Origin of the sequence: Bacillus kalamii (assembly GCF_047238185.1) — a bacterium.
In the GTDB taxonomy this organism is placed as follows: Bacteria; Bacillota; Bacilli; order Bacillales; family DSM-1321; genus Bacillus_AD.
On sequence record NZ_JBDFMI010000006.1, the window covers coordinates 1,092,580 to 1,207,922 of the forward strand.

Consider the following 115,343-nt stretch of genomic DNA (forward strand, 5'->3'; position numbering starts at 1 on the left):
TGGATATCCATAAAATGAAGAGGACAATTATGTATGGACAATATAGATTAAATTTGAACGTTATTCGATCTCTGTATCGGATATATAGATGCCGTTCCTTTAAATGAAATGGAAAGAGAGGCGGTCTGATGAAAAAGAAAATCTTATTTATCTGCGGATGGATCAGTTTTATTCTTGGGTTGATTGGCATACCGATGCCTATTTTGCCTACCACTCCTTTTTTTCTGTTGGCAGCTTGGCTGTTTGCCCAGAGTTCTGAAAAATGGGATGCCTGGTTAAAGTCCACCAAGGTATATAAAAGGTATGTTGTGGCCTTTAAGGAGCAAGGCGGCGTTTCAATCTCTGTAAAAATTGAAATGCTTGCTTTTACGTATGGGTTAATGCTAATCAGCTGGCTGTTTGTGTCACATCCATATATACGTTTGATGCTTATAGGGATTGCACTGATGGAATTAATTGTGGTCATTAGGCTGCCAGGTGTTCCGAGGGAGAAAAGAGCGAAGGAAGAGAATATACAGGAATAATAAGAAGCGGGTCCTCAACGAACAGGGACCCGCTTCTTATTATTAGATAATTCCTTGAGCCATCATCGCATCGGCTACTTTAAGAAAACCGGCAATATTGGCGCCTACAACCAAGTTGCCGGAGCAGCCGTATTCATCTGCAGCCTTAATGCTGTTCTTATAGATATTTTTCATGATTTGATGCAGCTTTTCATCTACTTCCTCAAATGACCATGGCATTCTCATGCTGTTTTGGGCCATTTCAAGAGCAGAGACGGCAACACCGCCTGCATTAGCCGCTTTGGCAGGACCAAATAGCACGCTGTTATTGAGGAATATGTTGACTGCTTCCAAAGTGGAAGGCATATTGGCTCCTTCTCCAATCGCTTTTACGCCATTTGCCACTAGTAGTTTAGCCGATTTTTCATCGATTTCATTTTGTGTGGCGCATGGAAGGGCGATGTCGCATGGAATGGACCAGATGTGGGAGCAATCTTCATTGTAAATAGCATCCGGATGGATATTGACGTATTCCTGGATTCTCTCTCTGTTCACTTCTTTGATTTGTTTGATTGTGTCGAGATGGATTCCCTTAGGATCGTAAATATAGCCGTCGGAATCGCTGCAGGCAACGACTTTAGCGCCTAATTGAGTCGCTTTTTCGATGGCATAAATAGAGACATTCCCGGAGCCGGATATGACGACATTACTGCCATTGAAGCTTAAACCTTTGTCTTTAAGCATTTCTTCGACAAAATAGACAGTGCCGTAGCCTGTCGCTTCGGTTCTCGTTAAGCTGCCGCCGTAGCCGAGGCCTTTTCCGGTCAGTACACCTGCTTCGTAACCGCCTCTTATTCGCTTGTATTGCCCAAACATATAGCCGATTTCACGGGCGCCTACGCCAATATCTCCGGCAGGCACATCTGTGTCCGGACCGATATATTTGCATAGTTCTGTCATGAAGCTTTGGCAGAACCGCATTACCTCTGCATCTGATTTACCTTTAGGATCAAAGTCGGAGCCGCCTTTTCCTCCTCCTATAGGCTGGCCTGTTAGAGAATTTTTGAAGATTTGTTCAAATCCAAGGAATTTAATAATGCTTGCGTTAACGGAAGGGTGGAAGCGGATGCCGCCTTTATAAGGGCCTATATTGCTGTTGAATTGGACTCGAAAACCTCGGTTGACTTGTACTTTTCCTTCGTCATCTACCCATGGAACACGGAAGGAAATGAGGCGTTCGGGTTCTGATATGCGTTCAAGGATGTTGTTTTCCATGTATTGAGGGTGTTTGGCGAATACCGGCACTAGAGAATCGAAGATTTCTTTGACTGCTTGATGAAATTCTTCTTCATTAGGGTTACGCTTTTTAACTGCTTCAAAGACTTCGTTTACATAACTTTGGGCATGCTGCGTTGAATCCTGTTGAACTTCCTGTTGAGTGATTGTCATAATTCTTTTATTCTCCCTTTTAACTAGTTTAGCAACCAGTAGATTTGAGGTGTATAATATAATTTTACAAGACTCTATTGAATCTTGAAAATAATAAGATGATACTTATTTTATATTTTTTGAATAGTCAAAACAATAAAAATATGAAAAATGATCACCGCGTTACCGTACTGATATTAGGAAGTAAGTGCTTACATTGCTTTGTTTTCAAGTTTCGTTCGTAAAAATTTTTTTTTACAAATCAGCAAAATATTTTACGGTTTGGAGGCGAATGAATGCAAAAAAGGATTTGGTCATCAGGTAAATTATTGAATGCTAAAGGGGAATTAGAGACGAAAGGGTATGCTACGTCTCTTTTGCTTGAATATAACCGCAGGGATATTAAGGCACATCCGCTTTGTGTAAAGGAATGGGATTATTATTTGATCCATAATGACAAATATGCGGTTGCCCTTACTATTGCAGATAATTCATACATGGGGCTTCTTTCTGTCTCCTTCATTGATTTTCAAGTCCCTTGGTATAAGACCGCCAGTGTCATGAAGGCTTTTCCTCTAGGCGGAATGGGGCTGCCTGGCACTTCCGGAACTGGTGATATCAGCTACTCTAATGATAGGATCTCTCTATCATTCAAACACATCACTGATGGGAAAAGAGAACTGTCCTGCCGAATGAATCGTTTCTTGAAGAGGGACTCTTTTTCATGCAAGCTTATCCTGTCGGAAGAGCCTGATGAATCAATGGTAATAGCCACTCCATTTCCCGGTAAACCAAAAGCCTTTTATTATAATCAAAAAATCAATTGTATGAAGGCAGAAGGATATGCGGTAATAGGGCACAAAAAATATTCGTTCGATAAGGAGAATAGTTTTGCCACACTGGACTGGGGAAGAGGAGTTTGGCCATACCGGAATACTTGGTACTGGGGATCTGCTTCTGGGGAAATTGAAGGAAGCGCATTTGGATTCAATATAGGCTATGGATTCGGGGATACATCTGCGGCAACTGAAAATATGTTGTTTTACAAAGGAAAAGCACATAAACTGGATAAGGTCCAATTCCATATACCGAAGAGCGGTGATGCCTACAGTTATATGGATCCATGGACCTTTTCATCGAATGAAGAGCGGTTGATGCTGGACTTCCAGCCTATTCTTGATCGCCGGGACCATTCTTCCATCGGGATTATTTCAAGCAAGCAGCATCAGGTTTTTGGCCGGTTCACTGGCAAGGCTGTCCTTGATGGCGGCGAACAATTAGAGATAAAGGACTTTCTTGGATTTGCGGAACGGGTAGAGAATAAATGGTGAGGTCAGAGAGGGGACAACTGTAAGCAATGGGAAAGGGTGAAACTTTCATATATACTTCAACGTATAAACAGCATAGAAAGTGAAAGGTGATAATGAATGGGTTGTATCGGCAATATTTTATGGTTTATCTTCGGAGGCTTTTTCAATGCGGTCGGCTGGTTTTTCATCGGTTTAATTTGGTGCATTACAGTGATTGGCATTCCTGTAGGATTGCAATGCTTCAAGATGGCTAAGCTGCAATTGGCCCCTTTTGGAAAAGAAGTAGTGACAGTCGATAACGGCGTCGGCAGCTTGCTCCTCAATATTTTATGGCTTATCTTCGGAGGTATTCCTTTGGCGATCAGCAATTTGGTAAGTGCCTTTTTCTTGGCGATTACAATTATAGGCATTCCGTTTGCCCTTCAGGCATTAAAAATGGCTCAACTTTCACTTATGCCATTCGGCAAGGAAGTACGCTAAGTGTGGAAAAGACATCTGTTTAGGGTGTCTTTTCTATTTAATCCAATTATTACTTGAAGGGATTCGCGAATACAGGCCGAATTTAAGTACGTAAATAGGTTGAAAAGGAGATAGAAAGATGGAGAAAAGCAAAGTGTTTCATGAAATCAGCCACTGGATGTACCGGAATGCCCGACCTATCGATCTGGCCCGTTGGCAGTATCATTATGAAAATGGAGAAAGAAACAATGTGTTGCGTTCTTTGCTTGCCTATCAGAATGAAGACGGCGGGTTCGGGCATGCATTGGAAGCCGATTGCTGGAATCGTGAATCTTCTCCCATACAAACATGGAAAGCTTGTGAAATCCTTCAGGAAATCGATTGTCCAAGAGAGCACCCAATTGTGGGCAAAGTGATCGCTTATTTACAGAACACATCTCATTTTAATGGCGGTTTTTGGTTGGCACAAATACATAGCAATAACGACTATCCACGGGCGCCTTGGTGGACCTTCACTGATGGGGATAATGCAGTGTGGGGCTATAACCCTACTGCTGCGTTGGCAGGGTTTGTGCTTGTATATGGGAATAGGGAGCAACTATTCTACCAAACAGCAACCCGAATAGCAGAGGAGGCATTTGATCATTATTTGAAATCGACATCCATTAGTGATGATATGCATGAATTAAGTTCATATATCAGATTGCTCGATTGTTTGAAAAGGTCAGGCCTTCCTTTTAAGCATGAAGGAGAAATTCAGGAGAAATTACAAAGAAATGTATCCCATTTAATTGAAAAGGACCGTTCCCAATGGGGGCTCCGTTATTGCACGATGCCTTCGCAATTTATTGATGGACCGGCTAATATATTTTTTCTTCAAAATGAACAGGTGGTCGAGGAAGAGTTGAATTATCTGCTCGACAACAGAGAGAGCGGCGGCGTATGGAGTGTTCCGTGGGAATGGGGAATGTATGAAAGAGAATTCAGTGTTTCCGAAAATTGGTGGCGGGCAGATTTGGCTTTAAGCTATACAAAGCTTCTCCATTCGTTTGGAAGAATTTGAACAGAATGCTGTAGATAGGGGAGAAGATGGGCATGGAATTAATCAAACCGAACATGTTGAATAAAGGGGATAAGGTAGCGGCGGTCAGCCTTTCTTGGGGAGGAGCCGGGGAACCGGATTTGCTGCATCGTTACAATAGAGGGAAAAAGGTGTTGGAAGAGCAGTTTGGCCTTCAGGTCATTGAAATGCCCCATACGTTAAAGGGTGCTGAATATGTTTATAAACATCCACAGGAAAGAGCAAAGGATTTGATGGCTGCATTTGCCGATCCTTCCATTAAAGGCATCTTTTCCTGTATAGGAGGCGATGAAAGTGTACGATTATTGCCTTATATAGACTATTCAATCATTCGAAACAACCCTAAGGTTTTCATTGGCTATTCAGATACGACCGTTACTCACATGGTCTGCAGAAGAGCTGGCATTTCAAGCTTCTATGGTCCGTCCATCCTGGCAGAATTTGCGGAGAATGTGAAGCTGTTCGACTATACAGCTCATTGGGTGCAAAAGTCATTGTTCACGGGCGACATCATCGGCAGTATTGAGGCTTCACCCGTTTGGACAAGTGAACATCTTCCTTGGGAGGATCAAAGCCTGAAGAGGGAGCGCAAAATGGAGAAACATGAGGGTTATGAAGTGCTTCAAGGTGAGGGAACCCGAACAGGACGATTGATCGGGGGCTGCATCGAAGTGCTGGAAATGCTGAAAGGGACGGATGTCTGGCCATCGCTTGCCGAGTGGGAGGGCAGCATTATTTTCTTTGAGACATCAGAGGATAAAACGGAGCCGAAATATATCGAATATTGGCTGCGCAATTATGGTTCGCAGGGTATTCTACAGAAAGCTTCTGCCCTATTGTTCGGCAAGCCGTATGATAATAGCTTTTATGAGGAATATAAGGAAGTAATCGTTAGAGTAGTCAGAGATGAATTAGGGCTCTCGGATTTGCCGATTTTTTTCAATATGAACTTTGGCCATACATCCCCGATGTGTGTCCTCCCTTATGGTGCGAGAGCAACAGTGGACTGTGAAAACCGGATGTTTTCTATTGAGGAACCCGGCACTATCTAATTGAATAAAGAATATGAAGGGAGTTTGCCCCGGGCAGGCTCTTTTTGTATGCTTTTCTTTAATCAACTTACGGCAAAGGTTGATTTTTCAGAGAGACAAGGCATACTAAAGATATCTTTTATCAAAAAGGTTGTGGTAACGTGCAAAAAATGAAGATATTGATTGTGGAGGATGCTCCTACCCTTCGGAATGAACTGAAGGATTTTTTGGAAAATTACGGTTATGAAGTGGAAGCGCCTGCTGATTTTAAGCACATTCTGGAATATACATCCAAGGAGGATGTCCATCTGATTTTGCTCGATATTAATCTGCCTGTTTACGATGGGTATTACATTTGCAGGGAGGTCCGGAAGCAATCGAATGTGCCCATTATTATTGTGACAAGCAGAGATAATGAAATCGATGAATTGATGAGCATGAACCTTGGAGCGGATGATTTTATCACGAAGCCTTATAATACCCAGATTTTATTGGCGCGCATTGAAGCGCTCCTGAAGCGTGCTTATGCGAATCAGGAATCTGCTGTTCTGTCATATGGAGATCTCAAGTTGAATTTGACGAATGGGACGATTGTTTTTAACGGAAAACAGGAGGAATTGACCAAGAATGAATTAAAAATCCTTCATTGCTTAATGAGCAGGAAAGGAAGTATTATCTCCCGTGAAGAACTGATGGAATATTTATGGTCATCCGAATTATTTGTGGATGATAATACGTTATCAGTCAATGTGACGAGATTGCGTAAGAAAATGGAGAAAATAGGAATGGATAACCCGATTGAAACACGCAGGGGGTTGGGGTATATCATGTCATGAAGTTAAGTGCATTCCTGAGAGAAAAATCCGGTTTTCTATTCATAAATATCCTCATACTGCTATTTATTGAGTTATTTCTTTATTTTATTCACGTCCAAGGAATCGTCATGTGGATTGTATTGTTGGGCTGGCTATGCCCCCTTCTTATTTCCTATTTACTCGACTGGTTCAAACATTACCGCTATTTCAAAGAAGTGATGGACCAATTCGAAACACTTGATAAAAAATATTTGCTTTCAGAGGTAATTGAAGAGCCTGATTTTATAGAAGGTCAGATCTTCTATGGCATTCTGTCCCAAACTGATAAAGAGATGCATGAACACGTCAATGAATATAAAAACATGCAACTGGAGTATAGAGACTACATTGAAGCATGGGTCCATGAAATCAAGACACCAATCGCGTCGAGCAAGCTAATGCTGGAGAACCAAAAAAATTCATCATCGCGTGCAGTCCTTGATGAACTTGAATCAGTTGAGAGATATATAGAACAAGCCCTATATTATGCAAGAAGCAGCAGTGCCAGCAAGGATTACCTCGTCAAAGAATTCGCGCTTGGCCGATGCATTGCCAATGTGGTCAAGAAGAACGCCAGAGGATTTATCCAAAATAAAATCAGGCTCGATATGGATGAAATACATGAGATTGTGTTCAGCGATGAAAAATGGGTAGATTTCATCCTTACACAAATTATTGTCAATGCCATTAATTATTGCAAAGGTGAAGAGAATACCATCTCCATTAAGGCCAGCAAACATGAGAATAATGTTATCCTTCATATCTCCGATAATGGAGTGGGAATAAACGAAAAAGATATAAAAAGAGTATTCGATAAAGGTTTTACCGGAGAGAACGGCCGTGCGTACCGTAAGTCGACAGGAATGGGCCTGTATTTATGCAAAAAGCTCGCCGATAAATTGCATCTGGGCATCTCTATCAAGTCCCAAAAAGGAGTTGGAACAGAAGTCAGCGTTATTTTTCCAAAAAGCAAAGTTGTATTATTAGAGTCATAAAAATGACTCTTTTTTTGCAGTCATTTTGGGGTGCCTCACCTTAAGCTTGTCGGGGCTGTGCAGGCGATCTCCGCTTTTCTTTTTGTCCAGCTGCGGCCTCCAGCCATTAGAAAACTTCCTTCTCCTCATTTCGATAAGTCAACATCAGCTCGCTGCGTTCACTGTGTTTCCTTTATCTTAATCGGATCAGTCCAGTTTTTACATGGCTTAACGTCGGCCTCCGCTTTTCTCATGTCCAGCTGCGATCGCCAGCCCCTCGAGGTCTTAAGTCAAGCCATTGTCAAAGGCGAAGAGCGGCCTTTGTCAATGCCTCACCTTAAGCTTGTCGGGGCTGTGCAGGCGATCTTCGCTTTTCTTGGTGTCCAGCTACAGCGGCTAGGCCCTCGAGGTCTTAAGCCAAGAATAGTCAAAGGCAAACCCAGCCTTTGAGCAATTCTCGTCTTAAGCTTGTCGGGCCTGTGCAAGCCGCCTCCGCTTTTCTTTTTGTCCAGCTGCGGCCTCCAGCCATTAGAAAACTTCCTTCTCCTCATTTCGATAAGTCAACATCAGCTCGCTGCGCTCACTGTGTTTCCTTTATCTTAATCGGATCAGTCCAGTTTTTACATGGCTTAACGTCGGCCTCCGCTTTTCTTCACTCTTACATTTTTGTAAGGGTAGCGACAGGTTATTCGATATGTGGAATTTGGGGCATGGGGTACACTAGAATCAATTAGGAATGATAAAGGAGATCGATCAGGATGCGAACGATTCTTAAGGTAGACCAAATTGAAAAATACTATGGCAATAAGGGGAATGTTTCCAAAGCTATTGATTCTATAAGTTTTGAAGTAGAAGAAGGGGAGTTCGTCGGAATTATGGGGCCGTCTGGAAGCGGTAAAACCACATTGTTGAATTGTATCTCTACCATTGATACGATTACGACCGGCCGTATTGAAATTGACGGATTGGATGTGACTAAGCTGAAAGGGAAGAAGCTGGATAAATTCCGCAGGGATGAATTGGGCTTTATTTTCCAGGATTTTAATCTGTTGGATACGCTGACTGCATTTGAGAATATCGCTATCGCATTGACGATACAAGGCTGTAAACCAAGCGAAATCCAGAGAAGGGTGGAAGAAGTGGCTGCCAAACTGGAAATCTCGGCTGTGCTTAACAAGTTTCCGTACGAAATGTCAGGGGGGCAAAAACAAAGAGTTGCTTCTGCCCGAGCCATTGTTACAAATCCGGCCCTTATTTTAGCGGATGAACCCACGGGTGCATTGGATTCCAAATCGTCCCGTCTGCTTCTGGATTCATTTGAAAAATTGAATGAAGAATTGAGTGCAACCATTCTAATGGTTACCCATGATGCATTTACAGCAAGCTATGCAAAGAGAATTCTATTCATTAAAGATGGGAAGATATTCAACGAGCTGATTAGAGGGAACGATACACGCAAGGCATTCTTTAATCGAATTTTGGAAGTTGTTACTCTTCTGGGAGGCGACACAAACAATGTTCTTTAAATTATCTGCGCGTAATGTGAAGAGAAGCTTCAAGGATTATTTTATTTACTTTTTGACGCTGACTTTTGCTGTATGCATTTTTTATAGTTTTAATTCTCTCTCCGATCAAAAGGCTATGATGGATTTAAGCGCTAATCAGACTGAAATCATCGGCACGTTGACACAATTGATTTCCGGCATTTCCGTTTTTGTTTCTATTGTCCTTGGTTTTCTGATTATATTCGCCAATAACTTTCTGATTAAACGGCGAAAAAAAGAGCTTGGTTTATATATGTCGCTTGGGATGGGGAAATATAAAATATCCAGAGTCCTCGTTGTAGAGACCTTATTTGTCGGCATGATATCTTTAGTGACTGGACTGCTGTTCGGAATTGCCCTTTCACAGGGATTGTCTGTATTGACAGCTTCATTATTTGAAGTGAATATCACTAAATTTCAATTTATCTTTTCAAGCGATGCGATGGTGAAAACGATCCTATATTTCGGATTGATCTTTATCTGTGTTATGGTTTTCAATTCGTTCATTATCTCCAAGTATAAATTGATAGACCTGTTGACGGCCAGCCGTAAAAACCAAACGTTGAAAATCAGAAAGACATCAACGTCAGTTGTGTTGTTTCTTCTGTCGGTCCTTTTATTGGGCGTTGCTTATTCGCTTATGTTGAAATATGGAATAATAGAGAGTATGTCGTTGACTTGGGCGTGTGTAGGTATGGGAGCAGCCGGTACATTCCTGTTTTTTATGTCTTTATCTGGTTTTTTATTAACCATGGTGAAGAATAACAAAAACATCTATTTCAAGGATGTGAACATGTTCATATTGCGCCAGATCAACAGTAAGGTGAATACAACTTTTGTCTCCATGACGATTATTTGCTTAATGCTTTTCTTTACAATCGGTGTATTATCGACTGGATTCAGCATGAAGAACAGCATGGAAGGCGATTTGGAAAAATCGACACCATTCGATGCGACCATTTATAAGTATTACAACAGCCAAGAACCTTTATCAATCGACGAAGCTTTGGTGAAAATGAACGTTGATCCAAATACACTCGGAGATCATCACAGTATAACGGTATATCATACAGAAGAAACGTTAAATAAATGGCTCACTCCATATAAGGATAAGAAATCCGAAAAATTTATCAACGATTCTTATAAGCAACCAATCAATGCCGTTTCTTATTCCGATTATAAAAGGGTTGCCGAACTTCAAGGAGTTAAACCGGAAGCTTTAAAACCAGGCGGAATGATCCTGATTTCCAATGTAACAGGCTTGGAACCAACTATTAACCGGTTCGCAAATGATATTGAAAAAGTTTCCGTTAACGGAAAGGAATATGAAGTGCCTGAAGCAGTGACTATGTTTTCAATGATGACCGATTTTCAACCGTTTGATACATTGACAGTTGTTCTTCCTGACAATGCGCTTACATCTATGAAAACATATCTTTCTGCGATAGATATACAATATAAAGGCAACAAAGAAAAACATGACCAAATGCTATATGATCTCGCAGATAAGTTCACGGGCAGACAAGCGGATCCCGGCAAATATGATCTATTTTTGCAAAGCTGGAGCAAAACGATGGTTTATGAAACGAAAGTCGGAGCTGCAACCACATTTGTTTTCTTAGGCATCTATTTAGGGATTGTCTTCTTGATTTCAAGTGCGGCTATCCTTGCCCTCCAACAATTGTCCGAAGCAAGTGATAATCTGGAAAGATATCGAATGCTGAAAAAAATAGGCGTCACCAAAAAAAGCATCAATCGATCGATTTTTTGGCAGATCTTCATTTATTTCATGATGCCTCTGGCTCTTGCTATCGTGCACTCTGTTTTTGGCATTCAGGTAGTGAACCAGCTTATTGTTCTTTTCGGGGAATCAAGCGTGTTAATTCCCTCTTTAATAACAGGATTGATTCTTATTATTGTATACGGCGGTTATTTCCTTGCCACATATACAGGATATAAAAACATAGTCAAATAAAGGGAGGAAGGGCCGCCGCTGAAACAGTGGCGGCCTTTTTTGGATAAAAGCAATTCACCTATTGTTCACTATGTTAGAATTATTAAAATTGGTAGTATGTTAAAATATATTTGGTTTTTGAAAGGATATCTGCTCTTAAACCAATATATAATAGAGTCAGGGAAGACAATAGAGGCAATAGTTGACACACCAGCCACGGCGAGCTCCGTACAATCAGGGATATAGTTCATCGATTAATCGAGGAGGGATACAGTTGGAGCTAAGACACTTGCAGACTTTCCAAATAGTAGCTGAGGAATTGAATTTAACCCGTTCCGCTATGCGCTTAAATTATTCACAGCCGACCATTACGAAGCATCTGAAGATATTGGAGAATGAAATTGGGTCCCCTTTATTTGTAACTGAGGGAAATAAGAAGAAGCTGACAAAAATAGGCGAGCTCTTTTTCCAGCACACAAAAAATATTTTAAATGAAATGTATACGCTTAATGAAGAAATAAAAGATTTTAATACAAATAGCCAAACAATCAGATTATGCGGTTTGGATTTTTATGGATATTATTATTACCTTCCCAACATAAGAGAGTTCCAACGGAAGCATCCTGAAGTCACTTTCGAGATTATAGGCGCCAGCTGCGATAATTCATTGACGCTGGTGAACCATCATGAATGCGATTTTGGAATCAGCGTCGGTAAGCCAATGGCATCGGAATTCACTCACTATTCGCTTGAAAATGAGGATCTTGTTTTATTCGCTTCAAGTAAAATAGCTAAAGATCCATCCTATAAAGAAAACTGTATTGAGAAGTATCCTGTTTTATTGGATAAAAAAGCAAACCACTTCTATTATGGCTTTTTAAAGCAAGGTCTCACATTTCCGAAAATGATCCACTGCAGCAGTGATGAAACCGTTAAAGAAGGGGTTTTAACCGGATCATATATCGGGATTGTTGGGACAGGAAGAATACAGGATGAAGTTGACCGTGGTGAACTAACGATCCTGGATACGTACTCTAAAAATGTTCCTGTTAAATTCTTCACGTTGACCAGCAATCTATCAAATCCGCTATTAGAAAGCTTTTATCATTCATTCATTGATTCCTGGCACATGAACAAACAGAGGGCAGAGAAGCAAAAAATGAAAAAAATAGTTAATTGATAAGGAGAATGGCGGCATAAGCAAAAAAAACATCCGTTATGGGTGGCGGTCTACAGTTTTGGCTCTGATCCATGTTAAATGTTGATTTCTATACAACAAAGGGGAACCTCATTTGCCTGGGTTCCCCTTTCAAATTCATATATCTGATTGCTAAAATGTATCCAATCATAAGGTTCAAACAAGTCTTTTATTGCGAAGGCTGCCCTAGCCCGTTTAGTATAAACGATACGACTTCTTCTATTTCCTTTTCGCTTATGGACTGTTTATTTAACAATACAAAGTTAGAAATAAAGAATCCACATATTACAGTGCTTACCATTTTTAAAATGGATTCGTTTGGTATGTCTTTAATGTCACCACGTTGTTTAAATGCCTCAATCACTTTTATTAGACGATAAGATCCCACTTTTAATACATAGGGAAGGAATTCGTTTTTAAGTTCCTCTTTATAAAACATTTCCTTTATGAATACCTGAAATATTTCTCTGTTTTCTGAGAGAAAGGTAACACGGTTTGTTAAAAGAGCTCTCAAAAACTCTTCAAATGAACACTCATCATTCATCAGTTCTCCTATGAGTTCATCTGCCATCGCAGGAAAAAAGTCTTTTAGGAAAGGCACCATTATAGATAACAATAAATTTTCCTTCGTTCCATAATGCTTAAAAATGGTTCCTTCTGCTACGCCTGCTTTTTTGGCTATTTCAGATGTTGAAGTATTGGAATATCCTTTTTCCGCAAAAGTAGCAATCGCCACCTCAATAATTTTCTTTTGTTTAACCGTTTGTTTATTGGATTTTTTAAGTATTTCAGCCATTTCATCCAATAGATTATTATTTGCCATTTGATTCACCATCTTTGCTTAAAGCTATATCGCTTCCGTATTATAGCTTACGATATTTTTTCAGAGCAAACAAATTCAAGACGATAAATACTGCTGCAAAAGCCAACAAGATATATAAGTCACTACTAATGTCAGATAAATGTAAACCCTCGTACATGACACCTTTTAACGCATTTGCTGCATAATACAGCGGCATAAAATTTGCAAATACTTGTAGCCAATCCGCCATTCCATCTATAGAGAAAATACCTGAAAAGAATATTTGCGGCACAATTATGAGCGGAATGAACTGGACCATCTGGAATTCTGAACTGGCGAAAGAAGATAACAATATGCCAAGTGACAAAGCTACAAGAGCAACGATGATATTAATTAAAATAACATTCCAAATAGAACCGACTAAAACCATATCCAGCACATTGACCGCAAACAAAACAATAATAATGGTCTGTATCAATGCCAATAAACCGTAGCCAACAAGATAGCCTGTGACAATTTCTCCTCTTTTAATCGGTGTTGCTAATAAACGCTCTAGTGTTCCAGTTGTTCTTTCATTTAATAGCCCAATGCCAGAGATTAAGAAAACGAAAAAGAAGACAAAGAACCCTACTAAAATAGGACTAAAGGTATCAAATAGCTCTGTATCACTGCTGCCGTAAACATAGTTGGTTTTCACTGATTCTTGTGATGGAAGTTCACTCGGTACTCCGTTTGTTCCCATCAGTTTTAATTGCATTTCTTTATTATAAATCTGCTTTACTTTCATCTCCAAGCTTTTCGCTATTGAAGGATCGTCATTAAGTAACGTTATTATAGATGATTCGCCTTCAATTTGTAAAAAGCCATCTAAATGTTTATCTAATATAGTTTCATTCACATTTGAAACCTTGCTATATTCTTTTACTACAATATCTGCCTCTTTTAGTTTTGCAATGAGTTGCTGATTGCCATTAGCAACTCCCAAAATAGGGTCAACGGCATTTCCATTAAAGACCAGGTTCATTAGCGTTAATACTAATAACGGAGCCACAAAGAGAAGAGCCAATGTTCGTTTATCTCTAAAAATCTGCAATAAAATTCGTTTAATAAGCGCTATTGTTCTCAATGTGCTTTCCTCCCCGCATCTAAGAATACTTCATCCAAGCTATTCACTTCATACTGTTCTTTTAATTGGAGCGGAGTGCCAGTTGCTATAAATGAACCATCTCTAACCATTGCAATGTAATCGCACTTTTCTGCTTCATCCATTACGTGAGTCGTTACAATAATGGTTTTTCCTTCCTCATTTTTCAACCGTAACAGTTCATTCCATATACTTAATCTTAATTCAGGATCTATTCCTACTGTAGGTTCATCCAATATTAGAACTTGAGGGTTTTGAATTAAAGCAATTGCTAGGGATAATCGGCGTTTCATGCCTCCTGAGTAAGCTGACACTCTTTTATTGAGGTCCTCAGTTAGGTTGACTAAGTCAGCAGCGTATTCAATGCGTTTCCGTTTTTCAGTTTTATTTAATTGAAATAGCGATGCGAAAAACATAAGATTTTCCTTGCCGGTAAGAGCTGTATATAGGGCATCCGATTGGGCCATATATCCAATCTGCTGTAAGATTCGTAAATTAGGCATTTTTTCGCCTAATAAATAGATAGCACCTTTATCAGGGGTATCCATTCCAACGATCATCTTAACAAGCGTAGTTTTTCCAGCTCCTGAAGGTCCAATAAAACCATAGATACGACCTTCTTTAATATCAAAGTTGATATCTTTTAAGACTACTTTTTTGCCGAAACGTTTAGTTACTTCCCGAACCTGAATAGTGTTTATTTCGCTCATTGTTTAGTCTCCCTTCTAAAAGTGAGTGTTTAATCACTTACTTTTAGTATAATTCTACGTTAAACATTTTTCAATATTAAAGTAAGTAACTACTCACTTTAAGGTTGGAAAGCTTACGCACTCATCATTCATAATTCCGCACACCTGATTCGTTTGAGGCGCCTATTCCTTTTTCGAATATAGGTTATTACAGATAGGAAATGTTAAGGAGCCCCAAAGAGGTAGCATTATTGGTGAAGAAATGAACATATAGGAATTTTTCAACCGATTGTGTTTGTCCAAGAAGTAATTCCAATATGTAGAAAGGGTTATGGATAGGCTGAAATAAAAAAGGTCAGCGTGAAGAAGTGAAGAAGTAAAAACGTGAATAACTAATGATTATGAATAATTATTTATGTTTTTGCATATTTTTTAACCTTTTTTCCTCCAGTATGCTTATTTTTATGTGTAACTGTTTTCTGTTTCTCCATAAGAGTTGTACTAATTAGTAGCAACACTTATGGAGTTTTTTATTGATCAATTAGTTAACAAAGGTTTTCTCTATGTGTTTATTCGTGTTTAGAAAATCCTTCCTATTCTTTTTATGAATATTGAGTATTACAGTTAGGAAAATCAACTAGCATGTGGAAACTTATAATAAATGTATAAAGGAAAGGAGGAAAAAGGAAATCCTTTAATGAAAGAATAGATTATCTAAAGGTACATCCTCTTGTCTGGAAGATCGTTGTATACAACAGTACAAACATAAATGGTAAATGCGAGGCCTGCAAAAAATTTGGTTGGCATCTCTAGCCATGCATTTATGTGAATAACATCACACATATAGTGTTAATTTGCAATTCCGGCCTAAAAAGGCCATCAAGATTATTGATATTATTCTATTATTTTGTGAAATGGATTGCTCTATTCCATAAGCAGAGGATAAAACGCACGACTTGCAATACCTGTTCGATATCAAACCTTTACATGTCTGTACTATTACTAGAATTGAAATTATCAGAAAGCGGTGATTGACATGGCTGAAAAAGCTGAGAAAAAAATGGGGCTTGGTCTTTTAGTAGCTGTTGGGGTTGGATCCATGATTGGTGGAGGAGTATTCAACAGTCCGACGGATTTAATTTCGGTGGCCAATCCGATACCTACATTGATGGCTTGGGTAATCGGTGGGGCAGGGGTTATCTTCCTTGCATTGATATTCAAGCTTCTTGCAGAGACACGGCCAGATCTTAAAGGCGGTATTTACTCATATGCCAGAGCAGGTTTCGGGGATTTCATGGGATTCTTATCCACTTGGGGATATTGGGTTAGTGGATGGTTCGGAAATGTAGCCTTCTTTACATTAATCATTAAAACAACAAATAGTTTATTGGGACCTGAACATCAACTTAAACCGATTGTAGCCTTCTTATTGGCATCTGCCATTCTATGGTTTGTCGTTTGGCTACAAACAAGAGGAGCGAAAAGCGTAGGTATCATCAACTTTATTGTAACAATTGCAAAGCTATTGCCTCTTGCATTGGTTATTATTCTTGGAATCTTTGTCTTTGATCCTTCCATCTTTGCTGTGGACAATTGGCAAAATACTTTGGCAAGTGCCGCAGATTCATCATTATCTGCTACATCTATTGGCTCACAAATTGGCGCTGCGATGGGTGTCATTCTATGGTGCTTCATTGGTGTTGAAGCTTCTGTTGTCCTTGCTGAAAAAGCAGAATCAGCCAAAATTGTCGGAAAAGCAACAGTATTCAGTATTGTTATTACTTTATTGATCTACATTGGAATTTCTGTTATCGCCATGGGGGTTATTCCAGCAGACCAGCTTGCTCAAGCAGGTACGCCACTTGCAGAAGTATTGGGTGCAACTGTTATTGGCGGTGCCGGTGCTGTCATCGTTAAGGTTGGTATTCTTGTATCCTTATTGGGTGCCTTGTTGACATGGGTAATGATTGCAGCACAACTTCCATATGTGGCTGCTAAAGAAGGTATCTTGCCTAAAATGTTTGCTAAAGAAAATTCAAAAGGCGTACCTACCGGTGCTTTATATATCACAAACGGAATTGTACAAGTATTCTTCTTAGTGCTATTGTCCGATAAGCTTCAAAACATGTATAACACATTATTGTTATTAGCAACAACTTGTATCTTGATTCCATATCTGCTGTCTTCTCTATATGCCTTTAAAGTCTGCAGAGAAGACAAATTAAGCACAGGAAAATTAATCATTTCTGCAATCGCGGTCATTTACTCAATTTATGTCATTTTCGCTGTCGGCCTTGTGTTCCTTGGTGCATCATTTATCCTCTATGCAATCGGAATGTTTGCCTTCATTAAAGCGAAGAAAGAAAATAATAAACCGATTACCGGAGGAGAAAAATTGGGGATTGCCATTGTTTCCATCATCGGTATTGTGATGATTATCCTTTTGGCTACCGGCGTGATTTCATTGTAAGCGGATAAAGGGTTCAACGGAGATGGCTATATAGATTTTTCAAATGGAACAGACAAATGATTTATATAGAGCAATAGATTCACTTTTATAAAACCTTCCTTATCTTCTGTCAAATAGGGAAGGTTTTTTACTATATCCCAAAAATGGAAAAGCATCTTTGATATCCTCCTTTTATGATGAAAGAGGGGGGATATATTATGAGAAAAACCGATTTATCAGTGAATGGCCATGCAGACAGAGTTTATCTTCAGCTTCAGTTTTGGTCACAGTTCTTCTTCACCAGTGTATTTACCGTGAACTTACTTTATCAAGTTACGATTGTCCAATTGAATCCATTTCAGTTGGTTCTGGTAGGAAGCGTTTTGGAACTCACGGTTTTGCTGTTCGAACTGCCTACGGGAATAATGGCTGACAGAATAAGCCGGAAAAAATCGATCATAATTGGTTATTCTTTGATTGGATGTGGATTTATTATGGAGGGGGCGGTTCCTGAGTTTACTGCAGTGCTCGTTTCACAATTTCTTTGGGGGATCGGTTATACATTTACGAGTGGTGCAACCCAAGCATGGTTAGCAGATGAGATAGGGAGTGATAAAGCTTCAGCCGTATTTGTAAAAGGGGCGCGAAAAGAGAACGCAGCCAAATTTTTGGCCATTCCAGCCAGTATTCTATTTGGATTTGCGAGTCTAAACCTTCCTATTCTATATGGGGGGATCGGAATGATCTTCCTATCAATATTATTGATTTTCTTTATGCGGGAAAACCATTTTGAAGGGCAAAGTTGTACTATCCATTCAATAAGGGAATATGCAAAAGAGACAGTAAAGCATATTATCTCTTTTTGCCGATCAAGCGCCCTTATGAAATTATTACTGGCCATAACCATTTGCTTTGGCTTTTTTAGTGAAGCATTTGATCGTTTATGGATTTCGCGTCTCCTGCAAAATCCTCTATTACAGCAGTTGAACCATGATTATTCGATATTACTGATTGGAGGCATCCAGTTTTGTGTGGCTCTTGCCTCGTTTTGGCTTTTGCGTTTTTTTGATGGATATGCTCTCTTTCGGCACAGGTCTCAATTATATAAAATGTTGATGCTTTGTTCGGCCATCATTATTCTTTCTTTAGTAGGTTTTGCATGGAGTGATAAGGCAGTTTTGCTCCTGTTTTTCTATTGCTCTATTTTTGTGGCAAGAAGCATTATGTCTCCTCTTGAAGACATTTGGTTGAACAGTATTATTGGTCAATCAACTACTCGTGCCACCTTTTTTTCAGTCCGTGGGCAGGTTGATGCAATCGGCCAAATTGCTGGAGGGCCTGTTATTGGGGGAATAGCTGTACGGTCTTCCATAGCTATTGCCTATACAGCCAGCGCGGCCATTCTATTGCCTGCTTTACTTCTATACTATAAAGCAATGAAAAAAACCGGCTGACAGAGGTATAACATGAGATAAAGGAGGATTCTTCACATTGTTATACCTCTTTTGCTAAAAGAGGTAAATAGATGTACATGCATACTTTATCATATACCCATGAATGGCATAGCTCATCATAGAGCTCGAAGTCATAATGTCGCTCATCCACTTCATATCCAGAAGAAGGAAGCCATTCTTCAAGTATGTAATTCCATGTACCTGTGATGCTTGCTGTAAATTCGGAAGGGGGAACCAACGGCGTCTTGAATACTGCATAGTCAGCCGGAGGCAATGTCAGTGCTTTCATGCCATCCGGAATAGCCTCTTCAGCTTCGCAGGACAGGGCAAATAAATAAACGAATTGGTTTTTATTTTTGCGAATATTAATGCAGTATTCACCGTGCTTGATGGGAGATAGAATTTCATAGAGTTTTGCCTCCACATGACCATCGTCCAATCCTTCTTTTGACCAAAAAGCGGGCGCATCCCTAGTAAATAAAATCTCTTTTTCTTGAAAGATAAATTCATATCCTATTGCAAAAACTGTTTCGCTTTTAATCATTTTAGGCTGTAAAAGAGTTCCTCCGACTTTTTTAGACAGTAATTTGGATAGATTCGGTTTTGGGGGCAGCGAACGCGGACAATGCAGGCTATATAAGCTTGGAGGGCTGCCAAAACAGCGCTTGAAAGCTTTCGTAAAGCCGGCATGTGTCTCAAAGCCGTATTCAAAAGCAGCATCTATTATTTTTTTCCCTTGCCGAATTTCCCATAAAGCATGCTGCAATCTCCTTTTGTTGATATAGTCCATGACCGGACTGCCCGTATAATGATTGAATAATGTATAGAAATGATAGGTGGAGTAGCCGGCCATTGCAGCTAATTCATGGGCAGTAAGGCGCTCCTTTAAATGCTGTTCGATGTAATCTATGGATGATTGTATAGTCGATATAGGCTGCATATTTCCTCCGCAAAAATGAATAGATAACTAGATGTTACCATATATAACCAAAATATTTAAGAGGATGCATAGTTGCCAAGTAAAAGATCAGCATCCACAAAAATTGTCGAAACTTATTTTCTTCTCAAACACCCATTGCTATGACACTTCAAAAGGGCGCCACAAACGCTCTCGGAATAAGTTATCCCCAGGCATATTAAGCACTTAGAGTATCTCCTAAAGGCAGGCATTCTCCCTGTAAGGCATCTCTATCCAGACATTTTTCTTATAGAAGTGCAGCTGTTTTAGTACCTAATATAGCCAAAAAGGAGATCCGTCACTTTCAGCGAACAAACATAAGTATACAATTTTTAGATAAAGGCGGGATTTGTTTGCGGGAAATCATTAGGAATGAAGAAGATGTTTTGAATATGCTGGATGCATTGCTTAAGGAAAAAGCAACGTTCCAGTGGGATGCTTTTTATGGCAATCGGGAAAGAAATGTCCCTTTTTTTAAAGATGCACCGGATGAAAATCTAAAGAGTTATTTTGAAAGAGGCATAATCTTGCCATGTTCCTCGCTAGAGTTGGGATGCGGCCCAGGCAGAAATGCTTTTTTTCTGGAAGAACAGGGCTGCAAGGTGGATGCCATCGATTCTTCGGAGGAAGCAATTGCTTGGGCAAAAGCTAGGGCAGGAAAAAAAGAATCTTTAGTTGCGTTCTATTGTGAAAACATCTTTGGTACGGAGATTATTGAGAAACAATATGGCCTGGTATACGATTCTGGTTGCTTTCATCACATTCCACCGCATAGACGGGGGAATTATATGGAATTAATCAATAAGGCTTTGGCTCCGGGCGGACATTTTGGCCTTGTATGCTTTATGGTCGACGGGACTTATGGGGGTTCCTCTCAAAGTGATTGGGATGTGTATCGACAATACAGTATGCAGGGAGGAATGGGGTATACGGAAGCTTCATTAAAGGATATATTTTCGTTTCTGGAGGTTGTAGAAATGAAGCCAATGAAAGATGTCGGTAATAATCCGTCCATGTTTGGCGTTGACGGCCTATGGACTGCGTTGTTCGCAAAAAAATAGATGCATGATAACGCGCGGTCATCCATTGTGGGGCCTCTTTAAAGGTTGAAGACCATTCGGCTTTACTTGCAGGGCCAATCCAGACCAATGGCTGCCTGGATATAGAAAAGCACAATCGTATATACGTATTTTCTGATAGATCTTTCAACCATCCAAAAATACGCTGTGGAAACACATGAAGGTCACACAGTATTCACAGAGGCCCTGTATATTTGCGATAGTAAATGTATGGGGGGAAACTGATGAAACAAAAATGGTATTGGGGTGTTTTGTTTGGATTATTTCTATTGCTAGTGGCGGCATCCATCTTTCCGACCGTGAGCAGCAAGGCGGCCATCACTAAAGAAGGTGTAGTCGATGTGCCATCCGCACTGGTCAAAAGTGTACCAAGCACTAACGCTAAGACGATCGGAAAGCTAAAGAATGGACAAAAGATTCAAGTGATAAAACAGACTAAATCCGGTTGGGCAGAATTTATGTACCAGAAGAAAAAAGCATATGTATCAAGCAAACATATTCGCTTTTACCAAAAGGTATCATTGGCCACAGTTAAAAAAATCACTGATCGCGTAACGAATCTTCAAGCAGGCATTATGGATAAAAAATGGACGGAAAATCAGATTCGCAAAGCAATGGATCCAGGGTTTACAAAAGAATATATCGATAAATATATGGCTCTTACCCGTATGGCTGTAGGGAAGGATAAAAAAGGGAATATCATCTATGGGAAAAACGAAAAAGATTCTACGGACTTCTACATTGAACCATTCGATTGGTACTTGAAAGTGTCCAAAAAAGAACCGGTCGCCACCTATTATACGAAAGAAGGCACAGATTATTTGAAGGTCTCTCAATATAATCCAGAGAACGCCCTCTATCTTCCGCATTGGAAGAACCTGTATATGATCAAAAAACCAAATTCAGATTGGAAAGTGTATAATGTCAGTTTTAATCTATAAGCGGGCCTAATAGGTCCGTATTTTTTTTATAAAATTCTCACCTTTAAGCAGAGCTTGTATTAAGCTTGTCGGGGATAAGCAGGCGCTTTCCGCTTTTGTTTCATCCAGCTGCAGGGACCAGCCACTAGTGAACTTCCCCACCATCTTCTACGATAAGTCAACATTGAATCGCTGCGCTTTTCGTGTTTCCTATATCTCAAGAATGAGGGGTCCAGTTCATACGTGGCAAAACGGCCCCTTCCGCTTTTGTTCTCATCCAGCTGCAAGCGCCACCCCCTCGAGGTCTTAAGCCATGGCACTATCAAAGGCAAAGAGCAGCCTTTGTCAGCACCCCGACTTAAGCTTGTCGGGGGTAAACAGGCCCCTTCCGCTTTTGTTTCATCCAGCTGCAGGGACCAGCCACTAGTGAACTTCCCCCTCATCTTCTACGATAAGTCAACATTGAATCGCTGCGCTTTTCGTGTTTCCTATATCTCAAGAATGAGGGGTCCAGTTCATACGTGGCAAAACGGCCCCTTCCGCTTTTGTTCTCATCCAGCTGCAAGCGCCACCCCCTCGAGGTCTTAAGCCATGGCACTATCAAAGGCGAAGAGCAGCCTTTGTCAGCACCCCGACTTAAGCTTGTCGGGGGTAAACAGGCGCTTTCCGCTTTTGTTTCATCCAGCTGCAAGCGCCATCCCCTCGAGGTCTTAAGCCGTGCCGCTGTCAAAGGCGAAGGGCGGCCTTTGTCAGCACCCCGTCTTAAGCTTGTCGGGGATAACCAGGCGCTTTCCGCTTTTGGAGTATGAACACATGAAATTCACATCTTTATTCTACAATGGCGGTAAATGATAAATAATGGTTTTATTTCCTTTCGTTGCTATAATAGGATGGAAGTTTTTATGTTCTTCTTGGAGGTTGCCAGTGAATTATAATGTGTTGATTGTAGAGGATGAGGCGTTAGTAAGAGAGATTATCGGCGACTATTTTGAGGAAGCGGGATGGAATATTTACGAGGCAGAAACTGGGAGGGAGGCCCTCAGGTTATTTCCCTTACAGCCGGTTGATCTGGTGCTGCTTGATGTCATGCTTCCGGAATTGGATGGATGGACAGTTTGCAGGAGAATTAGGCAAATGTCGGATGTCCCAGTCATTATGCTTACAGCGCGCGGTGAAGAAGATGATAAATTGCTGGGATTTGAAATGGGTGTGGATGACTATATGACGAAGCCGTTCAGTCCCCGCGTTCTTTTGGCAAAGGCGCATGCATTAATGAAAAGGCGGGATGGGATTGTGAGCGCCGAAAAACCTGCCATGAAATTTGGTGGCTTGGCAGTCAATCATAAATCTCATATTGTGACTGTAGGAGGCGAGAGAATCGATTTATCGCCTAAAGAATATGATGTTCTTTTATATTTAATTAAACATAAAGACATGGTTATGACGCGGGATATGCTTTTGGATGCCGTTTGGGGAATGGATTTTTTCGGTGATGCAAGGACGGTTGATACACATATTAAAAAGCTTCGGGCTAAGCTTGGGCAGGAAAGTAAACGGATTGTGACTGTAATACGATTGGGATATAAGTTTGAGGCGGGAGAATGAAAAGCATCAGCATTGTTTGGAAGCTCTCGATTCTTACATTTATTGTACTTGTCTCTTTTTTTGGCATCCTATTATTCTCCCAGACGCTCTTTTTTGAAAAATTTTATATTTACCATAAAGGGAGTGAGCTGGAGAAACAATTGCGGGAGGCCAAAAAAGGGATTGCGCGGGCCCCAGGCAATGAAGAGGTCATGGCTGCATATGCCGGGCAATTCATGGAAAAGAATAATGCCACTTTCAATGTGGTAAGGGATATCCCAAGCGTCTATCCGATAAACCCCTATCGTATAAAGATAAGAACGGAAGGTGAAATAAAGCTGCTGATCCTGACTGAGGAGGGCATGAGCCTTGACCGGATCCCAAACAGGCTGAAAGCTGGGGATAAGATTATAGCGGACGGCTTTTATATGGATGAGCAAGATAAAGTGATGGACCCTGTACAGGTGCAATTGGATGATGGGAATACGGCCGAGTTGCCGGAGGGCTTATCCCGGACAGAGGGAACGGTTGTGGAATTGAACTTGCCTAAAAACCAGTCCTTCAATTCCTATTATCAGGATAGTTTATCAAGCAATATCCTGCTCTCGATCTCGGCTAAGAAAGAAAGGATAAAGGAGTTGGATAAAGGGGAGAAAGTGCAGGTCGAATGGCAGGATAATGTCAGCGGCATCCATTATGTAGTCGTTCTTTTGCCGCTTTCGTTGCCTGATGGGTCACCGCAATATGTAATGGCTTATACTTCCATACAACCTGTTGACGAAGCGATTGAAACAATGAAGCAGTATTATATTTATCTTGCAGGGGCAGGGGTCATCGTCTTGTTCCTGCTCAGTTACTTCTATTCAAAAATGGTGGCAAGGCCGCTTGTATCGTTAAATAAAGTGGCAGGGCATTTGGCCAATCTGGATTTCGATGTGCATATGCCGAAGAGAAAAAAGGATGAGATAGGCGAATTATCAGAAAGCATGCAAAGCATGGCCAATCAGTTGAAAACGACGCTTGGCGAATTGAAGGCAGCAAATGAACAGCTTCAGCTGGATATTTTAAGAAAGCAGCAAACCGAACAATTGCGCAAAGAATTCACAGCTAATGTTTCCCACGAATTGAAAACACCTTTAGGTATTATCCGAGGTTTTACGGAAGGGCTGCAGGATGGCATTGCAGAGAAAAAAAAGGAACGCTATTTGAACCATATTCTCCATGAAGTCGAGCGGATGGACGAAATGGTATTGGACCTGCTCCAATTATCGAAGTATGAAGCAAATGTTATGAAGCTGGATTGCCAATCGTTTTTGCTGGCTGGTCTTCTTGATGATGTAATTGATCTCTTTGGGGTTGAACTGGAAGAGAGAAAATTGTACATTGACTGCCAATCGGCAGGTACTCTTGCCGTTTATGCCGATGAGAAAAAAATAAGCCAAGTGTTCATTAATATTCTCAGTAATGCAATCAGGCATGCATCGCCGAATACGGCAATCAAAATGATGGTCATCGACCACGGTGGGCAAATAGAAATCCAAATCGAAAATAGAGGAAATGCAATTCCCGAAAATAGGCTGGATCGGATATGGGATCAATTTTACCGGATTGATCCTTCGAGGGACCGTAAAATTGGGGGAACCGGCCTGGGCTTGGCTATTGTCAGCCAAATACTGCAGCTCCATGGCTGTGATTACGGGGTGATCAACATAGAAAATGGGGTTAGGTTTTACTTTTATTTAGAGAAAGGGGATGTTATGAGCGATGAACCGAATTAAAACTTTACTGGCAGCGGTATCCATTCTTGCAGTATGTGCGCTTGGAGCCTGCGAAACGCCTGGCCAACATAATAAATCCGAGAAGGTAAACAGAGTGCAACCGGAGGAAAAAATAGATACGGAAGAAAAAAGCGAGAGCGGTCAATCATCACCGGACAAGGAAAACTCTTCGACCAGTAATCAATTGTTCATGATCATTGATCAAACACAGATCGAACCTCCCAATCATTTTTATTTTAGTGTTAAAAAAGCGCCTGAAGGCTATAGATTGTATAATATGGCCTGGAAAGGCAAGCATCCTGTAAGCAATACATTCGATGAGGCTGTTGAAAATGGAAGAACAGGAGACAACGGTTTTTATTTTTCCGGCGACAGACAATTTTCCGGTTTTTTCTATGATGAAAAAGAGAAAGGAGACAAGGGAGAGGTGCAATTCACTTTCAAAAATGATCAAGGTAAAATCCTGATATGGAAGCATGCCATCACATTGAAGTGAAGGGTATCTACAGATTATCCCTTGACAATTTGCACCAATAAGCGTTACGGTAAATAATAGAAATGAATATGTTGCTAGGGGTGCCTGTAACGGGCTGAGACTTTACCCTTATTACCTGATCTGGATCATGCCAGCGTAGGAAAGCGAAAACTACCTTTTATTTGCGTATATTAAAAGATAGAAGCCATTTTCCTTTTTATCGGAAGATGGCTTTTTTTATAGGCTGTGAATCGTCCGTTTTCAGTATAATCAAAAATACATGGCTATCTATTCCATTCTATTGTTCTTCCAGCCTGGTAAGGTGCTTCAGCTTCGTTATTCTTTTCCATCTTATTCATTGGAACAGGAGGTTCTTGAATTGCGGAATTACCGAAAAGCCGTTCTATCGATTGCAGGTTCTGATTCATCAGGAGGCGCAGGCATACAGGCTGATGTAAAGACATGCTCGGCGCTTGGGGTTTACGGAATGAGTGTCATTACGGCAATCACAGCCCAAAATACTAAAGGCGTTTCGTTGGTGGAGGATGTGTCCCCTCAATTAGTGGCAGAACAGGTGAAAATGGTGATGGATGATATATTTCCTGAATCAATTAAAATAGGGATGGTTTCCAGCGCTGCGATCATTGAATCGGTCGCTGCCGTTTTGGAAAAGTACCCTATTAGGAATCTGGTGGTCGATCCGGTCATGGTTTCGAAAAGCGGCTATCACTTACTGTCCTTGGATGCGGAATGTGCATTAACGGAAGTGCTCCTTCCCCTTGCCGACCTAGTTACGCCTAATATTCCGGAAGCGGAAGTGCTATCAGGAATGAAGATTCATAGCTTGGGAGACATGGAGAAGGCAGCCAGAAAAATCCTAATGTCAGGTCCGTCGATGGTTTTGGTAAAGGGAGGGCATTTATCAGGCGCAGCGAAAGATATTCTTGTAAGTAAAGATTCTGTGCGTGTATTCCAATCTGAACGGATCGGCAAACCCAATACACATGGGACTGGCTGCACGCTTTCTTCCGCCATTGCGGCCCACCTTGCCTTAGGCTTTCAGATGGAGGAAGCTGTCGAGTTAAGCAAGCGTTATGTGACTGAAGCAATCGGACACAGCTTCCAAATTGGCGGCGGAATTGGCCCTGTCCATCATTTTTACCAATGGGAGGAGCATTTTAAATGATTGTACATGAACTCAGTTCACTGTTTCAGCGAGTAAAAAAACAAAGGCCGTTAATCGTCCATTATACGAACGAAGTCACTATCAATGATTGTGCCAATATCACATTAGCCTGCGGTGCAAGTCCCCTGATGAGCTATAACGATGCGGAATTGGAGGATATTATGGATATTGCGGATGCAGTTGTCATCAATATCGGCACTATGAATACAGCCAGGCTTCCGCTGTTTTTTGAAGCGGGAAAGGCTGCAAATGCATTTGGAAAACCTATCATTCTTGATCCTGTTGGCGTTTTTGCTTCAAAAGAAAGGATGAATTTTACTGAAAAGCTGCTTCAAGAAATCCAATTTGCCGTCATAAAAGGCAATATGGCTGAGATTCAGGCATTATCAGGCATGCAGGCTGAGGGAAAAGGGGTGGATGCAGATGAGAGCGGCAAAATGGATGCCAAAGAATTAATGAAGCTTGCTTCATCTCTCCGTACAGTCATTGCAGCGACTGGTAAAGAGGATATCATTGGCGATTATTCAAGAGTAGCTTTAGTAAAAAACGGAACTCCGGCATTAAAGGCGGTGACGGGAACCGGCTGTATGACAGCAAGCTTAATAGCAAGCTGTTCAGCCGTTGCCGATGATTATTTGATGGGTGCTTCAGCGGGAGTTCTGGCCATGTCCTTATGCGGTGAACTAGCTGACCGGGATGGATCGGGAACTGGTACATTTAGAGTCAAATTGATGGATGAAATGTATCGTCTGGTTCCAGAAGTGATAGGCCAAAAAGGGAAGGTGGAGTGGAAAGAATGGTAACCGATGAATTATACGATGTTAGCAAAGAGATTTGGCAAGCCTATTTGGTCCATCCTTTTGTTGAAGAGATGAGAACAGGAAAGCTGGATAGAGGGAAGTTCGAACACTATTTGATTCAGGACTACCTATACTTGAAGGAGTATGCCAAAGTTTTTGCGCAATGTATGGTAAAATCATCCACTTTGGAAGAGATGCGTTTTTTTCATAACGGAATCAGTAATCTCCTCAATGTGGAAAGTGGCGTGCACATCGAGTATCTTCGGAGCATGGGGCATATCATTGAAGATCTGGAAAAAGAACGGGCCGATGAAGTGACTGAAGCGTATACCAATCATATGAAAGGGATTGCACTGACTGGAGACCTGAAGCAATTGGCCGTTGCCATGCTTCCCTGTGTGTGGAGTTATTATGAAATCGGGATGCATATGGTTAAAAATCAAGAGGATGCTGAGGGTACTATATATAAAGAATGGATTGCAGCTTATTCGGATAACGGCTATGCCGGCATTTGCCGGGATTGGCTGGAGTATACAAACCGGCTTATCGCCAACTGTACGGAAGAAGAAGCAGAAAAATTATCAGCCATATTTAGGACATCCAGTTTATACGAGCTTCGTTTTTGGGATAATGCTTATATGAATGAGGCTGTTAAGTTTGAGTAGAAGAAAATTATTAGAGAGTAAACTAGGCGTTTATGTTGTTTCCGATACAGAATTATTGAAGGAGAAGGGGTTCATGCCTTCTATGAGGCATGTGCTCGAAGGTGGAGTGAAAGCTATTCAATTGCGTGAAAAGGATTGCACTGCATCGGAATTCCTCGAGAAAGCGAAGGAGCTCAGAGAACTGACGCAAACATACGGAGCCTTGTTTTTTGTCAATGACCGTATTGATATTGCTCTACTCTCGGGTGCGGATGGCGTCCATATCGGCCAAAAGGATGTCCCGCTTGCCGATGCCCGTTGTTTGATGGGGGAAGGAGCCTATATAGGTGTTTCCGTCCAAACGGTACAGCAAGCGGTTGATGCGGAAAGGGAAGGGGCTGACTATGTGGGCGTGGGAGCGATGTTCAGCACTGAACGTAAGAAAGATGCAATACGTGTAACAATAGGAACGTTACAGAAAATAAGGGAGGCAGTGTCTGTTCCAATCGTTTTGATTGGTGGATTGACGCTTGATAATAGAGCTTTTTTTTCTGGAATAAAAGTAGAGGGTTATGCTGTTATTTCAGCTATTTTAGGGGCTGAGGATATACAAGCAGAGGCAGAAAAATGGGTTATTCCGTAATTTGCTAATATTTTCTTTCTCTAATTATGCTGAGTACTGGCTATAATGGATAGTATTCTGAACGTGATAGGATGAAGACTTTGATTAAAGCAGGAATTGCCTTATTGATCAGCGGAATAGCTCTCTCATTGGTTTCTACCTTTTTATTGAATGAGCAAACGCCTTATTTGAATTACATCCAGACTGCGGGTTTTCTGATAGGCGTAATAGGTTTATTCATGATGGAAAGAAACCGGGTAAAGGCAAAGGCAGAGAGCAGAAGAAAACAAAGAACTGAAAAATGACAGCCGCAGGTTGTCATTTTTCGTGTTTTGATAGGCAGGAACGTTTATAATCTGTATAGATGTCCAAATGGCCGAATACATAGGAAAAGGAGTGGAGAAATGTACTTGACGGTGAAGGAAGCAGCGGAATACTTATCCGTTTCGCCGACTTATGTGGAGCAGCTCATTCTGAATAATAAAATCAGGACGCTTTACGATGGCGAACAGCATTTAATTTACAAAAACCAATTTAAGACGCATTTTGAACAACTGGAGAAATACCAATATTTAATCGATGAGATTCAAAGTGAACCTATACCGGAAGATATGGATATTAAGGATGAAGACTAATGTTTTCATCCTTTTTTTGCGCATTTTATTCGTCATTAGGATTTTTGTGAAAATCAACCTGAGTCAGCATTTTCAGCAATTCTCTTAAAGCGAAGGACTGATAGGCGCCCTTTTTTGTGATAATCCCAAGCGTCCATGGGAGTGCAGGCTCCCCTATCGAAATGATTTTGACATTTTCATTATTTTGTTTCTGGTAGATGGAACGGGGCAACAGAGTGATGCCGAGGTTTGAAGCAACCAGCTCAATGATTAAATCCCACTGGGAGCTCCGGTACGAGATTTCAGGGATAAATCCGCTTTTTTCACATGCATGTATGACATAGTCATGCAAGGTGAAATCTTCTGAGAATAAAATGAATCTTTCATCCTTTAATTGTTTCAAAGGCACTATTTCTTGCTGTGCCAAGTGATGGTTTTCATGGATGTACAAAACAAATTCGTCTTGAATAAAAGGATAGGTATTGAATACGTCCTCATTTGCCGGCAATACAACTATTCCCAAGTCTATCTCTCCATGTTCGACATATTGGCCGATCACTTTAGCTCCCCTTTCAACCAGTTCAAGTGTAACCTTCGGGTATTTAGCATGGAACCGATGGGCGATTTCCGGAAAAAATAGCGTGCCGATCAAAGGTGGAATGCCAATCTTAATTTCACCGGCAGCGATATCCCGAAGATCATCCAACAGAACATTCAGTTCAGCAAGGGCCTGTGCCGCCTTTTGACCCTGGCGAAAAACAATCCTACCCGCGTCCGTTAGCTGAAGGTGCCTGGTTGAACGGTCAAATAGTGTTACTTGAAGTTCCTCCTCTAATTTTTTAACTGCCTTGCTCAAGGATGGCTGGGTTACATAGGAATGTGCCGCAGCTTTTGTGAAGCTTTTATGGCTGGCTACTTCCATAAATGATGTAATATCTCTTAATTCCATGGATACCTCCTATTTATTCGTTTTTCGCATGAATAGTATTCTTAATATTCATTTTACTTATAGGCCATCTGGTTGTAAACTTCATTATGTTACTAACATTTGTTATATCCATATATTAAAAAATCCTAGCTGAAACAGGGCGCAATTCTTTTGGGATAATGGTTAATAATGTAATATGTGTGATTAATCGTAATGTTGTCTATTGTGCAGATATGGATTTTTAAGGGTGAAAATGCTATTTGAATAATTTTATGGAGCTGAATGGAAACGATATACGATTATCCTAAACAACGGATTATAGCAGATGAGAAGTAAGAGAACATGGAGGGAGCCAAAAATGAAAAGGCTTTTTTGGCAGGAGAAAGGAAATCACAGGGAAGGGGTGAGATTGCTTGATTAGCATTCTTGTAGGTTTAATTTTACTTATGGCTCTTGCTTATTTAGGTTGGTCCATTATTTGGGTAGCGCCTGTTGTGGCCGGAGTGGTTGCATTGATGAGCGGCCTCAATGTATTTGATACGTATACAGGGACTTATATGGAAGGGTTGGTCGGATTTGTCCAAAAATGGTTCCCTATATTCTTGCTGGGGGCTGTTTTCGGAAAACTTATGGAAGAAACAGGGGCGGCTAAATCGGTTGCCCGCCAGGTTACTAGATTAATCGGCAAGAAGAGGGCAATTTTAGGGGTGCTCATTGCTTCCGCTTTATTAACCTATGGTGGTGTGAGTTTGTTTGTCGTTGTATTTGCCATTTATCCGATAGCCCTGGAATTATTTAGGGAAGCGAACGTCTCAAGAAAACTGCTTGTCCCGACCTTTGCGCTCGGTGCATTTACATTTACGATGACATCGATGCCGGGGACAGCGCAGATACAGAATTTGATACCGATGGATTATTTTCATACGACACCTGCTTCAGGTTTGATCATAGGTATTGTAACGACTCTTATTATGGCTGTAGGGGGCTATTTTTGGCTTGCTTTCAGGCAGCGGATGCTGACTTCCAAGGGTGAAGTGTTTACAGAGCCGAAACATACGGAAGCAGACCATTCAACGGCGGATGAAAAGGTGCCTAATTGGATTATCTCGTTAATTCCGCTCATTGTCGTTGTCGTGTTACTGAACGTCTTAAAGCTAGAGCCGATTTTTGCTTTATTGCTTGGTGTGTTAAGCATCATGATTATTAATCTGAAAGACTATAAAAAATTTGTTTTTTCTATCAATGAAGGAGCGAAAGGCTCTGTGATGGCCATTCTTAATACGAGTGCAGCTGTTGGCTTTGGGGCGGTCATTGCCGTAGTGCCGGCGTTTGAGCATATTACATCCTGGCTGCTTCATATCTCAAGCAATCCGTTGGTCGCAGAATCTTTTGCCGTCCAAGTCATGTCGATTATCACAGGTTCCGCTTCAGGAGGGATGGGAATTACGCTTACTGCTTTGGGGGACACGTTTTATCACATGTCCCAGTCGACGGGCATCAGCCCGGACGCTTTCCACCGAATGGCTGCGGTTGCCTCGGGAGCATCCATCTTTCCGAATAATGGTGCTCTCTTAACATTATTGGCTGTTACAGGCATGACCCATAAAGAAACTTATAAAGATGTGTTTGTCGTGGCTTTCTTGATCCCGACGATCGCTATGGTTGTCGGTATCATAATGGGTGCTGTCGGATTGGTTTAAGGACAAAAGGGTATAGAAAAACAAACAGAAAAAGTGGAGGAATGCTATCATGGTTGAAAACAAAGTGGTTATTATTACAGGGTCTGCACGGGGAATCGGTTTTGAAATTGGAAAACATTTTGCTGTAAACGGGGCGAAGGTGGTCCTTTCCGATATTAATGAAGAAATGGTCAAAGAATCTGCACTTTCGCTTGAAAACCAAGGATATCAATCAATAGGGGTTAAAGCGGATGTAACAAAAGAGGAAGATCTTCAACAGTTGGTCAAAATAGCGAAAGAAACATATGGATCAGTGGATATTGTCATCAATAATGCCGGCTTGCAGTATGTATCGCCGTTGGAAGAATTCCCAACAGCCAAATTTGAGCTAATGCATCGCATCATGCTGATTGCACCTTTTATTTTGACAAAAACGGTATTCCCAATCATGAAAGAACAAGGATTCGGCAGAATAATAAATATTGCTTCTATTAATGGTTTAGTAGGATTTGCCGGAAAAGCCGCTTATAATAGTGCAAAGCATGGCGTTATCGGTTTAACAAAAGTAGCTGCCTTAGAGGGGGCCGAGCACGGAATCACTGTCAATGCCCTATGCCCTGGATATGTCGATACACCTCTTGTGCGCGGCCAAATGGCTGATTTGGCCAAGACACGCAATGTCCCGGTTGAGGATGTATTGGCAGAGGTCCTTCTGCCATTAGTGCCGCAGAAAAAATTATTGAGCGTTAGCGAAATCGCGGATTATGCTTTGTTCCTAGCAAGCGATAAAGCTAGAAGTGTCACAGGACAAGCCGTTGTTATAGATGGAGGATATACAGCTCAATAATGCTGGTATAGATTAAGAAAGGTTCAGGCTGCCGGTTTTTCGGCAGCTTTTTATGTATAGGATTTGTTCGTCAGCCTAGTTGCTAACCGCTCTCTTTGTTTCACGGATGCACCCTATTGTTTAAGTAGAGAGTATATAAAAAAGCTTCTTACTCAAGAAAAAGGACTCAATCGAGCAGGAAGATGTACAATTGTTACTTTGAATTTAACGCTTTCATTAATTCATTCGGATTTTCGGATCCGACAACAACAGTTTTATTTCCTCTTAATTTTAATTCTATTCCCTTGCTTCCTCCCATATTATAGGCAGTTTCTCCATTAAGATTAATACGAATGCCCCATCCTCCGAATCGTGCCAGCGAGTTATACGTAATGCTTGAATACTCGACTATATCCTTGAATAAAAATGACTTATACTGGAAATGAAACGGCGCAAATCGCACATAAAGTCCATCCTTACGAACCTCAGTTATTAGCTTAAATCCCAGTAATAGCCCTGATGGGAATGCAATCCCAAAAATAACCCAAAGAATGGTTAACACTGTGTTAGGTGCAGGCTTATCACCGAATGGAATGCCGAAAATGACCTGTTTGATGAAACCGTACCACATTAATGTGGCGATGGCTAAAATTAAAATCCAAAACCAAATTTGGCGGGGGCGTTGAACCTCCCGAAAGATAAAACCCTCTTGTTTTTCCATTTTACAAGACTCTCTTTCCTCTAAAAAAGTGTAAAATTCTTGCAAATCCATAGTGATTGATATCAATTTATAACTAAAACGCCCTGTTTGTTCAGAAAAAAGAATGCTAATAAGCAACTTTGTATTTAAGCTCTCAGCGCCGTTCGTTTAAATAGTTTTCGATCCCTTTTTTATGTTTAACAACTACTAACTTGTTACTATATTTGCCGAACTTAATAATCAATTTTGATTTACCGACTTCTTCAAAATATCGATTCCATTTAAACAATTTTAAGAAAATTTTTAGTGTAGGCTTATAATTTGCCTTTTCTAATTTGACTTTTTGCAATACAAATCGTCTGATGATTCGATAGGTCCTTATCGAATATTTGGTATCTAAGAAAATAATTAATTCCGCATTCAGAAAGCTATTTGCCACCCAATCTTCGGTATGAACTCCCTCAATAATCCAAGTTTCAGAATGAATAATAGAATCTAAATACTGATTTCTTTCTTCATCTGTTCTTCTTATATCTCCAGATTTTTGTCTTTTCCACACTACATTATCTAATTCATAAAATGGTATATTTAGTTTTGAAGATAATTCTTTCGCTAATGTGGTTTTTCCACTTCCCACGGAACCGATAATATGAACTTTTTTAGGCGTTTTATTGTCCACTCTAAATCACCCTTATTAAAAAGAAGCTTGTTTGTAAAATAATTCTATATTGGGGTAAATGTGTCCTCTTTCTACTTGTGCTAACCTGCACCGTTTGTTCCAGACGAAAAAGAGCTGAGTACATACTTGTTATATAACCCAATAAACAATAATATTGATTTAATTTGTATCTATTCAACCACCCTGCCACGATAGCCCCATCATAAAAAAGAACTGAAAAATCCTTGATATGGGAGTAAAGCTCCAGGTAGTGCAAAATAATAGTTTTTATATTGGCAAACTCATAGTAATTGTTCTGAGGTTAAATCCTAATTTTTCATACAGTTTAATTGCTTGATTTCCTGCAAATGCACTTAGACGGACTTCTGAATATCCATCTTGTTTCAGATAATCAATACCTGTTCTCATTAACATTTTGGAAATTCCTTTTCCTCTAAATTCTTCTAAAACAAATAGTTCATAAATAAATCCATTGATCTTATCAGTAAATTGATCTTTGCTTGAACCTATTAGAATCCAGCCCATTAATCTATCATTTTCTATTGCGATTAAATAATAGTTCCCCTTCCTTAAGAGTGGTTCAATAAGCTGTTCAATTTTTTGATTAGTGGGTCTTACTTCACCTAACGTACCATCAAATACAGCTTGTGGAGAAAGTGATAAAATTCTTTGGAGTTCCAAGTCGCTTGGTTTTCTAATATCCATTAATTAAGTCCATTCCTTTCGATTTCCTTTTGAGGAAACGATTTCAGTTAGAGCCTATTTTATATTGTTTTCGATATTAATAAAGGAAATCCTTCTTCCCCCTAATTTTCCACGTTATTTTAATAAAAGAATTTGACAACAGCCCCTTTTATTCAAATAACGCTCTGTAAACTAAAAATAGGTTCAATTGGTTTACCCGAAATGGTGGAGATGAAGATTTTGGAAGAGAATGTATCCAAATTTGGATACATAAAAATATGAACCATATTATGCTGTCGTGTATTCCCGGGGGATATAGGAACGAGAGGCGGAGTGGTTATAAATGAAACCAATCCGGGACCGGGATTGACTTACGGATATATTGCTGCGATGGATTGTAAAAATAACTAAAGGATCTTATAAAGGAAAACATGCCTCAAAATAAATGTGAAGGCATGTTTTCCTTTATATAGCGATAGCTGCTTTTATCGATTTATTGTTACATAAACATGTGCAATTCCTTAGGATTGCAAATAATCAAGGGCAGTGGCCAGCATGACCTTGGCAGCGATCAGCATGCTTTTCTCATCGATATCGAACATGGCATGGTGATGGGGATAATCGGCTCCTATCTCCGGATTGCCCGCGCCTGTGAAAAAGAAGGTTCCGGGTACTTTTTGCAAATAATAGGCGAAGTCTTCTCCTCCCATATTGGGATTCACCTCAATCGTATGGTCACGTCCTACCAGTTCAATGCTGTTTTTGGCAAGAAGGGCAGTTTCCTCCGGATGGTTAATGACCGCAGGGTAGCCCTTTTTGTAAGTGAAGGTGTAATCGGCTCCTGCTCCGGAACAAGCTGAAGCGATAATCTGCTCCATATGCTGTGCAATGGCTTCCTGGACGGATGGATCGAATGTACGGACTGTCCCGGTTATAGTGGCGGATGATGGAATGATGTTGAAGGCTTGTCCGGCATTAAATGTAGCCACTGTCAGGACAGCAGGCTGTAATGGATCAATCCGTCTGCTGACGATTTGTTGAAGCTGTTGGACGATGGACGTGCCAAGGGCAATCGGATCAATGGTTTCATGCGGATTTGCCCCATGTCCGCCTTTTCCCTTGATTTCAATTTCAAAGCCATCGGCGGCAGCCATGAAAGCGCCAGCGCGGTATCCGATGGTTCCTACAGGAAGCGGTGTCCACACATGGGTTCCAAAAATGGCATCGACTGATTCAAGACAGCCATCTTCGATCATAGGAAGTGCCCCTCCAGGCGTTATTTCTTCTGCGAATTGATGAATAAGCACTACATTTCCTTGGAGTTCTTCCTTCATGTGAGTAAGGACTTTGGCGATGGCCAGTAAAATGGACGTATGCGCATCATGTCCACATGCATGCATAACACCGGGTACATTGGAACGATAAGGTACATTTTTTTCATCCTGGATCGGCAATGCGTCAAAATCGGCTCGCAAGGCAACCGTTTTACCAGGCTTATTTCCGCGTATGTATCCCACTACTCCACGTCCTCCGACCGATTGCCGGACTTCAATGCCAAGCTTCTTTAATTGGTCTGCTATTTTTCTTGGTGTTTCGACTTCATGGAAGGAAAGCTCTGGATGCTGATGGAAATCTCTTCGCATCGCTACCATTTCGTCATACAAAAGATCCAGCTGTTTTTCGAATGATTTCATATTTACCCTCCTCGTTCTTATTAGTCCTAACTCTAAAACAACAAGTGATGCTATTCAAGGTGTATTTAGAAAAATTTGTTATTTGCCACTGGATTCACCTTCTTATGAATAGCCCTTTTCATAATGGTTAAGCTAATGGACAGATTTAATCTGAAGAAAGGAGAATAACAATGCTAACAATCAAGCCGTACATCATCACAGATCATTGCGAAGAAGCAATGAACTATTATAAAAATATTTTGGGCGGAGAAATCAAGAACGTCCATAGAGCTAAAGAAATGCCGATGTTTAAAGGGAACGAAGGGAAAATTCTGCAGGCACAATTGCATATAGGAAATCAAATCATCCATTTTTCGGATACGTTCCACGGTATTGTACATGGGGATGCAGTCAAAATCATTCTTGAATTTCATGAGGTTGCGGAAATTGAACGGGTATATGGTGCTTTGAAGCTGGAAGGAAAAATCCATTTAGAACTTCAAGAGACATTTTGGGGTGCCACCCATGCCAACCTGACCGATAAATATGGAGTCGGCTGGGTTTTAAATTATGAACACTCCAAATAATGATGCTTGTCCCGCCATTTGGGACAAGCATTTATTTAGTGGATGTAATTGGGCACTAGTTCAATAAAAGAAAGAGTCATTCCCTGCAAAATGAACAGGCAGACGGCTGCAGCCATAAGAAAAGCGAGGCTTATAAATAATAGTTTCACTGAACAACCAATAATAAATAAATAAACAAAAGGAAGAGTCTATTTTTTTCTAGTGTTCAAATTAATCTACTATTTATACTTTCTACGATGACTATAGCACCCTGCTTTTTTCTAAAAAAGCAGGGTGGGTAATAAGCATAGATTAAAAGGTTGAAGTTCTATTGGATGATGAATTATAATATATTGAAGAGTATGAAATTGATTATCATTATCGTTTAGGGGATGTCGGAGGGGAACTATGGAACTATCACAATTAATAAAAGATCGTCGTTCAATCAAGCGTTTTCAGAATCGCGAAGTGTCGGCTGAATTGATTACTGAGTTGCTGGACAGCGCAGTTTGGGCGCCAAATCATCATTTGACACAGCCATGGCGCTTCATTTTATTTAATGGGGAAGGCAGAGAAGTATTCGCCAATGCGGTTCGGGAATGGAAGATGGCAAAAGAAACCAATCCAACGAAAAAAGAAGAAGAAGGAGAGAAGCTCTATCAGAAGCTAATGTCCAATCCTGCCTTCTTATTGGTTGTTATGGAAGAGAATCCTATTTTAGCAAAAAGGGAAGAGGATTTTGCTGCAACAAGCTGTCTCATACAGAACTTTAGTCTGTTAGGCTGGGAGAAGGGGCTTGGCATGACGTGGCATACGCAGGGATGGCTTCATGAGCCGATTGTGCGCGAGGCAATCGGAATTAAACCGGGTGAACGGATTGTGGCCAATATCCATATGGGATATGCGGAAATAGTGCCTAAAGCGCAGCAACGAACACCTGCCAAAGAGCTTTTGACGGTGTTTGATGCATAATCAATAAATGGTGTATGATCTAAGTCCTTTCGATTAAAGAAGGGACTTTTTTAAATTGGAATAAGAGTTGGCAGGTTGATTCTGAGCCGGTAATGTGAAAAACGTAGGATATCTTCATGATAGACCATGTTTTCTGTCTACAGGGCGTTCATCCAGATTAGTTGACTGCCTCTATCTTCAGATGTAGCATGGATGGTATATATTTACTGTTGGAGGGGATAAACATGAAAGCCATTCAGTTTACAGAATACGGAACGACAGAAGTGTTAAAGTATATAGATATGCCTAAACCAGAGGTTAAACCTGGCTATGTACGGGTGCAGGTCAAAGCCGCAGGCGTCAATTTCGCGGAAATCATGAAACGCTACGGAACTTACCTGTCTCCGACACCGCTGCCGTGTGTGCCTGGCGCGGAGGTTGCCGGAATCATTGAGGAAACGTCGCCTGAAGTCACCGCTTTTTCAAAAGGAGACCGCGTAGTGGCATTGACGGAGGATGGAGGGTATGCCGAATATATATCTCTCCATGAAAGCCAGCTGATCAGGATACCAGAGAATGTAGATTATGTTCATGCAGCCTCTATTCTCCTCCAAGGACTGACTGCTTACCATACATTAAAAACGTCCGGGCAGTTAGCTGAAGGAGAAACAGTGCTTGTGCATGCTGCTGCAGGCGGCGTGGGATCATTCGCTGTTCAGCTAGCACGGTTATTCGGGGCTGGCAAGATTATTGCGACAGCCAGCACTGATGAAAAATTGGAGATGGCAAAATCACTTGGCGCAGACGTTTTGATTAACTATACAGAAAACAACTGGCAAGAGCAGGTGATGGAGCATACTGGCGGCAAAGGAGCGGATGTTATCCTTGAAATGGTCGGCGGGGATGTATTTAAGAAAAGCCTAAAATCACTAGGGAACTTTGGACGGCTTGTTATATACGGGAAAGCAGGCATGGCTGAGACTTCCATGGATCCAACAATCTTAATGCAGCGGAATACGAGCGTCATTGGGTTTTGGCTCGTTAGAATTATGCAAAGACCGGAACTGTATCGCCGAAGTGTTGAGGAGTTATTGAACTATATCTCAAGCGGCAAACTAAAAGTGAATGTGGGCGAAACCTTTAAATTGGAGGATGCTGCCGAGGCTCATGCCACATTGGAAGGACGCCAATCTACCGGGAAAATTGTATTAATTCCTTAATAAAGGAGAGGAGCAGAGCCAAGAGGCTCTGCTTTTTACATAGATATTCATATTCGTTTATATCCATAGGAAGAAAAAATAGTGATTGCCGGTCCGAGAAATATGGTAACATTATTCGTTGTGCAAAGATTTTGATACCTCTACCTATTGTAGAGAGTATGTTTGTTTGGCCATGGACCTTTTTATCAAAAGGAGCAGGTCGTTTAACAAACGGAAAGGAATAGGTTATATGAAACTCCGGACTTTTTTCGCTCTGTGCATTGCGTTGATTGTTTTCATATTATCCGCTATTTTAAGCGGTTCTATCAGCTATATTTACAGTGATCGGATCAAAAAGCAAGCGGGTACATCGCTCTCCGAAGTCGCCTTCCAAATGGCAAATAATCTCGATTATTTCATGTGGTCAAGATATAGCGAATTAACAGTATTCAGTAAAATGAATGCATTAAAAATGAATGAAGTGGATGAAATCCAGAATTTGATCGACCAGCTAAGTGTGAATATCCCGACTTTTTCATGGGTTGGAATGACTGATGAAAAAGGAAAGGTAATTGCTTCGACTAGAGGGATAATAAAAGGGGACGACATATCCAAACGCCCAGTTTTCAAGGAAGCTAGGCAGAAAACGTATGTGGGCGATGTGCATGAGGCGGTTCTTCTGGCTCCTTTCATCCCAAATAAAAATGGTGAACCTCTTCAGTTAGTGGATATCTCAACTCCTGTTCTGGATAATGACGGACAGTTCAAAGGAGTTCTTGCTGCTCATTTAAGCTGGGAGTGGTCGAAGGAAATCTATAAAAAAGTGTTCCAGCCTCTGCAAGGAAATCGCAAAAATGTAGAAGTGTTTGTGGTGAGCGAACATGAAAATACGGTATTGCTGGGTCCGGAAAAATGGCTAGGAAAATCATTGCAGCTCAGCAGTATGGAAGAGGCTAAAACAAAGCCATATGGTTGGGACCTGGAGGATTGGAAAAATGATAAGACCTATTTGACCGGCTTTGCCTTGGGAAAGGGGTATGAGAATTATCCGGGACTTGGTTGGACAGTCCTAGTACGGCAGCCGGAAGCCTCTGCGTATGCAAGTTTAAAGAATCTGCAGAAATCCATTTTATTGATAGGACTGGTCATCGCTATCCTCTTTGCTTTTATCGGATGGCTGCTTGCCTATATCATCACGAAACCATTGAACAAAATATCCTCTGCGGCGAAATTATTGCGTAAAGGTAAGGCAGCGGAAATACCGGAGAACAAGGGCATTAAAGAGATTGAAGATCTGTCGGCTTCTCTTCGGGTTTTACTCTCCGATCTAACAAATACGGAAGATAAGCTGGGGAAAATGCATACCCTTGCGCGGGTGGACTATTTGACCGGTTTGCCGAACCGTTTAGCCATCGAAGATTATTTGAACGAGCATGTAAGGCATTCCTGCGATTCGTTTACATTTTTCTTCCTTGATCTAGATGGATTCAAACATGTGAATGATACAATGGGACATGCAGCTGGAGACCGATTGCTGCAGGAAGTGGCAAATCGGATTCAATCAGCTATTCATCCAGATTACTTTCTCGCCCGCATGGGTGGAGATGAATTTGTCATAATAGCCCAATTCGATGAAGGAACGCAATCCATTGGGGACCTTGGCGATGCGATCATCGCAAGCATCAATGAACCTTATCATTTGAATGAAGGAATTGCCTATATCGGCTGCAGCATTGGTGCTGCATGTTGGCCAAAGGCTGACCATAAGCCGGAAGAGGTGCTTATTCAGGCAGATAAAGCATTGTATGAATCTAAAAGAACAGGAAAAAATAAAATGATTATTTATTGATAATATCAAGCGGCCATGGTCTTTACCATGGCTGTTTCATTTATGGGCTAGACGTAGGATGATGGAACTATTCGATTCATATCTTATTTTTTCGCACATAGGTTGTACTAGTAAACTCAGATTTTTCATGAAGGGAATCGTTAGAACAAATGAAAAGAGAGAAGGAAGGAGGAAGAAGGGAAAAGCAGATAACTTGAAGGAATCCATGGGAACAAGCACTCAAAATCTCTAAGAATTAAAATAAGAATTTTCTAAAAATATTATTTATACAAAATATTGAATAATTATAACTAAATCGCTATAATATATAAAATATTAGATTATTCAAAAAATAAAAGGGGATACTTTTATGAAAAAATTTGCAGTCATTTGTATGTTATTTTGTTCATTGTTATTGGTTTTGTCCGGTTGTGGAAGCTCCGGGACAAGCGGAAGCGCCGATAAAAAAACGCTCCGTGTTGTGACAGACGCTGCATATTCGCCTATGGAATATATGGACAAGGATAAAGTAAGCGGATTTGATGTTGATTTTATTAGAGCGGCGGCAAAGGAAGCAGGTTATAAAGTCAAAGTTGAGCATGTCGGCTGGGATCCGATCTTTGAAGAAATTCGCCAAGGGCGAGCCGATATCGGAATATCTGCTATCTCCATCAATAAAAAACGAGAAAAGAAATATGATTTCTCTGTTCCCTATTTTATTTCCACCAACAAAATCCTTGTTCCTGACGGCAGCTCCATTAAAAGCGGCCAAGATTTGAAAGGCAAAAAAGTCGCCGTACAAGCGGGCACTACAGGACAATTCGTGACAGAAGATATTCTGGGCACCAATCACAAAGATATAAAGAAATTCGAAAATACGACGTTGGCTATTATGGAATTGACGAAGGAAGGTGCGGATGCGGTTGTTGCCGATAATGCGGTTATTGAAGAATACGCAAAGAAGCATCCGGATGAAAAGCTGAACGTTGTAGCTGATCCGTCATTCGATGGCGAGTTCTATGGCCTGCTATTCAAAAAAGGCAATAAAGACCTTAAGAAAAAGTTCGACAAGGCTATCAATACTCTTTATGAAAATGGGACATATGAAAAAATTTATAAGAAATGGCTTGGGACTGAGCCTGATATCGATACATTGAAACAGCAGCAAGAGAAGTGATAGGAACGTGCCCCTATTGAAGCAATCTGCATTCTATAGGCAAACCGGGAGGAAACAATATGAATTTTGATTTCACTATTATCGGCGAATATGCTCCTTTGCTTCTTAAAGGAACGCTTTATACATTAATGCTTTCAGCAATTGGAATCCTTATTGGGACTATTTTGGGGCTCTTGATCGGACTGGGCAAAATGATGAGGAATAAAATCCTGGCTTTCCCTTTTAAAGTATATGTGACCTTTTTCAGGGGAACGCCGCTGTTCGTACAAATCCTGATCATCCATTTTGGCGTAGTGCCTATGTTTTGGGGCAATACAAATAGTATAGCCGCAGCATTGATCGCCCTTTCCCTGAATTCGGCTGCCTATATTGCGGAAATTTTTCGGGGGGGCATTCAGTCCATTGATAAAGGGCAGATGGAAGGGGCTCGTTCTCTTGGCATGAATCATGTACAGGCCATGCGATATGTTATTCTTCCGCAAGCGATTAAACGGATTATTCCACCGATGGGGAATGAATTCATTGTACTGGTGAAGGAGTCCTCCATTGCCGCTGTCATTACAGCCCCTGAGCTGATGTATTGGTCGCGCAATATGCAAAGCCAGTATTTGGTGGTTTGGGAACCTTATCTGACAGCTGCGCTAATATACCTCATTATCACAATGACACTTAGCTACTTGCTGAGCCGCATAGAAAGAAGGCTTGATACACAATGATTAAGGTCGAAAAATTAAAAAAATCATTTGGCCATCATGAAGTGCTAAAGGATATTTCACTTACCATTGAGCCAAAAGAAGTTGTGGTCGTCATAGGGCCTTCCGGTTCGGGAAAGTCCACCTTCCTCCGGTGCATTAACCTTCTGGAAGAAATCACGGACGGGCATATTTACGTGGAAGGAAAGGACATCACCAATCCCAAAAGCAATGTCAATCAATTGCGGATGGATGTGGGTATGGTATTCCAACAATTCAATCTATTTCCGCATAAATCGGTTATTGAGAATATTATGCTGGCTCCGATGAAGGTTAAGAAAGTGGCAAAGGAGCAGGCAAGGGCAAAAGGGATGGAATTACTGCGCAAAGTAGGGCTTGAGTCAAAAGCGGATGCTTTTCCGGACTCTCTGTCAGGCGGGCAAAAGCAGCGTGTGGCCATTGCGCGTGCGCTAGCCATGGAGCCGAAGGTTATGCTTTTTGATGAACCGACATCCGCATTGGATCCAGAGATGGTAGGGGAAGTGCTTGAGGTAATGAAGCAATTGGCGTTGGATGGAATGACAATGGTCGTTGTCACGCATGAAATGGGCTTTGCAAGAGAAGTAGGAGATCGGGTCATTTTTATGGATGAAGGGTTTGTTGTGGAGGAGAACAAGCCGGTTGAATTATTTTCAAATCCGCAGCATGTTCGTACACAAGCATTTTTAAGCAAAATTTTATGAAAGAAAGCCGGCAAAAGTTTAGTTTGCCGGCTTTCTTGCGTAACGATGGGCTGTATATAGAGAAAGGGCATCCATTGGCTATCATTTTTTTAAAGAGCCAAGCATATGTATGTTGCAAAGGAGCTGGTTCTCAATGAAGCGTCGCTGGAGGTACCGCAGGCGGACTGGATTTGCACCGAGGGGACCGCTTGGATTTAAAAAAGTCCTGCTTATTTCCTTTATTCTCTTTCTGATTTTAAATTTCCTGACATTGTGGCTTGTCGATAAGTCCATAACCCCTATCATAAAGGATGTGGCTAAGACTGAAGTGAAGCGGATAGCCACACAGGCTATCATGGATTCCATTGCTGAAAATATCGAAAATCAGGCGAATCTCGATAAATTGATTGTTGAGGAAAAGAGGGATGGCATGGCCCCTACATACCGATTCGATTCAGAAATCTATACCACCTTCCTGACAAAGACCACTAAAGGAATTGAACAAAGGCTGGGGATTAAGAATGAAGATATATCCAAGCCGCAGGATTTTAAAGAGGTCGAAGCGAACCAACTTGATAATATTGTCTATTATATCCCGCTTGGCGTGGCGACACGCAATACAATCCTCAGTAATTTAGGGCCCAAAATTCCTGTCGAGCTGGCATTTACCCGTGATGTAAGACCGAAATTCAGGACAAAAATGACAAGCGGAGGCATTAATAACACGTTTTTGGAGGTATTTGTAGATTTCGAGGTCGATTTGAAAATTGTCATCCCTTTTGCTACTGAGGAGACTCCTATAAAGTTTGAGACAAGTCTTGGAGGGCGGTTCATCCCTGGAGAGGTGCCAAGTTATTATAGCAATGGGCAAAGCATTCCGGTTCCGATTCTTCAGGACGATGAAGCAAAGAAGAAAGGAAAGAAAGAAGATTGATTCTTTAGAAAAATATAGCGGATATGTGCCTTCCTATGTATAATAGGTAAAAAATAGCGGGAGGCGAATGTTTTATGATAGAAAAATTGACGCAGGAATCATATGGAATGGTTATGGAATATCTGAAGAAAAAGCCCGCTATCAATCTATTTATGATTGGAGACCTTGAAAATTTCGGTTTTGATCAAGACTTCCAGGAGTTTTGGGGAGATTTTACGGAAGATGGTATATTGAGGGGAGTGCTTCTTAGATATAAGGAGTCATTTATTCCTTACAGTGAAGGCGACCATGATGTAAAGGGATTTGCTGATATTATCAAACGATCCAAGAATACTTTTCTCTTTTCAGGAAGCGAAGAAGTGACAAGCCGTTATGAACCATTCCTGGAGAATCGATTGGGCAAGAAACAACAGACTTATTTTTGCGAATGCACGGAAGAGAGCTTCTTTTCACATGATGATGGAAAGATCTCCATTCGATCAGCAGACTGGGAGAAAATCGACAATGTTACTGAATTATTGGGGCGCATAGAAGAATTCCCGAGAAAGGACAATGCGTTTGAAGATAATCGGCATCGCATCGAAACAGGTACAGGGCGCACATATTATATTGAAGAGGATGGGCAGCCGGTATCGTCAGCATCAACTACAGCGGAGAATACCTGCTCTGCGATGGTAATGGCTGTCTGTACGGATAAACATGCAAGAGGCAAAGGATATGCGAGCAGGATTGTCAGTAGGCTAGTCCAGGATTTGCTGGCGGAGGGAAAAACATCTTGTTTATTTTACGATAATCCTGTTGCCGGAAAAATCTATAAAGAAATTGGTTTCAGGGATATCGGCTGTTGGGCGATGTACCGCTGAAACACGAAAACCACTGACGGAAGGTCGGTGGTTTTTGGGGTGTGCTCATAACTTAGATGAAGTTTTGTTCCTTCGTCAATTTTTGAAAAATAGATTTCAAGGAGCTATATGTTTCAATTCCTGAAAAATTCAGTCCTAATTGAATAGTTGTTTGTGCAACTTCAGGGCGTATACCGGTCAAAACAGTGTCAACGCCAATCATTTTAAGTGCATCTATCAATTGGAAAATTTGCTGGGCTACCATTGTATCCACCAAAACAACTCCAGATAAATCAATAATGAGTATATTGATTTGTGCATCGACACTCTGCTGCAAAGTGGTATCAATCAATGTTTTGGCCCGTTCGGTATCGATATCGCCAATAATCGGAAGTAAGCCGACTTGGTCTGTCAAGGCAATGACGGGAGCGCTCAATTCTTTGATCAGTGAGGCTTGGCTCGCTAAACGATCCGTCAATAGATTCATGTAGTGGAAAGAAAAGCTTTCTAAAGAATAATCCAATGCTTTATTCAATATCTCATTCCAGGCGAATAATTCTTCCAGTTCAATAAAGTCTCTGTTTTCTTTTGTGTAGGTTAACACATAGTCCATCATAACTTTACGGAAAATCTGATTGCTTTTGATGACTTCTGTCAAAGTCGTAGTGGACTCAATCCGATCTGCGGCTGTTTTCGATGTCCATTCTGAAATGGTCTGTTTCAGGGCCTCTTCAGATTGGGTGAGACCGGCAGCAATCAGAATCAAATAGTTTTCTGTCTGTTGTTTTATTTTTAGTTGGACTTGTTGAGGGGCATCCGGCGAATAATGTGAACCCGCTTTGGATGTCTGGGCCTCGTGCCATTTTTGGGCAAATGCCTTGGCATTTTGATTCAAGTATTGCTGCAGCGCAAGTGTCTGTTGCTTCATAAAATTCCTCATCTCCCTCTATATTTCATATTGTTCATTATATTTAAATCAATGTCAATTTTCATATAAAACAAAAATACTTTCTAGAAATACATTTGTTCATACAGGGAGGAAAAAAGGTTGCAAGTTTTGTTCCGAAAGTTCATAATAGTATAAAATTAATTCATGCAATTATACAAATGGGAGTTGTCGGAATGAAAGTCGTAAAATTTGGTGGATCATCTCTTTCATCGGGTGAACAGTTAAAAAAAGTATATCAGATTGTAACGAGTGACTCTGAAAGAAAAGTTGTAGTAGTATCGGCACCCGGAAAACGGTCGCCGGAAGATATAAAGGTAACGGATCTGTTGATCAAGTGCGGCGATAGCATTTTGCAAGGAAGAAACTGCGACAACGAAAAAGAAGCCCTATTGGAGCGGTATGCAAGCATTGCAAGGGAGCTTGAGCTTCCTGAATCTGTCATGGAGGAAATAAGTGAAACGATCCACACCGTATTGTCCGGTGATCAGACAGATTCTGAAAAATACATGGATACTGTTAAGGCGAGCGGTGAGGATAATCACGCCAAGCTGATTGCCGCCTATTTCCAAAGCATGGGGACGGATGCGCATTATGTAAATCCAAAGGATGCCGGACTGTATGTGAGCGATGAGCCCGGAAATGCCCAGGTGCTTCCTGAGTCTTACGCAAGATTAATGGAACTTCGCGAGAAAGAGGGCATCATCATTTTTCCTGGATTTTTCGGATACACATTGGAAGGGAAAATAGCTACTTTTTCAAGGAGCGGTTCTGATATCACTGGAAGCATCTTGGCCAATGGGACAAAAGCGAGCGTATATGAAAATTTTACCGATGTCGATGCAGTTTATTCCGTTAATCCGACGATTGTGCCCCGCCCTAAGGAAATTAAAGAATTGACCTACCGCGAGATGAGGGAATTGTCCTATGCAGGATTTTCCGTTTTCCATGATGAAGCATTGATTCCGGCTTTCCGTGCGGGCATCCCTGTGAATGTCAAAAATACGAATAATCCAACTGCACCCGGAACACTGATTGTCAACGATCGGGAAAATGCTAATGGTCCTGTTATCGGCATCGCTTCAGATAAGGGGTTCTGCAGTATTTATATCAGTAAGTACTTAATGAATAGGGAGCTCGGATTTGGGCGCAGACTGCTTCAAATTTTGGAGGAACAAGGCATTTCCTATGAACATGTACCGTCAGGAATCGATGACATTACAGTTATTATCCGTGAAAATCAAATGAACGAGAAGGATGAGTCATTGATTGTCCGACGGATTTATGAAGAATTGAATGCAGACAAGGTTGAGGTACAGCATGGACTTTCCATGTTAATGATTGTTGGCGAAGGTATGCGCCATAATGTAGGGACTACAGCAAAGGCTTCGAAGGCATTGGCTGAAGCGGGCGTAAATATCGAAATGATTAACCAAGGCTCTTCGGAAGTCAGCATGATGTTTGGCATAAAAGCAGAAAATGAGCATCGGGCTGTTCAGGCGCTATATAATGAATTCTTTGTAGGGGTGCCTGTATTATAATGCAAAAAGGAGAATCCATGTTGATTCTCCTTTTTGCATAGTTACTATTCCTTGCCTTTTATAAGATGGGGGTCAGCAAGCGGGAAATTGATTCTTTAAATCGGATAATGAATGGGCGCTGATTATAATCATCCAGCGTCAATTGCTTTGATAACGTTAAGTCATAGGTAAAGGATTCAGCCAATTGCTTGGATAAATGGGAGCTGTAGATAAAAGCGTTCACTTCAAAATTCAAGCGGAAGCTCCTGACGTCGATATTAGCTGTACCGACTGAGCATACCTCTTCGTCGACTACGATTGTTTTTGCGTGGATAAATCCATTTTCATAAATATAGACTTTTGCCCCCGTTTTCAATAACTCTCCGATATGCGACATTGTAGCCCAATAGACAAACATATGGTCAGGCTTATTAGGAATCATAATTTTGACATCTTTGCCCGCCAAGGAGGCAATCCGAAGCGCTTCGAATAAGCTTTGGTCAGGAATGAAATAGGGCGTCTGGATCAAGATGGACGATTTTGCTGATAGGATCAGTTTTATATAGCCTTGTTTTATCGACTCCCACTCAGAATCTGGTCCGCTGGAGACAATCTGGATGCCGGTATGCCCTTTTTTTGTATTAGGAGGGAATAAATTCGGGCTGTATTCAATATCATGCCGGTGTGAAGCTAAATTCCAATCCAGGATGAAGCGCGTCTGCATTTCATAAACGGCACTCCCTGTAATGCGCAAATGGGTGTCCCTCCAGTAACCGAATTTCGTGTTCAACCCTAAGTATTCGTCGCCGATATTAAAGCCGCCTACATAACCTACAGAACCGTCGATGATGACAAGCTTGCGATGGTTCCTGTAATTGAGCCGCAGGTTGATTAGATGAAGCTTGGAAGGAAAGAATACTTCCACCTCTCCGCCTGCAGCAATTAGTTCCTTGAATGCTTTCTTGGATAGCCCCCTGGAGCCCAATTCGTCATATAAGACCCTTACCTTAACGCCTTCCAGCGCCTTTTTGGTCAACTCAGCAATCACTTCGCGCCCCAGATGGTCATTCTTAATAATGTAGTATTGCATATGTATATATTGTTTAGCTTTTTGAATATCCTTGATTAAGTTTGAGAACTTTTCCTGCCCATCGGTAAAGATGGTCACATCATTATCCAAAGAAAGCAAGGAATTGCTATTGATTAAATTCATATAAATCAAGTCTTTATGCTCTTTGGATGAACAGTTATGGAGAGGGAATGTAGATGCTTGGATTTCTTTGACCTGTTCCAGCACCATCGCTTTTTTTTCTTTCTTTTGGGGCCCATCCCAATGGAACATATGCTTTCGGCTTAAATTTTGGCCGAAAAGAAGATAAAGAAAGAATCCCAGAAAGGGAATAAAAAATAAAACAAGCAGCCAAGCCCACGTGGATGTGGCATCTCTCCGCTCCCTGAAGATAACAAAAATCGCCAATAAAATATTCAAAACCAAAATTCCATTAATCGTAATACTCAATATGCTCATGTTGTTTGTCCTCTTTCAAATAGTAGTCCCCTGAATGTGCTCTTATAATACGTTTTAACGAACCCGTTTGTTTCACTTGTTTGCCGTGCAGAAAAACGAGAGTAATTATTCGGAAAAATTAACAAAAAATAGTAAGATAAGAATAAGTTTTTTGTTCGTGAATCGAAATACATATGCAACCAAGGAGAGGGTGTTTGTGAAAGGTGTATGGAGCTTCAGTGCCCCCTACAAAATCTCCGTTAGCATTGCTTTCTTTTTTATGATAGCAGAATTAGCGGTCGAATTGGTACAACCACTATTAATGGGAAAAATAATCAATGAAGGAATTATGGCAAAGGATCTGGGCATCGTTGCTGTATGGGGCGGTGTGATTTTGATTCTATCTTTGTTAGGTTTTTTATCAGGAATTCTGAATACATTCTATGCATCCCATGTAAGCCAGAGTTTCGGGGCAGATATGCGGAAGGAGCTGTTCGGAAGGATGCAATCCTTCTCCTATTCCCAGTTTTCATTATTTGCAAGCGGTACATTAATGACCAGGTTGACGAATGATGTCCAACAAATGCAAAATACCATGTTTATGATGCTGCGGATTATGGCGAGAGCTCCGCTATTGATTATAGGCGGGATGATTATGTCTTTCATCGTCCATCCCTCGCTGGCCGTTTATTTAGCCATTTCTGTTCCATGTTTATTTCTTCTTTTGCTTTTTTTTATGAAAAAGGGAGGAAGGATGTTCAAAACTGTCCAGAAAAAACTTGACCATGTCAACAATGTCATGGGCGAAAACCTGGCAGGAATGAAATTGATCCGTGCTTTTTTGCGGAGAAGAGTAGAGGTTAGGCGTTTTGAAGAGGTAAGTGAAGAGTTACGGAAAAAGACAGCCGCGGTCCTTCAATTCATGGAAATATCAGCCCCTCTTTTATTATTTCTAATGAATGGTGTCATCCTCTGCATTTTATGGTTCGGCAACAAAGAAGTAAAAGCGGGAGGTGCTGATGTGGGAGAAGTAGTGGCAGTGGTCAATTATGCTACAAGAATTACATCATCGCTATCTATGCTTTCCTTTATTATCATGGCCTTTTCCCGATCCAGGGCGTCGGCAGAACGGTTGAATGAGATATTGTGGACTTCGCCTGAAATGGGCGATCAAGGAGCATTGGATACACCCGTGCGAATACGGGGCGATATAGCCTTCCGGAACGTCTATTTTGCATATGAAGGCCAGCGTGTGCCGGCACTAGAAGATATTTCATTCACCTTGGAAGCTGGTAAGACAATGGCTATTCTTGGGTCGACCGGAGCAGGGAAATCCTCTTTGGCTAATTTGATACCGAGGCTGTACGATCCTGTGGCCGGTACGGTCTTAATAGATGGAATTGATCTTAGGGAGTACGATCAGTATCAATTGCGGCGGCACATAGGCCTTGTTCCCCAGGAGTCCCTTTTGTTTACAGGTTCTGTAGAGGATAATATCCGTTGGGGGAGAAGGGATGCAACTAATAAGGAAATCCGGCAAGTGTGCAAGGATGCCCAAATTGAACAAACAATCCAAAAGCTTCCCTCCCAATTCGACACATTAATTGGACAAAAAGGCGTCAATTTATCGGGAGGGCAAAGGCAGCGCTTATCCATAGCACGTGCTCTGATCAGGAAACCTAGTATATTGCTGTTGGATGATAGTACAAGTGCGCTGGATGCCAAAACAGAATTGAACTTACTGACCGCCTTGAAGGGATATGAGGCGACGAAGCTAATGGTTACCCAAAAGATATCGACCGCTATCCATGCCGATATTATTATGATTCTGCAAGATGGAAGGATCGCTGCATTGGGATCTCATCAAAAATTGCTGGATACATCACAGCTTTATCGGGACATTATTGATTCACAGGGAGGGGGAAGGAGGGCAATGCATGTGGAAAAAACAAATAAGTGACCCTTTTCATTACGAAAAAGTAATTGATCACCATGAACTTAAGAAAAAGTATGTTAAGAAAAAATCACGAGCGAATGACACAAAGGATACCATTATGAGGATATGGAAGATGCTGACTGAGCAAAAGGCAATGTTTTATTTTGTTCTGTTCCTTGTACTGGTAAGTTCGATTCTTTCCCTAGCCGGGCCTGTCCTGATCGGTAAAATGATAGATGATCATATCGTAGCACGCAGTACATCCGGCCTTTCTGCGGCATTGCTGGCATTGTTGGCTATTTATGCTCTGTACTCTCTGTCCCAGTGGCTCCAGAATATTTTAATGATTAGCATCGCCCAAAAGACAGTGGTGCGGCTCCGTGCGCTGCTATTTTCCCATTTTCATAAGCTTCCCATTTCCTTTTTCGACAAGAGGCAGCATGGGGAGCTTATGAGCCGAGTGACAAATGATATTGAAAATGTCAGTTCTACTCTCAATAGTTCTGTTATTCAATTGCTTTCAAGTACATTAACGATCATCGGTACGGTGACTGTTATGGTTTATTTAAGCCCGTTGCTCGCACTATGTATGTTTCTGATTGTCCCGGTTATGTTCGGCGGCATGAAATGGATCACAAATCGGACAGGAAAACTGTTTCAGCTCCAGCAAAAAAATCTTGGTGAATTGAATGGGGTTATTGAAGAAAGTATTTCTGGCCAAAGAATCATTAAAGCCTTTTCGCAAGAACAGGAGATAGAGAATCTATTCACAGATAAAGTAGAAAACCTGCGCAAGTCAGGTTTTTGGGCTCAAACGTATTCCGGGCTCATTCCAAAAGTGATGAATACGCTAAACAATATTTCATTTGCGATAATCGCTGGAATAGGCGGGATTTTTGCTTTAAAAGGATGGATTTCAATTGGGGGAATTGTCGTCTTTATTGAATTCTCGCGCCAATTCACTAGGCCGTTGAATGACCTGGCGAATCAATTCAATACGCTTCTTTCAGCAGTTGCCGGTGCGGAGAGAGTATTTGAAATTCTGGATACGGGAGAGGAATCCCATGACGAAGAAGATAAAAAGAGGTTGCCTGCTATTAAGGGAGATGTTGTTTTTGACCATGTATCCTTTTCTTATGAAGGGGGCGGAAAAACGATAAATGATATCAGTTTCCACGCCAAATCAGGGGAAATGGTTGCGTTTGTCGGTCCGACGGGAGCCGGTAAAACAACGATTGTCAATATCCTTTCGCGCTTTTATGATTTTGATGAGGGTTCCATAACTATAGATGGATTTGAGATAACGGATTATACACGGGAGAGTGTGAGGGAACATATGGGGTTTGTGCTTCAGGAATCTTTTCTATTCCAGGGGACAATCCGTGAAAATCTCCGTTACGGCCGTTTGGATGCAGGTGATGAAGAAATTATCAGAGCGGCAAAAGCGGCCAATGCCCATTCGTTCATTGAACGGTTGCCAGATGGATATGATACGGTTCTCCAAGACGGAGGGAATGATCTTAGCCATGGACAAAAGCAATTATTGGCAATCGCGAGGGCAGTATTGGCAGACCCAGTCATATTGATATTGGATGAAGCGACCAGCTCAATCGATACTATCACAGAATTGCATATCCAGCAGGCTCTTAAGGAACTGATGAAGGACCGGACTAGTTTTGTAATTGCCCACCGATTGAATACGGTTAGGGAAGCCGACCGCATTGTAGTATTGCAGGATGGGGAAATCATTGAAACAGGAACGCACAACCAACTGATGGGGGAAAAGGGCTTTTATGCACAGCTGGTCCAAGCGGGCTTGGAAAATGAATGAATATCAATGGAATGTAAAAAATCCAGACTTGCCAAGCAGGGAGTCTGGATTTTTTTATGGTTTTTGATTTTAAACAGGCGCCCTCCGCTTTTCGATTGTCCAGCTGCGGACGCCAGCCCCTCGAGGTCTTAAGTCAAGAATAGTCAAAGGCAAAAACGAGCCTATGAGCAATTCTCGCCTTAAGCTTGTCGGGGCTAAACAGGCGCCCTCCGCTTTTCTAGTTGTCCAGGCTGCGGAACCCAGCGGTTAGCAAACTTCGCTTTTTACTCTACGATAAGTCAACATCCATTCACTATGTTCATGGTGTTTCCTTTATCTTGAGGAAAAAAGCTCCAGTTTGTACACCGCTAATCGGTTTCCTCCGCTTTTCTTTGTTACTCAATGGAGTCGTATAGTTTTTTCATGGCTTGTTCGTCCATTGGGCCGACTATTTTTTGGACGATTTTTCCTTTGCGGTCAATCAGATAGCTTGTTGGAATCGTATAGGCTTGATAGATTTGCCCTAATGATCCATTATCATCCATGAGGATCGGAAATGTAATTTTATTGGTTTCGATAAAGGATTGAACGTCTGCTTCCTGTTTTTCTAAGCTTGTTAGATTGACAGACACCAATGCCTCATCCTTAGTCATTTTTTCTTTATAGTAATTTTCCATGTGAGGCATTTCTGCTTTGCATGGAGGGCACCAGGAAGCCCAAAGGTTGAGGATGACTTTTTTGCCCCGGTATGAGGAAAGTTTCTCCACCTGATGGTCTAATGTCCGTCTTTCAAAATCGGGGGCAGTCGCTCCTTGATCGACGCTCGGGCCTTTCAAGCTTGGCTTTGTGCCTGTCGATACGGCTTCCTCTTTCGTTCCTCCGGCCTTCTCCTTTTCATTGGTTCCTGAAAAAGAGGGATTCCATATATTAATGACTACAATAATGATGGCAATCACTAAAATGGCAGCTGTAATGATATGTTTCTTTTTCACTCTTTCAATTCCTCCTTACTCAGTGACTTGAGAAATAGAAGCAAGATGCCAAGCGATAGAATAAGAGCCCGGTGAATGGATAGCAGCTCATCAAATAGACTGACAATCAATGCTTCGATCAATAGGATTAATATAAATAGTTGGTCAGAATTTATTGGACTGTATGCAGTCCTTTTTTTAATAAGCCAAAATGACCCCGCGAGCAACAGCAGATTACATACGGTCGCAACCCAGTTGCCTTGGAGGGCATTTACAAATGTCTCATATGAAATGAAATAGTACAGATAGGCTATCAGCATTTCATGGGTCAGGTGCTTGTGTTTTTTTGATTGGAAAGCAATATATAATCCGATTCCAAAGAAAGCAATGATTTCTCCTTTTGTCCCCCCGGTAAAGTAAAGGATCCCCAGTGGAGCATCCAAGAAGATAGAAAAATTGAATGCGATATAAGTTGCCTTCATAATAATGATAAATAGAAAAAAACTGTTCCAATACCAATCGCCGATGCTTCTTTTCTCGGAAAGGCGGTAGAGGATACTTCCGGAAAATAGCGCCAGGAAGAAAGCAATTATGCTTGCTTGTACAGTGAAAGAACCTATACTTATATAGCTCAATTCGGCTCGCTCCGGAATTGGATGGTAAATGAAATGTCTATGCTGCTGACAACTGATTGGATCATCCCGCAATTTTTAATCACCAAATGCGCCAATTGTTCTCTTTGTTGTTCAGTCATAGCCTTATTGGATATGACTTCGGCTTCAAACGCCAATTGTTCAATTCTGTTCGCTTCGTCCGGATTTCTGGCAGATGTGACTTCTACATTAATTTTGTCAAATGATATCCGTTTTTTTGTTAGCAATCTCGCAAGTAAAGAGCTGCTGCATCCTGTTAAAGAGGAGACAAAAAGCTCGAATGGCAGATATCCGTTTTCGGCATTGGTTGAGATGGTTATATCATCGAATTTCAATTTTGAATTTACTTTTTCATTTTGATAGGTGAATTTCATGTAAGTTCCTTCTTTCTAAATTCTTTCAGTTGGGCGATTAATTAAAAAGGCTATAGGCTGATAGCCAGCCGCTGATTTTTTGCATTTGGCCTGTCAGAACAAGAAATCCCAGTATGATCATAATGGTACCGTTTATGATGGATAAAGTTCCAAGATAACGATTTATTTTTTTTACTATTTTCAATGAATAAGAAACAGCCACTGAAATAATCAAAAAGGGAATCGCCATACCTACTGAATACGAAATCAATAAGTAGATTCCGTGTGCGACCGTTGCGGAAGAACTGGCAAGCAATAATATGGATGACAGTGCAAGGCCGACACAGGGAGTCCATCCTGTGGCAAATGCCATACCGAGTAATACAGAACTGAAGATGTTCTTTGTTTTTCTTTCAGAGCTGAATCCCTTTGTTTTATTCAAAATAGACATGTTCAATAGTCCTACCATCTGTAAACCAAAGATAATTATTAACAGTCCGGCAATTTGCATAATAATTACCCGGTAGTCCAAAAACAGCTTACCGAGAAAGGTAGCGGAAGCACCCATTATAATAAATATAAGGCTGAAGCCGCCGATAAACCCTAGTGAACGGGTATAAAGTGTCCGCCGGTTAACCTGGACTTTTGCTTGTTCGATTTTCCCGCCGGTCAAGTGTGTGATATAAGCGGGGAGCAGTGGAAATACACATGGAGAAAAAAAGGATAGTAAGCCTGCTGTTAAGGCAAATACGACACCTATATCTGACATTGACAACACCTCCTATGTAGAATTGTCTCTTTACAGTATTAAGATTATATTAAGGAAATACATAAACCATAATAAAATACGGTTATGGGTATATAAATATAAGTATAAAGCAAAGAACTTTTTTTTCAATGATGCTGATTGATCCCCCGAAGCGAACCGAGGGGCATTAAAAAAGCCTGCTGTCGAGGGACAGCAGGCTTTTTGGAAGGGTGCTGATGATCCTTCCGGTATGAACAGATTATTCGAGGCCCGATCCATGATGCATTTCAAGCGGAATGTAAGCCAAAGATTGCGAAAGCAGGCCAAAGCTTACCCTTTTCCTATTACAGTGCATGAATGTATGGAGCCCTTTTGATATAGAGTTAACGGTTTCTTTTATTTTCATTTTATACATGTACATTTGATTATTTGTAGGTTCATTTCAGTTGAAAGACTATTGCCTAAACAACGTAAGCCCTACCTCTCTTACGTCCCCACGGCTCCGAAGCCGATCCGGCGTGAATAGGATAGTAACAACTGATATTTGACTTTTTAATGTCCTCGATATCAAAGTTGATGCCTCCAGTAACAAATAATTTATAGTTAATCTGTAACAGCACATTATCCATTTACCCATTGAAATAGATGTTAAACAAATCGAAAAATTGTCTAATTATTCATACAATGTTTACAATATCAAGGGAATCGCTGCATGGAAGATGTTAAGATGGTATTAACAAAGGAATTCCTGCGATATGCAGAAGTATTGGTATTTCTTTGGATTAAACAAAGAAAAATGGGTGGGTGAATGTGTTGAATATCATGACCATTATTGAAATGGATCATTCTGAAGTAGAGCACATACTAGATGCATCTTTTGTATTTGTAGATGAAACCGTATACAAGAATGTAATCCGCACTTGTGTCGACGGCTTTATTTGCAATAAGACAAAAGAGCCAATCGAGACAGATGATGCCATGGAACAGCTATTTCTAAGGTTAAAGGCAAATCGCATTATTCCAGAAGCGGTGCAAGATTTTTCTTATGAACTTACATCTTGCGAAAGAATTGAATCATATAGGGATGACATGGAACATAACCCAAAAACTTTATCAATTTCTTTCACGGAAATTAAATAATAACACAAAAAAAGATGCTATGCAAGTAAATGCGTAGCATCTTTTTTATGCTAGTATGCTTTTTTTATAGTGCGGTCGACCGCGATGCCGATCGCCACCCCAACAATAGCAGGCAAAAACCAGCCTACTTGCTGTTCATACAAAGGAATATCAGCTAAAAGTCCAGTTAAGGATTTATTTAAAAGGGTATTATTTAATGTATCCAATATACTGTAAATCGCAGTAAATGAAATAGAAAGGATATAGACAATTCTACTGCTTTGGATCCATGAATCCGCCAATGCAAGCAAAATTAAAACGACGGCAATCGGATAAATCAATCCAAGGACAGGTACTGAAAAGGATAGAATGGCATTTAATCCTAGATTTGCCAGAATTGCGCTTATCAATGTTGTAAGCAGCGCCCACTTTTTATAACTCCATTTCTTCTTGAATACAACTGAAAAGTATTCACTGCAGGAAATGACAAGTCCAATTGAAACGCATAGGCAGGCAATCGTGAAAATGATCGCGAGTAGGATTGTCCCAGCTTGGCCGAATAATTGCTGCATAACTTGCGATAGGACTGTGGCCCCGTTATCTGCTTGCCCATGCATCAATCCGCTAGAGGCCCCGAGGAAGCCCAAAATGATATAGATAGCCGCAAGAAGCGCTCCTGCTCCAAGGCCTGCAACCATCATGGACAAAGATAGGCTCTTTTTATCTGTTATGCCCTGTGTATAGATCGTGTTGGCAATTACTATCCCAAAAACGAGGGAAGCCAATAAATCCATTGTCATATACCCATCCAAAAAACCTTTGAAGAATGTATTTTCCTGATAAGCGGCAGCTGTTTCGGCTGTTCCGCCTAAAGGAGTCAAAATGCTTTTAATTAAAATAATAGCAAGCAAGATCAGTAATGAAGGTGTCAACACCTTGCCGAATAAATCAATCAACTTATTGGGAGAGAGACTGAACCAAAGAACCAGCCCGAAAAAGATCAAGGAATATATGATTAAAGGGATGGTATCGCTGGTTGAGTGCTGTAAAAATGGTTTAAGGCCCATTTCAAATGAAACGGTCGCTGCTCTTGGTATCGCCATAAGCGGTCCGATTGAAATATAAATGAGTAAAGGAAAGATAAAGGCAAACCCCGGCGATACTCGTTGTCCGAGTGTATTCAAGTTGCCGATTTTAGCCACTGCAATGACGCCCAAGATAGGCAGGCCGACGGCTGAAATAATGAATCCAGCCATACTGATGAATGTATCAGATCCTGAAGCCCGTCCTAAAAAGGCGGGGAAAATGAGATTGCCTGCTCCAAAGAACATGGAAAACAGCATAAAGCTTATGAATAAAAGTTGTTTTTTCGATAAAAACTGCATGAATGATGTCCTCTCTAACAATGTTGTCTGTAGAAGTATACCAATTGTTTTTCCCATTCGCTATATGTATCTGAAAACGTTCTTCCTCTTATACTTAAATAATAATGGGTTTTATTGCTAAAAGAAAATAGATTTGCAAACATGAGATGAAAAACGTTTTTTCAAACATTATAAAAGTGTTTTTAGAAAAAAAGAGTTATTTTTGTTTTCAAAAATGTTCTTTCTTGTTATTCTAAAAATATATTATTATCAGAAATTTTTGTTAATAATATTGATTAAACGAATAAAGGGGGAACTCAGTTGGATTATGGGGTTATTTTTTCAATTGCAGTATACATGGGGGGCATGCTGCTTTTAGGTTACTTCGCTTATAAGAAGACAAGCAATTTGTCTGATTATATGCTAGGGGGTCGTGGGCTTGGCCCGGTTGTAACAGCCTTGAGCGCTGGTGCGTCAGATATGAGTGGTTGGCTATTAATGGGGCTTCCGGGTTCTATGTATGTAAGCGGTCTCAGCGCGGGGTGGATTGTGGTCGGATTATGTACAGGCGCCTACCTGAATTGGCTGTATGTGGCACCAAGATTGCGGACATATACCGAAATTGCTCAAAACTCCATTACAGTTCCGGATTTTCTTGAGAATCGGTTTCATGATTCATCCAGAATATTACGGATTACGTCTGCTATTGTTATTATTGTCTTCTTTACTTTTTATACCTCATCCGGAATGGTAGCCGGAGGAAAACTATTCAAAACCGCATTTGATATGAATTATACTGCTGGTATCTTAATTTCTGCATCTGTTGTTATTCTTTATACTTTGTTCGGAGGATTTTTGGCTGTCAGCTGGACAGACACTGTTCAAGGGCTCATCATGTTCTTGGCATTGATTATCGTGCCGATTGTCACTATCTCGAATATTGGCAGCACATCGATAACATTCCAGGAAATCCGCAATATAGATCCAACCCTTTTGAAGGCTTTTGAGGGTACAACTGCTATCGGCATTATTTCCTTGCTGGCCTGGGGCCTTGGGTATTTCGGACAGCCGCATATTATCGTCCGTTTTATGGCAATTACATCGGTCAGGGAGATCAGAAAGGCAAGAAGAGTAGGGATGGGATGGATGGTCTTTTCCATCGTTGGAGCGATGTTCACAGGTCTGGTTGGGATTGCCTATTTCAAGATCACGAATCAAAGCTTATCCAACCCTGAAACAGTGTTCATTGTTTTAGGTGAACAATTATTCCCGTCAATTGTAACCGGTTTCTTGCTTGCGGCCATATTGGCGGCTGTCATGAGTACCATTTCTTCACAGCTATTGGTGACATCAAGCGCATTGACAAAAGATATTTATAAAACGTTTTTGCGTAAAGAGGCCTCCGACCGCGAGCAGGTGCTTGTAGGGCGTTTGACCGTATTGGCGGTCGCAGTTATCGCATTGGTTATGGCGTTAAATCCGAGTGAAACCATTCTAAATTTGGTCGGATATGCATGGGCCGGCTTTGGTGCCGCCTTCGGCCCAGTTATCCTGTTCAGCCTTTATTGGAAACGGATGACTAAATGGGGAGCATTTTTCGGAATAATCGCAGGTGCCGTGACTGTTATTGTATGGGAAATGATTGAAGCATTCGATGCTGTCTATGAGATAATTCCAGGCTTTATCGTATGTTCGATCGTCCTTATTGTTGTAAGCGTGCTGACTGCAAAGCCTTCGGTGAAAGTAGAAGAAGAATTTGCAGAAGCGGTTCGGCAGACAAAATATGAAAAGAAACTGGATGAAGCTATTACCCATAGCAAATAAATGATTGTAAGCGGCGTGTACGGGCTGGACCCAGTGCACGCCGCTTTTGTTTAGCATGGGCCGGTTGTATTCAAAGCCTGTATTCATATGGTATGATGGACGGATGCAAAGGGCGGATAAAACAGAAATGCAATTTTTCGCCTTTGGATTGAATTTGTCCGTGAATTAGTTGAAAATATAGGCAAAGCTATACACAACAATGTTTAGTAGAAGTTAAGGAGATTAAAACTATGTCAAACACTTCATTTATACAAGAATGTCCTGCGTTTCTTCAGGAAGCGTGGAAGAAAGAAGGATTTTCAAAAGCAACCCTTATTCAGGAACAAGCTTTTCCTGCGATTATGTCAGGAGATGACTTGATTGCCCAATCCCCGACAGGGACCGGGAAAACCCTTGCTTATTTGCTGCCCCTGCTTGCAAAAGTGAATAAAGATTCGGCCCATGTCCAAAGTGTCATTCTTGCGTCATCCCGCGAATTGGTGATGCAGATCCATACGGAATTGGTTAAATGGAGCGCAGGGAGCGGCATCCGCAGTGCTTCCTTCATCGGAGGGGCCAATACGAAACGCCAATTGGAGAAGCTAAAGAAAAAACCGCAGATCATTGTCGGCACACCGGGAAAAATTCAGGAGCTGATGATGCAAAAGAAACTTAAAATGCATGAAGTTAAAACGATTGTCCTGGATGAGGGGGATACATTAATCGTACCGGAGCACTTTGATACAGTAGCTGCCATTATCAAAAGTACGATGAAAGACCAACGCCAAGTCCTATTGTTCTCTGCTACCGTTACACCGGAAATTAAAGGCCAGCTTTCTGAATTTATGGAGAACCCAGCGACGATATCCATTCAAAAGGATGAAAACTTCGCCGGAAAGGTCGACCATATTTATTTTATTTGTGAAAAACGCGATAAGCCGTTCATATTGGAAAAAATCTCACGTTTGCCGGATACTAAATCGCTTGTATTTATGAAGGATATCGGAGAAATGGATGTCCTTGCTGAAAAATGGAAGTATAAAGATCTTCATGTGGCGGTCCTTCATGCAGAAACAACAAAAACAGAACGCGAGAAAGCCATTAAAGGTTTCCGCAAAGGGGATTTTCCGATGCTTTTGTCGACAGATGTTGCCGCCAGAGGTTTGGATATCAAAGGGTTGTCAACAGTCGTCCATTTTGATGTCCCAAGAACATTGGATCAATACACTCACCGTTCTGGCAGAACCGGGAGAGCGGGGAATGACGGTACTGTGATCAGCATCATTACTGCATCGGAAGAAAAAGAATTGAAGCAATTGGCCCGTAAGTTAGGGATAGAAGTACAGAAAAAAGAATTCTTCCAAGGGCGCATTGTTGATGAACGGCCTGTCTATAAAGGGTCTGCACCAAAGAAGAGGCCTGCCAAAAATAAAAAATAAGAGGGACCTATACACCGCTTTCTAGTGAAGTGGTGTATTTTTTTCTTTTTCTTTATGCCACGGAAAAATGGCTGAAAAACCTACAAGGACGGAAGCAATGATCGAAATTTGCGTCTCAAGGCTTATAAAGGCAAATGGAAGGGCCCACGCAGTTGACTTTAGAGCTAAAAAGGGAAGCAGTGAGAAGTAGGCGGATGGCAGGAAGAGAACCAGAAATGGGAGGAGCTTGATTCTCCAACGCCCTTGTTTATTGAATTGTTCTGATAAGGTTAATAGCCCAAGAATCATTCCTGTAGGAATATGCCATAAATGGTGGAGAAGTGGGTAGGCAGGTATGGTAAGAGTATCGTTTGCTATCTTTCTATAAATCTGCAGATAATGCTGGTCGGCAATCGTTGCTATTAAGATATAAAGAAAAAGAATAAGAAGAGTTATATATGTTCTGTTCCATTTCATCTAAATCGCCTCTCTTAATGGTTTTTTAAGGATATTATACTAAATAATTACATTTTATGTGCGTTTATCATACAATAGAAGATGGAAAGTGAACGACAAAGGAGATACGTACATGGATAAAAAATTCAAACATTTTGAAACCGCTATCATTCATCATGGTTATGATTCTAAACAGCATGCTGGGAGTTTATCAGTCCCCCTATATCAAACATCGACTTTTACTTTTGACAGTGCCGAACAAGGTGAACAGCGCTTTGCGGGCGTAACGGAAGGATACATTTATTCAAGGCTTGGAAATCCGACCGTTAAAGCGCTCGAAGAAAAAATGGCCATCCTTGAAGGAGGGGAAGCGGCCCTCGCCTTTGGATCCGGAATGGCAGCTGTTTCCGCCATCCTTTTATCTCTTACGAAGGCAGGCGACCATATCATATGCTCGCAAGGCTTGTACGGATGTACATTCGGCCTGCTGCAATTGATGGAAGAGAAATATAATATCCGCCATTCGTTCAGCTGGCTATCCAGCGAGGAAGAACTTCGAAGCATGATTACTCCAGAGACGAGCTGCATTTATATTGAAACCCCGATTAACCCTACAATGAAAATGATTGATTTGGCATTAGTGGCAGCTGTGGCCAGAGAGTTTGGGATACCGGTTGTTGTGGACAATACATTTTCGACGCCGTATTTACAGAAGCCGTTGGAACTGGGCTGTGATATTGTCCTGCACAGCGCTACCAAATATATAGGAGGGCATGGAGATGTGGTGGCAGGTGTAGCAGTAGGGAAACGTGAAATGATGGAGCATATAAGAGGCACTACTCAAAAGGATATAGGCGGAATCATTTCTCCTTTCGACGCGTGGCTTTTGATTCGTGGTTTAAAGACATTGCCGGTCAGAATGGACCGCCACTGTGAAAATGCCGATAAAATATTCCACTTGTTGAAAATACATCCGAATGTAGAGCATATCTATTATCCCGGTGATGAAGACCATCCGGATTTTTCTATAACAAAGAAGCAAATGCGTAAAGGAGGCGGCTTGATTTCCTTTGAAATAAAGGGAAGCAAGCAGGATGCACAACGTTTCTTGAATGCGTTGCGATTAATAAAGCTTGCAGTTAGTCTGGGAGATACCGAAACACTGATTCAGCATCCTGCTACTATGACCCATTCAGTCGTGCCGAAAGATAACAGAATAGAAATGGGGATTAGCGATCAGCTTATTCGCCTATCGGTAGGCTTGGAGGCATGGGAGGACATTTGGGATGATTTGAAGCAGGCATTGGATTCACTGTCGTCATAAGAACAAGCGGCCCTTTGGAGGAGCCGCTTGTTCTTATGGCCATTTTGCAGATTCATTATCTTGTTTGGCTTTTTCACTATAAACGACATTGTCTTCCAATGATTGTTTATCCAAAAGTATATATTCTGCATAATGAATATTATTATGAGTTGCATAATCGAACCGTTCACTTCTCTTAATCGGAATGGCAACAACGCCTTGGCTTATCTGCTCAGCAATTTTTTGGCCACATTCACTATCTATGTATTGTGTGTAAACACCCGCATCTGATAAAGCAGTTTGTTCGTAGGGAGGAACGACAATTTCGATGGTTACCGTTTTAGGTGATTTCATATCAGTCATTTTTCCTTTTGTTTTCCCCTATTTTGCTCGGCTGATAGGAAGTTATTCATTTCTTAGGAAAAAGAGTCACCGGTACTTAAGCCGCTTCCGCTTTTCTAGTTGTCTAGCTGCAGCGGCTAGGCCCTCGAGGTCTTAAGCCAAGAATAGTCAAAGGCAACCCCCGTCCTTTGAGCCATTCTCGTCTTAAGCTGGTCGGGCCTGTTCAAGCCGCTTCCGCTTTTCTTTTTGTCTAGCTGCAGCGGCTAGGCCCTCGAGGTCTTAAGCCAAGAATAGTCAAAGGCAACCCCAGCCTTTGAGCCATTCTCGTCTTAAGCTGGTCGGGCCTGTTCAAGCCGCTTCCGCTTTTCTTTTTACCATCTGTTTTGTTTCTTTTGTTTTAGCAGCGGGATGGCTATGAGTATGATCAGCGCTAGGATATATGCTTCGTATGAGACTGTGCTATGGTCTTGCCAGTTTTTGATTCCGATGCCGATAAAGGACCAAATAGTAACCAACGGATAAAACCAGTCCCTTTGCGTATAGCGGAATGCAAGTGCAATGGCTGCCGCGATAATCAGCAGTATATAGGTCCAGATGACAGCTGATATTCCGAATCCACCCCAACCGATATAGGTAAGATAATAGGCGATATTGACGATAGTTGCGACTGTTATCCATCCTAAATAGAACGAAAAGGGCATGTAGTCCAGCAAGGTATGGCTGACACTTTTAATCCGTATATAAAGGATAATAAGCGTAATCAGCAGGAGAATCATTATGATGACACTGGCCAGGAATTGTTCATAGTGCCATACGAATACCCAAGCCATATTCAATAGGTTGGCCAGGATAAACCAGGGTGACGCCACTCTATAGGCTTCGGATTCCCGGTATTTGCGGAAAAATTGCCTGATGACCCAGATGGCCAACAGTATATAAATAAGGCTCCAAATGCTGAATGCGTATCCTGCCGGTGTTATAAGGACATCCTGTTGGTCGGAAATTTCCCCCATTGTTTTGCCGTTCAAAGGCAGCGTTTCGCTAAATGTGTTGACTATAATATCGAGAATATATGTAATGATATTAAATAGTAATGCAATCATCTTTTATCCCTCCTTTCTTTTTTATGTATTCCACCAAATATAGGGCAATAACCTTTTTTTCTAAAGCTGCTTGTCAAATAAATCTGATAATTGTATGATAAAGGTAGTATAACCGAAAGAGGAGGTGTTTAGGCAATGGTACGCTCAAGAGCATTGCGTTTATCGTTTTTAGAATATCTGTATATATGCAATGCGATTTTTCATGCTGCATTTGTTCAAGGGAGAAGTCTGCCCTTTTTTAGAACAACTGCATATGGAAGTTGATCGTAATTGCCTCTTCACGCCTAATTAGGAATAGCAATCAGTGAAAGAGAGCGGTAAGCTCTTTTTTTGTTGCTTTTAAAATCATGATGGAAAAGCCATGGCAATGCGCGACGCAATTGCTGTGGCTTTTTTTCTTATATAAAAAGGAGAATGTCTTATGTCTATTTGTGCATGTCAATCTGTTAAAAAAATGTTTGGCGGTACGCCAGTTTTTACTGATTTATCTTTTGAAGTACAGGAAAAAGATCGGATCGGGATTGTGGGACCGAATGGATGTGGAAAAAGTACGCTTTTGAAAATGGTTGCCGGGATCGAAAATCCGGATGACGGGATGGTCGCCATTAAAAAAGGGGCGTCTATCGGATATTTGGCCCAAATCCCAAATGTTCAGGATGGATGGACCTGCCGTGATGTATTGCTCTCAGCTTTTCAAGCCGTTACCGGTATTGAAGAAAAGATGAAGGAATTAGAGCAACGAATGGCAAAGGAGCAAGATCCGGAACAAGCAGATAAGCTGCTTAAAAGATATGGGGATATGCAAACAAAGTTTATGGAATTGGGAGGGTACGAAATTGAACCAAAAGTCGAAAAGGTGGCAAATGGGCTTCGTATTCACGATTTGCTTGATAGTCCTTTCGATACACTTAGCGGAGGGGAACGGACAAAAGTAAACTTGGCGTTCATGCTTCTCCAAAAACCGGATTTATTATTATTGGATGAACCGACCAACCATCTGGATATTTCAGCTGTAGAATGGCTGGAGCAATTTATTAAGTATTATGAAGGCACTGTTATGGTAGTCTCCCATGACCGTTATTTTCTCGATGCGGTTGTGTTTAAAATTTTCGATGTAGATGAGGGGGAGCTCGAAATCTATCATCATTCCTATTCGGAATTTGTCAAAGCGAAAGAGAAAAAAATGCTGGCGGAATTCCAGGAATTCCAAGAACAACAAAAGAAAATCAAAAAAATGAAAGAAGCAATAAAGAGGCTGCGGGACTGGGCCAATCGGGCAAATCCGCCAAGTGAATCGCTCCACAGACGTGCAACGAACATGCAGCGGGCCCTGGATAGGATGGAAATCAAAAAGAAACCGGTTCTTGACCGGAAAAAGATGAATCTGCAGTTCGATGCTGGAGCCAGAAGCGGCAAAGACGTCTTGCGGATGAGCGGAGCAGCGAAAATGTTCAATGATGAGTTTCTATTCCATAGCGTCGATTTGCTGCTGCAATTTAAGCAGAGAGCATGTATTGTCGGAGATAATGGCACCGGGAAAAGTACATTATTGAAAATAGCTTTGGGGGAAATGGAACAGGATGAAGGCGAAGTGAAAGTAGGAAGCAATGTAAAAATTGGCTATCTGTCCCAACATCATGCTTATTCAAATCCAAGAAAGACAGTAATAGATACGTTCCGAGAGGAGGTGCCGGTCAATGAAGGCGAGGCACGGCATATTCTAGCTCAATTCCTCTTCTACGGACCGGCTGTATTCCAAAGAACAGGAGGTTTGAGCGGAGGTGAACGGATGCGGCTGAAGTTAGCCCAGTTGATGCATAGCGATGTGAATTTCCTTGTATTGGATGAGCCCACTAATCATCTCGACATCGAATCTAAAGAGGTTCTCGAAAGTGCCCTTGAAACATTCGAAGGGACGATCTTAGCCGTATCGCACGACCGCTATTTTCTGAATAAATTGTTCACTAGAACCTTCTGGATAGAAGACGAAACAGTGCATACTTATGAAGGCCCATACGATTGGGCGAAGGAAAAGAGAAATTCCCTTCTTAAATAGTGAATTTTGAAAAGCCTGCCATCAGTCGTGGTGCAGGCTTTTCATGTTCAGTTTTGATTAAGAAGGAATTTAGTGAGGGAGATGGAATTTAACATATAGGGTGTATTGAAAAGTTTGTATTTCTTTGTAAGGAGGAGTATGACAATGTTAAAACGTTTATTTATCGTTCTTATATTAGCATCATTATCTGGTTGCGATAATGATAGCATTACAAATCACAAAACTGAACACAAGGAGAAGGAGATTGCCCTAGTTGCGAGTGAAAAAAATATCCCTATGAATTTTGATAGCAAGGCTATGAGAAGAGAAGAAGTTCCTTTTTTTTCATATTTAATCAAAAAAGCCGAAAATCAAGCACAATATGAAGAACTTTGGCGAATGTTCCGGTTTGAAAAAGAAATGCCTAAGGAGAATTTTAAGGAAAGTACCCTATTTTTCATTGGATTAAGGGAATCGGGAAGCTGTCCGTATAAAATGGAAAAGGCGAGCGTACAGCCGAAATACGATACATTGCGTTTTTACTTGGAAAGCCCGGAGGGGATATGTACAACAGATGCAACACCAAGAACTTTTGTCATAGAAGTTCCGCGAAAACAGGCTGAGAGTCTGAAGACAATCATGATCGTCGAAGGCAAGACAGAGACGCCGATTTCGATCGTCGGGAATGTGTGAGTGAAACAAGTAGCTATCTGTATCATTTTTGCTTGCTTGTTCTTCATTATTGTTGGGAGCAGGATGCAAAAAAGAGGGGTGGACGGAATGAAAAGATGAACAGATGGGGGCTGTCCGCTTCTTCCAGAAGGAAAGGAAAAAAGTTGCTTTAGAGATGCATGATAATGTTATTACTGTATTTGAACTGATATAAAATGGGGTAAGGCAGGTTACAAATGAATATAGTATGATAGTAGTTTAAGATACATATAGCTTCCGACTGTTAAAATAAGGATAGGGAAATAGCGTTTGAAAAAGATTACCGCACCTGATTGAATCAGAAGATATCAAATGGAAAGTAGTGAAAGCAATGATCAAAAAAACATACAGCAATGAATGGCATAAGTTTACTTCCTTTTATCGCAACTATTTTATAGTATGTGTTGTCCTCTTTTTGGCTATTGTCATACTGACTGTGGTCGGTACAAAATCACTGGACAGGAAGACTGTGGAAGATATGATGGCCGGGATTATGAAAAGCTTTGAGGATAAAGGGATGCTGCAGGAGCAGGCAGCTTATATCACGATGTTTAAAATATTTTTTAATAATTTGTTTGCGTGTATATTGGCGATTGTTTTTGGCTTTATCCCATACGTGCTGCCTTTAGTGGTCCTTATAGGCAATGGAGCCGTTGTAGGAGTCCTTTTGGGAGCCATTTCTTTAAACGGGGGCTCCATAGCATCTTGGGTACTGAGAGGATTGGTCCCTCATGGCATCACAGAAATGACAGCTGTACTGTTATCGATTGGAATCGGCCTTTTTATTAGCACATGGCTTGTTAAAAAAATAGCAGGAAAAGAAACGAAAACCTTTGGCACTGTTGTAAAAATGGTTGCACAAACATTTATCGCAGTTATCCTGCCGCTTCTTGTTATTTCCGCTGTTATTGAAGTATATATCACTCCATTGTTTTTAACATAATAAGGAGTACAGTGACCACAATCTTTGGATTTCCTGATTGCTATCGGGCAGCCTTTTTCGGATAGGCTGCTTTTTACTGCTGCGGAAAATCGTTTCTCACCCTGCTTCGAGCATACTTCATTGCAGACTCCAATCAGACTATTAATTGGAAATTTTGAATTCCTGAAATCCTTTCGGTTCGGACAGGTCGTTTAGTGTAACATGGTCAACTTTGGAAAAGCGGGGGCCTTCCGATATTTTGCGGATAAAGAGTTCCATTTTCTGATCTGGCCCTTCTGCTTCCAGTTCGACATCGCCATCATTAGTGTTGCGGACCCACCCTTTTATATCGTTTGCAACAGCTGTCGTTTGCGTAAAGAACCGGAAGCCTACCCCTTGGACATGGCCTTGGATTTTCATTGAAACAGTGCGCATTTTATCATCCTTTCTCTATATATGTTCATTTATATAGTATCACATAGCACCCATTGGCCTTCTTTAAACAAACAGTATTTTCCATAGATGTGTTAAAATGATAGCGAATCGATTAGCAAGGGGGAAGAGAAGAATGAGATTGGAGAATAGAATAGCGATTATTACGGGAGGGGCAAAAGGAATCGGGTGGGAAGCCGTGAAGCTTTTCTTGAAGGAAGGAGCGCAAGTAGCAATCGCTGATTTCAACGTCGAGCAAATGGATGCTCGTTTGCAGGATTTGTCCGAGTATAAAGGAAGAGTTGCTTTCTTTCAGGTTGATGTGGCAAAACGTGAAAGCGTTAATAATATGGTCCGCGCAGTGGCGGAACGTTTCGGCGGAATAGACATTCTCGTCAATAATGCGGGCATTACGAGAGATGCAATGCTGTCCAAAATGAAGCCGGAAGATTTTCAGGCTGTGATCAATGTGAATTTGACCGGCGTTTTCCATTGTACACAAGCATCACTGCCTTATTTGGCAGCCAGCAGCCATGGAAGGATTATTAATACATCTTCCGCTGCTGGAGTGAACGGCAATATCGGACAGACCAATTATGCCGCAGCCAAGGCAGGATTGATCGGGATGACAAAAACATGGGCGAAAGAGCTTGGAAGAAAGGGGATTACCGTAAATGCGGTCGCTCCCGGCTTCATCGAAACAGCCATGATCGAAAGTGTCCCAGAGCATTTATTGTCACAGGTAAAAAATATAGTGTCACTACAGCATTTAGGCAAGCCGGAAGATATTGCGCACGCCTATCTCTTCCTGGCTTCCCAGGAAGCGAAATATATCAGCGGTACGGTGATTGAAGTGGACGGGGGATTAATGATGTAAAAGGAAGGAGGCAGAGCAACTCCAGCAAATTCCTGCCTCCTTTTTGCGTTAAAATCCGCATACATGCTTTAATCCCATAAATAAGGGCGGTACAAGCAAAGCGGGTAAAAGATTCATCGTTTTGATCTGCTTAATGCCTAATATGCTAATCCCTGAGCTAAGGATCAGGACGCCTCCGATAATCGATATTTCAGTCAAGAGTTCAGTTGTAAGGAGCGGCTCTATAGCCCCTGCCAGAACATAGAAAAAACCTTGCCAGCAAAAAAGGACGATGGCTGAAAAAGCGATACCTAGACCGAATGAAGAGGCGAGTACAATCGAAGTGACACCATCCAGGATCGCGTTGGTAAATAGATAAGTATGATTCCCTTTTAACGCGCTTTCTATCGGCCCTACAATGGACAATGTACCGACGCAAAATAAAATAATGGCAGTGGACAAACCTTCAGCTGCAGTCCCTTTTGAAAATATAGAAACTACTTTTTTGAAATGTGATTCAAAGTCCATTTTTTCTCCTGCTAGTCCGCCGATAGCCAGGCTGGCGATAAAAAGGACCGGATAATGGCTGGCAGGCATATATTTGACAATGGAACTGATGCCAAGCGCCATGGCCGCCAAACCCATTGCTTGCATAAGGATTTCATGGTAGGACTCCTTGATCCCTTTTTTGAAAATGCTGCCTATTAGGCTCCCTGCCAGAATCGTTCCGCAATTGACCAATGTTCCTATCATATAATTCTCTCCTTATTTTGTAGATAAAAAAAGAATAAACCCTCCAGTTACTGGAGGGTCAATTTTTTTTAACCAATAGCTGTATTTCTGTAATGAATTTTGAGGTATCATTGGTGAAACCATAATCGATTAACGTGATCTCTAAAGCGTCCTCTTCAAGTGTATATCCGTTTTCGGAAACGTAATCCATAAGCCGTTTGTAATAAGGTGCCGCATCTTTGTGTGTCCCTTGAAACCTGATGGACAGATAGTTTCCCCCAGACAGTACCTTGGCTTCTTTAATAGGTTCTTTTTCTTGATTGACCATAATGAATAGGGAGCTGTATTCATCGAAGCTCAACGCATGCAAGTTTTTAACTGAAATGGACAGGCCGACCTCCCCAAGAAAAATAGCGGATTTCATATTAGCGTTGTTCTCCAATAATCGGATAAACATTTCTAAATTGTGGTCCTTATGAATCCTTTCCTTCAGCAGGACGATGGTTCGTTCCGGCAATTGTATTTCCTGGATGGCCCCCAATTTGATTGTCCCGGCCGCATCCGTTATGAGCCGGATCCTTCTTTCCAGCTTTTTTTGTATCTGGTTAAATTCCTTTAATTTTTGTTCGGTTACCTGTTGCTGCTCTTCTAAAAGCAATAAAATATGGTCGATGTCTCGATTTTCTAAAAAGAGTTTAATATTCTTCAGCGGAACATTGAGAGACTTAAGATACATAATTGTATTCAACTGCTCGAATTGATCGATTGTGTAGCGGCGGTAGCCGGAAGAAGAATCAACCGATTGCGGTTTGAAAAGGCCGATTTTATCGTAATATCTCAGGGTGCGGATATCAATTTGAAAAAGCTTGGATATTTCCCCTATTAAAAATGTATTTTCCATTTTGTGTCTCCTGTATAAACTCATTGTATCGCAAGTATATCAAATCTGATGCCCAAAAAGGGAAACTGGACAGCAGGAGAGAATTAGTAGAGTTAGGAAAGTGGATAGAGTGATTGCTTCAGAGTTTGTACGTACATATTGAAAGAGCGGTGATTCAACATGAATACTGCGCTAAGAAACGGAGAGCAGGAAATGGGCATAAAAGCAATAGAGGCAATATTCTTGGATAGGGATGGCACTATCGGAGGGGATGATACAGTGCATTATCCTGGTTCCTTCAAACTGTTCCCTTTTACAGTGGACATGATACAAAAATTAAAGAACGATGGAATCAAAGTATTCTCATTCACCAATCAACCGGGAATCGCTAACAAGGAAGCCTCAGAGGAATCATTTTATGAGGAATTAAAGGGATTTGGGTTCAATGATGTTTTTCTTTGCCCCCATAAACCAGAGGATCGCTGCCCCTGCAGAAAACCGGAGGCGGGCATGCTGCTGAAATGTGCCGACATGTATTCTCTCAAACTGGATCAATGTGTGGTAATAGGGGACAGATGGAGCGATATGGCAGCAGCCTCCAAAACGGAATCCATCAAAATTCTAGTAAAAACCGGTGCCGGCAACAATACCTTATTGGAACATAGCAATAAAGTAGGAGATGTGGATTTTATTGCCGAAGATTTAAAGGAAGCGATAGAGTGGCTATATAGAAAGTACAGGCTGGAGCAAGTGCTTAGATGAAAATAAGGAAGACTGCAACAGCAGGATCTTCCTTTCTAATGAGTAGGGCAATAACAATTCTATATGTATACTGGCCGATGCAAGCAAAGTCCTTTATTTAACAAAGGTATTGAGCATATCTTCTTCGATCTCTTTCCAAATGGCAGGATCTGTTGTATACAGCTTACCCATTTTACCGATAAAGGCTTTGAAAGAATCTTCATATGCGGGATCCTCTTTTGCAGGAAGTTCAGCGCTGTAGGCTGTGACTTTCTCTTGGACAGACTTCGCTCTTGGCCCCCATTTGGCCACTTCATTGCCTTCTTCATCTGCCAATACAATAATCGGGATGGAGCGTGCTGTTCCGTTGGTCAAATATTGGTCCATTAAGTCAAGGTTTTCATCTCTGATTAAGTAAGTCGATTTCAGGTCGGCAGCTTCTGCAATCGCCATAAAAATAGGAAGATTCACCATTGCATCGCCACACCAATCTGCCGTAAGAATAAGTGCATGCAATTTTTCCCCTTTTAACTGCTTTACTTTATCAGGTGAGTGAAGGGAAAATCGTTCCTTAATGCTCAACAAATTTTCTTTGTTCGCCTGCATATAATCGATATATTCCTGCTGTGTAAATCCTTTTCCGTACCATTTACGTAAATCCATTCTCTTTCCTCCTTATTGGTTGTTTTACTTATCATACAGAAAATTCCGTCAGATAAGATTGGTATAAGACTAGCATGAAAAATGCTATTTTATAAGTTTTTTGCATTTAATAGATTATTTGGTATAATGACGATGAAAAGTCTATACTAATTCAATTCATGTGGAGGGGCCGGTGTTGCCGGCTGAGATTGCATCCAAGCAGATGCTGACTCTTTGAACCTGATCTGGGTTATGCCAGCGGAGGGAACATTTATTACAGCTAGTGATACTATGTAATGTATGCTCGCGTCCGAAAACATATTTCGGGCGTTTTTTTATGTTTTCGATGAGGGTTATCGATTCCACTAAGGTGAAACACACCGCATGTTTGAATAGGCGAAGAGGAGGAACAATAAGTGAAGAAGATGATTTTGGTTTTGTTGGCGGCTTTGCTAGTATTGGCGGGCTGTAGCAGTACAAAAGAACAATCATCCGAAAAAAAGGATGGATTGAAAAAAGTGACAGTTGTTCTTGATTGGACGCCCAATACGAATCATACAGGATTATATGTGGCGAAAGAAAAAGGGTATTTCAAAGAGCAGGGGCTGGACGTCGATATTATCAAGCCAGGCGAAGCAGGAGCGGACCAATTGGTCGCCTCCGGAAAGGCAGATTTCGGAATCGGCTATCAGGAAGGATTAACGCAGGCACGTACACAGGGAGTGCCGATTGTTTCGATTGCTGCAATCATTCAACATAACACGTCTGGTTTTGCATCGCCTGCCGGCAAAAACATTAAAAGCCCAAAGGATTTTGAAGGAAAGAAATACGGCGGCTATGGAGCTCCTGTCGAGGAAGCAATCATGAAATCCATAATGGAAAAGGACCATGCCGATGTGAAGAAAGTCGATATCATGAACATTGGGGATACCGATTATTTCACTGCTGTTAAAAGGGATATTGATTTTGCCTGGATCTATTACGCTTGGACAGGGATTGAAGCAGAGCTTAGAGGAGAAAAGCTGAACATGCTTTATGTGAAAGACTACAGCGATAAATTGGATTACTATACACCAGTACTGACGGCAAGCGAGAAACTGATTGCGAAAGACCCGGATATGGTCAAAGCATTTGTCGCAGCCACATCAAAGGGCTATGAATATGCGATTTCGGAGCCGGATAAAGCGGCTGAGATATTGTCTAAGGCAGAGCCGGATTTGGATAAGGACCTTGTGAAGAAAAGCCAGGAGTGGCTAGCCTCACGTTACCGGGATGACGCAGAACAATGGGGAGTCCAAAAACTGTCCGTTTGGAAGAATTATGGTGAATGGATGAAGGAAAATAAACTTCTTGAAGGTGATTTCAATCCGAAAGAAGCATTCACAAATGAATTTTTACCGAAAAAATAAATGATGAACTGGAGGAACTGACATGGCAAATGCGTTAGTAAGTGTTCAAATTATCCCTAAAGGGGACAACATTATTGAAATGGTCGATGAGGCGATAAGTATTATCGATGCATCCGGAGTCCCTTATGAAGTGCATCCGTTGGAAACAACAATGGAGGGCGACTTGTCGGAGCTTATGCAAATAATTGAAAAAATGAACCACCGCATGATTGAATTGGGATCACCTAATGTCATCACACAGGTGAAAATCCTATTTCAACCGGATGGAATCACACTTGGCACGTTGACGGAGAAATATAGATGAGAAAGCGCCATGTATGGAAGAAGGGTTCTCCCTTCTTTCTTCTTTTAGGTATAGTGATTCTATGGGAAATCGCCGTGAGAGTACTTTCAATCGAATCGTGGCTGCTGCCGGCGCCTTCCGAAATCTTCAAAGAGGGAGTGGCGGACTTCGGGCGTATTTCAGGGCAGCTGGCTTCTACGGTTGAACTGTCGTTATTGGGGTTGCTCATAGGAAGTGTAATCGGTCTGCTTTTGGCCTCATGCCTTCATCTGTTTCCTGGTGTGAAGGATGCTGTTTATCCACTTTTGATTTTATCCCAAAATGTTCCAATTATTGTATTGGCACCTTTATTGGTCATTTGGTTCGGTTTTGGCCTTCTTCCTAAATTGATTGTCATCACGCTTGTTTGCTTTTTTCCTGTTGCTGTCGCTGCCTTGGATGGTTTGCGGCAAACGCCTTACGAGCTTAAGCATTATTTTGAAATGATGGGTGCGAATAAACGGCAGTTATTCTGGAAGTTGGAGCTTCCCCATTCGCTGCCTTTTATTTTCTCCGGCTTGAAGATATCCGCTACATATAGTGTGATGGGTGCAGTCATTTCTGAATGGCTCGGGGCGAAGGATGGAATCGGCGTGTATATGACAATGGCTTCTAAGTCCTTCCGTACTGATCGCGTATTTGTTGCGATTATTATAGTTATGGGCTTAAGTTTGTTATTATTCTTGGCTATATCCCTATTGGAAAGGTATATGGTCTCGTGGAAAAGAAAGGAGGGGCAAGAAAGAAATGCTCGAAATTAAAGAAGTTGCATACTCATACAATGGCCGGCAAAGTGTGTTGGCTGATCTTTCGTTGGCTGTAAAAGAGGGGGAGTTTGTCAGTATCCTTGGTCCGTCAGGCAGCGGCAAAAGCACCCTTTTCCATTTGATTGGGGGGCTGTACAAGCCCGGCAAAGGGGAAATTCTTCTGGATGGAAAGGCTATTACCGGCGAGAAGGGGCATATAAGTTATATGCCCCAGCAGCCCGCCCTTCTGCCGTGGAGAACAGTTCTAGATAATGTGTTATTGGGAGCGGAATTATCCGGCAAGTCTGATAAGCAGGAAGGATTGGAGCTGTTGAAGAAGGCTGGATTGCATGATTATGCGCAGTCTTTGCCCCATCAATTATCTGGGGGGATGAAGCAAAGGGTCGCTTTCGTTCGCAGCCTTGCCAGCCCCCAAACATTAATGCTCCTCGATGAACCATTTTCTGCATTGGATGAATTGACACGGCTGTCGATGCAGCAATGGTTATTGAATGTGTGGGAGAAAAATCGCCGGTCTGTTTTGTTCATCACTCATAGCATTGAAGAGGCTCTATATCTTTCGGACAAAATTTATGTACTTTCTTCAAAACCAGCTACGGTTATAAAAGAGGTCCAGGTGCCCTTTGCCCGCCCAAGGCAGGAAGGGATTATCATGGAGGGCGATTTTCAGTTGCTGAAGCAAGAGCTTTATCAATTATTGAAGGAGAAATAAGAGATGAAACTGATAGACAGCCATATACATATTGATACATATAAAGATGAACAGAGGGAAAGGCTTCTTTCTGTACCCGATGTCGCTTATTTTATCGCTGTTTCGATGGACCTTGCTTCCAGTAAAACAAATCTTCAATTAAGCAAGCAGGACGCACGCATTAAACCGGCTTTCGGTTTTCATCCGGAGCAGGATATCCCTGATCCTGATGAAATTGAGGCCTTGTTTGAATGGATGGAGAATCATGTGGATTCAATGGTTGCGGTGGGAGAGGTAGGCCTTCCATATTATAAAAGACAGGAAGAAATGGACCTAGATATGGCCCCCTATATCGATTTGCTCGAACGATTTATCGTCTTCGCCAAAAAACATGATAAACCGATAATATTGCATGCTGTTTATGAGGATGGTGAAACAGCCTGCATGCTGTTGGAGAAGCATGGGATGGAGAAGGCTCATTTTCATTGGTTCAAGGGAGAGGATATTCTTCTCCGACGTATGAACGAAAATGGCTATATGGTGTCAGTTACCCCGGATATTTGCTATGAACAGGAAATTCAGCATATCGTTGATTTGTATCCGTTAGAAAAATTAATGCTTGAAACAGATGGACCATGGCCGTTTGAAGAACGCTTCAAAAATCAATTGACCAGCCCTGAGATGATGTATGAAAGTATAGTGGAAATAGCTGGAATAAAGGGATTGCCGTTAGAAAAAGTGTGGGAAAAGACCTTCGGTAATACCATTCGCTTTTATGAACTGTATAATGGGTAGAAAGTAGGTTTATTTTATGCGAGTGATACAGGAGGCAAAATGGAAAAAAAGCAAAAAAAGAAAGGCAGCTTGAAGCCTTTCCTCTCATTAATACGAGCTACAAACCCTTCCTATGGCAGATTGGGCTTTGCTCTTGGATTAAGCATTATCACCACACTTGTCAGCTTGTTGATCCCCTTGCTTACGAAACAGCTGGTGGATGGATTCAGTATGTCTTCGCTATCCATCAAACAAATCAGTTTAATTATCATTGTGTTTATTATTCAGGCCGGTCTAAGTGCTTATGCCACATATGCACTTAGCTATAATGGACAAAAGATTATTGCCGGATTGAGGGAGATGCTGTGGAAGAAGCTGGTGAAATTGCCGGTATCGTATTCGGACCGTAATGGCTCCGGTGAAATGATCAGCAGAATGACAAATGATACGATGGTTGTAAAGGAATTGATTACAACTCACATTACAGGAGCTATCACAGGAATGATTTCAGTAGTAGGGAGCATCATCATCCTATTTATTATGAATTGGAAGCTGACTTTGCTGATTTTTATTGTCCTGCCGGTAGCTGCTGCAATACTTGTCCCAATTGGCAGAATGATGCATTCAATATCAAAGGAAACACAATCTGAGACAGCCTCATTCACGGGTATCATGAATCAGGTGCTTCCGGAGATTCGGCTTGTTAAAGCTTCCAATGCGGAAGAAATTGAAACGGAACGGGTATGAATGGGATATCTAAATTATTCAAATTAGGATTGAAGGAAGCTCGGACACAATCAGTTGTCAGCCCAATCATCACATTAGTTTTGATGGGAGCATTGGTTGCTGTTATCGGCTATGGGGGCATGCAGGTGTCGAGCGGCATTATTACTGCCGGCTCATTAGTCGCTTTTATCCTCTATTTGTTTCAAATCATTATGCCTATGGGACAAATTACGGTATTCTTTACTCAGCTTCAAAAATCCATAGGTGCTACTGATCGAATTATTGAAATCCTTGCTGAGGATGAAGAGGATTTAAAGGCTGGGCATGAGCTGAAAGATGCCAAAAAATCAATATGCTTCAGGGATGTTTCTTTCGCTTATGAAAAAGAAGGCGGGGAAATTTTATCGCATATCGACCTGGAGGTTGAAGCGGGCAAGGTAACCGCTGTGGTAGGACCGAGCGGAAGTGGGAAAACAACATTGTTTAAACTGTTGGAGCGCTATTATATACCCAGCCATGGATTAATAGAAATTGGCGGAGAAGATGTGCGTACATTTTCACTGGAATCCTGGCGAAAACATATCGGCTATGTGTCGCAGGAAAGCCCCCTTCTGGCAGGAACTATACGTGATAACATCTGTTATGGCCTTGATAGGGAAGTATCGGAGGCCGAGCTCATGAAGGCGGCAGAAATGGCTTTTGCTCTTGATTTTATTACCGAATTGGCCGATGGGTTCAATACAGAAGTCGGAGAAAGAGGGCTGAAATTGTCAGGCGGCCAGCGGCAAAGGATTGCCATTGCCCGTGCATTGCTGCGCGACCCGGAAATCCTGATGCTTGATGAAGCCACTTCAAGTTTGGACAGCCAGTCTGAGCAATCCGTTCAGCTGGCCTTGGAACAGTTAATGGTAGGCAGGACAACCATTGTTATTGCCCATCGTCTATCCACCGTTGTAGATGCGGACAAATTGGTATTCCTTGAGCATGGGACGATCACAGGAGAAGGCACCCATCATGAATTGATGGGTACACATGCACTTTACCGTGAATTTGCCCAACAGCAGTTGAAAATTAATAGTGAGCTTGAAGAGAAAGTGTAATCATAAAGAAACCCCCGCCATTCCTGTGGCGGGGGTTTCTCTTTAAGGCGTGATATAGCACGGTAAAAACGATTAACGCTTTGTCAGAGCTCCGTCTTAAGCTAGTCGGGGATAATCAGGCGCCTTACGCTTTTGATCCATCCAGCTTCAGGCGCCATCCCCTCGAGGTCTTAAGCCAAACCTCTGTCAAAGGCAAAGACCGGCCTTTGTCAGAGCTCCGTCTTAAGCTAGTCGGGGATAATCAGGCGCCTTACGCTTTTGATTCATCCAGCTCCAGGGACCAACGTCTAGCAAACTTCCCATTTTTCTCTTCGATAAGTCAACATCAGCTCGTGAACCTCGCCGTGTATCCTTTATCTTAAGAAAAACGGTCCAGTTTGTACGCCGCTAAACAGTCCCTTACGCTTTTGATTTCATCCAGCTTCAGGCGCCATCCCCTCGAGGTCTTAAGCCAAACCTCTGTCAAAGGCAAAGACCGGCCTTTGTCAGAGCTCCGTCTTAAGCTAGTCGGGGATAATCAGGCGCCTTACGCTTTTGATTTCATCTTATTCAGTTTTTGGATCATGCTTAGTGAGCGGCCTGTTCCGATTGCTACTGACTCTAGTGGTGAAGGGGCAAGATGCACGGGCACGGCTATTTCGCCTGCCAGCCATTCCTGCATTCCGGTCAATAGTGACCCTCCGCCTGTCAATACGACTCCTTGGTCTACTATGTCGCCGCTCAATTCGGGAGGGCAGCTTTCTAGTGTTGTCTTTATGACATGGAGCATTTGCAGAAGCGATTCCTTGATTGCTTCCTGTATCTCGAGGGAGGACAGTGTGATGGTTTCGGGCAGCCCCGTTACTAAATCCCTGCCTCTCACTTCTATTGTGGACTGATCGTGCTTGATGAGTGCGTGCCCAATTTCAATTTTGATTTGTTCAGCGGTCCGTTCGCCGATTAGGAGATTGTATTGCTTTCGGACATGCTGGATGATGTCATCATCAATCTGGTCGCCGCCGATGCGCAATGAATTGCAGGCAACCACTCCTCCATAAGAAATAATGGCTACTTCTGTCGTTCCTCCACCGATATCGACAATGACTGACGCAACAGGCTCGTCCACTGGAAGTTCTGAGCCGATGGCCGCTGCCACTGATTCCTCAATTAGATGGACGTGTTTAGCGCCGCAGCTTTTTACAGAATCTTCGATAGCCCGGCGCTCAACAGAAGTTGAACCTGATGGGGCACATACGACCACGGTCGGTTTGCTGATTGATAATTTCAAAGCTTTTCCGGTTTTCTTCATGATATGCTTCAGCATTGCGGAAGTATAATCAAAATCCGCAATGACACCATCCCTTAAAGGACGTACGGCAATGATATTGCTTGGTGTTTTACCGATCATATCTTTAGCATCTGATCCAACAGCCAAGATTTTATTTGTATGGATATCCATGGCTACTACAGATGGTTCATTTAAAACGATTCCTTTATTTTTGCTGTATACTAATGTATTGGCAGTTCCTAAGTCAATACCTATCTCTGTATTAGAGAACATATTAGTCACCCTTTCGATAAGTTTGACCCCCCATCTTCCTATTTTATAGAAAATGTGGATAAAGTAAACGGAAGTGCCTTTTACAAATACATTACAGACTATGTCCTTTTTGTATCATTGTCTGTTTATCGTGCTTTTGGAACATGGCAAAGTATAGGATTCCGCTAATGAAAGAAAAGACGCATAGGACAATAAAGGTCCCTTGGTTGCCGAACCAATCTGTCATCGGGATTGCAATTGGGGCAATCATCCGTCCTACAGTGTTGCGCAAAGAAGCGGCAGCGAAATATTGCCCTCTCATATGTTCCGGTGCGATGACAGAGATAAAGCTGTTCATAATGCCGACGGTCATCAGTTCGCCTAATGTAAAGATAGCCATGCTGAGAATCAATCCCCATACCCAATTAGTGCTGCCGGCAATGAGCATGGAAACCCCATAGACGATGGAAGCAGCCACAAAAACATTGCGCTCCTTGTAACGATCCATCCAACGGGAGACAATGATCGTGAAGAGAACAACAAACAAGCCGTTCTCTGCTACGAGCAAGCCGAATGTTTTGACACCGTTTATGTCGAAATGCCAGCTCCCAATGCTGAATAATGTTTGAGTATCAATGACTTCTTTTGTATACACAGGAAAAAGAAGATCCAACTGCATGAATGTCATGGCATTGAAAATTCCTGCAATAATAAATAGCAGGAATACGCGGTCTTTCAGGATAATGCCATAATCTTTTACCTGAGACAGCAAAAATTCCATCCCTCCAGCTTTTTTTTGTTTCTGCTTTTCAAGAAGCTCTGACGGAACAGTTTCGACAATCCACTTAGAATAAACAAAACTCAATAGTAGATTGGCCACGCCTGCGAGCAACAGCAATTCAAAGCGATGATCCTTATAAAAGATGCTGCCGACAATCGGCCCGATGACGACTGCAATATTTACGGATGTATAAAAAATGGCGAATACACTGCTGCGGTCTTTTTCATGGACTACGTCGGCGATCATTGCCTGGCTGGCCGGATAGTAGATGGAACTAAAGACAGAAACGACAGTAAAGCTAATAAAGCCGATAACCGCTGAATCCATCAAAGGAGATGATGCAAATGAAAAAAGAAGGTAGGCAATCCCTTGACCGGCGCTTGCAATGATCATCATTCTTTTCCGTCCAAAACGGTCTGCAAAGAAACCTCCCATTAAGTTAGCTATCACAGAAAACGCTTGAGAAATGATTAAAAGGACGCCTGCTGTATTTTTGCCGAATTCCTCTGAAAAATAAATGGCAAGGAATGGAAAAAACATCCAGAAAGTGATATTGACTAGCGCTTCACCGCCAAGGCGGATCTTTAAGTTTAAATTCCAATCTTTGAATCTCATATTTGTCCCCCCTCAGAAGTAATCTAATCCTATAATCATACTTTTTTTATATAATTCAGACAAGTGTGTATATACAAGTATTTTAAATCAATAGAAAACGGTTAACTATTTTTATTTGAACAAGTTGTGAAAGGTAGTACATTTCATTTACAACGTACCCTATGGGGTATATAATAAAGCCATAACATAGATCCGGGAGGGAACATGATGGCTAAGAAAATTGTAATTATAGGCGGAGTAGCTGGCGGAGCAACTGCAGCAGCCCGTTTGCGCCGGTTGGATGAAGAATCGCATATTGTATTATTTGAAAAAGGGGAATATATTTCGTTTGCAAATTGCGGGCTTCCTTATTATATAGGGGAAGTGATTAAGAAACGCCAATCATTATTAGTACAGACAGTCGAGGGGATGTCTAAAAAATTTGCCCTTGATATTCGCAATCTGACTGAAGTGACGTCAATCAATCCGGAGAAAAAAACAGTTGCCGCCTTTAATTCAGCGACAGGCGAGACATATGAGGAATCGTATGATGCGCTGATTTTATCTCCAGGGGCCAAGCCTATTGTCCCTCCGTTTCCAGGGCTTCAAGAAGCTCAAAATGTATTTACATTAAGGAATGTACCGGATACAGACCGGATTAAGGAAATCGTTGATCAGCAAAAACCAAAAAAAGCCGTAGTGGTCGGCGGTGGCTTCATTGGATTGGAAATGGCTGAGAATCTTGTGCATCGGGGAATAGAAGTAACGGTTGTAGAAATGGCAAACCAAGTGATGGCACCGCTTGATTATGAAAATGCATGTATTGTCCACAATCATTTGCGTGAAAAAGGCGTAAATCTCATTTTAGAGGATGGGGTTAAGTCCTTTGAAGAAAATGGGCAGAAGTTACGATTGAACAGTGGAAAAGAAGTAGAAACTGAATTGACGATTCTATCCATTGGAGTGAAGCCGGAGAATGAATTGGCAATCCAAGCTGGTTTGAAGGCAGGAGAGCGTGGAGGCATTGTAGTGGATGAATACTTGCGCACAAGCCATAAAGATATTTATGCAATAGGTGACGCGGTTGAAACGAAAGAGTATATCTTTGGACAGCCGGCTATGGTTCCTCTTGCAGGACCTGCAAACCGCCAAGGCAGAATAGTCGCTGATAATATTTATGGGAAAGAAACACCCTATAAAGGTGTATTAGGAACATCAGTGGCAAAAATATTTGACTTAACAGTAGCAGCGACTGGACATAATGAAAAAGCATTGAAACGCTTTGGAAAGGAATATGAAGCAATTCATATCCATCCCGTTTCACATGCCGGTTATTATCCGGGAGCGAGCCCTATTGCTTTAAAGCTTATTTTTGATAAAGAGTCTGGAACACTTTATGGAGCGCAGGGAGTCGGGAAAGAAGGCGTAGAAAAGCGGATTGATGTTATCGCTACAGCCATTAAAGGCGGTTTGTCAGTACATGATCTACAGGAATTGGAATTGGCTTACGCACCGCCATTTTCATCTGCGAAGGATCCTGTCAATATGCTTGGCTACGTAGCGTCCCACATTGTGGATGGCGAGGTGAAAGTTGCCCATTACCATGAAATTGATGAGTTTGTGAAGAACGGCGCGCTGCTTGTTGATGTCCGTGATCCCCATGAAAGAGATAATGGCTATATTCCGGGATCGATCAATATACCTCTTGGCGAATTGAGAGAACGCCTTCATGAACTGCCAAAGGATAAAACGATTTATGTATCTTGCCAGGTAGGTTTAAGAGGATATTTAGCCACTAGAATCCTTGATTTGAATGGCTATGAAGCGGTCAATGTAAGCGGAGGCTATAAAACATATAGTGCTGTATATGGAAATTAAAGAATGAAAAAACAGCGAAGCAGTCATGCTTCGCTGTTTTTTTATCGAATTCCATTTGTTCATTGCAAATTTCCCGGACAATAATCTGCTTCTTACGACAGCTTATTACAGGTAGCTTGTCAAACGTTCATAAGCATTTTGGACCCGTTCCTCGGAAGGTGGCTCCGTATCCTTTAAGGGGTATTTCAAACCAAGTGTTTCCCATTTGTAGACCCCTAGCTTATGGTAGGGAAGAACCTCTACTTTTTTGACATTCTTCAATGTTCCAATGAATTTTCCGAGCTTATCCAGATAATCGTTGAAATCTGTTACGCCAGGGACAAGCACATGGCGAACCCATATAGGCACTTGTTTTTCGGATAAATATTGGGCGAATTTAAGAATGTTGTCATTATATTTTCCAGTTAATCGCTTATGCTGGTCTCTGTCGATGTGCTTTAAATCGACAAGGATTAAATCTGTGTATTTCAGCAATTCATCAAATTGTGCAAGGAATTCCGGCTTCTCGGAGAAACTGCCGCCCGATGAATCAATCGTGGTATGGATTCCTTGAGCTTTACACGCTTTGAATAGTTCAGTGACAAATGGCATCTGCAATAAAGGCTCACCGCCGCTTACTGTAATTCCGCCGCCGGATGCTTCCATGAAGGGGATGTATGTCTGGACGTCCTGGATGATTTCAGCCACCGTCACTTGTTTGCCTGTTCCTATTTCCCAAGTATCTGCATTATGGCAGTACTGGCACCGAAGCTGGCACCCTTGTGTAAATACGATATAACGAATGCCTGGGCCGTCGACTGTGCCGCATGTTTCTACTGAATGAATATTACCTGTTACCATAAAAAAGTCCCCTCCTGGCCCCCCGCCAAGGGAGTTGAAGGAGGGGAGCTCTGTAAAGTTCAAGATTAGTTAAAGAATGCTTACATACTGCCGTGGAATGTACGGTTGATTACATCGATTTGTTGTTCACGAGTCAGTTTAATAAAGTTTACTGCATAACCGGATACACGGATTGTCAATTGTGGATACTCTTCAGGGTGTTCCATTGCATCCAACAGTGTATCGCGGTTGAAGACGTTAATGTTTAGATGATGCCCTTTTTTGGAAGCATACCCATCAAGGATTGCAGCAAGGTTGCTTTCTTGATTGTCTTCATCTTTTCCAAGTGCTTTCGGCACCATAGAGAATGTATTTGAGATACCGTCAAGTGCATGCTGGTAAGGAAGTTTAGCAACAGATGCCAATGAAGCAAGAGCGCCCTTTGTATCTCTTCCGTGCATTGGGTTTGCGCCTGGTGCGAATGGTTCGCCAGCTCTTCTTCCATCTGGAGTATTCCCTGTTTTCTTACCATATACTACATTTGAAGTGATGGTTAAGATTGACATTGTGTGCATTGAATTACGGTATGTTGCATGCTTGCGCAATTTAGTCATGAATGCTTCAACCAAATCAACAGCCATTTGGTCTACACGGTCATCATTATTACCGTATTTCGGATATTCGCCAGTTGTCTCGAAGTCAACGGCAACACCATTTTCGTCACGGATCACTTTCACTTGGCCATATCGGATGGCACTTAGAGAGTCAGCCACAACACTTAGGCCGGCAATACCAGTTGCCATTGTACGAAGGATCTCTGTATCATGCAATGCCATCTCAATGCGCTCATATGCATATTTATCATGCATGTAGTGAATGACATTTAATGTATTGATGTATAGGCCAGCCAACCATTCCATCATTGTATCGAAACGTTCCATAACTTCTTTGTAATCAAGGATGTCAGAAGTAATAGGTGCGAATTTAGGAGCCACTTGAACTTTAAGTTTCTCGTCCACTCCGCCATTGATCGCATACAGCAATGTTTTCGCCAAGTTAGCGCGTGCACCGAAGAATTGCATTTGTTTACCGATTCGCATAGCGGATACACAGCAGGCAATTCCATAGTCATCACCATATTCAAGTCTCATCAAATCATCATTTTCATATTGAATCGCACTTGTTTGAATACTCATTTTCGCACAGAATTTCTTGAATGCTTCAGGTAGCTTAGTTGACCATAGTACAGTCAAGTTTGGCTCTGGTGCAGGTCCAAGGTTTGATAAAGTGTGCAAGAATCGGAATGAGTTCTTTGTCACCAAAGGAGTGCCATCAAGTGATACACCGCCGATTGATTCAGTTACCCAAGTTGGGTCGCCACTGAATAGTTCATTGTAATCCGGTGTTCTTGCAAATTTTACAAGGCGAAGCTTCATAACAAAGTGATCAACTAGTTCTTGTGCTTCCACTTCTGTTAATGAACCGTTTTTCAAATCTCTGTCTACATAGATATCAAGGAAACTCGATACACGGCCAAGGCTCATTGCTGCGCCGTTTTGTTCTTTAATGGCAGCTAGGTAAGCGAAGTATACCCATTGGAATGCTTCACGTGCATTTTGAGCAGGAGCAGAAATATCAAAGCCATGGCTTGCTGCCATTTGTTTTAATTCGCTTAAAGAACGGATTTGCTCAGCAAGCTCTTCGCGAAGTTTGATTGTATCCTCTGACATGGTTGAGCTTGTATTGTTCAAATCTCTTTTCTTTTCTTCAATCAAGAAGTCCACACCATAAAGTGCAACGCGGCGATAGTCACCGATAATGCGTCCACGGCCGTAAGCGTCCGGAAGACCAGTGATGATTCCCGCTTTACGGGCCATTTTCATTTCTGGTGTATAGGCGTCGAATACACCTTGGTTGTGGGTTTTACGGTATTTAGTAAAGATTTCTTCTACTTCCTTATCAACATGGAAGCCATAAGCCTCAGCTGCATTTTCAGCCATGCGGATTCCTCCGAACGGTTGAAGGGAACGCTTGAATGGCGCATCCGTCTGGAAACCTACAACTGTTTCAAGGTCTTTGTTTAAGTAGCCTGGTTCGTGTGATGTAATAGATGATACGATTTTTGTATCAAGATCAAGTACACCGCCAGCTTCACGTTCTTTTTTTGAAAGATCCATTACTTGTTCCCAAAGCTTTGAAGTTGCTTCAGTTGGACCTTCCAAGAATGAGTCATCATCCTCGTATACATTAATGTTTTTTATAATAAAGTCACGCACATTGATTTCTTTGTTCCAGATACCTGCTTGGAAGCCTTTCCACTGTTCCATAAAATATTCCACCTCTCTAAAATTTCGAGTAAAACAGATTCGTTTTTTTCTATATAACAGATTATACATATAGCATACTCTCCTTCATAGATTCATTCTCATATTAAAAATGAACTATTTGTGAACTTATACACATAAATTAAGCAATTTGGATATATGTAGGCGAATACCAAGGGATGATAGTGCTTACATTTTGAATTTATTGTCTATTAAAGGGAATCTTTCTATGATTCTCCTTAATATGTAAACAGTGTTTTGAGAGAGTATTTTAAAAATTATACCTTCTGTAGTAGAGGGATAGTGCAACTGTACTATTTTTACTGATGCAACAGGGGAAACAGATACTGGAAAGGCAGAGTGGAGGTTAGACATAATAAAAACATCCTGAGATGATCAGGATGTTTGGTCGGCGGCGATAGGTGGTAAGTGAAAAGAAATTGTTTCTTTCCTTACAATCTTCTTGCTCCTATGTATTTTGGATTCCAATAGCTATTGGATAAAGAATCAATTGTCACGCCTCTTGATGTAGATGCGTGCATGAAACTATTATTCCCGACAAAAATGCCGACGTGGGAAGGTCCTTTCTTATATGTAGAGAAGAATACCATGTCCCCTTTTTGGAGCTGTTTTTGCTGTACAGCCTTTCCTTTATTGAAAAGCTGAGTTGTTGTGCGGGGAAGTTTCTGGCCAGTAGCTTTTGAATATGTATATCCAACAAATCCTGAGCAATCGAAGCCTTTAGGAGTTGTTCCGCCAAACCGGTATGCTGTACCTATGTATTGCTTACCCACTGAAATGATTTTTTCCTGGGTGCTTGCTGAATTATAAGAAGCTGCTTGAGTATCAGTCGGCATCAATAATGCGCATACAATAGACAGAGTAACAATAGACGAAACAACTAATTTCTTCATAAATTCCTCCGGACTCTTTTAGTAGAATAGGTTGATAGGCTTACTATATCAAAGAACCTTTTTTTTGTGATTTACAGTAAGATTAAGTTTTATTACGGAAATATTACACACTTTGACAAAATTATGTTTGTTCAGACAAAAGTAAACAAGGCAGACTGATGAAGACTATTTTTTATTTAATAGAAATGAGTCTTTTTTTATTGGATAAATAGTCCTTTTTTTATAAAAAAGAGTATCTTGCTTTTTGTTACAAAAGGCCTGCTTATGTCCAGTTTTTTGTCAAAGGCAATAAAAGTTGCATAAAAACGCTCATCGATTCTTCATTCCTACCGATAAGAATGGTAGAAAAGAAATTATATGAAGTCGGGTGAGTTTCATGGATAAAACATCCATCATAGGTGTTATATTAGGGATTCTTGCTGTTGGGGTAGGTATGGTGCTTAAAGGAGTCAGCATCACAGCTCTACTGAATCCTGCTGCTATTTTAATTATTATTGTTGGGACAATTGCCGCAGTGACGATTGCATTCCCTACAAATGAAATCAAACGAATACCCAAGCTGTTTCGGATTTTGTTTACAGAAAAGAAAGTGACCAAGCAAGAAGAATTAATCAAAACGTTTTCGGAATGGGCTGTTATTGCCCGAAAAGAAGGCCTGCTTGCTCTTGAAGGCATTTCAGAAAGCGTGGATGATCCTTTTCTCCGCAATGGCTTAAACCTGGCAGTGGAGGGACAAAGTGCAGATTATATAAGAGATATATTGACCGAAGAAATAGATGCGATGGAGGAACGCCATCAATCAGGAGCAGCTATTTTTTCGCAGGCTGGTACATACGCACCCACACTCGGAGTTTTAGGGGCAGTTATCGGCTTGATTGCCGCCCTGTCCCATATGGATAAAATTGAAGAATTGAGTAAGGCCATTTCGGCTGCCTTTGTTGCAACCCTGATGGGGATCTTCACCGGATATGTTTTATGGCATCCTTTTGCCAATAAATTAAAGCGGAAATCCATGCAGGAAGTGGCTATCAAAAACATGATGATTGAAGGCATTCTTTCTATTATAGAAGGAGAGGCACCAAGAACAATCGAACAAAAGCTGACGTCCTATCTTCCGGCAACCGATCGGAAAAAATGGCTTGAAGGCGAAGTGAAGCAGGATGCCTAGAAAGAAGAAGAAAAAGCGCCAAGAGGAGCATATCAGTGAATCCTGGCTTATTCCTTACGCAGATATACTAACTTTGCTGTTGGCCCTGTTTATCGTCTTGTTTTCGATGAGTTCAGTCGATGCTTCTAAGTTCAAGCAGCTTTCCAAAGCATTTAATGATGTTTTTGCTGCCGGAACGGGTTTCTTCCAATATCAGAGCCCTGTGGAAACAAATCCGACTACTGGCAAAGAGAAGAGCAGCGCTATAGATCAGGACAAAGATGGAAAAGGCGGGCTTGGAGAGAAGGATAAGGAGCAACTGTCCGAGCTTCAGCAAAAGGTGAACCAATATATTGAAAGCAACCAATTGACACAGCAATTGGGGACTTCGCTTTCAAGTGAAGGATTATTAGTGACTATACGGGATAATGTATTATTCACATCGGGAAGTGCGGACGTCCGTCCTGAGGATAAAACCATTGCACAGGAAATAGCTAAATTGATGGTAATGGATCCCCCACGAAGCATCATGATAAGCGGATATACGGATAATGTGCCTATTTCCAACTCTAAATACAGCTCCAACTGGGATCTGAGTGTTATGAGGGCGGTCAACTTTATGAAAGTTTTGCTGGAGAATGATAAGCTGGCACCTGAATGGTTCAGTGCGAAAGGATATGGTGAGTTTCAACCAGTCGCTTCGAATGGAACAGCTGAAGGCAGGGCAAAAAATAGACGGGTAGAAATTTTAATTTCTCCAAGAACAGAATTAAATCAATAAAATCTGCTGAATAGGCAGATTTTTTGATTTTGTTCATGTAAAAATAAAAAAGACCATAATGGAATCATTATGGTAAAAGTGGGGAATTATTAGGTGGACTTGTATGGCAATTGTGCCATTAAGGGTTAGTCGCTTGCATCATTGTTTGAGTTTGGAGATGGCTTACAAAGGTGGTCCAGAAAGAAGCCGATTCCAGCCATGCAAATAATGGGGATTGAGTAATTTAACACATGAAGGATGGTCAACTTTATACCTCCTTATTTAAAGCACTCGGAAGGGTTTCACTACTGTATGAATAGTATATTGGATGGCAGATATAAAATACATATTTTGGTAACAAATATAAAGGGGAATTGTTCGACAAGAATTGCATGCGGGTTTAGTTGTATATAGATGGGCGTAGCAGAGGAAAAAGGCATGAATGTCAAATACATTCATGCCTTTTTCCTCTATATGGTCAAGAGAGCATTGCCTTTTTTTCTCTCTCTGTAGGGATGGGACAGGATACAGGTTTTTTTCCAAAAAGATAACGGTTACGTGCAATAAATTGATAGAGTACATTCCGAATACCCCGGGGGATGAATATACCTGTGTAAGCTCCTTTCCATATACCCTTCAGATGGCGGCAGATACGAAAGACCGCATCGGATTGTGTATAGGCAATTCCTTGGTCGATTAATACTAAACTTTCAATTTGTTCAGGCAGATGGTGCTCCTTTAACAGGCGCTGCCCAATGTTACTTTGAAGAGAGGCGAAACGAAAAAAGTCATTCGGATCTCTTTTTAGGATAAATTGGACGCTTGTATTGCACACATGGCAATCACCATCGAATAATACGATTGCTTTGTTCAGCATAAAGGGCACCTCTTCCTATAAAAGAATTGCCTGTAAATGGCTATAAGGATAGTTTACCACTTTCTTATCCTTATATATATGAATCGGCTTGTTACTCTGCCAGTTTGAAACCATTGATAATATCTGCCAGTTCCTCGGATAACATGCTGAGTGAGTGTGCCGATTCAGCAACTTCGACCATTGCAGCGTTCTGTTCCTCAGCGGAAGCGGCAACTGTTTGTGTCAGGCTTGATGTATTTTGGATGAGATCGACAGTCGATTGAATGACGTGGTCCATCTCTTCCGTCCCTTTTTGAATTTCATTGATCGATACCGTAACAGTGGATACTTTAGTGTGCATATCCTTTGCAGATTCAGAAATGGCAATTAATGATGCTTGAGCAACTGCTGCAAGATCAAGGCCGTCAATAATTGCCTGGCGTCCGTCGTCCATGGATGTGATGGATTCTGTAATGCCCAACTGGATGTCGGAAATCAGTAAGCGTATCTGGTTGGCGGATTGGTTGGATTGTTCCGCCAATTTTCTCACTTCATCCGCTACGACGGCGAAGCCACGGCCGTGTTCACCTGCACGGGCAGCTTCAATTGCTGCATTCAGTGCCAGCAAATTTGTCTGTTCGGCAATGTCTGTGATGATATTTATAATACTGTCGATTTCTTTGGAATGCTCGCCAAGGCGATTCATCAATTCTGCGGTGTCCTTGGTTGTTTCATTAATGATATTTACCTGCTGCATGGTCTTATTCATCATTTCGCCGCCGTTTTGGGCTTCTGCTGCATTATCACTGGATGATTTTAAAATGTTCGAAGCAACGGTAGAAATATGATGGATATTTTGCATGACATTTGTGCTTGTCTGTTCAAGCGTGTTGACGAAATCGTTTTGGGAATCTCCTGCTGATGCCACTTCCTGAATGGAATGAGCGATAGAATCGGTTGCTCTGCTTGTTTCTTCAGAGCTGGCATTCAATTGTTCAGCCGATGCGGCCACCATCTCAGAGTTATTCTTAATGGTCATGATCAATTTACTTAGCTTATCGCGCATTTTCATATAACTGCCTGCTAATTGGCCGATTTCATCGCCATTATGGTCGATAACTTCCATTGAAAAATCTCCATTGCCCGCTTTATCTAAAGCTGAAGAGATTAGGCTGAGCCTTTTTTTGAGTGTATGGGTGAAGAACCAAACGATAAAAAAGGATAGGACGATCAAGAGTATAGAACTGATGCAAATGACAATGAAAATGCTGGTAATGACATCATCGACCATTGTCTGTTTTGCGCTGATATGCCACATTCCGATTACGCTGGCAGAGCTATTGCGGATCGGCAAATAACCGGATTGGTACTGGATACCGTCTATTTTGACATTTCCAAAGTAGGTTTTCCCTTTTTGCAGCGTCTCTTTAGCCACCTCTTTATCGGCGATTGATCCCGTCCCTGCCTTTTTGTTGTCTTTTATCGTGGAAGCAAGTGCCACGTCTTTTAAATAGATGGTTACATCATCATTGGAAAGCTTACCAATCCTATTCACCATAGCCTCTGTAATTAAGGCGTTGCCTTTGTATAATTTTCCATTTTCCTCTTTCCAGTCTCCGGGGTATTGTGAATCGAAAGCCTGGTAGCTTAAGGGCAAATCTGTCTTTACTTTCTCCAAGCCGTTGCTTCGGATGGCTGTGTCCACTTTCCATATAACGGACAGGCCTAAAACGAATGCCAGGAATATCAAGGCAGTAATCACAAGGATATTGAATTTTGATGAAATTTTTAAGCGGCGGACCATTTTCAAATGAATTGCCTCCCTTTTTAGAAAAAATGATACCTATTGATTTATCGGCTTATTAGGAATATTTTTGAAGTTAAAAATGAATTTTAATGGGTATTTAGTCGCTGGGAAAGGAAAATATGAAGAAGGGAAAATAGAGCATTTATCCTCTTTAATCTTGTTTGTATTCCTATAAAGTTTTACATAGGCAAACTGATTGGGGGGAGACTGCATGAGATTAATCAGGCTGCAAGATTATGAACAAGCCACTATGGAATTGGCAAAGCCTATTTACGATAAATATCATCGGGTGTTATTGGCAGAAGGCCGTGCTATTCATCCAATCTTTGTAGAAAAGCTTAAGAAGCTCAATTTTCAATATATTTTTGTCGAAGATGCTATTTCTCAAGGAATTACTATGGAAGAAATGGTCGATATGCCAACTTGGATAGATTGCATCACACAGATGGAGAAGGTGTTTGGAAAAGTGCGCCGGAAAGAAGAATTTCCGCTTCGGCAATTACAGCAAACAGCCAATAAACTAGTGGATGAAGTATACAACAGAGGGGCGATTGTTTTAATCCCTGTCACTTTTCTTTCCGAGGAAGTCCATTTATATGCCCATTCGGTAAACGTGGCTCTTTTATCAATACAGTTAGGGAAAAAGAAAGGGTATAACCGAGTGAAGGTGAGAGACCTTGCCTTGGGAGGATTATTGCATGATATCGGTAAGGTGCTGGGAGATGAATCCGAAAGCCATGCCGTGAGAGGCTTCAATTACTTAAGGAATATGCAGGAGGTAAGCTTAGTTGCGGCCCATGTCGCTTTTCAGCACCATGAACATGAGGATGGAAGCGGAACGCCCAGAGGGCTTAAGGCAGACTTGATCCATGAATTTGCGCAGATATGTGCGATTGCCGATCTTTATGACCACTTGCTTTCAGACCATTTTTATCCTCCTCATATCGCATTGGAGTATATCATGACCAAGAGCGGTACTTGGTTCAATGCTGAACTTGTGAAGCTGTTCGTTCAGGAAGTCCCTTTTTATCCGCCAGGTACGAGAGTGAAGCTGAATACGAAGGAAGAGGCTATTGTTACAAAAATCAATAAAAATGTCCAGCGCCCGCATATCCGTATTCTTCATAATAATAAGGAGATAGCGCTCGTGGACAGTCCATCCATCATTATTACGAAAGTGATGGTTGAACAGGAAAAGATATTGAATACGTATATGAAGGAATTGAACCAAGATGATCGCCAGAACCGACATACATAAAAAGGACTTTCCGCTAGGGAAAGTCCTTTATTATAAGCTGGAAGCAAGTAAAGCATCTTTTTACTCTATTTTTAGGATTTCTTCAAGCTGCCCAATTCTGCTGCAATTGCTTCCATTTCACTTGGACTGAAGGATTGTTTTTTCATGACCATTTCATACAAATCCAACAATTCCTCATACATATCGTGGTTGAAATGCTCCGATTTTACCGCCCCTATATTCATCATTCGCAGCTTTTCTTTTATTTTCTCCACCATATAGTCAACATGTTCCGGTTTGTTTACCGTCAGATCCATTGCAATCTCCCTTTCTCCTTAACTTCTTACCATATTTCCATACTTGCAAGAGCCTGTCAACGCATTAACGGAGCTATAAGGGGATTGAAACAAATAAACTGTTGGAAAAGCGCTATAAAAATGGTTGAAAAAGATAGGTAATTATTAAAAAATATACTAAGATAGATTGTAAGTGGCATAAAAGGATACGCGTGTTAGATTGTGAATGGGGAGTGTAATAAGTGATTAACGTTTTATTTGTTTGTTTAGGAAATATCTGCCGATCGCCTATGGCTGAAGCTATGTTTCGCGATGTTGTGAAAAGGGAAGGTTTGGAAAAGGAGATTCGCATAGATTCCGCGGGAACAGGAGATTGGCATGTCGGCCATCCGCCCCATCAGGGCACAAGACAGCTCTTGGATAGCAAAGGAATCAGCTATGAAGGAATGGAAGCAAGGCAACTTAAGCCTGCAGATTTCAGTGAATTCGAATATATTATCGGTATGGATGCCAGCAATATAGGAAATATTAATCGGTTGGCTCCTGAAAAGACACAATCAAAGGTGTTGCGCTTGCTTGATTTAGTCGAACAGGCCAAAACAAGGGATGTGCCGGATCCTTATTATACCGGTAATTTTGAAGAGGTGGCACAGCGTATAGATAAAGGGTGCGAAGCTTTATTAGCGATGATTAAGAAAGACCATTCCCTTTCGTAAAGAAACAGAAAAAGGCTTAATGCAATCCAAAATAAAAAGAAAGAGGGTTCTTATACATGAATGATGTCCGGAATTCATACAATGAAGGTAAGAAGAGCAAACTGTGGAAAGGTATATTGCTGGGCGCCTTGGCAGGAGCAGCGGTAGCCATGCTGGACAAGCATACACGAGAGGCAACGATCGAGTGCGGCAAAAAAAGCTATCAGAACACAAAGGAACTTATTCAAAATCCAGAGCGGTTTGTGGAAAATGTAAAGGAAAAATCCAATCAAATCCGTTCTTCCATTGAAAGTATTACAGAGGATGTAGCATTCATAACCGGCAAGGTGGAAGAATTCAAGGAAATGGCTCCTGACATTGTGGATACAGTAATGGAAACTAAAGAAGTGTTTACGGATTCCGAGAAGGAGAATAAAGAGCCTGTCTTATAAAATGCAAACGAGTGAGGTGCTGCCTTGAATATGTCAATCGCAAATCAACTAACGAGGCTTGTCCGTACAATGCTGATTCGAATGAAAGACCATGATGTTTCAGGCATTGCTGCCTCGCTTGCCTTTTTCTTTCTATTGTCCTTATTTCCCCTTTTAATCGTGTTGGCGACTTTACTTCCTTATTTGCCTATAAAAGAAAGTGATATTATTACTTACTTAGCTGCTTATGTGCCAGAAGATTCTCTGCAGTTGTTAGAGGGGCATATCGAGAATATCATGGAGGGAAGCGGAAAACTGCTTTCTTTAGGAATTATCGGAACGCTCTGGTCAGCTTCTAATGCAATGAATGGCATGGTGAAGGCATTTAATAAAGCATATGATATTTATGATGACCGTACATATTTAATAGTTCGAGCCATAGCGCTCGTTTTGACTGTAGCTATGATTTTTATCTTTATCATTGCGCTGCTGCTGCCTGTCTTCGGGAAGCAAATCGGCTTGTTTATCTTTGATTTGCTCGGGTACGATAAGCAGTTCCTGCATATGTGGGATGCCATAAGATGGATATTGAGCATTTTTATCTTATTTTGTGTTTTTTCCCTTCTTTATTGGGTATTTCCTGTAGTCAAAATGGATAACCGTGTAGTGATGAGGGGAGCTCTGTTCGCAACTGTTGGATGGAGTGTTGTTTCATTGGGATTTTCATTTTATGTGAATAATTTCTCAAATTATTCAACGACCTATGGAAGTATCGGAGGAATCATTGTATTGATGCTCTGGTTTTATATTTTGGCCTATATCATTATTCTTGGAGCGGAAATAAATGCAATGTGGCGTGAAAAATAGAGAAAGGAGGCTAACCGGAAGGTGCCTCCTTTCTCTATTTTAAGATGCTTTATCGAGTGCTGAAAGAGGCTTCTGCCGGAATGCTAGGAGAGCGATAAAAATCAATACAAGCATAGCCGTGAACATGAAGAAGAACCCCTTTGAGAAATGCTGGATGACATTCCCTCCTATATAAGGACCGATCATGCTGCCGAAGCTGAAGAATACACTGCACATAATATTGCCGGCCGGAAGCAGATTGTTCGGCAGGAGATCAGCCATGTAACTGATGCCGAGCGAATAAGTCGATCCGACGACCATACCTGCCGTAAATAAGCAGGCGAGCAACCCTATCACTGAATGCTGTATGGTTCCGGCGATAAGAAAGATAATTGCGCCTGTCAGCATTATGGCAAGAAGCATCTTCTTTCTTCCGAACCGGTCGCTGAACATGCCGAGCGGCAACTGAAACAGAATGCTTCCGAGGGCGAAAGAAGGAAGCAAAATACTGACAGTGTTAATATCCATTCCATTACGAAGGGCAAACACTGGGAAATTGCCGTTTAGTGATGCTTCCAAGAAGCCGTAGCCGAGAGGCGGCAAAAAAGCGACCCAGGCATATTTAAATACGTGCTGGAACCGCGAAAAAGTTCCCTTTACACTCGCAGTTTCAATCATTTGTTCCGGTTTTTCATTTTTCAGCAGAAAAATCGAAAGCCACGCTATCAACGTAATGCCGGAAGAAATGATAAAGGGCAAAGCCTCACTATATTGGACCAATCTGGAAAAGAGAGGCCCGATCGCAAAGCCGAGGCTGAAAAAAAGCCCATAAATAGCAACATTGCGCCCCCGTTTATGTAATGGAGAAAAAGATGTAATCCATGTTTGGGTGGAAAAATGAAGCATGTTATCCCCGATGCCGATAATTAATCGGAGAATAAACCAAAACCAAAAAGATTTCCAAACCGGGAATAAAGCAAATGCGATTGCGACCGTACCTGCACCCGCAATCAGCAGCGGCTTATAACCGAATTTCCGCAACGGAGCCTCCATCATCGGTGAGGCAAGAAGGATGCCGATATATAAGCCTGCAGCGTTCAACCCATTAAGAGTGGAGCTGACACCGTCACTTTCAAATATAATGGCAATCAGTGGCATAAGCATTCCTTGCGACAAACCGGATATAGCAACAATGCAAACGAGGATCCAAAAACGAAATTGTGTTTTTTCCATAGGCGTCGTTGTCCTTTTTTGAGAGATGTATAAGATTCATGTTACTGGTGATGTTCATTTTCTGCAAGGAAAGATCATTGAGTAGGAGAAAGTGGTATGGGGAGGGCTTACATAGGCAAAATAAAATGAAGGTTCTGCATAACAGCTGATTTGCAGAACCTTCATTATGGGTTTTTTATTAAACTATCTTGCATATTCTAATCCAACAAATAGTATCGATACTGAACTGATCGCTTTGGCTACTTTTTGATAAACAACCTTAATTAACGTCTGAACTAAACGAATACTTGTAGGAATGTTCACCACTTTCTATTTTTGATTTTAGGAGTGTAAGTATGAGCTACATATTTACTTATACGCATTCCTCCTTAACGTTGACAGCTTCAGGTGGTTTGAACGCTTCCCTCCTTTATTGAAGATTAAGGCTATTATACCGCTGTAAAATAAAAAAGTAAATAATATAAATTTTACAAAATTATTACATTCATCATAATCAGCTGCCATGAAAAAAACTGCATAGGAAGCTTACGGCGATTTAAAATCATATTGCCGAAAGTCCGTATAGAAAGAATCTAATAAGCAAATTCTAAAATCAAAATAAAACTTTCAGCCCTGAAAGAAGGAGCCAGAATGTATGAAACGATTAGTGACAACTTTAATCATAGTGCTTTGCTTAGCATTTATTCCAAGCTACAGCTCTGCTGCAGAAATACAAGCCCAAAATCGGCAAGCCGCTGTTAAAATCCCAAGTACGGTACTGCAAATTGCAAAAGAAAATACGTACCCAAACCCAAGCCAGGATCTCCCTTATTTGCAGCCAAGCGCATTAACGAAGACATTGATATCTTCTTCAAATGTTAAAATTGAGAATCCTGAACTTATCCGCATATTAAACGAATCCACTATTTCTAAAGCTCCATTTGCACTGGGGTATCGGGCGACCATTTATTTGGGCCACTGGGCATTGGTTTATGAATCTGCAGAAACAGCGCCTAATTGGGAATTTCAAAAAATAAATACTAATTTTCATGATAATCGGGGTTCTGAAACGATATACCCGATGCATTATGTGCAAGAAATGCAAAAGACAGTACGAGGAGGTCTTACTGCTAAAGTGCCCCAGGCAGAAGATGTACAAAAGATGATGCTTCTCAAGGCCGCAAAGAAGACAAAATTGCCGCTATCATTTGATACGATTGTTGGTGCCGGCACAAAAAATGAACGTATATATAATGTTCCACCGAAAAATCTGGGGTATTTATACACGTATGCAAGCGCAATCAATGAAAAAGGAAAAGTAACTTATGGTGAAGTTTACTTGGTGCTAAAAGGAAACAGGAAAACCCTTGTCGTTAAAAATGTTACTTCGCAGGGAATAGGGGCATGGATTCCTGTTCAGGACCACCTTTCATTTGGCTTCATATCCACCAATCGCCCGAGATAATCTACATTATAAAAAGCCGGAAATGCATTAGCCCATGCATTTTCCGGCTTTTTATTGTCTAGCTGCAAGCGCCAGCCCCTCGTCTTAAGCTTGTCGGGCCTGACCAAGCTGCTTCCGCTTTTCGTTTTGTCTAGCTGCAGCGGCTAAGCCCTCGAGGTCTTAAGCCAAGAATAGTCAAAGGCAAAATTCGGCCTTTGAGCAATTCTCGTCTTAAGCTTGTCGGGCCTGACCAAGCCGCTTCCGCTTTTCGTCTTACCTACATAATTGTTTGTTTGCTTTTTTTTGTTTGAAGTTTTCGTCTGGGTAATAGGCGTTTTTCACTAATACATTCGGGCCTAGGCATTTGACAGCTGGGCAATGGCAATTCAATGTATTGGCCAGGTCGGTGGCATTCCAGTTTTCATAGGCCTGCTGTAACGTGTGGCCTTTTATGTTTCCGAGAGGAGGTGCGTCACCGAAATCTGTTACGATGACATCTCCATTGAAGATGTTGATATTCAGCCTTGAGCGGCCGTCAGGATCGTTTCGTACAGTGACATTCTTGCTGCTGTAAAGTCTTTCCAGTAAGGTGGTATCTTCAGGATTTGAGCTGCAAGGATAAAATGGCAATGTGCCGAATAGCATCCAAGTATCCTGGTCGCGAATATCTAACAAGTGATGGATGGCCTTCCGGGTTTCCTCCAATGAGACAGATTTCAGACTGCTTGCAAAATCGCTTGGGTACATGGGATGGACTTCATGCCGGCTGCATTTCATATCGTGGACGATTTCTTCATGTATATGGGCTAAATGCGGCAAGGTACGGTTGTTGATCATTGTTTCAGCTGAGATGAACACACCTTGTTTTGATAATTCGCGGCTGTTTTCAATTATACGGTCGAATAATTTTGCACGTTGCCCTCTGGAAGGCTGTCTGTTCATCATGGCGAATCCATTATCGATGAATTGATCGACTGTGCCCCAATTGTGTGAGATATGCAGTACATCAAGGTACGGAATAACCGTGTCGTATTCTCCTAATGAGACCGTTAAATTGGAGTTCATTTGGGTTCGGATCCCGCGTTCGTGGGCATACTTTAAAAGAGGCACCACATAGTTTTTAACGCTTTTACGGTTGAGCATCGGCTCCCCTCCTGTGATGCTCAATGCTTTCAATTCTGTTACCTCATCAAGGCGTTTCAGCAATAGGTCGAGCGGGAGAGCTTCTTCATCTTTCGGTGACAAAGTATAGCCGACTGCACAATGCTCACATCTCATATTGCAAAGAGTGGTCGTTGTGAACTCAATATTCGTTAATTTGGGAACGCCGTATTCTTCAATGTCATTATAGGCTTCCCACGGATCAAATAGTATGGAAATGGGTGTACGGGATTTTGTGGTCATATTCATTCTCCTTGTTCATCAATAGCTTCCCTTATGCTTTACACTCATTGTGAGTATATGAAAGGGAAAACATATTAAAACAAATATTACAGTATCTTTTTTGCACGGTAAACATACTGATTATGAATATTTACATTGAAATTCCAATGTTTTTAGTAGAAAATGAATATACTGCAATATTATTTACTTCTTGCCGAATGTTAGAAAGGAGCTCATATATAATGGGAAAACCAATTTTAAATAAAGATGACCAAATGAATTTTTTGAAGCAGCGCTTAACAATGTTCATTGAGGTGCTGGATACAATCGATCCCGAGGATGCGGACTTAGAGGATGTAGACCGCCTGATTGAATTCCTTGATGAACTGGAAGTAAAGGTTGAGCAATTCAAAAGCCGTTAATATGGAGCCCGGGCAGTTTGCCGAGGGCTTTTTCTTTTTGCCTGCTTCTTTTATTATGGCTGGAAAATGTGTAAACGCTTGCTGTTTATACTTTTCCAAAGAGGGACCAAGGAGTATAATGGATGGGTGATAAAAGGAAATGGAACAGTTTAGAAACAATAAGGCTTCCTTGTGCGGCGAATGATCTGAATAATCAGAAGGAATGCCTGGAAGGATAGTTACGGTCCATACATGAGGGGGAAATGGGATGAACGTAGAGAAACTTCAAGAAAGTATGTATCAATTAATTGTTGAGACAAGCACGAACTTGCCTAAGGATGTAAGACGGGCATTGAAGAAGGCAAAGGAAAAAGAGATAGCAGGAACCCGTTCTGCAATGAGCTTGGCAACAATTGCCGAGAATATTCAAATGGCTGACGATGCTATTTCACCAATTTGCCAGGATACAGGCCTTCCGACATTTAAAATTAAAACACCGGTCGGAGTCAATCAGCTGGAGATAAAGGATGCAATCTATAAAGCGATCCAACAAGCGACAAAGGACGGAAAACTCCGCCCGAATGCTGTGGATTCACTGACAGGGGGAAACAGTGGGGATAATCTGGGCATAGGCTTGCCTGTCATTAAATTTGACCAATGGGAAAAAGATTATATAGACGCACGGCTTATTTTAAAGGGCGGCGGCTGTGAAAATAAAAATATTCAATATAGCCTTCCTTGCGAGCTTGAGGGCTTAGGCAGAGCGGGCCGTGATTTGGACGGCATCCGCAAATGTGTGATGCATTCTGTTTACCAGGCGCAGGGGCAAGGCTGCAGTGCCGGATTTATCGGAGTAGGTATCGGCGGCGACCGCTCATCCGGCTATGACTTGGCTAAAGCACAATTATTCAGAAGCGCCGATGATGTAAACGAAAACGAAGACCTCCGCAAATTGGAGGAATATGTCATGGAGCATGCCAATGAATTGGGGATTGGTACAATGGGATTCGGCGGGGAAACAACCTTGCTTGGCTGTAAAGCCGGCGTGATGCATCGCATACCTGCAAGTTTCTTTGTATCAGTTGCCTATAATTGTTGGGCCTTCCGCCGCTTGGGCATCAAAATGGATGCAGAAACCGGTGAAATCAATGAATGGCTTTATCAAGAAGGAGATAAAGTTTCATTGATATCTGAAGGGGAAAAAGAATCAGCTGCGGCAATGGAAGAAGCTTCCCAAGAAATCATACTGCAAGCGCCCATTACAGAAGAGCAAATCAGATCACTGAAAGTTGGGGATGTGGTCAAAATCAACGGTATGATGTATACAGGCCGCGATGCGATCCATAAGTATTTAAGCGATCATGATGCGCCTGTCGATTTGAATGGCCAGGTTATTTACCATTGCGGACCTGTTATGCTGAAGGATGATGAAGGCGAATGGCATGTGAAAGCTGCCGGTCCGACAACAAGTATCCGTGAAGAGCCATACCAAGGTGATATTATGAAAAAATTTGGCATCCGCGCTGTTATCGGCAAAGGTGGTATGGGTGCCAAAACACTTGCCGCACTTGGCGAGCATGGCGGCGTATATTTGAATGCGATTGGCGGCGCAGCCCAATATTATGCGGACTGTATCAAAAAGGTAGAAGGTGTTGACCTGATGAACTTCGGAATTCCTGAAGCTATGTGGCATTTAAGAGTGGAAGGGTTTAAAGCTGTGGTCACAATGGATTCACACGGAAACAGCCTCCATAAAGATATAGACCAATCTTCTCTTGAAAGACTGGCTAAGTTCAAAGAACGTGTATTTTAATCAATCCCTAATTGAAGCTGTGCCTTTCGGTGCAGCTTCTTTTGTTTCTTGAAATTACCTATCATGTTTTTCCTTTCTCTTCGAATAATAATGAATGATGAAGAAAGAAGGGAAAAGTCAATATGAAAAAAATAGTGTTGCTTCTATTTTCAATTTTATGCAGTTTGTCCCTCGCCCACACAGTTCTTGCGGAAGTATCGAATAAGCCATATGGCTGGGGAATTGTGAAAAGTAAAGGCGGCATCCCGGCAGATGCAGGGAAAGATCTGAACCTCATTGTGAAAAAGCATGGCGCCTTTTATAAAGGCGACGCAAAAGAAAAGGTTTTGTATCTTACATTTGATAACGGATACGAAAATGGCTACACATCAAAGATTTTGGAAACGTTAAAAAAACAAAAAGTGCCGGCTATTTTCTTTGTAACCGGCCATTATCTAAAATCTGCCCCAGACCTTTCTAAACGAATGGTAAAGGAAGGGCATCTGATCGGCAACCATTCATGGAGCCATCCTGATATGACCACGCTTGGCAAATCCAAAATGCTTGAGGAATTAGATTCAGTCAAACGAAAGACGGCAGAGCTGACAGGGCAGAAAAGCATGCTTTACCTGAGGCCTCCTCGTGGGATATTCAGTGAAAGAACGTTGGAAATAACCAATAAAGCCGGATATGTAAATGTATTTTGGTCACTGGCCTATAAAGATTGGGACGTGAAAAACCAAAAAGGAGCTGATTATGCCTATCAACAAATCATGAGCCAAGTCCATCCTGGGGCTATTATGCTGATCCATTCCATTTCAAAGGATAATGCCGATGCCTTGGAGCGGGTGATCATTGATTTGAAAAAGAAGGGGTATTCATTTAAAAGTTTGGACTATTTAGTAATGAAACATGAATTGAAAGGCAGTTTCTTTTAAAAGATCTTCATATGATGAAGGTCTTCTTTTTTTGCCCTCTATTTTAGATACGCCATGCAAACATGCTATAATACATAAAAGATGGAAGGGGGAACGTATGTATGTGGATTGAACATGTTTCAACAGAGGGGCCGTATTTTTTTGAAGGTGTATTGGATCGTCTCTCCATCGATCCTCTTCAGGCAGTGGACATCGAGAATCGAATGGTAAAAGTTCCATTAAATTTGGAGAATGGGCCACAGGTCATCACTGTCCAGGCATCTGGCACCACTGGCGAACCCTCCTTTATTTTGACCGGAAGCCAAGAAGACAGTAAGGAAGAAGCGATTCGGAGAATAACGGAAATATTTGGCTGGAATCGGCCGTTGAATGCGATACATGAGCATTTTCAGAGTACCCCATTAAAACCTTTGTTTGACGACCATTATGGAACAGCGTTACTATTAGACTTTGATTACTTCAGCAATCTGGCCAAGAGCATCATTCACCAGCAGCTCAATCTTGCATTTGCATATGTCCTAACCGAACGATTCGTGAAAACGTTCGGATTTCAACAGGAGGGCGCATGGTTTTATCCAACTCCGGAGACAGTCTCAGAGCTGACTGTGGACCAATTGAGAGAGTTGCAATTCAGCGGACGCAAGGCTGAATATATCATCGGATTATCGCAGGAAATTGTGTCAGGGAGATTGGATCTCCAGCCATTAAAGAGTGCTAGCGATGAAGAGGTGATGGCTGCTTTGACCCGAGTCAGAGGGATAGGCAAATGGACGGCAGAAAGTTTTCTGCTGTTTGGCCTTGGCCGGTTGAATATATTCCCGAAGGCGGATATCGGCATTCAAAATGCATTGAAACAAATCATGAAGTTGGAGCAAAAGCCGACGATGGATGAAATGGCTTTATGGATGGAAGCATACCATCCTTATTCAAGCTACGCAGCCCTCTATTTATGGAGAAGCGTAGAAAAACGGAGTGAAAAAAAGAAATGAACAAACAACAAGATATAGCCTTGAAATTGGGGCAGACATTTCCCTTGACGATTAAGCGATTGGGAATAAACGGAGAAGGTGTCGGCTATTTCAAAAGAGGTGTCGTTTTTGTGCCTGGAGCGCTTCCTGGAGAAGAAATTGTGGCTGAAGCTGTAAAAATCCACCCTAAGTTTGCGGAAGCGAAGGTAAAGAAAATTAGGAAGGCTTCACCGCATCGCGTGAAAGCCCCTTGCCCAGTGTACGAACAGTGCGGAGGCTGCCAAATACAGCATTTGGCCTATAGCCAGCAGCTGAAGGAAAAACGCGATATTGTAAGACAGGCTTTCGAACGTTATATGCGGCACAGTGTGGATCAATTAGAAATACGGGATACGATCGGCATGGAGGATCCTTGGAATTACCGGAACAAAAGCCAATTCCAAGTAGGAACAAAAGGAGATAAGGTCATTGCCGGCCTTTATGGGGCCAATTCCCATAACCTGATTGATATTCCTGAGTGTATCGTCCAGCATCCCGCATGCAATGACATTACATTGACAGTTAAAGAAGCGCTGCAAAAGCTTGAAATACCTATTTATAATGAGAAGAAGAAAACAGGGATTGTCCGCACGATTATTGTCCGGGCAGGATTTGCGACGAATGAAGTGCAAGTTGTCCTTGTGACGGCTAAAAAAGAATTGCCGAAAAGGCAGCAGCTGATTGATATAGTCATGGATAAGCACCCTGAAGTGAAGTCTTTTGTCCAAAATATCAACAGAGCCGACACGTCCCTTGTTTTTGGTGAACAAACAACCCCATTGGCAGGAGCAAATAGTATTAAAGAAACACTTGGCGAGCTATCATATGAATTGTCGGCAAGAACCTTTTTCCAGCTGAATCCGATCCAGACGGTGAAACTGTATGATGAAGCGAAGAAAGCGGCTGCTTTGACGGGCAAAGAAAATGTCGTCGACGCTTATTGCGGAGTGGGGACAATCGGCCTCTGGCTATCCGATCAGGCTAAGGAAGTGCGTGGGATGGATGTCATTAAGGCGTCCATCAACGATGCAAGGGAAAACGCCAAACGGCATGGCAAGGACAATGTAAAGTTTGCGGCAGGAAAGGCAGAGAATGTCCTGCCGAGCTGGCTGAAGGAAGGCTGGAAGCCGGATGTCATTGTTGTTGATCCGCCAAGAAGCGGCTGCGACCATGCTTTGCTGCAGACAATCGTAAAGGTCAAGCCGAAACGGATTGTGTATGTATCCTGCAATCCATCCACATTGGCTAAAGACATCCAGCAGCTCGGCAAGCAATATAAGGTGGAATACATCCAGCCTGTGGATATGTTCCCGCAGACTGCTCATGTGGAGTGCGTGGCTAAAATTGTTTTAAAACAAGGTAATTAGGAGATAGTTTAGATGGATATGAATAATAACGATCTATTAATACGGATCAGGTATGCACTGGATATAAAAGATGTGGATATGATTAAAATCTTTAAACTGGGTGATGTTGAGGTAACGAGAGAAGAACTACGTGAGCTACTTACCAAAACACCAGATAGTTACTACGATGATGAAGTCGATGAGATGGATGAGGACTACGTTATTTGTAGTAATGTCATGCTAGAGTCTTTTCTAAATGGACTTATTATCTTCAAAAGGGGAAGACAAGAGCCAAAACCAGGGCAGCCTGAAAGACCTGCAATTACGATAAAGCATAATAGTAGTGTGAACAATGTAGTGTTTAAGAAATTAAAAATAGCTTTATCATTAACAAGTGATGACATTTTAGATATTCTTGACGAAGTGGGCGTAATCCTTTCAAATAGCGAATTGAGTGCTATCTTTAGAAAAGAAGGACATAAGCATTATGTTCCATGTGGAGATCGATATGCTCGTAATTTCTTAAAAGGGTTGGCTATGAGGTACCGGGGATAAGGCAATTAAAATAGTTGTTTAGAGATAGGCTTGAGGAGAAGGGGAAACCCATCTCTTCAGGCTTTTTTTAAGTTGAAAAGAGAGGAAGCTCAAGGGGGGATTGAAAAGGCACTTTCCATAGGTTTTATGAGGCTCCGAGCTTTGCCGACTGGCTTCACTATTGAAAAATCGGTATAATGCTCTTTAGATTTAAAAGAGCGGGGAGGGCGTTTCTTTGAATAAAACAATCGGTATATTGGCCCATGTGGATGCCGGGAAGACCACGTTTTCAGAGCAATTGCTTTATCATACGGATAGCATTAAAAAGCGGGGCAGGGTCGACCATAAAGATGCTTTCCTGGATTGCCATGAAATCGAAAGGCAAAGGGGGATTACGGTTTTTGCCGAGCAGGGGATAATGGATTATCAGGATTCGACCTATTATTTAATTGATAATCCGGGCCATGTAGATTTCTCTCCTGAAATGGAACGTTCTATTCAAGTATTGGATTATGCGATTGTCATTGTTTCTGCGGTGGAAGGAATCCGCGGCCATACAGAAACAGTTTGGCATTTGCTCCGGAAACACAGCATCCCGACGTTTTTCTTTTTGAATAAAACAGACCAAGCGGGAGCTGACGCGGAAAAAGTACTTGAAGAAATGCAGAGAGAATTGACAGATGACATATGCAATATCACATCTTCCTTTAAAGAAGAAACAATGAGTGAAGAGCTGGCAGAGTTTATCGCGGAAAGGGATGAACAGTTGCTCGACCGATATATGGATGAAGGCTACAGTAAAGAGATATGGCTCGATAAGATGATTGAAATGGTCCGGGAATGCCGAATTTTCCCTGCCTGCAGCGGATCTGCACTTAAAGATATTGGAGTTGTTGAGTTTCTTGAAAAGTTCAATGCCTTAACCAAGACAAGCTACTCTAAAGCAGATCCTTTTTCCGCCCGTGTCTACAAAATCCGCCACGATGAGAAAGGGACAAGATTGACATTCATTAAAATACTTGGCGGAACAGTCAATGTCAGGGATGAAATCCAATATGGAGATTGCACGGAAAAAATAACGGGCTTACGGAAATATAATGGGCATTCTTTTGAACAAGTGAAGAGCGCCGGTGCTGGCGAGCTGGTAGCGTTGATTGGCCTTTCTGCAGCAGCTGTTGGCAAGGGGCTGGGCGGATTGCAGGAACAACTCCGTTATGAACTGGTGCCTGCCTTGAAATCAAAAGTCAATATTCATTCCTCCATCCATATCAAAGACGCTTTGCGATCCTTCTATATACTGAACGATGAAGATCCTTCCTTACATGTCACATGGGATGAAACAGTCCAGGAAATACATATACATGTAATGGGTGTCATGCAGCTTGAAATCCTGAAGCAAATCATTCCTGACCGGTTTCATTTTGATGTATCTTTTGAAGAGCCCACGATTGTATACAAGGAAACGATAGAGAAGGAAGTGTATGGATATGGGCACTTTGAGCCGCTTGGCCATTACGCTGAAGTCCATTTACAATTGGAACCGGGCGAGAGAGACAGCGGCATTGTGTTTGAAAATGTATGCCATGCCAATGATTTAAGTGCCGGAAATCAAAACTTGATCAGAAAGCATCTATTGGAAAAGGAACACCGGGGTATATTGACGGGTTCTGCTGTTACGGACTTGAAAATCACGCTATTGACGGGTAGGGCCCATGTCAAACATACATCCGGCGGCGATTTTAAGGAAGCCGCATACAGGGCATTCAGGCAAGGGCTTGAACAGGCAAGCAATATTCTTCTGGAACCCTTCTACGATTTTAAAATCAAAGTGGAGTTGGACCAAATAGGCAGAGTGATGGCAGATATCCAAGCAGCACACGGTTCATTCAATCCCCCACAAACGGAGGGAAATAGAGCTGTTTTGGCAGGAAAGGCCCCTGTGGCGACTTTTATGAAGTACAGTTCCGAACTGGCTTCATTCACTCAAGGGACCGGCGTTATTCAGCTGGTCTTTGGAGGGTATGGCCCTTGCCATAATCCGGAGGAAGTGAAGGTGCGTATTGGTTATGATAAAAATAGCGATCCCGAATACCAATCCTCCTCCATTTTTTGTTCAAAGGGGCAGGCTTATACAGTGCCTTGGGATCAAGCAAAAGAAGAAATGCATGCATTGTAAGAGAGAGAGGAATACCTCTCTCTTTTTTTGCACCTATCCCTTCATATGTAACGGTATGTATATAATAAAAGTTGTTCCTTCATTACGTTTACTTTCTACTGTTATTTTTCCGTTGTACTTTTGAATGATACTGTAACATACCGTCAAGCCAATGCCGGTCCCGATATCCTTCAATGAGTAGAAGGGCGTACCGATCTGCTCCAATTGGGCTTTGCTCATGCCGACTCCTGTATCGGAAATTTTAATAAAAGCCATCTCTTGGGCTTGCCCGGCTACCACATAAATAAAGCCTGCTTTTTGCATAGCTTCTATGCCGTTTTTAAGGATATTGACTAGAACTTGCTTCAATTCTCCTGGATTCATTTTTACGTGTAATGGGATGGAAGTCTGCAATTCGATGCCGATGTTTTGGTGATTGGCGTAGCTCGAAAGGAGATCGACTGCTTTCCGGATTTCGATATTCAACTCAATCACTTGCGAATTTTCTGTTTGGGGTTTGGCCAGCGACAAATAATCATTAATGATCAATTGCGTATGCTCAAGTTCTGTCAGCATGGTCTTTACATAAAATCGGTCCGTTTCATTAAGTTTCTTTTCTTGGTCCAATAATTGGGCGAAGCCTTTGACAACTGTAATGGGATTCCGTATTTCATGTGCGATTGTTGCGGCCAGTTGTCCGATGCTGTTCAATTGTTTGGCTTGCTGCAGTTCTTTTTGAAAGGCTTTGGTCGCCGCCATCCTATTGGACGTGCCGAGGAAAACAAAAATCAGGATAATCTGTATGGCTATGAAATTCAAAGTATTCCCAAATGCATCTTGGGCTACATAATCATAGGTTTTCTTTAAAGATGTTTGCGAAATAATGTAGATAAAGAATGGGCCGAGAATTGTATTGATAGAAACGATGATATAAAAGCTGATTTTATCGAACAGAAAAATTGGGATTAACGGAGCCATGGCAAACAGGCACATCATGATAGCGGTTTCTGGAAAGGTCCAAAACTTTGCGTATAAATAGACAGTAATAAAAAAGATGAACAGGCTTTTGAAACCTTGTTTATCTTTTTTGATGTAAAAAAATAAGGAGATAAGGATACAAGTGATTAGGAAAACCTGCAAGGCCATCTCAAAGGTGTTGTTTTTCCAGCTGATTGGTGAAACAGAGATACCAATTACAAGTAACAAAGAGATGATTGCCATAAAGCTCTTTAGGATAAAATGATGCTGCTTCTGGTAATATTGATAATTTTTTATCATAATTCTCCTGAAAATATATAATTTGGTAGTTAAATAGTAATATGTATCATAGCGTTTGTAAATGAAAAAATGGATTTCAATCGTGTTAAGCTGTAGCGAAATGGACAGAGCGAAAGAGTGCCTTTAATTCATTTCATCCTGCCCGATATAATAAGTGAAAGAAACATGTTCATTGCGTATAAAAAAAGGGGGGAGAAGATGAATATTTCAAGCATCGGCTCTGTGCAAAGAAAAGGGTTATATACACCTATTAAGATGGAGAACCAGCAGCGGGTGGATAAACAAGAAAAAAGGGATTCTGCAACAATTAGTGAAGGGGCAAGAGCACTGTTTGCAAAAGATGGGCAAACGAAGAGCAATTCCATGATTGATTCCTTAATGAAACAGCGGGAAAAACTGCTTGACCGTAAAAACAGTTTGATGGATAAAGCAACTGCCGGTCAGGGGGGCCTTTCAGCAGTAAAGGACCAATTAAAGGAGATCGAGGAACAGCTCCAAACAATTGATGACCAAATTTCTCAGCAGATGTTAGATGACCGCCAGCGGAAGCTGGAAGGAGAGAAATCAAAAGAGCTGAAGAATGAGGGACAAAATGAGGAAGCAACTGAAAGTGAAAGCCAGATGCAGCAATTCCAAAAAATGACTTCAATTACTGGCAGAGTAACTGCCATGGAGCAATTGTCTGTACAAAAAAACAGCATGGGCAGAACAGCACATATTTTGGCTAATGAGATAGCTATTGATGAAGCGAGGTCCCTATCAGGACAGCCTGCTTCTTTAAAGCGTAAGCAATTGCACCAGTTAAATAAGCATATTGAAGAAACGGGCAAGAAACTGTATGAAACGATGCAGGAAAGCAATAGGCAATTAAAACCCGCAGCTGCAGACCTGGCGGAGAAGCCTAAGACGCATAGTTCCGAAGCACATGGATATAAGAAACTAGCAGCGGATAACAGCGACAGCAAGCAACAAATAAATCGGTCTGACGTAGAAGAGCAAAAGTGGGTTGACCAGATAGGATAAAAAGCAAGACGGCCCTCCGTATGGCCGCCTTGTTTTTTTATGACTTATTGATTTGCTTAATTTTCAGGTTATAGGTACGGCAAAGGGAATAAAATTGACCCAGGATTTGGTCGGTATAGCCATTTTCGGATAGCTCCATTGACTGTCCATCCTGAAATAAAAATGTAAATTCAGATGAGTCGCCTTCATTTCCTACGTAATGGGTGATTGATTTGACTTGATCCCAGGTATAATTCCGGTCACTCAATGAATAGGCATTTCTAAAAGAAATAGATTCTTCGGAGAGCGATTTATAGGATTGTGCAGCAATATAGAAGGGGATCACACTGAGCAGAGTACAGATGACACTGGGCAAGATGGCATTTTTACGGGCATCCATGAAATAGAGAAGCAGGCAGGATGCGATCAGCAGCAGGAAACCGATGGCATATAAGTAGTAATTGACGGAGGGCGCCTGTACAATCCATAAATTTTGATTGGAATGAAGAGTTTCTGCCACAATATGTGGGGCAAGCATAATGATGAATGGACATAGAAGAGCGATACAGAAACCTATAGTCATAAAGATATGTTTGGTTTCGTAATTTCTATACAATTAAATTCCTCCTATTATATGTAAATATATTCCATTATATAATGTTTGGTACAAATATAAAGCCTTTTTTTGATAGATATGAACGTGCAGAGCCTAACATATAATATAAAATGAAGGGCCATAAAGGTGGGATATTTCGTGAAGGGGGAGTTTATATGCGTGATTATCAAGATATTTGCCTGAAGTTCGGCCATATTTTAAACGGAAAAAGTGAGCAGAAAAGCGATGGGGGATGTTCTGTGCATTTTCAAAGGAGCTTTCCGGCCTATATGCAGGGCAAACAATCACACTCCGTACTGCCGGTCGATGTGCTGTTTGAGTCATTGGATCAACAGGGGAATGCCTTGAATTTGGCTGAGGCGGCCCTCCTTCAGGAAGAAGTGCCTCCATTTTTATTATCCGTCTTACAGCAAGGTCTCATTGTCAGTGCAGTTCATAACCATTGGCTGTTTACGGATCCGGTCATTATATATGTCCATATTCAATCAGTGGAGCCGCCCCTGCAATTTGCCAGAAAAATGGCCAATGCCTTTACGTTTTTACGCTCTCCATTGGAATAGAAATGAATATCGTTTATTCAGTATTTTCCGACTATAAATCTCCTGGCATCTTTTCATTGACTCACTTCTGAGTCGTTGTTACAATGCTTGAAACGGTAAAACATCGTGATTTCGTAAAAACTAATTAAATAGATATAGACTCGTATAATTTTGGAAATATGGTCCAAAAGTCTCTACAAACTACCGTAATATAGTTCGGCTACGAGAATAGTAGGAAACAGCATTTTGCCATCGCCAGGTGGATTAAAGTGCTGTATTCAGCCAACCTTTGACATAGGGAAGCCTCTCCCTATTACTATTCTTCCTTGCCAGCAATCATCTAGGAGGAAGATATAATGAATATCCCAAACTTAACAAATCAAATTAAGGCAGCACGCAATGAAATCCTGCCTGATCTAGTCATTAAAAATGTAAATATAGTGAATGTCTTCACCGATGAATTTGAAAAAGGCGATGTCGCTATACATGATGGCATTTTTGTCGGAATTGGAGAGTATAATGGCAAACGTGAAATAGATGGTTCAGCCTATACAATGGTTCCAGGATTAATTGATGCACATGTGCATATTGAATCAAGTATGCTTTCACCATCGCAATTTCAGCATGCTGTCCTTCCGCGCGGCATCACTACCATTGTTACAGACCCTCATGAGATTGCAAATGTCACTGGAGTGGAAGGCATTAAATGGATGTTGGATGATAGCAAAGGATGCATGTTGAATTACCGCTATCAACTGCCTTCTTGTGTGCCAGCCACTTCTTTTGAAGATAACGGCGCTACATTGGAAGCTAAGGATCTTGAGCCATTTTATCAAGAAGAGCAGGTTTTGGGGCTTGCAGAAGTGATGGATTTCCCTGCTGTTTTATCAGCTCGGCCCGATATGATGGAAAAGCTTGAAGGAGCCCGGAATGCAGGCGTACCCATAGACGGCCACGGTGCCGGTTTAGGCGGAAAAGATATAAATGCTTATTTGACTGCCGGCATTACAACGGACCATGAATGCATTCAATCTGAGGAAATGATAGAGAGAGTCCGAAGAGGTATGTATGTAATGTTGCGCGAGGGATCGGCGGCACGTAATTTACATGATTTATTGAAGGGCTATTCTAAGGAAATATCACATCGATTGTTATTTTGTACAGATGATAAACATATAGATGATCTGCTGGAAGAAGGCAGTGTCGATTTCCATGTAAGAGAATGCCTGAAGCAAGGGATCGACCTTTTTTCCATTATGAGAATGGCTTCCTTCAATGCAGCACAATGCTATGGATTGAAAGGGAAAGGGGCGATTGCACCTGGCTATGACGCGGATTTTATTCTTTTGAAAGAGATCGATTCGTTTGAGGTTGATTCTGTCTGGGTCGGAGGGGAAAAGTATGATTCCCAACCTTCTGTCCAAAAAGGCGGGAAGTTCGAAAATACAGTGAAGCTAGGAAAATATAACCAAGAGCTTCTGTCTTTGCCTATGAAGAGCAGCAAGGCAAGGGTAATTGAAGTCATCCCGAATTCCATAGTGACAAAAAATGCTGTGGCAAATATTAAAGTAGAAAACGGCTTATTTGTAACAGACACTGCTGGCGATACTGTCAAGATCGCTGTTATTGAGCGGCATAAGGGGACAGGTTCTGTCGGAGTGGGAATAGTTAAGGGATTCCAGCTGCAGCAGGGAGCAATTGCAACGACGATAGCCCATGATTCCCATAATATTATTTGCATCGGTACAAATGACCATGATATGGATACGGCTATCCGTGAGTTGGAACGGATTGGCGGAGGTATATCTATAGCTTGTGACGGGGGCGTTCTATCATCTTTATCATTGCCGATTGGCGGTTTAATGACAACCGTCACTCCGGCAGAATTGAATGATAATTACAGTGATTTATTGACTTCCTTATCAAGATTGGGAATCACGACACAATTTTCTCCGCTATTAACGTTATCCTTTTTGGCATTGCCGGTTATTCCTTCATTGAAATTGACAAACCAAGGATTGTTTGATGTGGATACCTTTCAATTTGTTGATGTAAGTCTATAAAAGGCGGCCTGCTTTATGCTACCCGGGTTCCATTTTTAGAGGGAATATCTGAAAGATCAATGAAAATAACAATTGAATTAGCATTTTTCTTATATATATGTTAGATAAGAGCAACAGAGTTGATAAAAGGGACCACACCTATTAGACATGTTTAATAGGTGTGGTCCCTTTGTTTCAATGACAGCCATGGACTTCTACTAAAGCTCGCGCTAGTTGAAGATCGTATATTTGCATAATAGTATCAAATAACTATCTATAAATGTAAATTCTAATAATCTAACTGTTTCAAACCTAGCAGTAAATCCTCATCAGTAATCTTTATGATTTTATATAAATTCAGCTTTTTATCTATTTTTTTATCCATTTTATCTGTGCTACTAAATACATCTATAACTGCATCAATTGCATAAACAAGAGGTGTTAATACACCTGCGCTTCCCAATTCCATTCCTAAGCGTTCTTTCTCTGACAGATGCGTATCCATTTTCTTTCTAACTTCTTTGAAGTAATCGCCTTTAATGAGTATATAATCATATTTTGATTCTAAGCCTGTTAATAATTCATTTGGATTATGTACTTCGTAAGTGGTTAAATCATTTTTTTTAAACATAAGAATAGTCCACCTCTCAAGTTGTATAATAATTCATCCATAATTATTATACGGTTATAACAAACTGAAGTTTCGCTTTTTTCTAATTATGTTTATTCAACTACACCGTTTGTAGAATAAAAAAAGCAATTCGGAAGCCACTATTTCTATCTAGATAAAAGATTTCCAAGCGTTTTTTATTTTGTTGACTTAGTACAAGAAAAAGCCAGCACGATTGGGATTCTTAGTCTTCTTTCGAATTCTTCATCATTAGTGAAATGATCTCTTTTTGGCGTTCCTTCCCGTAAATCAACTATTGAGAAACCTGATTTTGTGAGAGCCTTAAAATAATGTTCAGTTGTTCGATGGTATTTTACAACGGTTTGTTCAATCCATGGCTCTTTTCTTTCCCCTTCAAGAAAGTAGTCATCAACTATCCAGTTTTCACGCTTATCTCCTGTTTGTTTGCTTATAAATGAAGAAGTAGTAAGGGGATGTTGGACACTGAATACAAACTTGCCATTATCCTTTAAGGTTTTATATACATTCTGGAACAATAAATGAACATCAGGGACATAGTGTATGGCAAAACGGGAAGTAACGATATCAAAATCTTGGGTGGGGTAGCTGTATGATTCCATTGTTTCGTGATGAATCGTTCCTTGTTTATTTGCCATCTTAAGATCTGCAGCTGCAGCCATTTGTTCGGAACCTTCTATTCCTGTGTAAAACGCTGCACCTTGATCAAGGAGTTCCTTTCCAAACGAAGCATCGCCACATCCTAAGTCTAATATGCGTTTATGTTGAAAATCACCAATGAGTTCATAAATGATAGGGCTTTCGATAGCATTGTTTGGGCTATCCTTCCTACTCCTTCTCTTCATAAAATGTGAGAAAAAGTCCTTTTGGTCATAAACGCTTGCACCTCTGTATTCCATACAATCCATTTCCCCTTCCGTTCTTTATACGACATAATGCTGCAATAATCAAAAGGTGATAGTCTTTGGATATTTTATCATATGAATTGTAAAATACTAGAAATAAGGTTTTGTAGACAAAAAAAGCAGACAAAATCGCTATGCGACTTAATCTGCTAATTCTATTCCATTTGTAATGTGTTTATTGGAACTTTAACGCTATATCGCCATCCTGCGCCTTTACTGTCAGCATGTCTTTGTTATGCTCCGAGGATGTAACTGTGCCTTCAAATGGCTTATTATTGACTATAATATCACCATATTGGGTTTTAAGCTGATAACCGAGCGATTTTTGATTATTGGTTGGTTTAACCCATACATCTCCGTAATCAGAGTTAATTTCCGTCATCCCTTTAAGGGAGCCGGACAGTGATAGATCACCATCTGTACTGTTGATGGTTAACCCTTTACTATTTACTTGCCGGATTGCGATATCCCCATATTTATTGGATACGGT

Annotated in this window: 109 protein-coding genes, 1 pseudogene and 3 riboswitches (1 of these 113 running past the window's edge); of the genes and pseudogenes, 71 read left to right on the forward strand and 39 right to left on the reverse strand. The window is 41.4% G+C overall.

Translation table 11 applies throughout. From position 1 onward, the window contains the following. Positions 1-128 precede the first annotated feature (128 nt). Positions 129-524, forward strand: a complete 396-nt coding sequence (locus ABC357_RS23195; protein ID WP_412889868.1) for a YbaN family protein — start codon at positions 129-131, stop codon at positions 522-524. A 42-nt stretch (positions 525-566) separates the two neighbouring features. Here the strand turns inward: ABC357_RS23195 and gdhA are convergent, their stop codons facing one another. Next, complete coding sequence (gene gdhA / locus ABC357_RS23200) at positions 567-1,952, reverse strand: NADP-specific glutamate dehydrogenase (protein WP_412889869.1); 1,386 nt, start codon at positions 1,950-1,952, stop codon at positions 567-569. A gap of 275 nt (positions 1,953-2,227) precedes the next feature. On the opposite strand from gdhA, the gene ABC357_RS23205 reads away from it, so the two are divergent. From ABC357_RS23205 to ABC357_RS23245, 9 genes are all read left to right on the forward strand, one after another. Further along, positions 2,228-3,262 (forward strand): DUF2804 domain-containing protein, encoded by a 1,035-nt coding sequence (locus ABC357_RS23205; protein WP_412889870.1) that lies wholly within the window; start codon positions 2,228-2,230, stop codon positions 3,260-3,262. Between the two features lie 96 nt (positions 3,263-3,358). Beyond that, positions 3,359-3,721 carry a YccF domain-containing protein gene (locus ABC357_RS23210; protein WP_412889871.1) on the forward strand — a complete coding sequence of 121 codons (363 nt, stop codon included), beginning with the start codon at positions 3,359-3,361 and terminating at the stop codon, positions 3,719-3,721. Between the two features lie 118 nt (positions 3,722-3,839). Then, positions 3,840-4,763 carry a prenyltransferase/squalene oxidase repeat-containing protein gene (locus ABC357_RS23215; protein ID WP_412889872.1) on the forward strand — a complete coding sequence of 308 codons (924 nt, stop codon included), beginning with the start codon at positions 3,840-3,842 and terminating at the stop codon, positions 4,761-4,763. Between the two features lie 26 nt (positions 4,764-4,789). Continuing rightward, positions 4,790-5,833 carry a S66 family peptidase gene (locus ABC357_RS23220; RefSeq protein ID WP_412889873.1) on the forward strand — a complete coding sequence of 348 codons (1,044 nt, stop codon included), beginning with the start codon at positions 4,790-4,792 and terminating at the stop codon, positions 5,831-5,833. Between the two features lie 149 nt (positions 5,834-5,982). Further along, positions 5,983-6,648, forward strand: coding sequence for a response regulator transcription factor (locus ABC357_RS23225; protein ID WP_412890110.1), 666 nt, complete (start codon positions 5,983-5,985; stop codon positions 6,646-6,648). Continuing rightward, positions 6,645-7,661: an ATP-binding protein gene (locus ABC357_RS23230; RefSeq protein WP_412889874.1), complete on the forward strand. Its 1,017-nt coding sequence runs from the start codon at positions 6,645-6,647 to the stop codon at positions 7,659-7,661. The genes ABC357_RS23225 and ABC357_RS23230 overlap by 4 nt, the downstream gene beginning before the upstream one ends. A gap of 737 nt (positions 7,662-8,398) precedes the next feature. Next, positions 8,399-9,166, forward strand: a complete 768-nt coding sequence (locus ABC357_RS23235) for an ABC transporter ATP-binding protein (RefSeq protein WP_412889875.1) — start codon at positions 8,399-8,401, stop codon at positions 9,164-9,166. Continuing rightward, positions 9,156-11,159: an ABC transporter permease gene (locus tag ABC357_RS23240; RefSeq protein ID WP_412889876.1), complete on the forward strand. Its 2,004-nt coding sequence runs from the start codon at positions 9,156-9,158 to the stop codon at positions 11,157-11,159. The genes ABC357_RS23235 and ABC357_RS23240 overlap by 11 nt, the downstream gene beginning before the upstream one ends. 253 nt (positions 11,160-11,412) lie before the next feature. Beyond that, the gene (locus tag ABC357_RS23245; protein WP_412889877.1) at positions 11,413-12,318 is read left to right on the forward strand and encodes a LysR family transcriptional regulator; all 906 of its coding nucleotides are present in this window, start codon (positions 11,413-11,415) and stop codon (positions 12,316-12,318) included. 187 nt (positions 12,319-12,505) lie between these two features. Here ABC357_RS23245 and ABC357_RS23250 read toward each other — a convergent pair whose 3' ends face one another. From ABC357_RS23250 to ABC357_RS23260, 3 genes are all read right to left on the reverse strand, one after another. Further along, the gene (locus tag ABC357_RS23250; protein WP_412890111.1) at positions 12,506-13,132 is read right to left on the reverse strand and encodes a TetR/AcrR family transcriptional regulator; all 627 of its coding nucleotides are present in this window, start codon (positions 13,130-13,132) and stop codon (positions 12,506-12,508) included. Positions 13,133-13,199: 67 nt separating this feature from the next. Next, the gene (locus tag ABC357_RS23255) at positions 13,200-14,264 is read right to left on the reverse strand and encodes an ABC transporter permease (RefSeq protein ID WP_412889878.1); all 1,065 of its coding nucleotides are present in this window, start codon (positions 14,262-14,264) and stop codon (positions 13,200-13,202) included. Further along, positions 14,261-14,992 carry an ABC transporter ATP-binding protein gene (locus ABC357_RS23260; protein ID WP_412889879.1) on the reverse strand — a complete coding sequence of 244 codons (732 nt, stop codon included), beginning with the start codon at positions 14,990-14,992 and terminating at the stop codon, positions 14,261-14,263. Before ABC357_RS23260 ends, ABC357_RS23255 begins: the two co-directional genes overlap by 4 nt. Before the next feature lie 1,015 nt (positions 14,993-16,007). Between ABC357_RS23260 and ABC357_RS23265 the strand changes: the two genes are divergently transcribed. Both ABC357_RS23265 and ABC357_RS23270 read left to right on the forward strand, forming a co-directional pair. Next, positions 16,008-17,441: a basic amino acid/polyamine antiporter gene (locus tag ABC357_RS23265; RefSeq protein ID WP_412889880.1), complete on the forward strand. Its 1,434-nt coding sequence runs from the start codon at positions 16,008-16,010 to the stop codon at positions 17,439-17,441. 197 nt (positions 17,442-17,638) lie between these two features. Further along, entirely contained in the window at positions 17,639-18,874 is a 1,236-nt protein-coding gene (locus ABC357_RS23270) for an MFS transporter (RefSeq protein ID WP_412889881.1), read from the forward strand. Positions 18,875-18,914: 40 nt separating this feature from the next. On the opposite strand, the gene ABC357_RS23275 is transcribed toward ABC357_RS23270, so the two are convergent. Further along, positions 18,915-19,814 carry an AraC family transcriptional regulator gene (locus tag ABC357_RS23275; protein WP_412889882.1) on the reverse strand — a complete coding sequence of 300 codons (900 nt, stop codon included), beginning with the start codon at positions 19,812-19,814 and terminating at the stop codon, positions 18,915-18,917. Positions 19,815-20,185: 371 nt separating this feature from the next. Between ABC357_RS23275 and ABC357_RS23280 the strand changes: the two genes are divergently transcribed. The 11 genes from ABC357_RS23280 (at position 20,186) to ABC357_RS23330 (ending at position 29,555) form a co-directional block, all read left to right on the forward strand. After that, positions 20,186-20,893, forward strand: coding sequence for a class I SAM-dependent methyltransferase (locus ABC357_RS23280; protein ID WP_412889883.1), 708 nt, complete (start codon positions 20,186-20,188; stop codon positions 20,891-20,893). Between the two features lie 242 nt (positions 20,894-21,135). Further along, positions 21,136-21,852 (forward strand): SH3 domain-containing protein, encoded by a 717-nt coding sequence (locus tag ABC357_RS23285; RefSeq protein ID WP_412889884.1) that lies wholly within the window; start codon positions 21,136-21,138, stop codon positions 21,850-21,852. A 903-nt stretch (positions 21,853-22,755) separates the two neighbouring features. Next, positions 22,756-23,436 carry a response regulator transcription factor gene (locus ABC357_RS23290; RefSeq protein ID WP_412889885.1) on the forward strand — a complete coding sequence of 227 codons (681 nt, stop codon included), beginning with the start codon at positions 22,756-22,758 and terminating at the stop codon, positions 23,434-23,436. Beyond that, positions 23,433-25,193 carry a sensor histidine kinase gene (locus tag ABC357_RS23295; protein WP_412889886.1) on the forward strand — a complete coding sequence of 587 codons (1,761 nt, stop codon included), beginning with the start codon at positions 23,433-23,435 and terminating at the stop codon, positions 25,191-25,193. Before ABC357_RS23290 ends, ABC357_RS23295 begins: the two co-directional genes overlap by 4 nt. Beyond that, on the forward strand, positions 25,180-25,689 hold the full coding sequence (locus ABC357_RS23300) for a hypothetical protein (protein WP_412889887.1): 510 nt from the start codon (positions 25,180-25,182) through the stop codon (positions 25,687-25,689). The genes ABC357_RS23295 and ABC357_RS23300 overlap by 14 nt, the downstream gene beginning before the upstream one ends. Before the next feature lie 66 nt (positions 25,690-25,755). Beyond that, a riboswitch (TPP riboswitch) is annotated at positions 25,756-25,848 on the forward strand. Positions 25,849-26,047: 199 nt separating this feature from the next. Continuing rightward, positions 26,048-26,854, forward strand: a complete 807-nt coding sequence (thiD, locus tag ABC357_RS23305) for a bifunctional hydroxymethylpyrimidine kinase/phosphomethylpyrimidine kinase (protein ID WP_412889888.1) — start codon at positions 26,048-26,050, stop codon at positions 26,852-26,854. After that, positions 26,851-27,657 (forward strand): hydroxyethylthiazole kinase, encoded by an 807-nt coding sequence (gene thiM, locus ABC357_RS23310; RefSeq protein WP_412889889.1) that lies wholly within the window; start codon positions 26,851-26,853, stop codon positions 27,655-27,657. The genes thiD and thiM overlap by 4 nt, the downstream gene beginning before the upstream one ends. Next, positions 27,651-28,319: a thiaminase II gene (gene tenA / locus ABC357_RS23315; protein WP_412889890.1), complete on the forward strand. Its 669-nt coding sequence runs from the start codon at positions 27,651-27,653 to the stop codon at positions 28,317-28,319. The genes thiM and tenA overlap by 7 nt, the downstream gene beginning before the upstream one ends. Then, positions 28,312-28,941 carry a thiamine phosphate synthase gene (thiE, locus tag ABC357_RS23320; RefSeq protein ID WP_412889891.1) on the forward strand — a complete coding sequence of 210 codons (630 nt, stop codon included), beginning with the start codon at positions 28,312-28,314 and terminating at the stop codon, positions 28,939-28,941. The genes tenA and thiE overlap by 8 nt, the downstream gene beginning before the upstream one ends. An 80-nt stretch (positions 28,942-29,021) precedes the next feature. Beyond that, a complete protein-coding gene (locus tag ABC357_RS23325; protein WP_412889892.1) occupies positions 29,022-29,225 on the forward strand; it encodes a hypothetical protein in 204 nt (67 codons plus the stop codon). A gap of 99 nt (positions 29,226-29,324) precedes the next feature. Beyond that, on the forward strand, positions 29,325-29,555 hold the full coding sequence (locus ABC357_RS23330) for an excisionase family DNA-binding protein (RefSeq protein WP_412889893.1): 231 nt from the start codon (positions 29,325-29,327) through the stop codon (positions 29,553-29,555). A gap of 25 nt (positions 29,556-29,580) precedes the next feature. On the opposite strand, the gene ABC357_RS23335 is transcribed toward ABC357_RS23330, so the two are convergent. Then, the gene (locus ABC357_RS23335) at positions 29,581-30,483 is read right to left on the reverse strand and encodes a LysR family transcriptional regulator (RefSeq protein WP_412889894.1); all 903 of its coding nucleotides are present in this window, start codon (positions 30,481-30,483) and stop codon (positions 29,581-29,583) included. Positions 30,484-30,875: 392 nt separating this feature from the next. Between ABC357_RS23335 and ABC357_RS23340 the strand changes: the two genes are divergently transcribed. Then, entirely contained in the window at positions 30,876-32,162 is a 1,287-nt protein-coding gene (locus ABC357_RS23340; protein ID WP_412889895.1) for a GntP family permease, read from the forward strand. Between the two features lie 49 nt (positions 32,163-32,211). Then, complete coding sequence (locus ABC357_RS23345) at positions 32,212-32,988, forward strand: 3-hydroxybutyrate dehydrogenase (RefSeq protein WP_412889896.1); 777 nt, start codon at positions 32,212-32,214, stop codon at positions 32,986-32,988. A gap of 193 nt (positions 32,989-33,181) precedes the next feature. Here ABC357_RS23345 and ABC357_RS23350 read toward each other — a convergent pair whose 3' ends face one another. The 4 genes from ABC357_RS23350 to ABC357_RS23365 form a co-directional block, all read right to left on the reverse strand. After that, a complete protein-coding gene (locus ABC357_RS23350) occupies positions 33,182-33,688 on the reverse strand; it encodes a DUF6141 family protein (protein ID WP_412889897.1) in 507 nt (168 codons plus the stop codon). A 133-nt stretch (positions 33,689-33,821) separates the two neighbouring features. Further along, entirely contained in the window at positions 33,822-34,346 is a 525-nt protein-coding gene (locus ABC357_RS23355; RefSeq protein ID WP_412889898.1) for an AAA family ATPase, read from the reverse strand. 267 nt (positions 34,347-34,613) lie between these two features. Then, complete coding sequence (locus ABC357_RS23360) at positions 34,614-35,051, reverse strand: GNAT family N-acetyltransferase (protein ID WP_412889899.1); 438 nt, start codon at positions 35,049-35,051, stop codon at positions 34,614-34,616. A gap of 500 nt (positions 35,052-35,551) precedes the next feature. After that, positions 35,552-36,724, reverse strand: a complete 1,173-nt coding sequence (locus ABC357_RS23365) for a M20 metallopeptidase family protein (protein ID WP_412889900.1) — start codon at positions 36,722-36,724, stop codon at positions 35,552-35,554. A 170-nt stretch (positions 36,725-36,894) separates the two neighbouring features. On the opposite strand from ABC357_RS23365, the gene ABC357_RS23370 reads away from it, so the two are divergent. The 9 genes from ABC357_RS23370 to ABC357_RS23410 all read left to right on the forward strand — a co-directional run bounded on the left by ABC357_RS23370 (position 36,895) and on the right by ABC357_RS23410 (position 45,635). After that, on the forward strand, positions 36,895-37,290 hold the full coding sequence (locus tag ABC357_RS23370) for a VOC family protein (RefSeq protein ID WP_412889901.1): 396 nt from the start codon (positions 36,895-36,897) through the stop codon (positions 37,288-37,290). Positions 37,291-37,677: 387 nt separating this feature from the next. After that, the gene (locus tag ABC357_RS23375; RefSeq protein ID WP_412889902.1) at positions 37,678-38,241 is read left to right on the forward strand and encodes a nitroreductase family protein; all 564 of its coding nucleotides are present in this window, start codon (positions 37,678-37,680) and stop codon (positions 38,239-38,241) included. A gap of 224 nt (positions 38,242-38,465) precedes the next feature. Continuing rightward, complete coding sequence (locus ABC357_RS23380) at positions 38,466-39,440, forward strand: quinone oxidoreductase family protein (protein ID WP_412889903.1); 975 nt, start codon at positions 38,466-38,468, stop codon at positions 39,438-39,440. A gap of 229 nt (positions 39,441-39,669) precedes the next feature. Then, the gene (locus ABC357_RS23385) at positions 39,670-41,268 is read left to right on the forward strand and encodes a sensor domain-containing diguanylate cyclase (RefSeq protein ID WP_412889904.1); all 1,599 of its coding nucleotides are present in this window, start codon (positions 39,670-39,672) and stop codon (positions 41,266-41,268) included. A gap of 349 nt (positions 41,269-41,617) precedes the next feature. After that, the gene (locus ABC357_RS23390) at positions 41,618-42,424 is read left to right on the forward strand and encodes a basic amino acid ABC transporter substrate-binding protein (protein ID WP_412889905.1); all 807 of its coding nucleotides are present in this window, start codon (positions 41,618-41,620) and stop codon (positions 42,422-42,424) included. 59 nt (positions 42,425-42,483) lie between these two features. Then, positions 42,484-43,140, forward strand: coding sequence for an amino acid ABC transporter permease (locus tag ABC357_RS23395; protein ID WP_412889906.1), 657 nt, complete (start codon positions 42,484-42,486; stop codon positions 43,138-43,140). Next, on the forward strand, positions 43,137-43,859 hold the full coding sequence (locus ABC357_RS23400; protein ID WP_412889907.1) for an amino acid ABC transporter ATP-binding protein: 723 nt from the start codon (positions 43,137-43,139) through the stop codon (positions 43,857-43,859). The genes ABC357_RS23395 and ABC357_RS23400 overlap by 4 nt, the downstream gene beginning before the upstream one ends. 133 nt (positions 43,860-43,992) lie before the next feature. Continuing rightward, entirely contained in the window at positions 43,993-44,772 is a 780-nt protein-coding gene (gene yunB, locus ABC357_RS23405) for a sporulation protein YunB (RefSeq protein ID WP_412889908.1), read from the forward strand. Between the two features lie 74 nt (positions 44,773-44,846). Next, positions 44,847-45,635 carry a GNAT family N-acetyltransferase gene (locus tag ABC357_RS23410; protein WP_412889909.1) on the forward strand — a complete coding sequence of 263 codons (789 nt, stop codon included), beginning with the start codon at positions 44,847-44,849 and terminating at the stop codon, positions 45,633-45,635. Between the two features lie 52 nt (positions 45,636-45,687). Here ABC357_RS23410 and ABC357_RS23415 read toward each other — a convergent pair whose 3' ends face one another. Further along, positions 45,688-46,542 carry an STAS domain-containing protein gene (locus tag ABC357_RS23415; RefSeq protein WP_412889910.1) on the reverse strand — a complete coding sequence of 285 codons (855 nt, stop codon included), beginning with the start codon at positions 46,540-46,542 and terminating at the stop codon, positions 45,688-45,690. Positions 46,543-46,736: 194 nt separating this feature from the next. On the opposite strand from ABC357_RS23415, the gene ABC357_RS23420 reads away from it, so the two are divergent. Continuing rightward, a complete protein-coding gene (locus tag ABC357_RS23420; protein ID WP_412889911.1) occupies positions 46,737-48,101 on the forward strand; it encodes an aspartate kinase in 1,365 nt (454 codons plus the stop codon). 58 nt (positions 48,102-48,159) lie between these two features. Here the strand turns inward: ABC357_RS23420 and cls are convergent, their stop codons facing one another. Further along, positions 48,160-49,608 carry a cardiolipin synthase gene (cls, locus tag ABC357_RS23425; RefSeq protein ID WP_412889912.1) on the reverse strand — a complete coding sequence of 483 codons (1,449 nt, stop codon included), beginning with the start codon at positions 49,606-49,608 and terminating at the stop codon, positions 48,160-48,162. Positions 49,609-49,804: 196 nt separating this feature from the next. Between cls and ABC357_RS23430 the strand changes: the two genes are divergently transcribed. Further along, a complete protein-coding gene (locus ABC357_RS23430) occupies positions 49,805-51,547 on the forward strand; it encodes an ABC transporter ATP-binding protein (RefSeq protein ID WP_412889913.1) in 1,743 nt (580 codons plus the stop codon). After that, positions 51,525-53,354, forward strand: coding sequence for an ABC transporter ATP-binding protein (locus tag ABC357_RS23435; RefSeq protein WP_412889914.1), 1,830 nt, complete (start codon positions 51,525-51,527; stop codon positions 53,352-53,354). The genes ABC357_RS23430 and ABC357_RS23435 overlap by 23 nt, the downstream gene beginning before the upstream one ends. A gap of 374 nt (positions 53,355-53,728) precedes the next feature. Here ABC357_RS23435 and ABC357_RS23440 read toward each other — a convergent pair whose 3' ends face one another. From ABC357_RS23440 to ABC357_RS23455, 4 genes are read right to left on the reverse strand one after another with little or no spacing between them, the layout of a single operon-like run. Beyond that, on the reverse strand, positions 53,729-54,325 hold the full coding sequence (locus tag ABC357_RS23440) for a TlpA disulfide reductase family protein (protein ID WP_412889915.1): 597 nt from the start codon (positions 54,323-54,325) through the stop codon (positions 53,729-53,731). Continuing rightward, the gene (locus ABC357_RS23445) at positions 54,322-54,939 is read right to left on the reverse strand and encodes a hypothetical protein (RefSeq protein ID WP_412889916.1); all 618 of its coding nucleotides are present in this window, start codon (positions 54,937-54,939) and stop codon (positions 54,322-54,324) included. Before ABC357_RS23445 ends, ABC357_RS23440 begins: the two co-directional genes overlap by 4 nt. Next, on the reverse strand, positions 54,936-55,331 hold the full coding sequence (locus tag ABC357_RS23450) for an OsmC family protein (RefSeq protein WP_412889917.1): 396 nt from the start codon (positions 55,329-55,331) through the stop codon (positions 54,936-54,938). Before ABC357_RS23450 ends, ABC357_RS23445 begins: the two co-directional genes overlap by 4 nt. Before the next feature lie 37 nt (positions 55,332-55,368). Further along, positions 55,369-56,079 (reverse strand): cytochrome c biogenesis CcdA family protein, encoded by a 711-nt coding sequence (locus tag ABC357_RS23455; protein WP_412889918.1) that lies wholly within the window; start codon positions 56,077-56,079, stop codon positions 55,369-55,371. A gap of 789 nt (positions 56,080-56,868) precedes the next feature. Between ABC357_RS23455 and ABC357_RS23460 the strand changes: the two genes are divergently transcribed. Then, complete coding sequence (locus ABC357_RS23460; RefSeq protein WP_412889919.1) at positions 56,869-57,198, forward strand: hypothetical protein; 330 nt, start codon at positions 56,869-56,871, stop codon at positions 57,196-57,198. A gap of 50 nt (positions 57,199-57,248) precedes the next feature. On the opposite strand, the gene brnQ is transcribed toward ABC357_RS23460, so the two are convergent. Continuing rightward, a complete protein-coding gene (gene brnQ, locus ABC357_RS23465) occupies positions 57,249-58,562 on the reverse strand; it encodes a branched-chain amino acid transport system II carrier protein (protein ID WP_412889920.1) in 1,314 nt (437 codons plus the stop codon). A 300-nt stretch (positions 58,563-58,862) separates the two neighbouring features. Here brnQ and putP point away from each other — a divergent pair, with 300 nt between their 5' ends. Then, positions 58,863-60,365 carry a sodium/proline symporter PutP gene (gene putP, locus ABC357_RS23470; protein ID WP_412889921.1) on the forward strand — a complete coding sequence of 501 codons (1,503 nt, stop codon included), beginning with the start codon at positions 58,863-58,865 and terminating at the stop codon, positions 60,363-60,365. A gap of 230 nt (positions 60,366-60,595) precedes the next feature. Beyond that, positions 60,596-61,783 carry a DEAD/DEAH box helicase gene (locus ABC357_RS23475; RefSeq protein ID WP_412889922.1) on the forward strand — a complete coding sequence of 396 codons (1,188 nt, stop codon included), beginning with the start codon at positions 60,596-60,598 and terminating at the stop codon, positions 61,781-61,783. A gap of 21 nt (positions 61,784-61,804) precedes the next feature. Here ABC357_RS23475 and ABC357_RS23480 read toward each other — a convergent pair whose 3' ends face one another. Beyond that, positions 61,805-62,239, reverse strand: a complete 435-nt coding sequence (locus ABC357_RS23480) for a hypothetical protein (RefSeq protein WP_412889923.1) — start codon at positions 62,237-62,239, stop codon at positions 61,805-61,807. Positions 62,240-62,351: 112 nt separating this feature from the next. Between ABC357_RS23480 and megL the strand changes: the two genes are divergently transcribed. Beyond that, complete coding sequence (gene megL / locus ABC357_RS23485; protein WP_412889924.1) at positions 62,352-63,542, forward strand: methionine gamma-lyase; 1,191 nt, start codon at positions 62,352-62,354, stop codon at positions 63,540-63,542. Positions 63,543-63,575: 33 nt separating this feature from the next. On the opposite strand, the gene ABC357_RS23490 is transcribed toward megL, so the two are convergent. Both ABC357_RS23490 and ABC357_RS23495 read right to left on the reverse strand, forming a co-directional pair. Then, entirely contained in the window at positions 63,576-63,884 is a 309-nt protein-coding gene (locus ABC357_RS23490) for a hypothetical protein (protein WP_412889925.1), read from the reverse strand. A gap of 350 nt (positions 63,885-64,234) precedes the next feature. Continuing rightward, positions 64,235-64,966: a tryptophan-rich sensory protein gene (locus tag ABC357_RS23495; RefSeq protein WP_412889926.1), complete on the reverse strand. Its 732-nt coding sequence runs from the start codon at positions 64,964-64,966 to the stop codon at positions 64,235-64,237. Positions 64,967-65,101: 135 nt separating this feature from the next. Between ABC357_RS23495 and ABC357_RS23500 the strand changes: the two genes are divergently transcribed. The 4 genes from ABC357_RS23500 (at position 65,102) to ABC357_RS23515 (ending at position 68,655) form a co-directional block, all read left to right on the forward strand. Beyond that, positions 65,102-65,230 (forward strand): RAxF-45 family protein, encoded by a 129-nt coding sequence (locus ABC357_RS23500; RefSeq protein ID WP_412889927.1) that lies wholly within the window; start codon positions 65,102-65,104, stop codon positions 65,228-65,230. A 157-nt stretch (positions 65,231-65,387) separates the two neighbouring features. Then, positions 65,388-67,022 (forward strand): ribosomal protection-like ABC-F family protein, encoded by a 1,635-nt coding sequence (gene abc-f / locus ABC357_RS23505; RefSeq protein WP_412889928.1) that lies wholly within the window; start codon positions 65,388-65,390, stop codon positions 67,020-67,022. Positions 67,023-67,166: 144 nt separating this feature from the next. Further along, on the forward strand, positions 67,167-67,694 hold the full coding sequence (locus ABC357_RS23510) for a hypothetical protein (RefSeq protein ID WP_412889929.1): 528 nt from the start codon (positions 67,167-67,169) through the stop codon (positions 67,692-67,694). Positions 67,695-68,043: 349 nt separating this feature from the next. Next, positions 68,044-68,655, forward strand: a complete 612-nt coding sequence (locus tag ABC357_RS23515; protein ID WP_412889930.1) for a stage II sporulation protein M — start codon at positions 68,044-68,046, stop codon at positions 68,653-68,655. A 141-nt stretch (positions 68,656-68,796) separates the two neighbouring features. Here the strand turns inward: ABC357_RS23515 and ABC357_RS23520 are convergent, their stop codons facing one another. Continuing rightward, positions 68,797-69,069, reverse strand: a complete 273-nt coding sequence (locus ABC357_RS23520) for an acylphosphatase (RefSeq protein WP_412889931.1) — start codon at positions 69,067-69,069, stop codon at positions 68,797-68,799. Between the two features lie 133 nt (positions 69,070-69,202). Between ABC357_RS23520 and fabG the strand changes: the two genes are divergently transcribed. Beyond that, the gene (fabG, locus tag ABC357_RS23525; RefSeq protein ID WP_412889932.1) at positions 69,203-69,943 is read left to right on the forward strand and encodes a 3-oxoacyl-ACP reductase FabG; all 741 of its coding nucleotides are present in this window, start codon (positions 69,203-69,205) and stop codon (positions 69,941-69,943) included. Between the two features lie 48 nt (positions 69,944-69,991). Here the strand turns inward: fabG and ABC357_RS23530 are convergent, their stop codons facing one another. Both ABC357_RS23530 and ABC357_RS23535 read right to left on the reverse strand, forming a co-directional pair. Continuing rightward, complete coding sequence (locus tag ABC357_RS23530) at positions 69,992-70,675, reverse strand: DUF554 domain-containing protein (protein WP_412889933.1); 684 nt, start codon at positions 70,673-70,675, stop codon at positions 69,992-69,994. 58 nt (positions 70,676-70,733) lie between these two features. Further along, a complete protein-coding gene (locus ABC357_RS23535) occupies positions 70,734-71,555 on the reverse strand; it encodes a MerR family transcriptional regulator (protein WP_412889934.1) in 822 nt (273 codons plus the stop codon). Between the two features lie 198 nt (positions 71,556-71,753). On the opposite strand from ABC357_RS23535, the gene ABC357_RS23540 reads away from it, so the two are divergent. Next, the gene (locus tag ABC357_RS23540; RefSeq protein ID WP_412890112.1) at positions 71,754-72,296 is read left to right on the forward strand and encodes an HAD-IIIA family hydrolase; all 543 of its coding nucleotides are present in this window, start codon (positions 71,754-71,756) and stop codon (positions 72,294-72,296) included. Between the two features lie 93 nt (positions 72,297-72,389). Here the strand turns inward: ABC357_RS23540 and ABC357_RS23545 are convergent, their stop codons facing one another. After that, the gene (locus tag ABC357_RS23545; RefSeq protein WP_412889935.1) at positions 72,390-72,938 is read right to left on the reverse strand and encodes a thioredoxin family protein; all 549 of its coding nucleotides are present in this window, start codon (positions 72,936-72,938) and stop codon (positions 72,390-72,392) included. Between the two features lie 152 nt (positions 72,939-73,090). Beyond that, positions 73,091-73,201, forward strand: a riboswitch (TPP riboswitch). 132 nt (positions 73,202-73,333) lie between these two features. Here ABC357_RS23545 and ABC357_RS23550 point away from each other — a divergent pair. The 6 genes and pseudogenes from ABC357_RS23550 (at position 73,334) to ABC357_RS23575 (ending at position 78,706) form a co-directional block, all read left to right on the forward strand. Beyond that, positions 73,334-74,326, forward strand: a complete 993-nt coding sequence (locus ABC357_RS23550) for an ABC transporter substrate-binding protein (protein WP_412889936.1) — start codon at positions 73,334-73,336, stop codon at positions 74,324-74,326. Positions 74,327-74,348: 22 nt separating this feature from the next. After that, positions 74,349-74,630 (forward strand): thiamine-binding protein, encoded by a 282-nt coding sequence (locus ABC357_RS23555; protein WP_412889937.1) that lies wholly within the window; start codon positions 74,349-74,351, stop codon positions 74,628-74,630. Next, positions 74,627-75,409, forward strand: coding sequence for an ABC transporter permease (locus tag ABC357_RS23560; protein ID WP_412889938.1), 783 nt, complete (start codon positions 74,627-74,629; stop codon positions 75,407-75,409). The genes ABC357_RS23555 and ABC357_RS23560 overlap by 4 nt, the downstream gene beginning before the upstream one ends. Then, positions 75,396-76,127, forward strand: coding sequence for an ABC transporter ATP-binding protein (locus ABC357_RS23565; protein ID WP_412889939.1), 732 nt, complete (start codon positions 75,396-75,398; stop codon positions 76,125-76,127). The genes ABC357_RS23560 and ABC357_RS23565 overlap by 14 nt, the downstream gene beginning before the upstream one ends. A gap of 3 nt (positions 76,128-76,130) precedes the next feature. Further along, complete coding sequence (locus ABC357_RS23570; protein ID WP_412889940.1) at positions 76,131-76,901, forward strand: TatD family hydrolase; 771 nt, start codon at positions 76,131-76,133, stop codon at positions 76,899-76,901. A gap of 39 nt (positions 76,902-76,940) precedes the next feature. After that, positions 76,941-78,706: pseudogene (locus tag ABC357_RS23575) on the forward strand (ABC transporter ATP-binding protein). A 526-nt stretch (positions 78,707-79,232) separates the two neighbouring features. Here ABC357_RS23575 and mreBH read toward each other — a convergent pair. Together mreBH and ABC357_RS23585 are read right to left on the reverse strand one after the other, a co-directional pair. Next, positions 79,233-80,246, reverse strand: a complete 1,014-nt coding sequence (mreBH, locus tag ABC357_RS23580; RefSeq protein WP_412889941.1) for a rod-share determining protein MreBH — start codon at positions 80,244-80,246, stop codon at positions 79,233-79,235. A gap of 91 nt (positions 80,247-80,337) precedes the next feature. Further along, entirely contained in the window at positions 80,338-81,621 is a 1,284-nt protein-coding gene (locus ABC357_RS23585; protein WP_412889942.1) for an MDR family MFS transporter, read from the reverse strand. Positions 81,622-81,828: 207 nt separating this feature from the next. On the opposite strand from ABC357_RS23585, the gene ABC357_RS23590 reads away from it, so the two are divergent. Continuing rightward, positions 81,829-83,478 carry a CoA-disulfide reductase gene (locus ABC357_RS23590; protein ID WP_412889943.1) on the forward strand — a complete coding sequence of 550 codons (1,650 nt, stop codon included), beginning with the start codon at positions 81,829-81,831 and terminating at the stop codon, positions 83,476-83,478. Positions 83,479-83,583: 105 nt separating this feature from the next. On the opposite strand, the gene pflA is transcribed toward ABC357_RS23590, so the two are convergent. The 3 genes from pflA to ABC357_RS23605 all read right to left on the reverse strand — a co-directional run bounded on the left by pflA (position 83,584) and on the right by ABC357_RS23605 (position 87,535). Then, the gene (gene pflA / locus ABC357_RS23595; protein WP_412889944.1) at positions 83,584-84,318 is read right to left on the reverse strand and encodes a pyruvate formate-lyase-activating protein; all 735 of its coding nucleotides are present in this window, start codon (positions 84,316-84,318) and stop codon (positions 83,584-83,586) included. Between the two features lie 80 nt (positions 84,319-84,398). Continuing rightward, positions 84,399-86,624 (reverse strand): formate C-acetyltransferase, encoded by a 2,226-nt coding sequence (pflB, locus tag ABC357_RS23600; protein WP_412889945.1) that lies wholly within the window; start codon positions 86,622-86,624, stop codon positions 84,399-84,401. Between the two features lie 449 nt (positions 86,625-87,073). Then, positions 87,074-87,535, reverse strand: a complete 462-nt coding sequence (locus ABC357_RS23605; protein WP_412889946.1) for a C40 family peptidase — start codon at positions 87,533-87,535, stop codon at positions 87,074-87,076. A gap of 376 nt (positions 87,536-87,911) precedes the next feature. Between ABC357_RS23605 and motA the strand changes: the two genes are divergently transcribed. Both motA and motB read left to right on the forward strand, forming a co-directional pair. After that, a complete protein-coding gene (motA, locus tag ABC357_RS23610; protein ID WP_412889947.1) occupies positions 87,912-88,703 on the forward strand; it encodes a flagellar motor stator protein MotA in 792 nt (263 codons plus the stop codon). Beyond that, positions 88,696-89,463: a flagellar motor protein MotB gene (gene motB, locus ABC357_RS23615; protein WP_412889948.1), complete on the forward strand. Its 768-nt coding sequence runs from the start codon at positions 88,696-88,698 to the stop codon at positions 89,461-89,463. The genes motA and motB overlap by 8 nt, the downstream gene beginning before the upstream one ends. 457 nt (positions 89,464-89,920) lie before the next feature. Here the strand turns inward: motB and ABC357_RS23620 are convergent, their stop codons facing one another. Next, the gene (locus tag ABC357_RS23620; protein WP_412889949.1) at positions 89,921-90,319 is read right to left on the reverse strand and encodes a thiol-disulfide oxidoreductase DCC family protein; all 399 of its coding nucleotides are present in this window, start codon (positions 90,317-90,319) and stop codon (positions 89,921-89,923) included. Positions 90,320-90,410: 91 nt separating this feature from the next. Next, positions 90,411-92,102, reverse strand: coding sequence for a methyl-accepting chemotaxis protein (locus ABC357_RS23625; protein WP_412890113.1), 1,692 nt, complete (start codon positions 92,100-92,102; stop codon positions 90,411-90,413). 214 nt (positions 92,103-92,316) lie between these two features. On the opposite strand from ABC357_RS23625, the gene ABC357_RS23630 reads away from it, so the two are divergent. After that, positions 92,317-93,363, forward strand: coding sequence for an HD-GYP domain-containing protein (locus ABC357_RS23630; protein WP_412889950.1), 1,047 nt, complete (start codon positions 92,317-92,319; stop codon positions 93,361-93,363). A 71-nt stretch (positions 93,364-93,434) separates the two neighbouring features. Here the strand turns inward: ABC357_RS23630 and ABC357_RS23635 are convergent, their stop codons facing one another. Beyond that, positions 93,435-93,659 (reverse strand): DUF1128 domain-containing protein, encoded by a 225-nt coding sequence (locus ABC357_RS23635; protein ID WP_412889951.1) that lies wholly within the window; start codon positions 93,657-93,659, stop codon positions 93,435-93,437. Positions 93,660-93,880: 221 nt separating this feature from the next. Between ABC357_RS23635 and ABC357_RS23640 the strand changes: the two genes are divergently transcribed. The 3 genes from ABC357_RS23640 to ABC357_RS23650 are packed head-to-tail and all read left to right on the forward strand — an operon-like array spanning position 93,881 to position 95,631. Beyond that, the gene (locus tag ABC357_RS23640; protein ID WP_412889952.1) at positions 93,881-94,354 is read left to right on the forward strand and encodes a low molecular weight protein-tyrosine-phosphatase; all 474 of its coding nucleotides are present in this window, start codon (positions 93,881-93,883) and stop codon (positions 94,352-94,354) included. A gap of 56 nt (positions 94,355-94,410) precedes the next feature. Continuing rightward, the gene (locus ABC357_RS23645) at positions 94,411-94,785 is read left to right on the forward strand and encodes a YtxH domain-containing protein (RefSeq protein WP_412889953.1); all 375 of its coding nucleotides are present in this window, start codon (positions 94,411-94,413) and stop codon (positions 94,783-94,785) included. Positions 94,786-94,815: 30 nt separating this feature from the next. After that, positions 94,816-95,631, forward strand: a complete 816-nt coding sequence (locus tag ABC357_RS23650) for a YihY/virulence factor BrkB family protein (protein ID WP_412890114.1) — start codon at positions 94,816-94,818, stop codon at positions 95,629-95,631. A gap of 39 nt (positions 95,632-95,670) precedes the next feature. Here ABC357_RS23650 and ABC357_RS23655 read toward each other — a convergent pair whose 3' ends face one another. Then, on the reverse strand, positions 95,671-96,843 hold the full coding sequence (locus ABC357_RS23655; RefSeq protein ID WP_412889954.1) for an MFS transporter: 1,173 nt from the start codon (positions 96,841-96,843) through the stop codon (positions 95,671-95,673). A gap of 634 nt (positions 96,844-97,477) precedes the next feature. On the opposite strand from ABC357_RS23655, the gene ABC357_RS23660 reads away from it, so the two are divergent. Continuing rightward, entirely contained in the window at positions 97,478-98,287 is an 810-nt protein-coding gene (locus ABC357_RS23660) for a YfkD famly protein (protein ID WP_412889955.1), read from the forward strand. A 252-nt stretch (positions 98,288-98,539) separates the two neighbouring features. Here the strand turns inward: ABC357_RS23660 and yfkAB are convergent, their stop codons facing one another. Continuing rightward, on the reverse strand, positions 98,540-99,670 hold the full coding sequence (yfkAB, locus tag ABC357_RS23665; protein ID WP_412889956.1) for a radical SAM/CxCxxxxC motif protein YfkAB: 1,131 nt from the start codon (positions 99,668-99,670) through the stop codon (positions 98,540-98,542). A gap of 221 nt (positions 99,671-99,891) precedes the next feature. On the opposite strand from yfkAB, the gene ABC357_RS23670 reads away from it, so the two are divergent. From ABC357_RS23670 to ABC357_RS23700, 7 genes are all read left to right on the forward strand, one after another. Further along, positions 99,892-100,071, forward strand: coding sequence for an SE1561 family protein (locus ABC357_RS23670; RefSeq protein WP_412889957.1), 180 nt, complete (start codon positions 99,892-99,894; stop codon positions 100,069-100,071). 247 nt (positions 100,072-100,318) lie between these two features. Further along, entirely contained in the window at positions 100,319-101,863 is a 1,545-nt protein-coding gene (locus ABC357_RS23675; protein ID WP_412889958.1) for a fumarate hydratase, read from the forward strand. 122 nt (positions 101,864-101,985) lie between these two features. Next, on the forward strand, positions 101,986-102,780 hold the full coding sequence (gene pdaA, locus ABC357_RS23680; RefSeq protein WP_412889959.1) for a delta-lactam-biosynthetic de-N-acetylase: 795 nt from the start codon (positions 101,986-101,988) through the stop codon (positions 102,778-102,780). Positions 102,781-102,881: 101 nt separating this feature from the next. After that, positions 102,882-103,769: a DNA-3-methyladenine glycosylase family protein gene (locus ABC357_RS23685; protein ID WP_412889960.1), complete on the forward strand. Its 888-nt coding sequence runs from the start codon at positions 102,882-102,884 to the stop codon at positions 103,767-103,769. Further along, positions 103,766-105,154, forward strand: a complete 1,389-nt coding sequence (rlmD, locus tag ABC357_RS23690) for a 23S rRNA (uracil(1939)-C(5))-methyltransferase RlmD (protein ID WP_412889961.1) — start codon at positions 103,766-103,768, stop codon at positions 105,152-105,154. Before ABC357_RS23685 ends, rlmD begins: the two co-directional genes overlap by 4 nt. Positions 105,155-105,166: 12 nt before the next feature. Beyond that, positions 105,167-105,688, forward strand: a complete 522-nt coding sequence (locus ABC357_RS23695; protein ID WP_412889962.1) for a YehS family protein — start codon at positions 105,167-105,169, stop codon at positions 105,686-105,688. Positions 105,689-105,902: 214 nt separating this feature from the next. Then, positions 105,903-107,843: a GTP-binding protein gene (locus ABC357_RS23700; protein ID WP_412889963.1), complete on the forward strand. Its 1,941-nt coding sequence runs from the start codon at positions 105,903-105,905 to the stop codon at positions 107,841-107,843. 33 nt (positions 107,844-107,876) lie between these two features. Here ABC357_RS23700 and ABC357_RS23705 read toward each other — a convergent pair whose 3' ends face one another. After that, the gene (locus ABC357_RS23705) at positions 107,877-109,100 is read right to left on the reverse strand and encodes an ATP-binding protein (RefSeq protein WP_412889964.1); all 1,224 of its coding nucleotides are present in this window, start codon (positions 109,098-109,100) and stop codon (positions 107,877-107,879) included. A gap of 198 nt (positions 109,101-109,298) precedes the next feature. Between ABC357_RS23705 and ABC357_RS23710 the strand changes: the two genes are divergently transcribed. Further along, on the forward strand, positions 109,299-110,123 hold the full coding sequence (locus ABC357_RS23710; RefSeq protein ID WP_412889965.1) for a hypothetical protein: 825 nt from the start codon (positions 109,299-109,301) through the stop codon (positions 110,121-110,123). Between the two features lie 37 nt (positions 110,124-110,160). Here the strand turns inward: ABC357_RS23710 and ABC357_RS23715 are convergent, their stop codons facing one another. Next, positions 110,161-110,718 (reverse strand): hypothetical protein, encoded by a 558-nt coding sequence (locus tag ABC357_RS23715; protein WP_412889966.1) that lies wholly within the window; start codon positions 110,716-110,718, stop codon positions 110,161-110,163. 155 nt (positions 110,719-110,873) lie between these two features. Between ABC357_RS23715 and ABC357_RS23720 the strand changes: the two genes are divergently transcribed. Together ABC357_RS23720 and ade are read left to right on the forward strand one after the other, a co-directional pair. Continuing rightward, entirely contained in the window at positions 110,874-111,278 is a 405-nt protein-coding gene (locus tag ABC357_RS23720; protein ID WP_412889967.1) for a DUF1259 domain-containing protein, read from the forward strand. A gap of 120 nt (positions 111,279-111,398) precedes the next feature. Beyond that, positions 111,399-111,500: riboswitch (purine riboswitch) on the forward strand. 113 nt (positions 111,501-111,613) lie between these two features. Then, entirely contained in the window at positions 111,614-113,320 is a 1,707-nt protein-coding gene (gene ade / locus ABC357_RS23725) for an adenine deaminase (RefSeq protein WP_412889968.1), read from the forward strand. Between the two features lie 268 nt (positions 113,321-113,588). Here ade and ABC357_RS23730 read toward each other — a convergent pair whose 3' ends face one another. The 3 genes from ABC357_RS23730 to ABC357_RS23740 all read right to left on the reverse strand — a co-directional run. After that, on the reverse strand, positions 113,589-113,930 hold the full coding sequence (locus ABC357_RS23730; RefSeq protein ID WP_412889969.1) for a hypothetical protein: 342 nt from the start codon (positions 113,928-113,930) through the stop codon (positions 113,589-113,591). A gap of 176 nt (positions 113,931-114,106) precedes the next feature. Further along, positions 114,107-114,847: a class I SAM-dependent methyltransferase gene (locus tag ABC357_RS23735; protein WP_412889970.1), complete on the reverse strand. Its 741-nt coding sequence runs from the start codon at positions 114,845-114,847 to the stop codon at positions 114,107-114,109. A gap of 181 nt (positions 114,848-115,028) precedes the next feature. Beyond that, positions 115,029-115,343: the 3' end of a DUF4097 family beta strand repeat-containing protein gene (locus ABC357_RS23740; protein WP_412889971.1), read on the reverse strand. The gene runs 651 nt beyond the window's last position; 315 of the gene's 966 nt are visible here — the last part of the coding sequence; its start codon lies off the right edge, out of view — the gene reads right to left on this strand; its stop codon occupies positions 115,029-115,031.

Excerpts from the sequence above, each read along its gene's own strand:
- ABC357_RS23195 (WP_412889868.1), top strand. The coding sequence starts at position 129 with ATGAAAAAGAAAATCTTATTTATCTGCGGATGGATCAGTTTTATTCTT.
- gdhA (WP_412889869.1), bottom strand. The coding sequence starts at position 1,952 with ATGACAATCACTCAACAGGAAGTTCAACAGGATTCAACGCAGCATGCC.
- ABC357_RS23205 (WP_412889870.1), top strand. The coding sequence starts at position 2,228 with ATGCAAAAAAGGATTTGGTCATCAGGTAAATTATTGAATGCTAAAGGG.
- ABC357_RS23210 (WP_412889871.1), top strand. The coding sequence starts at position 3,359 with ATGGGTTGTATCGGCAATATTTTATGGTTTATCTTCGGAGGCTTTTTC.
- ABC357_RS23215 (WP_412889872.1), top strand. The coding sequence starts at position 3,840 with ATGGAGAAAAGCAAAGTGTTTCATGAAATCAGCCACTGGATGTACCGG.
- ABC357_RS23220 (WP_412889873.1), top strand. The coding sequence starts at position 4,790 with ATGGGCATGGAATTAATCAAACCGAACATGTTGAATAAAGGGGATAAG.
- ABC357_RS23225 (WP_412890110.1), top strand. The coding sequence starts at position 5,983 with ATGAAGATATTGATTGTGGAGGATGCTCCTACCCTTCGGAATGAACTG.
- ABC357_RS23230 (WP_412889874.1), top strand. The coding sequence starts at position 6,645 with ATGAAGTTAAGTGCATTCCTGAGAGAAAAATCCGGTTTTCTATTCATA.
- ABC357_RS23235 (WP_412889875.1), top strand. The coding sequence starts at position 8,399 with ATGCGAACGATTCTTAAGGTAGACCAAATTGAAAAATACTATGGCAAT.
- ABC357_RS23240 (WP_412889876.1), top strand. The coding sequence starts at position 9,156 with ATGTTCTTTAAATTATCTGCGCGTAATGTGAAGAGAAGCTTCAAGGAT.
- ABC357_RS23250 (WP_412890111.1), bottom strand. The coding sequence starts at position 13,132 with ATGGCTGAAATACTTAAAAAATCCAATAAACAAACGGTTAAACAAAAG.
- ABC357_RS23260 (WP_412889879.1), bottom strand. The coding sequence starts at position 14,992 with ATGAGCGAAATAAACACTATTCAGGTTCGGGAAGTAACTAAACGTTTC.
- ABC357_RS23265 (WP_412889880.1), top strand. The coding sequence starts at position 16,008 with ATGGCTGAAAAAGCTGAGAAAAAAATGGGGCTTGGTCTTTTAGTAGCT.
- ABC357_RS23270 (WP_412889881.1), top strand. The coding sequence starts at position 17,639 with ATGAGAAAAACCGATTTATCAGTGAATGGCCATGCAGACAGAGTTTAT.
- ABC357_RS23275 (WP_412889882.1), bottom strand. The coding sequence starts at position 19,814 with ATGCAGCCTATATCGACTATACAATCATCCATAGATTACATCGAACAG.
- ABC357_RS23285 (WP_412889884.1), top strand. The coding sequence starts at position 21,136 with ATGAAACAAAAATGGTATTGGGGTGTTTTGTTTGGATTATTTCTATTG.
- ABC357_RS23295 (WP_412889886.1), top strand. The coding sequence starts at position 23,433 with ATGAAAAGCATCAGCATTGTTTGGAAGCTCTCGATTCTTACATTTATT.
- ABC357_RS23300 (WP_412889887.1), top strand. The coding sequence starts at position 25,180 with ATGAACCGAATTAAAACTTTACTGGCAGCGGTATCCATTCTTGCAGTA.
- thiM (WP_412889889.1), top strand. The coding sequence starts at position 26,851 with ATGATTGTACATGAACTCAGTTCACTGTTTCAGCGAGTAAAAAAACAA.
- tenA (WP_412889890.1), top strand. The coding sequence starts at position 27,651 with ATGGTAACCGATGAATTATACGATGTTAGCAAAGAGATTTGGCAAGCC.
- ABC357_RS23330 (WP_412889893.1), top strand. The coding sequence starts at position 29,325 with ATGTACTTGACGGTGAAGGAAGCAGCGGAATACTTATCCGTTTCGCCG.
- ABC357_RS23335 (WP_412889894.1), bottom strand. The coding sequence starts at position 30,483 with ATGGAATTAAGAGATATTACATCATTTATGGAAGTAGCCAGCCATAAA.
- ABC357_RS23345 (WP_412889896.1), top strand. The coding sequence starts at position 32,212 with ATGGTTGAAAACAAAGTGGTTATTATTACAGGGTCTGCACGGGGAATC.
- ABC357_RS23350 (WP_412889897.1), bottom strand. The coding sequence starts at position 33,688 with ATGGAAAAACAAGAGGGTTTTATCTTTCGGGAGGTTCAACGCCCCCGC.
- ABC357_RS23360 (WP_412889899.1), bottom strand. The coding sequence starts at position 35,051 with ATGGATATTAGAAAACCAAGCGACTTGGAACTCCAAAGAATTTTATCA.
- ABC357_RS23365 (WP_412889900.1), bottom strand. The coding sequence starts at position 36,724 with ATGAAATCATTCGAAAAACAGCTGGATCTTTTGTATGACGAAATGGTA.
- ABC357_RS23370 (WP_412889901.1), top strand. The coding sequence starts at position 36,895 with ATGCTAACAATCAAGCCGTACATCATCACAGATCATTGCGAAGAAGCA.
- ABC357_RS23375 (WP_412889902.1), top strand. The coding sequence starts at position 37,678 with ATGGAACTATCACAATTAATAAAAGATCGTCGTTCAATCAAGCGTTTT.
- ABC357_RS23380 (WP_412889903.1), top strand. The coding sequence starts at position 38,466 with ATGAAAGCCATTCAGTTTACAGAATACGGAACGACAGAAGTGTTAAAG.
- ABC357_RS23385 (WP_412889904.1), top strand. The coding sequence starts at position 39,670 with ATGAAACTCCGGACTTTTTTCGCTCTGTGCATTGCGTTGATTGTTTTC.
- ABC357_RS23390 (WP_412889905.1), top strand. The coding sequence starts at position 41,618 with ATGAAAAAATTTGCAGTCATTTGTATGTTATTTTGTTCATTGTTATTG.
- ABC357_RS23395 (WP_412889906.1), top strand. The coding sequence starts at position 42,484 with ATGAATTTTGATTTCACTATTATCGGCGAATATGCTCCTTTGCTTCTT.
- ABC357_RS23400 (WP_412889907.1), top strand. The coding sequence starts at position 43,137 with ATGATTAAGGTCGAAAAATTAAAAAAATCATTTGGCCATCATGAAGTG.
- yunB (WP_412889908.1), top strand. The coding sequence starts at position 43,993 with ATGAAGCGTCGCTGGAGGTACCGCAGGCGGACTGGATTTGCACCGAGG.
- ABC357_RS23410 (WP_412889909.1), top strand. The coding sequence starts at position 44,847 with ATGATAGAAAAATTGACGCAGGAATCATATGGAATGGTTATGGAATAT.
- ABC357_RS23415 (WP_412889910.1), bottom strand. The coding sequence starts at position 46,542 with ATGAAGCAACAGACACTTGCGCTGCAGCAATACTTGAATCAAAATGCC.
- ABC357_RS23420 (WP_412889911.1), top strand. The coding sequence starts at position 46,737 with ATGAAAGTCGTAAAATTTGGTGGATCATCTCTTTCATCGGGTGAACAG.
- cls (WP_412889912.1), bottom strand. The coding sequence starts at position 49,608 with ATGAGCATATTGAGTATTACGATTAATGGAATTTTGGTTTTGAATATT.
- ABC357_RS23435 (WP_412889914.1), top strand. The coding sequence starts at position 51,525 with ATGTGGAAAAAACAAATAAGTGACCCTTTTCATTACGAAAAAGTAATT.
- ABC357_RS23450 (WP_412889917.1), bottom strand. The coding sequence starts at position 55,331 with ATGAAATTCACCTATCAAAATGAAAAAGTAAATTCAAAATTGAAATTC.
- ABC357_RS23455 (WP_412889918.1), bottom strand. The coding sequence starts at position 56,079 with ATGTCAGATATAGGTGTCGTATTTGCCTTAACAGCAGGCTTACTATCC.
- brnQ (WP_412889920.1), bottom strand. The coding sequence starts at position 58,562 with ATGCAGTTTTTATCGAAAAAACAACTTTTATTCATAAGCTTTATGCTG.
- ABC357_RS23475 (WP_412889922.1), top strand. The coding sequence starts at position 60,596 with ATGTCAAACACTTCATTTATACAAGAATGTCCTGCGTTTCTTCAGGAA.
- ABC357_RS23480 (WP_412889923.1), bottom strand. The coding sequence starts at position 62,239 with ATGAAATGGAACAGAACATATATAACTCTTCTTATTCTTTTTCTTTAT.
- megL (WP_412889924.1), top strand. The coding sequence starts at position 62,352 with ATGGATAAAAAATTCAAACATTTTGAAACCGCTATCATTCATCATGGT.
- ABC357_RS23490 (WP_412889925.1), bottom strand. The coding sequence starts at position 63,884 with ATGACTGATATGAAATCACCTAAAACGGTAACCATCGAAATTGTCGTT.
- ABC357_RS23495 (WP_412889926.1), bottom strand. The coding sequence starts at position 64,966 with ATGATTGCATTACTATTTAATATCATTACATATATTCTCGATATTATA.
- ABC357_RS23500 (WP_412889927.1), top strand. The coding sequence starts at position 65,102 with ATGGTACGCTCAAGAGCATTGCGTTTATCGTTTTTAGAATATCTGTAT.
- abc-f (WP_412889928.1), top strand. The coding sequence starts at position 65,388 with ATGTCTATTTGTGCATGTCAATCTGTTAAAAAAATGTTTGGCGGTACG.
- ABC357_RS23510 (WP_412889929.1), top strand. The coding sequence starts at position 67,167 with ATGTTAAAACGTTTATTTATCGTTCTTATATTAGCATCATTATCTGGT.
- ABC357_RS23515 (WP_412889930.1), top strand. The coding sequence starts at position 68,044 with ATGATCAAAAAAACATACAGCAATGAATGGCATAAGTTTACTTCCTTT.
- ABC357_RS23520 (WP_412889931.1), bottom strand. The coding sequence starts at position 69,069 with ATGCGCACTGTTTCAATGAAAATCCAAGGCCATGTCCAAGGGGTAGGC.
- fabG (WP_412889932.1), top strand. The coding sequence starts at position 69,203 with ATGAGATTGGAGAATAGAATAGCGATTATTACGGGAGGGGCAAAAGGA.
- ABC357_RS23530 (WP_412889933.1), bottom strand. The coding sequence starts at position 70,675 with ATGATAGGAACATTGGTCAATTGCGGAACGATTCTGGCAGGGAGCCTA.
- ABC357_RS23535 (WP_412889934.1), bottom strand. The coding sequence starts at position 71,555 with ATGGAAAATACATTTTTAATAGGGGAAATATCCAAGCTTTTTCAAATT.
- ABC357_RS23545 (WP_412889935.1), bottom strand. The coding sequence starts at position 72,938 with ATGGATTTACGTAAATGGTACGGAAAAGGATTTACACAGCAGGAATAT.
- ABC357_RS23555 (WP_412889937.1), top strand. The coding sequence starts at position 74,349 with ATGGCAAATGCGTTAGTAAGTGTTCAAATTATCCCTAAAGGGGACAAC.
- ABC357_RS23560 (WP_412889938.1), top strand. The coding sequence starts at position 74,627 with ATGAGAAAGCGCCATGTATGGAAGAAGGGTTCTCCCTTCTTTCTTCTT.
- ABC357_RS23565 (WP_412889939.1), top strand. The coding sequence starts at position 75,396 with ATGCTCGAAATTAAAGAAGTTGCATACTCATACAATGGCCGGCAAAGT.
- ABC357_RS23570 (WP_412889940.1), top strand. The coding sequence starts at position 76,131 with ATGAAACTGATAGACAGCCATATACATATTGATACATATAAAGATGAA.
- mreBH (WP_412889941.1), bottom strand. The coding sequence starts at position 80,246 with ATGTTCTCTAATACAGAGATAGGTATTGACTTAGGAACTGCCAATACA.
- ABC357_RS23585 (WP_412889942.1), bottom strand. The coding sequence starts at position 81,621 with ATGAGATTCAAAGATTGGAATTTAAACTTAAAGATCCGCCTTGGCGGT.
- ABC357_RS23590 (WP_412889943.1), top strand. The coding sequence starts at position 81,829 with ATGGCTAAGAAAATTGTAATTATAGGCGGAGTAGCTGGCGGAGCAACT.
- pflA (WP_412889944.1), bottom strand. The coding sequence starts at position 84,318 with ATGGTAACAGGTAATATTCATTCAGTAGAAACATGCGGCACAGTCGAC.
- pflB (WP_412889945.1), bottom strand. The coding sequence starts at position 86,624 with ATGGAACAGTGGAAAGGCTTCCAAGCAGGTATCTGGAACAAAGAAATC.
- ABC357_RS23605 (WP_412889946.1), bottom strand. The coding sequence starts at position 87,535 with ATGAAGAAATTAGTTGTTTCGTCTATTGTTACTCTGTCTATTGTATGC.
- motA (WP_412889947.1), top strand. The coding sequence starts at position 87,912 with ATGGATAAAACATCCATCATAGGTGTTATATTAGGGATTCTTGCTGTT.
- motB (WP_412889948.1), top strand. The coding sequence starts at position 88,696 with ATGCCTAGAAAGAAGAAGAAAAAGCGCCAAGAGGAGCATATCAGTGAA.
- ABC357_RS23620 (WP_412889949.1), bottom strand. The coding sequence starts at position 90,319 with ATGCTGAACAAAGCAATCGTATTATTCGATGGTGATTGCCATGTGTGC.
- ABC357_RS23625 (WP_412890113.1), bottom strand. The coding sequence starts at position 92,102 with ATGGTCCGCCGCTTAAAAATTTCATCAAAATTCAATATCCTTGTGATT.
- ABC357_RS23630 (WP_412889950.1), top strand. The coding sequence starts at position 92,317 with ATGAGATTAATCAGGCTGCAAGATTATGAACAAGCCACTATGGAATTG.
- ABC357_RS23635 (WP_412889951.1), bottom strand. The coding sequence starts at position 93,659 with ATGGATCTGACGGTAAACAAACCGGAACATGTTGACTATATGGTGGAG.
- ABC357_RS23645 (WP_412889953.1), top strand. The coding sequence starts at position 94,411 with ATGAATGATGTCCGGAATTCATACAATGAAGGTAAGAAGAGCAAACTG.
- ABC357_RS23650 (WP_412890114.1), top strand. The coding sequence starts at position 94,816 with ATGTCAATCGCAAATCAACTAACGAGGCTTGTCCGTACAATGCTGATT.
- ABC357_RS23655 (WP_412889954.1), bottom strand. The coding sequence starts at position 96,843 with ATGGAAAAAACACAATTTCGTTTTTGGATCCTCGTTTGCATTGTTGCT.
- ABC357_RS23660 (WP_412889955.1), top strand. The coding sequence starts at position 97,478 with ATGAAACGATTAGTGACAACTTTAATCATAGTGCTTTGCTTAGCATTT.
- yfkAB (WP_412889956.1), bottom strand. The coding sequence starts at position 99,670 with ATGACCACAAAATCCCGTACACCCATTTCCATACTATTTGATCCGTGG.
- ABC357_RS23670 (WP_412889957.1), top strand. The coding sequence starts at position 99,892 with ATGGGAAAACCAATTTTAAATAAAGATGACCAAATGAATTTTTTGAAG.
- ABC357_RS23675 (WP_412889958.1), top strand. The coding sequence starts at position 100,319 with ATGAACGTAGAGAAACTTCAAGAAAGTATGTATCAATTAATTGTTGAG.
- pdaA (WP_412889959.1), top strand. The coding sequence starts at position 101,986 with ATGAAAAAAATAGTGTTGCTTCTATTTTCAATTTTATGCAGTTTGTCC.
- ABC357_RS23685 (WP_412889960.1), top strand. The coding sequence starts at position 102,882 with ATGTGGATTGAACATGTTTCAACAGAGGGGCCGTATTTTTTTGAAGGT.
- rlmD (WP_412889961.1), top strand. The coding sequence starts at position 103,766 with ATGAACAAACAACAAGATATAGCCTTGAAATTGGGGCAGACATTTCCC.
- ABC357_RS23695 (WP_412889962.1), top strand. The coding sequence starts at position 105,167 with ATGGATATGAATAATAACGATCTATTAATACGGATCAGGTATGCACTG.
- ABC357_RS23705 (WP_412889964.1), bottom strand. The coding sequence starts at position 109,100 with ATGATAAAAAATTATCAATATTACCAGAAGCAGCATCATTTTATCCTA.
- ABC357_RS23710 (WP_412889965.1), top strand. The coding sequence starts at position 109,299 with ATGAATATTTCAAGCATCGGCTCTGTGCAAAGAAAAGGGTTATATACA.
- ABC357_RS23720 (WP_412889967.1), top strand. The coding sequence starts at position 110,874 with ATGCGTGATTATCAAGATATTTGCCTGAAGTTCGGCCATATTTTAAAC.
- ade (WP_412889968.1), top strand. The coding sequence starts at position 111,614 with ATGAATATCCCAAACTTAACAAATCAAATTAAGGCAGCACGCAATGAA.
- ABC357_RS23730 (WP_412889969.1), bottom strand. The coding sequence starts at position 113,930 with ATGTTTAAAAAAAATGATTTAACCACTTACGAAGTACATAATCCAAAT.
- ABC357_RS23735 (WP_412889970.1), bottom strand. The coding sequence starts at position 114,847 with ATGGAATACAGAGGTGCAAGCGTTTATGACCAAAAGGACTTTTTCTCA.